Origin of the sequence: Novosphingobium sp. PhB165, from assembly GCF_004341845.1 — a bacterium.
In the GTDB taxonomy this organism is placed as follows: Bacteria; Pseudomonadota; Alphaproteobacteria; order Sphingomonadales; family Sphingomonadaceae; genus Novosphingobium.
Map to the genome: position 1 here is coordinate 369,050 of NZ_SLVB01000006.1, position 108,691 is coordinate 477,740.

127 protein-coding genes and 1 tRNA gene (2 of these 128 cut by a window edge) are annotated in these 108,691 nt (G+C 65.7%); 62 read left to right on the plus strand and 66 right to left on the minus strand.

The features are described from left to right. From EDF56_RS18645 to EDF56_RS18735, 19 genes are all read right to left on the minus strand, one after another. A protein-coding gene (locus EDF56_RS18645) for a hypothetical protein (RefSeq protein ID WP_132390237.1) crosses the window boundary here: on the minus strand, positions 1 to 260 show its beginning. Its footprint begins 262 nt before the window's first position; only the first 260 of its 522 coding nucleotides appear in the window; the start codon lies at positions 258 to 260; its stop codon lies beyond the left edge, outside the window. Between the two features lies 1 nt (position 261). Then, a complete protein-coding gene (locus tag EDF56_RS18650) occupies positions 262 to 864 on the minus strand; it encodes a hypothetical protein (RefSeq protein ID WP_132390240.1) in 603 nt (200 codons plus the stop codon). 3 nt (positions 865 to 867) lie between these two features. After that, on the minus strand, positions 868 to 3,624 hold the full coding sequence (locus EDF56_RS18655) for a hypothetical protein (protein WP_132390243.1): 2,757 nt from the start codon (positions 3,622 to 3,624) through the stop codon (positions 868 to 870). Between the two features lie 70 nt (positions 3,625 to 3,694). Beyond that, positions 3,695 to 3,907 (minus strand): hypothetical protein, encoded by a 213-nt coding sequence (locus tag EDF56_RS18660; protein WP_132390246.1) that lies wholly within the window; start codon positions 3,905 to 3,907, stop codon positions 3,695 to 3,697. Positions 3,908 to 3,909: 2 nt separating this feature from the next. Then, positions 3,910 to 4,341: a hypothetical protein gene (locus EDF56_RS18665; protein ID WP_132390249.1), complete on the minus strand. Its 432-nt coding sequence runs from the start codon at positions 4,339 to 4,341 to the stop codon at positions 3,910 to 3,912. Further along, positions 4,341 to 4,796 carry a phage tail tube protein gene (locus tag EDF56_RS18670; RefSeq protein WP_132390252.1) on the minus strand — a complete coding sequence of 152 codons (456 nt, stop codon included), beginning with the start codon at positions 4,794 to 4,796 and terminating at the stop codon, positions 4,341 to 4,343. The genes EDF56_RS18665 and EDF56_RS18670 overlap by 1 nt, the downstream gene beginning before the upstream one ends. A gap of 63 nt (positions 4,797 to 4,859) precedes the next feature. Beyond that, positions 4,860 to 5,246, minus strand: coding sequence for a hypothetical protein (locus EDF56_RS18675; RefSeq protein WP_132390255.1), 387 nt, complete (start codon positions 5,244 to 5,246; stop codon positions 4,860 to 4,862). Further along, entirely contained in the window at positions 5,243 to 5,761 is a 519-nt protein-coding gene (locus EDF56_RS18680; RefSeq protein WP_132390258.1) for an HK97 gp10 family phage protein, read from the minus strand. Before EDF56_RS18680 ends, EDF56_RS18675 begins: the two co-directional genes overlap by 4 nt. 14 nt (positions 5,762 to 5,775) lie before the next feature. After that, the gene (locus EDF56_RS18685; protein WP_132390261.1) at positions 5,776 to 6,102 is read right to left on the minus strand and encodes a head-tail adaptor protein; all 327 of its coding nucleotides are present in this window, start codon (positions 6,100 to 6,102) and stop codon (positions 5,776 to 5,778) included. Beyond that, the gene (locus EDF56_RS18690; RefSeq protein WP_132390264.1) at positions 6,099 to 6,605 is read right to left on the minus strand and encodes a head-tail connector protein; all 507 of its coding nucleotides are present in this window, start codon (positions 6,603 to 6,605) and stop codon (positions 6,099 to 6,101) included. The genes EDF56_RS18685 and EDF56_RS18690 overlap by 4 nt, the downstream gene beginning before the upstream one ends. Beyond that, a complete protein-coding gene (locus tag EDF56_RS18695; protein ID WP_132390267.1) occupies positions 6,602 to 6,853 on the minus strand; it encodes a hypothetical protein in 252 nt (83 codons plus the stop codon). The genes EDF56_RS18690 and EDF56_RS18695 overlap by 4 nt, the downstream gene beginning before the upstream one ends. Further along, on the minus strand, positions 6,850 to 7,872 hold the full coding sequence (locus EDF56_RS18700; RefSeq protein WP_132390270.1) for a hypothetical protein: 1,023 nt from the start codon (positions 7,870 to 7,872) through the stop codon (positions 6,850 to 6,852). Before EDF56_RS18700 ends, EDF56_RS18695 begins: the two co-directional genes overlap by 4 nt. Beyond that, positions 7,865 to 9,205 carry a phage portal protein gene (locus EDF56_RS18705; protein WP_132390272.1) on the minus strand — a complete coding sequence of 447 codons (1,341 nt, stop codon included), beginning with the start codon at positions 9,203 to 9,205 and terminating at the stop codon, positions 7,865 to 7,867. The genes EDF56_RS18700 and EDF56_RS18705 overlap by 8 nt, the downstream gene beginning before the upstream one ends. Next, positions 9,205 to 9,480 (minus strand): hypothetical protein, encoded by a 276-nt coding sequence (locus EDF56_RS18710; protein ID WP_132390274.1) that lies wholly within the window; start codon positions 9,478 to 9,480, stop codon positions 9,205 to 9,207. Before EDF56_RS18710 ends, EDF56_RS18705 begins: the two co-directional genes overlap by 1 nt. A 54-nt stretch (positions 9,481 to 9,534) precedes the next feature. Further along, positions 9,535 to 10,911, minus strand: a complete 1,377-nt coding sequence (locus tag EDF56_RS18715) for a phage major capsid protein (protein WP_132390276.1) — start codon at positions 10,909 to 10,911, stop codon at positions 9,535 to 9,537. A 23-nt stretch (positions 10,912 to 10,934) separates the two neighbouring features. Then, positions 10,935 to 11,552 carry an HK97 family phage prohead protease gene (locus tag EDF56_RS18720; protein ID WP_132390278.1) on the minus strand — a complete coding sequence of 206 codons (618 nt, stop codon included), beginning with the start codon at positions 11,550 to 11,552 and terminating at the stop codon, positions 10,935 to 10,937. 9 nt (positions 11,553 to 11,561) lie between these two features. After that, complete coding sequence (locus EDF56_RS18725) at positions 11,562 to 13,430, minus strand: terminase TerL endonuclease subunit (RefSeq protein ID WP_132390280.1); 1,869 nt, start codon at positions 13,428 to 13,430, stop codon at positions 11,562 to 11,564. After that, positions 13,387 to 13,788, minus strand: a complete 402-nt coding sequence (locus EDF56_RS18730; protein WP_132390282.1) for a hypothetical protein — start codon at positions 13,786 to 13,788, stop codon at positions 13,387 to 13,389. The genes EDF56_RS18725 and EDF56_RS18730 overlap by 44 nt, the downstream gene beginning before the upstream one ends. A gap of 158 nt (positions 13,789 to 13,946) precedes the next feature. Continuing rightward, positions 13,947 to 14,252 (minus strand): HNH endonuclease, encoded by a 306-nt coding sequence (locus tag EDF56_RS18735; RefSeq protein WP_132390284.1) that lies wholly within the window; start codon positions 14,250 to 14,252, stop codon positions 13,947 to 13,949. Between the two features lie 239 nt (positions 14,253 to 14,491). Between EDF56_RS18735 and EDF56_RS18740 the strand changes: the two genes are divergently transcribed. Together EDF56_RS18740 and EDF56_RS18745 are read left to right on the plus strand one after the other, a co-directional pair. Continuing rightward, positions 14,492 to 14,836, plus strand: a complete 345-nt coding sequence (locus EDF56_RS18740) for a type II toxin-antitoxin system RelE/ParE family toxin (RefSeq protein ID WP_132390286.1) — start codon at positions 14,492 to 14,494, stop codon at positions 14,834 to 14,836. A gap of 37 nt (positions 14,837 to 14,873) precedes the next feature. Then, a complete protein-coding gene (locus tag EDF56_RS18745) occupies positions 14,874 to 15,200 on the plus strand; it encodes a transcriptional regulator (protein WP_132390288.1) in 327 nt (108 codons plus the stop codon). A 129-nt stretch (positions 15,201 to 15,329) separates the two neighbouring features. Here EDF56_RS18745 and EDF56_RS18750 read toward each other — a convergent pair whose 3' ends face one another. The 9 genes from EDF56_RS18750 to EDF56_RS18785 are packed head-to-tail and all read right to left on the minus strand — an operon-like array spanning position 15,330 to position 20,251. Continuing rightward, on the minus strand, positions 15,330 to 15,911 hold the full coding sequence (locus EDF56_RS18750; protein ID WP_132390290.1) for a hypothetical protein: 582 nt from the start codon (positions 15,909 to 15,911) through the stop codon (positions 15,330 to 15,332). Then, positions 15,911 to 16,336 carry a hypothetical protein gene (locus EDF56_RS26025; RefSeq protein WP_165912251.1) on the minus strand — a complete coding sequence of 142 codons (426 nt, stop codon included), beginning with the start codon at positions 16,334 to 16,336 and terminating at the stop codon, positions 15,911 to 15,913. Before EDF56_RS26025 ends, EDF56_RS18750 begins: the two co-directional genes overlap by 1 nt. 10 nt (positions 16,337 to 16,346) lie before the next feature. Continuing rightward, positions 16,347 to 17,456, minus strand: a complete 1,110-nt coding sequence (locus EDF56_RS18755) for a DUF1376 domain-containing protein (protein WP_132390292.1) — start codon at positions 17,454 to 17,456, stop codon at positions 16,347 to 16,349. Further along, on the minus strand, positions 17,453 to 18,052 hold the full coding sequence (locus tag EDF56_RS18760; protein WP_165912252.1) for a hypothetical protein: 600 nt from the start codon (positions 18,050 to 18,052) through the stop codon (positions 17,453 to 17,455). The genes EDF56_RS18755 and EDF56_RS18760 overlap by 4 nt, the downstream gene beginning before the upstream one ends. 17 nt (positions 18,053 to 18,069) lie before the next feature. Next, positions 18,070 to 18,438 carry a hypothetical protein gene (locus EDF56_RS18765; protein ID WP_132390296.1) on the minus strand — a complete coding sequence of 123 codons (369 nt, stop codon included), beginning with the start codon at positions 18,436 to 18,438 and terminating at the stop codon, positions 18,070 to 18,072. Then, complete coding sequence (locus EDF56_RS18770; protein ID WP_132390298.1) at positions 18,435 to 19,193, minus strand: helix-turn-helix domain-containing protein; 759 nt, start codon at positions 19,191 to 19,193, stop codon at positions 18,435 to 18,437. The genes EDF56_RS18765 and EDF56_RS18770 overlap by 4 nt, the downstream gene beginning before the upstream one ends. A 7-nt stretch (positions 19,194 to 19,200) precedes the next feature. Further along, on the minus strand, positions 19,201 to 19,425 hold the full coding sequence (locus tag EDF56_RS18775) for a hypothetical protein (RefSeq protein WP_132390300.1): 225 nt from the start codon (positions 19,423 to 19,425) through the stop codon (positions 19,201 to 19,203). Beyond that, entirely contained in the window at positions 19,425 to 19,889 is a 465-nt protein-coding gene (locus EDF56_RS18780) for a hypothetical protein (RefSeq protein WP_132390302.1), read from the minus strand. The genes EDF56_RS18775 and EDF56_RS18780 overlap by 1 nt, the downstream gene beginning before the upstream one ends. Continuing rightward, positions 19,886 to 20,251: a hypothetical protein gene (locus EDF56_RS18785; protein WP_132390304.1), complete on the minus strand. Its 366-nt coding sequence runs from the start codon at positions 20,249 to 20,251 to the stop codon at positions 19,886 to 19,888. Before EDF56_RS18785 ends, EDF56_RS18780 begins: the two co-directional genes overlap by 4 nt. 83 nt (positions 20,252 to 20,334) lie before the next feature. On the opposite strand from EDF56_RS18785, the gene EDF56_RS18790 reads away from it, so the two are divergent. Then, positions 20,335 to 20,613, plus strand: a complete 279-nt coding sequence (locus EDF56_RS18790; RefSeq protein WP_132390306.1) for a hypothetical protein — start codon at positions 20,335 to 20,337, stop codon at positions 20,611 to 20,613. 297 nt (positions 20,614 to 20,910) lie between these two features. Here EDF56_RS18790 and EDF56_RS18795 read toward each other — a convergent pair whose 3' ends face one another. Both EDF56_RS18795 and EDF56_RS18800 read right to left on the minus strand, forming a co-directional pair. Then, positions 20,911 to 21,198: a hypothetical protein gene (locus EDF56_RS18795; RefSeq protein ID WP_243652687.1), complete on the minus strand. Its 288-nt coding sequence runs from the start codon at positions 21,196 to 21,198 to the stop codon at positions 20,911 to 20,913. Further along, positions 21,180 to 21,488 carry a hypothetical protein gene (locus EDF56_RS18800; protein WP_132390308.1) on the minus strand — a complete coding sequence of 103 codons (309 nt, stop codon included), beginning with the start codon at positions 21,486 to 21,488 and terminating at the stop codon, positions 21,180 to 21,182. Before EDF56_RS18800 ends, EDF56_RS18795 begins: the two co-directional genes overlap by 19 nt. Before the next feature lie 167 nt (positions 21,489 to 21,655). Here EDF56_RS18800 and EDF56_RS18810 point away from each other — a divergent pair, with 167 nt between their 5' ends. The 12 genes from EDF56_RS18810 to EDF56_RS18860 all read left to right on the plus strand — a co-directional run bounded on the left by EDF56_RS18810 (position 21,656) and on the right by EDF56_RS18860 (position 30,217). Next, a complete protein-coding gene (locus tag EDF56_RS18810) occupies positions 21,656 to 22,261 on the plus strand; it encodes a hypothetical protein (RefSeq protein ID WP_165912253.1) in 606 nt (201 codons plus the stop codon). Positions 22,262 to 23,017: 756 nt separating this feature from the next. Further along, positions 23,018 to 23,143, plus strand: coding sequence for a hypothetical protein (locus EDF56_RS26645; protein ID WP_279389719.1), 126 nt, complete (start codon positions 23,018 to 23,020; stop codon positions 23,141 to 23,143). Further along, entirely contained in the window at positions 23,140 to 23,385 is a 246-nt protein-coding gene (locus EDF56_RS18815) for a hypothetical protein (RefSeq protein ID WP_132390314.1), read from the plus strand. The genes EDF56_RS26645 and EDF56_RS18815 overlap by 4 nt, the downstream gene beginning before the upstream one ends. 229 nt (positions 23,386 to 23,614) lie before the next feature. Beyond that, positions 23,615 to 23,812 carry a hypothetical protein gene (locus tag EDF56_RS18820; RefSeq protein ID WP_132390316.1) on the plus strand — a complete coding sequence of 66 codons (198 nt, stop codon included), beginning with the start codon at positions 23,615 to 23,617 and terminating at the stop codon, positions 23,810 to 23,812. After that, positions 23,805 to 24,104, plus strand: a complete 300-nt coding sequence (locus EDF56_RS18825; RefSeq protein ID WP_132390318.1) for a hypothetical protein — start codon at positions 23,805 to 23,807, stop codon at positions 24,102 to 24,104. The genes EDF56_RS18820 and EDF56_RS18825 overlap by 8 nt, the downstream gene beginning before the upstream one ends. 169 nt (positions 24,105 to 24,273) lie before the next feature. Beyond that, positions 24,274 to 24,789, plus strand: a complete 516-nt coding sequence (locus tag EDF56_RS18830; protein WP_132390320.1) for a hypothetical protein — start codon at positions 24,274 to 24,276, stop codon at positions 24,787 to 24,789. After that, positions 24,786 to 26,759, plus strand: a complete 1,974-nt coding sequence (locus EDF56_RS18835) for a DNA cytosine methyltransferase (RefSeq protein WP_132390322.1) — start codon at positions 24,786 to 24,788, stop codon at positions 26,757 to 26,759. Before EDF56_RS18830 ends, EDF56_RS18835 begins: the two co-directional genes overlap by 4 nt. Positions 26,760 to 27,051: 292 nt before the next feature. Further along, the gene (locus tag EDF56_RS18840; protein ID WP_132390324.1) at positions 27,052 to 27,234 is read left to right on the plus strand and encodes a hypothetical protein; all 183 of its coding nucleotides are present in this window, start codon (positions 27,052 to 27,054) and stop codon (positions 27,232 to 27,234) included. After that, entirely contained in the window at positions 27,231 to 28,040 is an 810-nt protein-coding gene (locus tag EDF56_RS18845; protein WP_132390326.1) for a hypothetical protein, read from the plus strand. The genes EDF56_RS18840 and EDF56_RS18845 overlap by 4 nt, the downstream gene beginning before the upstream one ends. Further along, positions 28,037 to 28,411 carry a hypothetical protein gene (locus EDF56_RS18850; protein WP_132390328.1) on the plus strand — a complete coding sequence of 125 codons (375 nt, stop codon included), beginning with the start codon at positions 28,037 to 28,039 and terminating at the stop codon, positions 28,409 to 28,411. Before EDF56_RS18845 ends, EDF56_RS18850 begins: the two co-directional genes overlap by 4 nt. Next, a complete protein-coding gene (locus EDF56_RS18855; protein ID WP_132390330.1) occupies positions 28,408 to 28,881 on the plus strand; it encodes a hypothetical protein in 474 nt (157 codons plus the stop codon). Before EDF56_RS18850 ends, EDF56_RS18855 begins: the two co-directional genes overlap by 4 nt. A gap of 121 nt (positions 28,882 to 29,002) precedes the next feature. Then, entirely contained in the window at positions 29,003 to 30,217 is a 1,215-nt protein-coding gene (locus EDF56_RS18860) for a tyrosine-type recombinase/integrase (protein WP_132390332.1), read from the plus strand. A gap of 27 nt (positions 30,218 to 30,244) precedes the next feature. Here EDF56_RS18860 and EDF56_RS18865 read toward each other — a convergent pair. After that, positions 30,245 to 30,320 (minus strand) — tRNA-Val (locus tag EDF56_RS18865). Between the two features lie 274 nt (positions 30,321 to 30,594). On the opposite strand from EDF56_RS18865, the gene EDF56_RS18870 reads away from it, so the two are divergent. Then, positions 30,595 to 30,831 (plus strand): hypothetical protein, encoded by a 237-nt coding sequence (locus EDF56_RS18870; protein WP_165912254.1) that lies wholly within the window; start codon positions 30,595 to 30,597, stop codon positions 30,829 to 30,831. Here EDF56_RS18870 and EDF56_RS26030 read toward each other — a convergent pair. Next, complete coding sequence (locus EDF56_RS26030; RefSeq protein ID WP_165912255.1) at positions 30,825 to 30,983, minus strand: hypothetical protein; 159 nt, start codon at positions 30,981 to 30,983, stop codon at positions 30,825 to 30,827. The two genes, EDF56_RS18870 and EDF56_RS26030, sit on opposite strands and share 7 nt — an antisense overlap. A gap of 315 nt (positions 30,984 to 31,298) precedes the next feature. Between EDF56_RS26030 and EDF56_RS18875 the strand changes: the two genes are divergently transcribed. Further along, entirely contained in the window at positions 31,299 to 33,317 is a 2,019-nt protein-coding gene (locus EDF56_RS18875) for a transglycosylase domain-containing protein (RefSeq protein WP_243652688.1), read from the plus strand. A gap of 11 nt (positions 33,318 to 33,328) precedes the next feature. Here the strand turns inward: EDF56_RS18875 and EDF56_RS18880 are convergent, their stop codons facing one another. From EDF56_RS18880 to EDF56_RS18900, 5 genes are all read right to left on the minus strand, one after another. After that, on the minus strand, positions 33,329 to 33,907 hold the full coding sequence (locus tag EDF56_RS18880; protein ID WP_279389722.1) for a DNA-3-methyladenine glycosylase I: 579 nt from the start codon (positions 33,905 to 33,907) through the stop codon (positions 33,329 to 33,331). 6 nt (positions 33,908 to 33,913) lie between these two features. After that, a complete protein-coding gene (locus EDF56_RS18885) occupies positions 33,914 to 34,405 on the minus strand; it encodes a nuclear transport factor 2 family protein (RefSeq protein ID WP_132390338.1) in 492 nt (163 codons plus the stop codon). Between the two features lie 68 nt (positions 34,406 to 34,473). After that, positions 34,474 to 35,046: a DoxX family protein gene (locus EDF56_RS18890; RefSeq protein WP_132390340.1), complete on the minus strand. Its 573-nt coding sequence runs from the start codon at positions 35,044 to 35,046 to the stop codon at positions 34,474 to 34,476. A gap of 79 nt (positions 35,047 to 35,125) precedes the next feature. Beyond that, a complete protein-coding gene (locus EDF56_RS18895) occupies positions 35,126 to 36,961 on the minus strand; it encodes an NAD(P)/FAD-dependent oxidoreductase (protein ID WP_243652689.1) in 1,836 nt (611 codons plus the stop codon). Positions 36,962 to 37,066: 105 nt separating this feature from the next. Beyond that, positions 37,067 to 37,993, minus strand: coding sequence for an SDR family NAD(P)-dependent oxidoreductase (locus tag EDF56_RS18900; protein ID WP_132390342.1), 927 nt, complete (start codon positions 37,991 to 37,993; stop codon positions 37,067 to 37,069). 236 nt (positions 37,994 to 38,229) lie between these two features. Between EDF56_RS18900 and EDF56_RS18905 the strand changes: the two genes are divergently transcribed. From EDF56_RS18905 to EDF56_RS18925, 5 genes are all read left to right on the plus strand, one after another. Then, positions 38,230 to 39,840: an SMP-30/gluconolactonase/LRE family protein gene (locus EDF56_RS18905; protein WP_132390344.1), complete on the plus strand. Its 1,611-nt coding sequence runs from the start codon at positions 38,230 to 38,232 to the stop codon at positions 39,838 to 39,840. A 2-nt stretch (positions 39,841 to 39,842) separates the two neighbouring features. Continuing rightward, a complete protein-coding gene (locus EDF56_RS18910) occupies positions 39,843 to 40,256 on the plus strand; it encodes an EthD domain-containing protein (RefSeq protein WP_132390346.1) in 414 nt (137 codons plus the stop codon). Further along, positions 40,249 to 41,481, plus strand: a complete 1,233-nt coding sequence (locus tag EDF56_RS18915) for an MFS transporter (RefSeq protein WP_132390348.1) — start codon at positions 40,249 to 40,251, stop codon at positions 41,479 to 41,481. The genes EDF56_RS18910 and EDF56_RS18915 overlap by 8 nt, the downstream gene beginning before the upstream one ends. 88 nt (positions 41,482 to 41,569) lie before the next feature. Further along, entirely contained in the window at positions 41,570 to 42,928 is a 1,359-nt protein-coding gene (locus tag EDF56_RS18920) for an aromatic ring-hydroxylating dioxygenase subunit alpha (RefSeq protein WP_132390350.1), read from the plus strand. 22 nt (positions 42,929 to 42,950) lie between these two features. Beyond that, positions 42,951 to 43,856: a glyoxalase gene (locus tag EDF56_RS18925; protein ID WP_132390352.1), complete on the plus strand. Its 906-nt coding sequence runs from the start codon at positions 42,951 to 42,953 to the stop codon at positions 43,854 to 43,856. A gap of 213 nt (positions 43,857 to 44,069) precedes the next feature. Here EDF56_RS18925 and EDF56_RS18930 read toward each other — a convergent pair whose 3' ends face one another. Together EDF56_RS18930 and EDF56_RS18935 are read right to left on the minus strand one after the other, a co-directional pair. Further along, complete coding sequence (locus EDF56_RS18930; protein WP_132390354.1) at positions 44,070 to 45,392, minus strand: Hsp70 family protein; 1,323 nt, start codon at positions 45,390 to 45,392, stop codon at positions 44,070 to 44,072. A 251-nt stretch (positions 45,393 to 45,643) separates the two neighbouring features. Further along, positions 45,644 to 46,240, minus strand: coding sequence for a TlpA disulfide reductase family protein (locus EDF56_RS18935; RefSeq protein ID WP_132390356.1), 597 nt, complete (start codon positions 46,238 to 46,240; stop codon positions 45,644 to 45,646). A gap of 19 nt (positions 46,241 to 46,259) precedes the next feature. On the opposite strand from EDF56_RS18935, the gene argH reads away from it, so the two are divergent. The 8 genes from argH (at position 46,260) to EDF56_RS18975 (ending at position 52,694) form a co-directional block, all read left to right on the plus strand. After that, a complete protein-coding gene (gene argH / locus EDF56_RS18940) occupies positions 46,260 to 47,633 on the plus strand; it encodes an argininosuccinate lyase (protein WP_132390622.1) in 1,374 nt (457 codons plus the stop codon). 5 nt (positions 47,634 to 47,638) lie between these two features. Next, positions 47,639 to 47,890, plus strand: a complete 252-nt coding sequence (locus EDF56_RS18945) for a hypothetical protein (RefSeq protein WP_132390358.1) — start codon at positions 47,639 to 47,641, stop codon at positions 47,888 to 47,890. A 20-nt stretch (positions 47,891 to 47,910) separates the two neighbouring features. After that, positions 47,911 to 49,170: a diaminopimelate decarboxylase gene (gene lysA, locus EDF56_RS18950; RefSeq protein WP_132390360.1), complete on the plus strand. Its 1,260-nt coding sequence runs from the start codon at positions 47,911 to 47,913 to the stop codon at positions 49,168 to 49,170. 45 nt (positions 49,171 to 49,215) lie between these two features. Next, a complete protein-coding gene (locus EDF56_RS18955; protein WP_132390362.1) occupies positions 49,216 to 50,004 on the plus strand; it encodes an NAD(P)-dependent oxidoreductase in 789 nt (262 codons plus the stop codon). A gap of 171 nt (positions 50,005 to 50,175) precedes the next feature. Beyond that, entirely contained in the window at positions 50,176 to 50,370 is a 195-nt protein-coding gene (locus EDF56_RS18960; RefSeq protein WP_132390364.1) for a hypothetical protein, read from the plus strand. Between the two features lie 31 nt (positions 50,371 to 50,401). Beyond that, positions 50,402 to 51,355 carry a hypothetical protein gene (locus EDF56_RS18965; RefSeq protein ID WP_132390366.1) on the plus strand — a complete coding sequence of 318 codons (954 nt, stop codon included), beginning with the start codon at positions 50,402 to 50,404 and terminating at the stop codon, positions 51,353 to 51,355. After that, a complete protein-coding gene (locus EDF56_RS18970; protein ID WP_243652690.1) occupies positions 51,355 to 52,266 on the plus strand; it encodes a transposase in 912 nt (303 codons plus the stop codon). Before EDF56_RS18965 ends, EDF56_RS18970 begins: the two co-directional genes overlap by 1 nt. 74 nt (positions 52,267 to 52,340) lie before the next feature. Further along, entirely contained in the window at positions 52,341 to 52,694 is a 354-nt protein-coding gene (locus EDF56_RS18975) for a hypothetical protein (RefSeq protein WP_132390370.1), read from the plus strand. A gap of 4 nt (positions 52,695 to 52,698) precedes the next feature. Here the strand turns inward: EDF56_RS18975 and ruvX are convergent, their stop codons facing one another. The 6 genes from ruvX to pyrE form a co-directional block, all read right to left on the minus strand. After that, positions 52,699 to 53,184, minus strand: a complete 486-nt coding sequence (ruvX, locus tag EDF56_RS18980) for a Holliday junction resolvase RuvX (protein WP_132390372.1) — start codon at positions 53,182 to 53,184, stop codon at positions 52,699 to 52,701. 31 nt (positions 53,185 to 53,215) lie between these two features. Next, positions 53,216 to 54,328: an AI-2E family transporter gene (locus tag EDF56_RS18985; RefSeq protein ID WP_132390374.1), complete on the minus strand. Its 1,113-nt coding sequence runs from the start codon at positions 54,326 to 54,328 to the stop codon at positions 53,216 to 53,218. Next, positions 54,325 to 55,260: a signal peptidase I gene (gene lepB / locus EDF56_RS18990; protein ID WP_132390376.1), complete on the minus strand. Its 936-nt coding sequence runs from the start codon at positions 55,258 to 55,260 to the stop codon at positions 54,325 to 54,327. The genes EDF56_RS18985 and lepB overlap by 4 nt, the downstream gene beginning before the upstream one ends. Before the next feature lie 21 nt (positions 55,261 to 55,281). After that, positions 55,282 to 55,692, minus strand: coding sequence for a holo-ACP synthase (acpS, locus tag EDF56_RS18995; RefSeq protein WP_132390378.1), 411 nt, complete (start codon positions 55,690 to 55,692; stop codon positions 55,282 to 55,284). Further along, entirely contained in the window at positions 55,689 to 56,432 is a 744-nt protein-coding gene (locus tag EDF56_RS19000) for a pyridoxine 5'-phosphate synthase (RefSeq protein ID WP_132390380.1), read from the minus strand. Before EDF56_RS19000 ends, acpS begins: the two co-directional genes overlap by 4 nt. Before the next feature lie 287 nt (positions 56,433 to 56,719). After that, the gene (gene pyrE, locus EDF56_RS19005) at positions 56,720 to 57,304 is read right to left on the minus strand and encodes an orotate phosphoribosyltransferase (RefSeq protein ID WP_132390382.1); all 585 of its coding nucleotides are present in this window, start codon (positions 57,302 to 57,304) and stop codon (positions 56,720 to 56,722) included. A gap of 323 nt (positions 57,305 to 57,627) precedes the next feature. Between pyrE and coxB the strand changes: the two genes are divergently transcribed. The 14 genes from coxB (at position 57,628) to EDF56_RS19070 (ending at position 68,862) form a co-directional block, all read left to right on the plus strand. Continuing rightward, positions 57,628 to 58,593: a cytochrome c oxidase subunit II gene (gene coxB, locus EDF56_RS19010; protein WP_347812992.1), complete on the plus strand. Its 966-nt coding sequence runs from the start codon at positions 57,628 to 57,630 to the stop codon at positions 58,591 to 58,593. 28 nt (positions 58,594 to 58,621) lie between these two features. Beyond that, positions 58,622 to 60,307, plus strand: coding sequence for a cytochrome c oxidase subunit I (ctaD, locus tag EDF56_RS19015; RefSeq protein WP_132390386.1), 1,686 nt, complete (start codon positions 58,622 to 58,624; stop codon positions 60,305 to 60,307). Between the two features lie 104 nt (positions 60,308 to 60,411). Continuing rightward, positions 60,412 to 61,332 (plus strand): heme o synthase, encoded by a 921-nt coding sequence (locus EDF56_RS19020; RefSeq protein WP_132390388.1) that lies wholly within the window; start codon positions 60,412 to 60,414, stop codon positions 61,330 to 61,332. A gap of 10 nt (positions 61,333 to 61,342) precedes the next feature. Beyond that, on the plus strand, positions 61,343 to 61,510 hold the full coding sequence (locus tag EDF56_RS26035; protein ID WP_165912231.1) for a hypothetical protein: 168 nt from the start codon (positions 61,343 to 61,345) through the stop codon (positions 61,508 to 61,510). After that, positions 61,510 to 62,130: a cytochrome c oxidase assembly protein gene (locus EDF56_RS19025; RefSeq protein WP_132390390.1), complete on the plus strand. Its 621-nt coding sequence runs from the start codon at positions 61,510 to 61,512 to the stop codon at positions 62,128 to 62,130. The genes EDF56_RS26035 and EDF56_RS19025 overlap by 1 nt, the downstream gene beginning before the upstream one ends. 89 nt (positions 62,131 to 62,219) lie before the next feature. After that, complete coding sequence (locus tag EDF56_RS19030) at positions 62,220 to 63,041, plus strand: cytochrome c oxidase subunit 3 (protein ID WP_132390392.1); 822 nt, start codon at positions 62,220 to 62,222, stop codon at positions 63,039 to 63,041. A 229-nt stretch (positions 63,042 to 63,270) separates the two neighbouring features. Then, positions 63,271 to 63,837 carry an SURF1 family protein gene (locus EDF56_RS19035; RefSeq protein WP_132390394.1) on the plus strand — a complete coding sequence of 189 codons (567 nt, stop codon included), beginning with the start codon at positions 63,271 to 63,273 and terminating at the stop codon, positions 63,835 to 63,837. A 268-nt stretch (positions 63,838 to 64,105) separates the two neighbouring features. Then, positions 64,106 to 65,506 carry a threonine synthase gene (gene thrC, locus EDF56_RS19040; RefSeq protein WP_132390396.1) on the plus strand — a complete coding sequence of 467 codons (1,401 nt, stop codon included), beginning with the start codon at positions 64,106 to 64,108 and terminating at the stop codon, positions 65,504 to 65,506. After that, a complete protein-coding gene (locus EDF56_RS19045; protein WP_132390398.1) occupies positions 65,506 to 66,417 on the plus strand; it encodes a class I SAM-dependent methyltransferase in 912 nt (303 codons plus the stop codon). Before thrC ends, EDF56_RS19045 begins: the two co-directional genes overlap by 1 nt. Before the next feature lie 20 nt (positions 66,418 to 66,437). Continuing rightward, positions 66,438 to 66,809 carry a dihydroneopterin aldolase gene (locus tag EDF56_RS19050; RefSeq protein WP_132390624.1) on the plus strand — a complete coding sequence of 124 codons (372 nt, stop codon included), beginning with the start codon at positions 66,438 to 66,440 and terminating at the stop codon, positions 66,807 to 66,809. A gap of 3 nt (positions 66,810 to 66,812) precedes the next feature. Beyond that, a complete protein-coding gene (locus EDF56_RS19055) occupies positions 66,813 to 67,139 on the plus strand; it encodes a Rossmann fold domain-containing protein (RefSeq protein ID WP_132390400.1) in 327 nt (108 codons plus the stop codon). 7 nt (positions 67,140 to 67,146) lie between these two features. Further along, a complete protein-coding gene (gene moaA / locus EDF56_RS19060) occupies positions 67,147 to 68,151 on the plus strand; it encodes a GTP 3',8-cyclase MoaA (protein ID WP_132390402.1) in 1,005 nt (334 codons plus the stop codon). A 2-nt stretch (positions 68,152 to 68,153) separates the two neighbouring features. After that, entirely contained in the window at positions 68,154 to 68,414 is a 261-nt protein-coding gene (locus tag EDF56_RS19065; RefSeq protein ID WP_132390404.1) for a MoaD/ThiS family protein, read from the plus strand. Position 68,415: 1 nt separating this feature from the next. After that, positions 68,416 to 68,862, plus strand: a complete 447-nt coding sequence (locus EDF56_RS19070; protein ID WP_243652691.1) for a molybdenum cofactor biosynthesis protein MoaE — start codon at positions 68,416 to 68,418, stop codon at positions 68,860 to 68,862. 21 nt (positions 68,863 to 68,883) lie between these two features. On the opposite strand, the gene EDF56_RS19075 is transcribed toward EDF56_RS19070, so the two are convergent. Further along, positions 68,884 to 69,402, minus strand: a complete 519-nt coding sequence (locus EDF56_RS19075) for a hypothetical protein (RefSeq protein ID WP_132390408.1) — start codon at positions 69,400 to 69,402, stop codon at positions 68,884 to 68,886. Positions 69,403 to 69,706: 304 nt separating this feature from the next. Between EDF56_RS19075 and rplU the strand changes: the two genes are divergently transcribed. From rplU to EDF56_RS19095, 4 genes are all read left to right on the plus strand, one after another. Then, on the plus strand, positions 69,707 to 70,003 hold the full coding sequence (rplU, locus tag EDF56_RS19080; RefSeq protein WP_132390410.1) for a 50S ribosomal protein L21: 297 nt from the start codon (positions 69,707 to 69,709) through the stop codon (positions 70,001 to 70,003). A 24-nt stretch (positions 70,004 to 70,027) separates the two neighbouring features. After that, on the plus strand, positions 70,028 to 70,297 hold the full coding sequence (gene rpmA, locus EDF56_RS19085; RefSeq protein ID WP_132390412.1) for a 50S ribosomal protein L27: 270 nt from the start codon (positions 70,028 to 70,030) through the stop codon (positions 70,295 to 70,297). A gap of 256 nt (positions 70,298 to 70,553) precedes the next feature. Next, positions 70,554 to 71,156: a GNAT family N-acetyltransferase gene (locus EDF56_RS19090; protein ID WP_132390414.1), complete on the plus strand. Its 603-nt coding sequence runs from the start codon at positions 70,554 to 70,556 to the stop codon at positions 71,154 to 71,156. A gap of 209 nt (positions 71,157 to 71,365) precedes the next feature. Then, positions 71,366 to 71,929 carry a GNAT family protein gene (locus tag EDF56_RS19095; protein WP_132390416.1) on the plus strand — a complete coding sequence of 188 codons (564 nt, stop codon included), beginning with the start codon at positions 71,366 to 71,368 and terminating at the stop codon, positions 71,927 to 71,929. 6 nt (positions 71,930 to 71,935) lie between these two features. Here EDF56_RS19095 and EDF56_RS19100 read toward each other — a convergent pair whose 3' ends face one another. Further along, on the minus strand, positions 71,936 to 72,688 hold the full coding sequence (locus EDF56_RS19100; protein ID WP_132390418.1) for a folate-binding protein YgfZ: 753 nt from the start codon (positions 72,686 to 72,688) through the stop codon (positions 71,936 to 71,938). A 261-nt stretch (positions 72,689 to 72,949) separates the two neighbouring features. Between EDF56_RS19100 and EDF56_RS19105 the strand changes: the two genes are divergently transcribed. Next, complete coding sequence (locus tag EDF56_RS19105) at positions 72,950 to 73,528, plus strand: nitroreductase family protein (protein ID WP_132390420.1); 579 nt, start codon at positions 72,950 to 72,952, stop codon at positions 73,526 to 73,528. A 102-nt stretch (positions 73,529 to 73,630) separates the two neighbouring features. On the opposite strand, the gene EDF56_RS19110 is transcribed toward EDF56_RS19105, so the two are convergent. After that, positions 73,631 to 73,972, minus strand: coding sequence for a hypothetical protein (locus EDF56_RS19110; protein WP_132390422.1), 342 nt, complete (start codon positions 73,970 to 73,972; stop codon positions 73,631 to 73,633). A gap of 196 nt (positions 73,973 to 74,168) precedes the next feature. Between EDF56_RS19110 and EDF56_RS19115 the strand changes: the two genes are divergently transcribed. After that, positions 74,169 to 74,837 carry an HPP family protein gene (locus tag EDF56_RS19115; RefSeq protein WP_243652692.1) on the plus strand — a complete coding sequence of 223 codons (669 nt, stop codon included), beginning with the start codon at positions 74,169 to 74,171 and terminating at the stop codon, positions 74,835 to 74,837. A 162-nt stretch (positions 74,838 to 74,999) separates the two neighbouring features. On the opposite strand, the gene rarD is transcribed toward EDF56_RS19115, so the two are convergent. Further along, a complete protein-coding gene (rarD, locus tag EDF56_RS19120; RefSeq protein WP_132390426.1) occupies positions 75,000 to 75,902 on the minus strand; it encodes an EamA family transporter RarD in 903 nt (300 codons plus the stop codon). 210 nt (positions 75,903 to 76,112) lie between these two features. On the opposite strand from rarD, the gene EDF56_RS19125 reads away from it, so the two are divergent. Both EDF56_RS19125 and EDF56_RS19130 read left to right on the plus strand, forming a co-directional pair. Continuing rightward, positions 76,113 to 76,538 carry a glycine zipper 2TM domain-containing protein gene (locus EDF56_RS19125; protein ID WP_132390428.1) on the plus strand — a complete coding sequence of 142 codons (426 nt, stop codon included), beginning with the start codon at positions 76,113 to 76,115 and terminating at the stop codon, positions 76,536 to 76,538. A 309-nt stretch (positions 76,539 to 76,847) separates the two neighbouring features. Beyond that, entirely contained in the window at positions 76,848 to 77,537 is a 690-nt protein-coding gene (locus EDF56_RS19130; RefSeq protein WP_132390430.1) for a hypothetical protein, read from the plus strand. Positions 77,538 to 77,547: 10 nt separating this feature from the next. On the opposite strand, the gene EDF56_RS19135 is transcribed toward EDF56_RS19130, so the two are convergent. After that, entirely contained in the window at positions 77,548 to 78,987 is a 1,440-nt protein-coding gene (locus EDF56_RS19135) for a succinylglutamate-semialdehyde dehydrogenase (protein ID WP_243652693.1), read from the minus strand. Positions 78,988 to 79,130: 143 nt separating this feature from the next. Beyond that, entirely contained in the window at positions 79,131 to 80,537 is a 1,407-nt protein-coding gene (locus EDF56_RS19140) for a protein adenylyltransferase SelO family protein (RefSeq protein WP_132390434.1), read from the minus strand. A gap of 66 nt (positions 80,538 to 80,603) precedes the next feature. Between EDF56_RS19140 and EDF56_RS19145 the strand changes: the two genes are divergently transcribed. The 5 genes from EDF56_RS19145 (at position 80,604) to EDF56_RS19165 (ending at position 86,407) form a co-directional block, all read left to right on the plus strand. Beyond that, positions 80,604 to 81,494, plus strand: coding sequence for an alpha/beta hydrolase (locus tag EDF56_RS19145; RefSeq protein ID WP_132390436.1), 891 nt, complete (start codon positions 80,604 to 80,606; stop codon positions 81,492 to 81,494). Positions 81,495 to 81,514: 20 nt separating this feature from the next. Beyond that, on the plus strand, positions 81,515 to 82,714 hold the full coding sequence (locus EDF56_RS19150) for a glycosyltransferase family 4 protein (protein WP_243652694.1): 1,200 nt from the start codon (positions 81,515 to 81,517) through the stop codon (positions 82,712 to 82,714). 104 nt (positions 82,715 to 82,818) lie between these two features. Beyond that, on the plus strand, positions 82,819 to 83,589 hold the full coding sequence (locus tag EDF56_RS19155) for a tetratricopeptide repeat protein (RefSeq protein ID WP_243652695.1): 771 nt from the start codon (positions 82,819 to 82,821) through the stop codon (positions 83,587 to 83,589). 23 nt (positions 83,590 to 83,612) lie between these two features. Beyond that, entirely contained in the window at positions 83,613 to 84,986 is a 1,374-nt protein-coding gene (locus EDF56_RS19160; RefSeq protein WP_132390440.1) for a PQQ-like beta-propeller repeat protein, read from the plus strand. A gap of 80 nt (positions 84,987 to 85,066) precedes the next feature. Further along, complete coding sequence (locus EDF56_RS19165; RefSeq protein ID WP_132390442.1) at positions 85,067 to 86,407, plus strand: DUF1295 domain-containing protein; 1,341 nt, start codon at positions 85,067 to 85,069, stop codon at positions 86,405 to 86,407. 131 nt (positions 86,408 to 86,538) lie between these two features. Here EDF56_RS19165 and EDF56_RS19170 read toward each other — a convergent pair whose 3' ends face one another. Both EDF56_RS19170 and EDF56_RS19175 read right to left on the minus strand, forming a co-directional pair. Continuing rightward, entirely contained in the window at positions 86,539 to 87,924 is a 1,386-nt protein-coding gene (locus EDF56_RS19170) for a glutamate--cysteine ligase (RefSeq protein ID WP_132390444.1), read from the minus strand. Positions 87,925 to 88,209: 285 nt separating this feature from the next. Next, positions 88,210 to 88,953 (minus strand): 16S rRNA (uracil(1498)-N(3))-methyltransferase, encoded by a 744-nt coding sequence (locus EDF56_RS19175; RefSeq protein ID WP_132390446.1) that lies wholly within the window; start codon positions 88,951 to 88,953, stop codon positions 88,210 to 88,212. A gap of 290 nt (positions 88,954 to 89,243) precedes the next feature. Between EDF56_RS19175 and ubiA the strand changes: the two genes are divergently transcribed. Then, entirely contained in the window at positions 89,244 to 90,185 is a 942-nt protein-coding gene (ubiA, locus tag EDF56_RS19180) for a 4-hydroxybenzoate octaprenyltransferase (protein ID WP_132390448.1), read from the plus strand. Positions 90,186 to 90,206: 21 nt separating this feature from the next. Here ubiA and EDF56_RS19185 read toward each other — a convergent pair whose 3' ends face one another. Next, on the minus strand, positions 90,207 to 90,578 hold the full coding sequence (locus EDF56_RS19185) for a VOC family protein (RefSeq protein WP_132390450.1): 372 nt from the start codon (positions 90,576 to 90,578) through the stop codon (positions 90,207 to 90,209). Between the two features lie 100 nt (positions 90,579 to 90,678). Here EDF56_RS19185 and soxR point away from each other — a divergent pair, with 100 nt between their 5' ends. Beyond that, positions 90,679 to 91,119: a redox-sensitive transcriptional activator SoxR gene (soxR, locus tag EDF56_RS19190; protein ID WP_132390452.1), complete on the plus strand. Its 441-nt coding sequence runs from the start codon at positions 90,679 to 90,681 to the stop codon at positions 91,117 to 91,119. Here soxR and EDF56_RS19195 read toward each other — a convergent pair. From EDF56_RS19195 to EDF56_RS19215, 5 genes are all read right to left on the minus strand, one after another. Further along, on the minus strand, positions 91,059 to 91,532 hold the full coding sequence (locus EDF56_RS19195; protein WP_132390454.1) for a hypothetical protein: 474 nt from the start codon (positions 91,530 to 91,532) through the stop codon (positions 91,059 to 91,061). The genes soxR and EDF56_RS19195 overlap by 61 nt on opposite strands. 7 nt (positions 91,533 to 91,539) lie before the next feature. Next, positions 91,540 to 94,977, minus strand: coding sequence for an AAA family ATPase (locus tag EDF56_RS19200; protein ID WP_132390456.1), 3,438 nt, complete (start codon positions 94,975 to 94,977; stop codon positions 91,540 to 91,542). A 30-nt stretch (positions 94,978 to 95,007) separates the two neighbouring features. Continuing rightward, positions 95,008 to 95,778 carry a thioredoxin domain-containing protein gene (locus tag EDF56_RS19205; protein ID WP_132390458.1) on the minus strand — a complete coding sequence of 257 codons (771 nt, stop codon included), beginning with the start codon at positions 95,776 to 95,778 and terminating at the stop codon, positions 95,008 to 95,010. A gap of 126 nt (positions 95,779 to 95,904) precedes the next feature. Continuing rightward, a complete protein-coding gene (locus EDF56_RS19210; protein WP_243652696.1) occupies positions 95,905 to 96,678 on the minus strand; it encodes a thioredoxin domain-containing protein in 774 nt (257 codons plus the stop codon). Continuing rightward, positions 96,678 to 97,325: a DciA family protein gene (locus EDF56_RS19215; protein WP_132390460.1), complete on the minus strand. Its 648-nt coding sequence runs from the start codon at positions 97,323 to 97,325 to the stop codon at positions 96,678 to 96,680. Before EDF56_RS19215 ends, EDF56_RS19210 begins: the two co-directional genes overlap by 1 nt. A 29-nt stretch (positions 97,326 to 97,354) precedes the next feature. On the opposite strand from EDF56_RS19215, the gene EDF56_RS19220 reads away from it, so the two are divergent. From EDF56_RS19220 to nudC, 3 genes are read left to right on the plus strand one after another with little or no spacing between them, the layout of a single operon-like run. Next, a complete protein-coding gene (locus EDF56_RS19220; RefSeq protein ID WP_132390462.1) occupies positions 97,355 to 98,398 on the plus strand; it encodes an A/G-specific adenine glycosylase in 1,044 nt (347 codons plus the stop codon). A gap of 32 nt (positions 98,399 to 98,430) precedes the next feature. Then, a complete protein-coding gene (locus EDF56_RS19225) occupies positions 98,431 to 99,711 on the plus strand; it encodes a serine hydrolase domain-containing protein (RefSeq protein WP_243652709.1) in 1,281 nt (426 codons plus the stop codon). Then, a complete protein-coding gene (gene nudC, locus EDF56_RS19230) occupies positions 99,708 to 100,607 on the plus strand; it encodes an NAD(+) diphosphatase (RefSeq protein WP_132390466.1) in 900 nt (299 codons plus the stop codon). The genes EDF56_RS19225 and nudC overlap by 4 nt, the downstream gene beginning before the upstream one ends. Before the next feature lie 167 nt (positions 100,608 to 100,774). Here the strand turns inward: nudC and EDF56_RS19235 are convergent, their stop codons facing one another. The 7 genes from EDF56_RS19235 to EDF56_RS19265 all read right to left on the minus strand — a co-directional run. Continuing rightward, on the minus strand, positions 100,775 to 101,467 hold the full coding sequence (locus EDF56_RS19235) for an HAD family phosphatase (protein ID WP_243652697.1): 693 nt from the start codon (positions 101,465 to 101,467) through the stop codon (positions 100,775 to 100,777). Positions 101,468 to 101,949: 482 nt separating this feature from the next. After that, complete coding sequence (locus EDF56_RS19240; protein WP_132390470.1) at positions 101,950 to 103,212, minus strand: N-succinylarginine dihydrolase; 1,263 nt, start codon at positions 103,210 to 103,212, stop codon at positions 101,950 to 101,952. 114 nt (positions 103,213 to 103,326) lie between these two features. After that, positions 103,327 to 104,346 (minus strand): arginine N-succinyltransferase, encoded by a 1,020-nt coding sequence (locus EDF56_RS19245; RefSeq protein WP_132390472.1) that lies wholly within the window; start codon positions 104,344 to 104,346, stop codon positions 103,327 to 103,329. Between the two features lie 61 nt (positions 104,347 to 104,407). Then, the gene (locus tag EDF56_RS19250) at positions 104,408 to 105,610 is read right to left on the minus strand and encodes a hydrolase (RefSeq protein WP_132390474.1); all 1,203 of its coding nucleotides are present in this window, start codon (positions 105,608 to 105,610) and stop codon (positions 104,408 to 104,410) included. Between the two features lie 7 nt (positions 105,611 to 105,617). Beyond that, complete coding sequence (gene astD / locus EDF56_RS19255; RefSeq protein ID WP_132390476.1) at positions 105,618 to 107,036, minus strand: succinylglutamate-semialdehyde dehydrogenase; 1,419 nt, start codon at positions 107,034 to 107,036, stop codon at positions 105,618 to 105,620. After that, entirely contained in the window at positions 107,033 to 108,064 is a 1,032-nt protein-coding gene (locus tag EDF56_RS19260; RefSeq protein WP_132390478.1) for a DUF1338 family protein, read from the minus strand. The genes astD and EDF56_RS19260 overlap by 4 nt, the downstream gene beginning before the upstream one ends. A gap of 117 nt (positions 108,065 to 108,181) precedes the next feature. Next, positions 108,182 to 108,691: the 3' portion of a nuclear transport factor 2 family protein gene (locus EDF56_RS19265; RefSeq protein ID WP_132390480.1), read on the minus strand. It continues 51 nt past the right edge of the window; only the last 510 of its 561 coding nucleotides appear in the window; its start codon lies off the right edge, out of view; its stop codon occupies positions 108,182 to 108,184.

The following is a 108,691-nucleotide window of genomic DNA, read 5'->3' on the forward strand; positions in this document are numbered from 1 at the left end:
GCAAACACTGCGAATGCCCCCCACAGCAGCGGCGTGTCCAACTTCAGCGCGGATTCTGCCTTTCCAACGGTGTTGCCGATGAACGTGAAGAGCGCGATCAGCGCGCCACCATTTGCCAGCATCATTGCTGCCAGGCCCTTTTCTGCGAAGGTCATTTGGTAGCGCAGGCGTTCGCGGATCTCTTCGCGAGCAAATTGCAGATCAAATTCGGCTTCAGCGCGCTGGGCGGTAGTCATTTCGGTGTTCATTACGTCGGGCATATCACGCTCCTTCGGAAATCTTGAAGTTGAATGCGCGCATGCAGTCGACTGAAATTTGCCAGCTTAACTCGTCGCCGGGATTCACGAGGCCCTCAATCATGGGCTTCTTGATCTCGACCACATCGCCCGCCGACAGCGGAGTGCGAAGCATGGGCCAGATCGTCGCCAGTACAGCGCCGCCCGCGCCCGCAACGAAGTCTGCGGCGAACATGTAGACGTAGCGGCGCCCGGCGTGGATGATGGAAGCGAACTGGCCTTCCTTTATTACATACCCTGCGCGGAGACCTGACAGCGGCAGGCTGGACCCGCTGTTGACCGCGGCTGACACGACAGGTGCGCCGGGATCGCCGGGGTCGAAGCCGGGCTGCCAGAACTCCATCAACAACCGATCTTCGCGGGCGCGAAGCAAGCGGCTTTGGATCTTGAGGGCATCATCCTGGGTGCGCTTGTTCGGCAACACAACCGACATCGCGAACCGAGTGCCGGGTCGATTGATTCTCTGCTCCGGACCGCCGAGGAAAGGCGTCAGCACGGTGCCGAAATCACGCAATAGCACTGTCGCGTCGTTGGGGATTGCGGTGTCGGGTAGCGTAATGGCGGCCAAGACTTATCTCCCGGGGATCTTGCGGCGGGCCGCGCGTGAAACGTCCGATCCAGCCGCGCTGCGCGCCTGAAGTCCGGATGCGACGGCCATTGGTGCGGCGACTTTGCCCGCAACGCCGCTCACCTCGCCCCAGAATGCGTCGGCGCCGGGGCCGTAGAAATTGTTCACTGTACCGCCTCCGCCGCCCAGCCCGGCGAGTTCGTGGTTAGGAATGACCTGGCTCGAAGATCCCGGCACTACGATTTCGGGGCCGCGCTCTCCGACCAAATAGGGAAGGCCGCCAATGATCGGGCCGCCCGTGGCCTTGGCTCCGGCGAGGCTGATATTCCCGAATGAAGTGAAGTCGTACCCCGCGGCTGCACTTGCCACGACCGAGTTGCTGCTGAGCGACGTCGTCCCGCCCAGGCCGCCGAACACATTGTCCAGCGCGCCCACGATAGCCTTCTGGATCTGGATCTTGATCAAGTCGGCAACGATTTGCTGTGCCACGTTTTTGAAAACGTTACCCAGCTTCTGGGTGCCCGCGACGGCGCCGGCGAGGCCATCGGTCAGGTTCTGGATTGCACCGACCTCAATGCCTTCCATGGCCGAATTCATGTCGGCCACGGAATCCTGTAACTGTGCCTTGTATGATTCCATTGGGCCAGCGGTCTGGCGTAGCGTCGAATTCCGCTGGAGCGCATAGTTGGCGTCGAGCTTGGTGAGGCCATCCTGCGCGATCTTCACTTGCTCGGCCGTAGCCTCGCCGAGTTTGCCGAGGTCGATCGTCTGCTGATATTTGAGCCGGGCTTCCTCGGTCTCGTAATCGAGGATCTGGAGCGCGATGCGGCGGCGTTCCGCGTTCGTTTTGGCCGCATCCTCCTGCAACTGGAGCGACTGGACTTCATTGCTGAGCAGGCCGGACTGAAGCTCGGTCGACCGGTTGATCTGGTCGATCTGCTGCTGCCGATTGATCCGCGCGACTTTGGCGGCGGCGGCGCTGGCATTGAGTTCCTTGAGTTCCTCTGCCTGCGCGGCCGTGTACTTGCGCGTGTTGAGCGCAGTCTCGATCGATGCGTCCTCACGGTCCTTCTCGGTCTGGACCTGTTGCCGCTGGCTTTCGGCGATCGCGTCAGTATCGGTGAGGGACTGCTGCTGCGCATCCAGCAACTGCTGGCTGAGCCGGGCTTTTTCGTTCTCGTAGGCCTGCTGGTTGCGGGCGGCGGTATCGGCTTGAGCTTGAACTTTGGCTGCCGCCGCCGCCTGGCGCCGCTGCGCCTCCTCGGGCGAAGCGGTACCGGTCCACGCGACATGGAAATGGTCGCTATGGCCCTTGTCGCCGGGGCCGAAGAACTGCTCCACGCCGCCGGCATTGCGGCGAATGTTCACGCCGGCGTCTTCCAGCATCTGCCGCATCTGGGCCTTGCTGTATTGCCCCATGCCGCCGGAGGGCACGAAGTCGATCGCATTGCCCTTGTAATGGTCGCTGTTGGCCGTGTGCACGCCGCCGGTGGTCGACGTGATGCGCATGCCCATGCTCTGGAGCAGGGCTTTCATGCTGCCCATGCTATTGTCGGAGGCAGCACTGCCGGACGAGTTCGCCGCCCGTTTCGCCTTCTCCGCTATATCGACCTGCTTCTGCTCTTCAGTATTGAGCGTCGCCAGGCGTTGGCGAAGAGCGCCAACATCGGTGATAGTGGCTTTTGCCTGCTTGCGCAGTTCATCAAAGCCGCTGCGGATACGAGCGACAGGATCCGTGTCGATCTTCGCCAAAGCGTCCGCGACATCTGCCACAGCATTTCGTGCGGTTTCTCGGAGAACTCCAAGCTTTGCATCTTCGTCCGCAATGCGTGATTGCAGTGCCGACACCTCTACCGACGCACCAGCACCTTCCTGTGCGTTGCGGGGGTTGTCCATCTCCGCGTACGCGGCATCGAGCATCGCCTTTGTCTTCTCGCGGATCGCGATGGCGGCCTTGATGTCCTCAGCCGTCTTTGCTGCAGTCCTCCCCACGGCATCAAGCGTGGTCTGGTTCGCCTTCGACTGCTCGGCGTTGTATTCGCGCGCAGCAGCGATCACCTCATCATAGCTGTGCCGAGACATGTCCAATTTATCGGCCAGTGTCTCGTGAGCTTTAGCCGCCTTTTCGGCCTCGTCCCCAGAGGACATCAGTGCAGGAATGAAATTTGCGAGGAGTGCTATGCCGGTTGTGATCGCAATGCCCCACGTGCCGCCCAAGATGCTCGCAAAGCCGCTGGCTTCCTTGCCGGCTTGGCCCATGACCAAGGCGATATCTGGCAACTGCATGGCGAATGCTTGAATGGGGCCGGTACCAGCCATGATCTGCTGGCCCATCTGGGAGAATTGTGCTGCAACCATGCGCGAGGAGCCACCGCTGCTCGTCAACGCCTTGTCTGCCTGCGCGGCGCCAGCCCCGATGCTCTTGTAGCCCTGAATCGCCGTGCGCAGGCTGGTGGTGAACTGATCTTGGCTGATGGCGCCGATGCGGAAAGCCTCTTTAAGGAGGTCCGCTTCCTTTCGGTAATTGGCGAGCGCCGCTTGCCCGGGGTTCAACTGCGCCTGAAGCTGTCCGACGCGACTGGCGAATGCGGTGATCGAAATTCCCATGCGGTTCGATGCGTCGACCACATCCTTGGCCTGCGCCCCGATCGACTGCGACATCTTCTGGACGCTCGATTGCGCACGCTGGGTCGCGCGTTCGAACTGGGCCGAGTCCATGCCGAGTTGAATCAGCAGGGAGCCGAGCAGGGCTTCGGCCATGGTGTCACCTCATTGGGAAACTGCGGCACTGTGGGCCGTCGGTAGGGCGCCCGGCGCTATTCGAGCACGGTCACGCGTTCGCGCGATTGGCCCGGGCCACCAGGACGCGCATGTTGGCGAGCATTTCCTTGTTGCTCATCCGGCGCGGCGGCTGCTTGAGATAGTGGTTGAGCGGCTTCAGGCCGCCCTTCGATTGGGTCGAGCCGGTAAACGCACCGGTTTGCCAAGCTTGGGCGGTACGGTTCTCAGCCTCGGCTTTCATGCGGCGGCGTACGCCGCGCATGATCAACTGGTAGTGGCGCGGCGTTTGGCTCCAGAAGGTTTCCGGCGGGAAGCCGGCTTCGATCCACGTGACGAAGAAGTCGTCGACGCTGGTGCGCCGCTCCGAATCTTCGTCGTCTGTCCGTTTCCCAGATCTTCGTCGCCATCCGGTGCGCCGCCGAAGTTTGTCATCAGTTCACGATACGCGTCGCGGAATCCCGGACCGTTGCGAACGACGATGGCGAGCCCCTCCTGATCGGTCATGTCAGGGTGGTCGTCGATGGAGAGTGCGATGCACATCATAGCCATCTTCGATACCGTAAACACGATGCCATCCGGCGAGAACGGATCCAGCCCGGCTTTTTCGAGCAGCGACAAGGTCCGGAAGTTGAGGCGGAGGACGAAAGTTTCGTCCCCCACCGTCAGGTCCGCCTTGCTATCGACGGGAGCGACCATCAGGCACCGGCTCCGTCATCGGGCTCTTCGGTGAGCTTGGCCTCGGCGATCTTGCCGCTGAAGCGCGCCGTCAGGGTCGCGGTCATGCGGTCGTTGATGGGGACCGTGCGCTTGTAGCCGCGCACGATCAACTTGCCAGTGAAGGCATAGCCGAAATCGCCGTCCGGGATGACAAGCCTCCACTCGCGGGCCTCTTTCGAGGCCTTTGCTTCGGCGATCAAAACGTCCGTGGGACCACCAGGTACCAGGTTAAAGCCAAAATCACCGGTGCCGCTGTCGGTCAGGCCGTTGATGTATTCCTTGAAACCTTCCGACTTGAAGTGAGTGGCGTCGATTTCATCGTCCTGCTGGTCGATGTCGGGGATGGTGATCATCTCATCGCATTCGGTCAGCACACCCGTGGCATTGGCAAGCCAGAAGCGCGCACCCGAGCCAGTCCGGGCGTCGGTGGTCATGTCGTCTCTCCATGTATGGATAGGCTTGCGCCTAGAATGTGCTGGCTACCGGGCCAGCGGCCGTCACACGGTGGAATGCCAGAGGTAGGCATCCACGATTTCGATGCGCACGGTGCCGTTCTCGGTGCTGTCGGTGTCTGACCGATGCATCACGAGCGAGCCGCGCTGGAATTCGATGCCATCGACGGTGGCTGGTGCGAAGACGATGGCGATGATGGCTTCGCGCAGCGCGACTGCAGTCGCCTTGTCCATGGCGAAGACGTTGAACTGGAGGCGGTCCCGGTTGGTTTTCTGCGGACCCTTGAAAGTCTGCTCTCTCTCGCCGGCGATGGTCTCGATCACGATCGACTGCGTGATCTTCCCTTGCGGCCGCTCATCCCATTCAACCGAGGCGCCAGCAAAGGCAGGATCGCCCTTCATCCGGCTGCGGAGGGCGGTTTCGAAGCTCACTCAGCATTCCTCGCCGCTTTGCGCGCTGCGCGGCCCTGCGTCGCAATAATGTCTTCGCGGAGCGCATCCGCCGCGCGCTCGACAGCGACTTCCTTCATCGCTTCGAAACCGCGCGCCATGTAATGAACGCCCTGGTGGGTGGTGGTGCCCTGTTCCATCATGATCGAGTAGGCGGCCACGCCGCCGCCGGGCTTGCCCGTGCCCTTCTTGGTCTTGCGGCGGGTCGACGGCTTCGCCGGTTTGACCGAACCGTCGATGCCGACAAATGTCGACACCTGAGACCCGCTGTTCCCGAGTTTTTGGGACGCGCCGGCCGCACGTCCGATCTTGATCGCCTCGACGAGATACTTGCCTTCGCCGGTGGCCGGATCATCCGGCGCCAGCCGCTTCGCCTCGTCGCGGATCGGCTCGGCCGCCACTTGGAGGGCCCGGGTCGCGACGCGCCGCATGGTCGCGGCATTGGCGAGCGAGGCGAGTTCCCTCTCCAGCTCCGCAAAGCCGGTGAGTTTCATCATCTCGCTCGCCAATGTCAGTCCCCCGCTGCGACGATCAGCTCGACGCCCTCGCGGCGCCCGATTTCCTGTACGCCGACGATGTTCCAGTCTCGGCCACCATATGCGACGGTATCGGTAGTAGTGATCGTGCTGGTGACGCTGTCCCAGCGCACCCAGAACGTGCCGCCGGCCTTTGCCTCGACACCCATGTTTTCGAACGCCTCGCGACCGTTGGCCGGCTTCCACGATGCCCACCGTGTGGCGAGCACCGCAGGTGCACCGGGGACCGAATTGAACCCGTTGTCGACCTGGGAGCCTGCGCGCATGATGTCGATCCGGCGATCGAGCTTGCCAGCGTTCATGCCAGCACCGGAAGGTGGTAGTCTTCGAGCAGGAAGTGCATCGCCGATTTCCCGTCTTCGCTGAGGGAAGCGCGATCGGCGTCGGTCATGCCAGACCACAGTGCGAGCGCCATTGCGAACACGTCAGGGATCTCGTCGGAGGTGGCGTAGCCGGCCATGTAGGTCAGGTTGATCGTCTGTGCGCCACGCGGCCAGCTCGCTGCCTGGACGCGGTAGGTATCGCCAATCGGGAATATCGAGGCGCTATCGAATTCCTGCTCGGCGAACGCGCAATCTATAAAGCTAACGCTCAAGCTGCCCGCCTGGAACGGTTTCCAGCGCAGATCGAAATAGGATTGGCTGGCGCGCAGCGATTCCGTGACGGCGCGCTGGGTGAACAGGTGCCCTGTGTAGCGTTCGATCCACTGGACGCCTGCCTTGAGCATGATGGTCAACGCGACGTCGTTGTCGTCGGTGTCGTAGCGGAGCCAGCCCTTGACTTGGTCGAGCGTCAGCCCGCTCATCGCGACGGCCTCGGCGGGGTGCCAAGCGACCGAACGATGGAGCCGCGCTTGATCCGTATCCGGCGGCCGTGGTCATAGGCCCAACCGTCGCGCGCGCCGCCAGCCAGCCACTCGAAATCCAGTGGTTGGTAGCAGCCACCGACCCTGATCGCCTTTCGGCAGCCGGACACGGCATTCTCGAAGTACACCCAGACACCGTTGTCGCGGAATTCTCGCCAGGCGAAGAGAGAGCGCAGGTATCGGATCATTTCGCGTCCCTCCCGTCGCGGCCCTTCTTCACCGCCAAACGCCAGCCGCTATCGGCGGTGTCGGGCTTGCCGGGGCTGTCCTTCTGGGCGATCCAGAGCGAGCCGCCCCAGCTGACGGTGTCGCCGCGGACATATTCCCGCTCGATCGAATAGACGCCGCGATCAATCATCACCGGGAACGAGAATTCGAAGCTGTGCTTCACCACGCCGCGCGTGAACGAGAACTCGAAGGAGCGCTCGTCCTCGAGAGGAACGATGTCGAAATCGTCGAGCGTGAAGGTCTCGCCGTCGCTGCCGATGACGACTCCCAGATCCTTGATGCGGCCGTCGGTCATTGTCAGGATGAGCTGACCATCCTTTCCAATCAGGGCATCTGCCAAGCCGACACCGTCTTTCGCCGGCGGCAGCGCGGCGGCTGCGCGCTTGGCAGCGTCTTCTACCAGCGCTGCGACGGCGGCCATATCGACTTCGGCGGGCGTGACCGGCGGCAGCGCGGCGGCGGCGCGCGTGGCGGCCTCCTCTACCAGTGCTGCGACGGCGGCCATATCGACTTCGGCGGGCGCGACCGGCGGCAGCGCGGCGGCTGCGCGCACGGCGGCATCCTCCACCAGCGCTGCGACGGCGGCCATATCGACTTCGGCGGGCGCGACCGGCGGCAGCGCGGCGGCTGCGCGCGCGGCGGCGTCCTCCACCAGCGCTGCGACGGCGGCCATATCGACTTCGGCGGGCGCGACCGGCGGCAGCGCGGCGGCTGCGCGGGCGGCGGCGTCCTCCACCAGCGCTGCGACGGAGGCCATATCGACTTCGGCGGGCGCGACCGGCGGCAGCGCGGCGGCTGCGCGCACGGCGGCATCCTCCACCAGCGCTGCGACGGCGGCCATATCGATTTCGCCAGGATCGCCCTTGATCGTCTTGGGCAACTCACGGCGCTCCAGCTCCTCAATTCGCGCAAGGAGGGGGACTGTCGCGGCGCGCACAGCGCTCGCGACGACGTCGGCGATATCGTCGATATCAAGCATTCAGGCGCTCCCGCACTCGCTTTTCGAGCAATGCCTTGCTGGCGGCCCGCTGCGCCTCGCTGTTGTCGTTTGCAGGCGCAGTGTCGGCGGTCGGTGGACTCTTGCCGAACGGGTCGTCCTGGGCGTCGCGCTTGGCGAGCGCGGCCAAGCTGTAATTCTGTTGCTGCAGGTAAACCGCATCGCCGCCCTCTGTCGGCTTCTTGTCGAGCTTCGCACGCATCTCGTCGACCTTGAGAATGCCCGCCCCTTCCTTGAGCACTTGCATCTGTGTGACGCTGTCCATGCGCAGGAGGTTTTCGGTATCGAACTCGGTGCCCAGCTTCTCGCCGGTCTTGAGGCCTTCATCCATGCATGTTTCGGCCGCCTCGATCAGCGATTGTAGGCACTGGCTGAAATATTCGACGTTGAGCGCCTGTACATTGTTGTAGCTGGGGAGGGTGCCCACGCCGATCTTGTAGGGCGGGACGTGAAAAGTCGAGCACACCACCTCTGCCGTCCATTTCAGCTGCTGGATGAGCTCGGCATCCTTGGCGTTGACCGTGAGAGCCTCGTATTTGAGACCGTCGCCCAGGACCGCGATCTTGCCCGCATTCTCCCCGGTGAAGTTCTTGTTCCAGTATTCCTTCAGGCGATCGGCGTTGGCTTGGTCGATCTTCCCGGGCGCTACCAGCAGGCCGCCGGGTTTTGAGCCGTTGCCGAAGAACCGCGCACTCGTGTTCTGGATCTGCAGGCCCTGCGTGGCCGCGAGACCGGATGCGTAAATCGGAGACAGCCCGACGAGCGGATGAAACAGGCAGTTGAACCGGTCGTGGATGATCTCGTTCGCCGGGACCGTAATTGCCTCTTCGGTGATGCCGGAGAGGTAGTCGGTCTGCAGGCGGTAGTAGACCCCGCCGTCTTCGGAGACGAGCGGTTCAACGCGATCAGGGTCGAGGATGTACAGGGCGGTGACAACGCCCCTGCCATCACGGTCCTTGAGGACGTACGTGTTGCCCTTCGACAATTTTGAGAGGAACCAGTTCTCCCAGAACTGATTGCGCGTTTGGAAGCCGTTCGGCTTGCGAAGTACCGGCGAATATGACGGGTTGGTAGTTTCCGTCCACACACCTTCGGACAACTCGACCAACTTCACCCGCAGCTTCGCGATATCGCTCGCGATCAGTGTCATGCATGAAAACACTGCATGGAACGCCAGCACCGCCGCCGGATTGACTTCGACGTTCTTCTGCCAGGCGCCGACAAACGGTTCGAGGATGCGCGTCCAGCCGCCTCCGCTGGATGGCGACGACAGAGCGCGCCCGGCCCTGGAGATCTCGAAGCCGAAGAGGCGCATCAGGCGGCCTTGGCTTCCGCGATCTTCTCGGCGAGCGCCTCAGCGGTCCAGCCATGGTACGGCTTCTTCCCGAGCACGATCACATATTCTTCCCGAAGGGCATCAAGATCGACCTTCGGAGCAGGCAGAGCGTCGCTATCCGTGTCGGCCAGCCGCGCCTTGCCAATCGCAACCAGTGCACGGGCGTGTGACGCAGAGCGAGCGGTGAAACGGGCGCCGGCCGCCAAGCGGCGGGTCGCATAGGACATCGGCTTGATTGCGATCAGATCGGGCATGTCGCCATACTCCCTGAGGTTGGCGGGCGGCGCGCGCCGCCCGCCCGTACATGGTTACGGTGTGACCGGGGTGCCGTAGTCGGCATCGCCGATGTACGAGACCGCCGAGGCGCGGCGCTTGGCGTAGTTCAGCGGGCGCACAACCTTGATTGCGACCGATTCCGTCTGGAACATCGAGACCACGCCGGTTTGCGCGGTCGGGGTGTCGCTGGCGCCGTTCGGCGCGCTGTCCATTTGGATCGCTGCCTCGGTCGAGAGCGAGACTTCCACGCCGCGATCGCCGATCTTGTAGATATCGGAGGGCTTGAGCAGGATGAGGTCGCTCGCACCGACGTTGCTGCCAGACACCAGAGGGTCGCCAAGCAGGGAACCACCGGCCGCCGTGATGCCCGGGAAGGCCCAATTGCCCATCACGTTCTGCATGAGGCCAATCGACTTCGAGAGCGATTCATTGGCGACCATCTGCAAGCCGCTTGCGTTCTTCGCGGCGAGGAACGGCGCGTAAAGGGCCTTCACGTCGGCGATAACACCGTCGACGTCGTTGCCCGCGCTGTTCAGGGCCGTGAGACCGAAAAGGATGCCTGCCGGCGAGACGTTGGGCACTGCGGCGTCGGCCGAAAGGAACGTTTGGTCGATACGCTGGGCCGACGCCTGCACCAGAGCATCGCGGACAAGAAGCTCGGCCGAAGGCGAGCTATCGCGCAGCAGTTCTTTCGACACGACGGCAATCGCCGCGACCTTTTGGGCTGCCAACTGGACGTCCAGGAAGTCCGCAGTGGTGACCGGGATCGACTTGGATTGGCCCACCCAGTACGCGTTTGCGGCGCCGTCCTGACCCTTGATGTGCACGTTGGCAGGAACTTCGCGCAGCGGCAGATTGTCGAATACGGTCTGCCCGTAGAGGAAGTCGATGAAGTCGCCGGTGTAGCGTGTGTCCGCCTGCGCGAGCTCAGCGCCCCATTCACCGGTTTCCGTGCCGCCGCCTGCGACCGCGGCCTTGATGACCTGAGCGAGCATCGGGTTGCTCTTGCCCCAACGCTGATTGGCGATGCCTTCCGCGGAGATGCCATCGAGGCGCGCGAGCGTCTTGGCGATCACCATACGGGTGTAGTTCTGGCCTTCGAACTTCTCTTCGGCCTCGGTCGACTTGATGTGGATCGTGTGGCCGCCGCGCGACGCAGTGCCTTCCGCGCCAGTTTTGCCGTTGGCTGGCACCGCCTTGGACACGACGGTCTTCTCCATCGCGCGCAGGCGCACAAGATGCTTGTCGATCGCTTCGATATCGGCCTGATTGCCGTCGAACGATTCTTCCTGCTCGGCGTCGAGGGTCGTGCCTTCGCCGGCGGCCTTGGTCATGATGGTTTCGTTGGCGGCGACGAGCGAAGCACGCTTCGTTTCGAACGCAGTAATCTGTTCTGCGATAGTCGGCATGGGGTTTTCCCGAAGTTAGAGTGCTATGCCGTCCGCTTGATGCTGCGGATGACGAAGGGTTCCGCCCGGTCGCGGGCAGGCGCATCCAGCTTCACGACACGCCCCTTGCCGGTCGCGGCAGGCTTGTCGGGTCGCGGAATTTCGGGTTCGGCGACACCTGCCGCCTTGCGCAGGCCCGCATCGATCGACTTTACGGCCGTAATCGTAGCGTCGGCCTGAGCGGGGATGGTGACGGCGCTAAGCTCGAACCAGTCCCACTCCTCGAACTCGATGCCGCCGTCGGCGATGAATGCGTACTTGAGCGGCCGGAAGCCGATCGACACGGCAGCGACCAGCTTCATCTTCAGGCATTGCCAAGCGAAATCGAGCAAATCCTTGAGCTTGCCCGGCTCATCGGTGCTGGCGATCTCGGCTTTGAAGGCGATACCCTGCGGGGTGATAGATGCCTCAGTAACGTGCCCGATCGGCTGATCGTGATTGTGCTGCCACAGGAAGGGCAGGGGTAGCTTGAACTTGGCGCCCATGGGCTGGACGATATCGCCGACTCGGTCCGGGCGGGGTGTGCTGGCGATGCCGGAGATGACGCGCTTTTCTTCATCCAGAGACTTGATCTGGATGAATGAATAGGCCCGGTTCTGCATGGGCGGCTCCTAAATGATGAGCATTTCGTAAGAGGGGCCGGCGAGTTCTGCGAAAGCACCGGCCACGCCGATTGCCATGCAGAGCGCCACAGCGGCGTCGATCTTGTTCGTGGCCCGCTCCTTTGCGAGCCACCTGTTTTCCCAGCGGTCGGAATCCGTAACGGCGCTCATCATCGCCGAGATCAGCACGGGGTTGCGGCGCAGGCGGATGCGGCCCTCCAGGAGAGCATCCTCCAATTCGCGCAGCGATTTCGGCATCCAGAGGCCTTCTGGTTCCACCCCGCGAGACTTGGCCTCCGCGATCATGTCGTCGGTGGGCTTTCCCTTTTTCGTGCCACCCTGAGGGTGCTCCACGAACGGGATGCTCAGCCCGAGCTGATTGCACTCGTTTTCGAACTGCCGAAACGCGTACCGGTCATATCCGACGGCAGCGATTTCGAAGTGTCGATCGTCATCGGCCAGGGCCTGAGCGACGTGGTCGAAGCGGATGCTCTGGCCCAGCGGTGCGTAAATATGGCCCTGCCGGGCCCAGACGTCATAGGGCGTCTTGTCGCGGGAGGCGCGGGCGTCGAGCGTATCGCCCGGCGTCCAAGCTTCGATCCATGCGTCGTACGTGGGCTTGGCGACGAAACGCTTTTCGCCATCTACCTCAACTTCCACGTCCATGGTGCCGGTTTGCACCACGTTTGCCTTGGCCGTGATGTCGCGGCTCTGCGAAAGATCGAGCCCGATGGAAACGCGTTTGCTGTGGTGCTCCGCCGGATCGAAATCGGCGATGCACGGCTCCAGCACCGCGCGCGACATCCATGCGGCCTCAGCGTCGGTCCAGACGCAGAAGTGGAGCCGCAGGATTCCGTTCAGCTTTCCTGGAATGGCCTTTGCCTGGGCGACCACGCCTTCCAGATACTCGTACGAAAGGATCGTCCCCAGCAGTGGGTTCGCCTTCGCCCAACACTTCGGATCCTTCAGCGGATCGTCACCCGGGTCGAGCGAGCAGACGAACGAAAATGTCGAGTCGTCGATGGCCTCGCCCACATAGGCGAAGTCTTCGCCCGGCGTCATCGTACCGGCGGCCACCCTGACCGCGTGCTCGTGCTCCTCGTAGCAGATCGAATTACGGTCTGAGCCGCTATTGGTGATCATCAGCAGCAATGGCTGCCGGCGGAATTTGAAGCCGCGCTCGATCATCTCCACCGCGTCGCGGTTCGGATGCTCGTGCAGCTCGTCGGCCAGACCGATATGCGGGCGCAGGCCGGAGCCGGACTTGCCCGCGCTGCGGCTTAGCGGCCGGAAAAATGATCCCTTGGCCAGCCAGGCCAGATTGAACACGCGCCCCGGGCCGCCGCTCTGCGTGATCCGCTTGGCGAGGTCCGGCGACTGGTCGACCATTGCGACCGCGTCATTGAAAAGGATCTTCGCCTGGTCACGGTGCGCCGCCACCGCGTAGATTTCGGCGCCGGGCTCATCATCGGCCATCATGCCGTAGAGGCCGATACCGCCCGCAAAGGGCGACTTGCCGTTGCCTTTGCCCTCTTCGATGTAAGCGCGGCGGAAACGGCGGGTGCCGTCCGCGCGAAGCCAACCAAACAGGTTACCCAGCTTGAACGCCTGGGATGGGTGGAGCAGGAAGGGCCTGCCCTCGAACTGGCCGCCATTGAGGCGCAGTTTCTGCTCGTAAAACCGGAAGACCCGTTCAGCCTTCTCAACCGAGTAGGTCAGACCGCGAGCATGACCTGATTGCAGATCGTCAAGATGGCGGCGGCAAGCGTTACGGACATGCGGGCCGGCGATGAACTTCCCGGCAAGCACATCGCGTGCGTACTGGGTGCAGCGATCAGCCGGCTCCGAAGAACTCGTCTTCCTCCTCTTTGCCGCCATGGTCTCCCCGATTACGTTCGTCGGTCAGACCCAGCTCGCTCATGTAGGCGCGCATCTGGCCGTGCTTCGACGCCGGGAACCCGGTGGGGTTGAACAGAAATTCCTTCCACAGCTCGCAGAAGGCGATCGCCGCAGGCTCGCGCGACCCATCCAGCCAGCCGGCTGGCTCAATGAAATTCTTCCAGGCCTTGGCTGCCTCACCCTTGAGATGGGCCGGCTTTTTCAGCGGGCCAAACCGCGCAGCGATGGCCTCGGCCTCCTCACGCGCTGCGCCGTCGTCGCCATGCCGCGTGTTGCGGTGCGTGCCGTCAACCAGCCGGAGCTTGGCCGGCTTCGGCTTCGCGCCCCGGGTGGCCATATTGAGCAACTCCGACAATCAATCTGGCTTTGTGAGAATTTAGGCCCACGTGCGCCAGACGCCCTCCCGCCCCATTATTCATGAACACCCCCCCTATCCTGAACGGATCGAGGGGTCGGGCCGGACTTTTGATGGATTTGATGCGTTGCCGCGCAATATCATTGCTCTTCGAGCGGCCAGCCATCGGAGCCGATGTGCTTCGTTCCCCGTCCGTTCTCAATCAGCGCCTTGTCGCTGTCGTGGTGACGCTTGCAGAGGGACTTGAGGGGGCCGGTGAAGAAGGCGTTGCGGTCACCGCGATGCGGCGGGTCGTGGTCGGCCACGGTGGCGGCGACGATCTTGCCATCGCGTTGGCACATCCAGCACAGCGGCTCTCGTGCCAGCTGTTCTTTGCGCCTGCGCTTCCATTGGGCTGTGCCATACCAAGGCTTGGTGATGTCGCGATAGGTTGGGGCTGCGGTCATGCGGCTGGCCCCGATACAGCAGCGCCCGCAAGCGTTGGCTGCGGGCGCAATTCTGATTACGATTTACGCTAGAGAACAGATCATGAACTGGAAGTCAAGGCGGGGGATGTCCTATCCCCAACGATCACGATGGGCATCACGTGCATGTACTCGCCATCACGCGCACCGTGAGTATTCGAATCCGGCATTGCCGTACTTTTGCACTTGCGCCGTGTCCGGCAATGCCGTACTTGCGGTGCATGCACACGGTCATCGAAACTAACGCTTACCTCGCTGCCGCTAAGGATGCTGGTATGACTGCGGAGGAGATGGCTGCTGTTGTTACCTTGATCGCCCAGAATCCGAAGGCTGGCGATATCATGCCGGGATGCGGTGGTGCCCGGAAGCTGCGTGTAGCGAAGCCCGGTAAGGGCAAATCGGGCGGCTACCGTGTTATAACGTATTTCGCCGGTGACGACGTACCTACGTTCATGATCACGGTATTCGGAAAAAACGAGAAGGCGAACCTGACGAAAGATGAGCGGAACAAGCTCGCCCTGCTCACTAAGGTACTAGCAGACGCTTTGATATCAACCGCGCCTTAAGGGGCGCCATGAACTGAAAACCGGACGGAGACATACTATGGGCGCTTTCGATAAGATCGCGGCCGGCTTGGAAGATGCGATCGCCTTCGCAAATGGTGACGAATCGCGCGGCCGGGTCATCGCTAACATCGATGTGAAGGCTATTCGGAAATCTGCTCACAAGACGCAGATGGAGTTCGCGACCGCATATCATATCCCTGTGGGAACTGTGCGCGATTGGGAACAGGCTCGGCGCCAACCGGACGCCCCCGCGCGCGTGCTTCTTTCTCTGATAGAGAAGGACCCGGTAGGGATTGAGCGCATGATCGCGTCCGAGCCTGGCTCACTAGCAGCCAAGTCGATGGCTCATGGCGCAACCACATAACGGACCGATCAGCCATAACAATCCGTCTGCAGTACTCAGCCTGGGCTTGGTGGGCGACTAGATAAACTGCGCCATCAGGCAATGCGGCCAATTGCGCGGTCGTTCGACCAGTACGTGGCGCTCCTCTGTTCAAGCCGCGTCACCGTAAGTCGCCACCAAGATTCGCGCTGGCTTCCTTGGCGGCGCAAGAATGTCGAGCGCGCAAAGCGCTGCGCCCAACAGCATCCGGTCGCAAGGGTCCGCACCGCCGGCGAGCATGCGGTCCAGCCAGGCGGGCCCATGATCGGTATGCGCGGAGGTGACAAGCTGGTCCAAGTACGGCCGGCACCCAGCCGCATCGAGGCTTGCCATCGCGGCGAACAGCCAATCCTGATCGCGCGCTTCGAACTCAAGCCGCTCGGGCTCGACCATCTCACCAGCCATGCCGCGCGGGGATCGATCCAGGGGGCAGCGATAGGTCTCGCCGCCGACGATGCGGTTATAGACGCGGGCGAACCGCTTCCCGCCCTGGTACCGGTCCAACGCCAGCTCGGCGTCGTCGGCCAGCAGGCCAGCCGCGAAAGCGCGGCCAAGCGCGGTGCTATAGTGGGTGCCATATCGCTCGCGGCGCGCCTGCACCCAATCCGATCCCTTGTCGAAACTGGGCTCGTGCACGCGGCGCCCGTTCGAATGGCGCTTCCCTGCCTTGCTCGGCCTTCCCCTGCGGGCCATCAGAATTTCCTCTCGCGAAGAGTGTATGAGCCGTCGTCACCGCGCCAGAGCAGGCTGCGGGTCTCGGCGATGGATTTCCACTTCTCCGGCAGCGCATCGATCTCGGCTTGTGATGCTTCGCCGGTGGAGAGGCGGCCCATAGCTTCGTCGAGGCGGGCCTGCCGCTCGTCCTGTACCCGACGCCGCACGGACGCCCGCTTGTTCGGGAGGTGGCTATCGCCGGTAAACTCGCTCAGAATGCACTGACACTCCGCGATGGTCGGAAACCATTCACATCGGTTGAGCGCCTGCACCTCCAGATGCTTGATCGCTGCAAGGCTATTCCGCCTGAGTGTCTGCCAGTAGGCCTCGGCCTGCACCTCGATCGAGATGGCATTGCGCTGCTGGCTTGGCAGGCAGGACTGAAGCGTGGTCATCACGTCCATGAACTTGTGCTCAGGGCAGGGCGCGGGCTGGGGCAACGGGGAGTTGGCGAGGCGCGTCAGCTTCGCCAGGGCCAGGTCGTCCAGCCGGTCCGGCAGGCTCGCGAGATCGAGCTTCAGCAGCTCGGCGCTGGAATCCGGCAGCAAGATTTCCTGCATCGGCGGCTGGTAGGCGGTAAACGCTTGCGACAGTTGCTGAGCCATTGCTCGCGGCCTTTCGTTGTTCGGATTTCAGTGCGGCGGTAATCCAGCCGATGGGATCGGAGGGCCGCTCAATCTCGCAGCGAGCGAGCACGGCCACGACGGCGCCGTCGCCAAACTTCTGCCGCCAGCTGCCGAGGATCTTACGGGCCTTGGGCTCGTTGGGCGTGACGGGCCGGAGGATGGCGAGACCGATGTCGAAGACGGCCTTGGTCAGATCCACGGCAGTCGCGGTAGGTCCATCGGGCACAACCCGGCCAGGTCCTTCCGGCGCTTCGGCGCCCGTAGGTACGCCAGTACCTACGGAACTATAAGTATATCCCTGTCCCTGTCCCTGTCCCTGTCCCTGTCTCTTGGATGGTGTTTCACATTCGACAGGTGCGTGACGTTCGCGATTGTCACGCGTGACATCGTCGGCTGTCGCAGTGGGCAGACGCGTGACAACCTCGTCCAGTCGCTGCGGACGCCCGAGTTCGATCCACTGGTCAAATGCCGGAGTTTCTAACCGATGCTTGGGCTTGCGCTCATTGTGCTTCCGCACGGCAGCGCAGAACGTGCGGTGGCGCTGGCGGACCTTGCTGTCCCATGCCTCATTCACCTGCTCACACACCACCGGATGATAGAAGCGACCGTCACTGCACTGCACGAAGCCGCGAAGCGCACCGGACCTGTTGCGCTGCCACGTTTTCTTGTCACGGCCGAGGCCGACCAGGCGCATCAGCACGGTGTCGTTGTCGGGCAGGCTGCCAGCCGGAAGCTGGTGCCACGAGGCGGCCCAGAGCAGGACGGCGTACCAGCAGGCCTCAGGCTCTTCCTCCGCCGCCAAGTCACTGTCGCGAAGACGTGCGACGTGCAGCGGCATGAAGGGGAAGTCCTGCAAGTCGGCATCCGCCGGCACCGGAGGTTCGGGAAGGGTGCTCAACGTTCAGTCTCCGGTGCGTAGGGCAGGAAGTGCTCGCAGCCGTTCCGTCCGGATGCACCGCAGCAACGGCAAGGGCCGGTGTCGAGTGCGCGGCGTGTAGGCACCTTGGTTGCGATATTGCGCGCGGCGCGGCTGGCGCTGGACTTCTCGCGATAGGCAGCGGCCAGCCGGGCAGCGTCGACGGTAGGGGTCTTTGCTGGCAGGGTGGTTGCCGCAGCATCCTGTGCCGAGCGCCCAGTCCGAAGCGCGCGTTCCGCGACGTGGAACTTTCGCGGGACCAGAACCCCATCGGGCATCCAAACAGCACAAGAGGTATCCGTCTTGGCCGAGAGGTCCACGCCGATGCACAGCGGGGCGCCTTCTGGCTTGAGTGTCTCGAACGAAGCTTTGGTCCACGATTCATCAGAGCTGATCGGCGTGTTGACGGTTACCGCTCTCGATTGGAGTTCGGCCTGCTCCGCGAGTTGGCGCCGGGTCGGCTGGCCGCGGGGAATGATGACGACGGCGGCGACGATGGGCGCTTGCCGGAACCGCATGCCGATGGTGGCGGGGCGCAGGACGCCCTCTGCATCCAGATGGTACCGACCCGGAGCCACGTGTGTGTGAGGCCGCCTCATGACTGGGCTCCGATCTGGATGACGAACAGCGCCGTGCACGGCTGGATGAACTCCACAGTGGGCGTGTCGAACAAGCGGTCGTTGACGCCCAGCCGCTCTGCGATCCCGTCGAGGTAGGACTTGGCCGCCGCAACGACGTTGTCCTTGTCGGGGAAGGGGCCGCCACGCTTCCGGCTCACAGTGATGTGCACCGGGATCTGCAGATCCGCCGCGAAGGAGGGGCGTCTGGGGCTGGTGACTTCGGCGGCACCGATATAGCCCCAGCGGCGATGCTCCTTCACCTGCGCGGCCTTGGCCATATGGGATCGGGTGCGGCCGTTCGGCCAGAGCAGCTTGTGCGGGTAGGGCAGAGTGACGCGGATCACCGGCGCACCACCGAAAGCATATCCAGTTCGGCAGCGGTGCGCGCCATCTTCGTTGCGCAGGGCGCTTCCGCCATCCATGCCCGGACGAAGAATGGATCCCTCATGCCGACGGCGAAGAACACGCCCACCGAATGCATGATCGTGGAGTGGTCGCGGTTGCCCATGAAACGGCCCACGCTGGGATAGCTATTTCCGCGGGATCGCAGGACCGTCGCGGTGAACTGCCGGGCGCGCACGATCGACCTTGAACGCGAAGGGCCGAGTAAATCCTCCACCGTCTCGCCGCAGCGCGCCGCGCAGGCCTGAATAACCTCCATGTAGGTGACGGCCTGTTCGCGCGTGTCGCCTTCGAAATGCTCTTCCGCATCGTTTGCCGCGCCGGAGAGCGTGCCAGCAATCACTCCACCGCCAGGCAGTACATGGGCAGCGGAAGCGGCGACCAGCCGCTCTGCAATCGCCGTGCAAATGCCGTTGACCTCGTTGTCGTCGTCGTGGTGATCGTCCACCGGAGCGCGCGCGGCGCGACGTTCGGCGATCTCGTTGACCCAGTCGGCGCGCCACCGGCGAATGTTCTCCAACGACGGCGCCTTGCCGTATTCGTCCATGGTGCGGGCGCGAACCGTTGATGGGTCCGAAATGTACTGCACCAGCCGCTTAGCGTATGCGTTCGCGCCGGATGGAACGATGTCTGGAAAGCCGCTGCGGCCGAACCATTCGGCACCGGGGGCGTATGTGCGGGAAAGTGCTGTGGCCATTTTCGCCTCAAAGCATCATGAGTTGCGGATCGGGATTGTTCGCGATCCAATCGGTGCGCGCGGCCTTCGCGCGCTCAAGGGCGGTGTCCGCATCGATGATCTCTCCGGCGGCAAGGTCGAGCTTGTGCTTGGCGCGTTTACAGCGCTGCTCCGCGAGCGAGACGATCTCTTCCAGCCGCTCCAGCGTGGGCGGCGTTGGTATGATCTCGTCCAGACGTTCGTCGCCCGCCATCAGGCAGTCCGCGCCGGGGTCGGGGCTAGCTTGGCCAGTTGTGCGTCGATAGCGGCGCGGGCGCGTTCCAGCGTGGCGCGGCAGTCGCGCACCTCGTCCGGGCTGATCGCGTCGTCGTCTTCCAATGCCTGGGACAACGAGAGAGCGGCTTCCAGCACGGCCGACTGTGCCTTGCGGTCATGCATCAGCACGCCACCCGGGCGGCTGGCGACGCACAGGCGGTCGAGCGCGCCAGTGAAGCGCCCGTTCCATTCGCGCTTGGCGGCAGCGAAGGCGACCACGCCCATTTCGGCGGTGCCGGTGCGGTACTTGGCGGCCTGGTCTTCACTCTTGCCCAGCACACGGCCGATGTCGGCATCGGTCAGGCCATCCTCGGCCTTGATGATGCTCAGTTCGGCGGCGACGGCATCGAGGACAGCCGAAGCGGAAAAGATACTGCGGCGCGGCGTGGATTGTCGGGTCACTGGTCGATTACCTCACGGCTATGACCGAAGTCGTTGAAAGGATTGCCCGAGTGGCACTGAAGGGGGGATGCCCGCTCGGGCAGGGCCACTCCGCGACGCGCCAGCTCGGCGAGCAGCGCGGCGGTGGGCACGTGATGGAGTTCGTTGGCGGCGGCGATTTCGATCGCGCGTGGGCGGTTCGGCACACGGCGAATAGCGCCGCGCTGCTCCAGCCGTGTCAGCAGTCCGTGAACGCCGCCCGGATTGGCGGCACCCGTTCCTGCGACCATGTCGCGAACGGACGGCGCCATGCCGCTGTGCTCGGCCATGTAGGTCCTGATAAAGTCCAACAGCCCTTGCTGCCGGGCCGTGAGTGCGATCATGCCGGGCGCCCTCCACGGCTGGAGCTTGACGCTCCAGCCGCTTCGGCCAACGTGCAAGTTCTTACACACGCACGGAGAATTGCATGGACGACGGAAACGCCCGGGACGTGGGCGCGCTTCAGGGTTACCGGATCGCTAGCCAAACGCTGCTCGCCATGGTCATCGCCGACCTTTACAGTCGACTTCCGGATGGCGCGGAGGCGTTTGATCGCCTCTCGCAAGAACTTATCACCGCTCTCTACAGCATACAGCCCGGCCCGTTCGGAGGGGCCAGCGGCGATCTCATTCGGGAACAGGCCATCTTTGCGGCGGAAGCGCTCTGCAAAGGCATCGTGCCTGACCTCAAGAGCCGCGCCGCCTAGCGGCAGCCTCGCTTGCGAGGCGGACGGCGTGAGTCGCCGCCTCGCAAGCGTTCTGGGCTGCGGAGCGGGCAAATTCACGAAGCGCTTGCCTGCGAGCGTCACTTGCCGCGTAGGGCTGTTCGTTCTGTTTCGACATGACGATCTCCTGATGGTGGGTAGGGTTTGCTCAATCACGGCGGCCTCCCTGCACGGGCGGCACCATTCCGGCGTATTCCGGATCACTGTGCGTGCAGCAGGCGCGGCCGCACACGGCGCAACGGGCAGTGGGCGCGGTTGGCGTGGAGGCGGGGCATTTCTTCATGCGTCCATTCCTTCCGCGCGCAGGCCGAACTGCGTGACTGTCACGATGCGAATGGCGCCGTTGCGCTCGACCGAGATTTGCCCGCTGCGCTCCAGCCGGGTGAGTGCTGCCGCGCCAGATGCTGCGCCGCGCGCGCCCAGCGCGGCCGCAAGGGCATCGTTCGACGGGCACGGCTGGCGATTGGAGGCAGCCTCGAGGATCAGCCGGTACGCGGCATGGTCAGTGGTGTCGCGGCGCGAACCCGCGCTTCGGCGCTGGGCGGCCATCATGTCCGGTCGTCCCATACAAACCCACGGTGCGGGATGCCGCGCACGGGCATGCGGACACCGAGCTGACGGCGGAGGGCGCTGACATGATTGACCAGCGTCTGATGAGTCATGTTGGGCAGATCGCGATGCGTGATCGGCTCACCGTCAGCGCGGGCAATGGCGTAGAGCGTGCGCGAGAGATTGCGGGGCAGGTCGAGCTGGTCACCGTCGTAATAGGTGATCACCGGGCCCATCCACCACTTGCCACGCGTGACGGCGGCGCCTGCCGCGGTGTTCCCGCCGCAATGTGGGCAACGCGCGTTCACGCTACCCGCTCCCGGCGGGCGGCACGGTACGAGGCCATGAATTCGCGTACCTTTGCTTCCGTCTCAGGCCAGAGCCGACGAGGACGGCGCCTGCCTGAGCCTCTGAGTTCCTGGATCAAGCGCCAGTCTCCCAGCGCCTCCCGTCCAAACGTACTTTCGGCCATTTCATGATGGGCGACGAAGGCCTCGATCTCAGCCAGGAGCGGTTGGTGTGTCATGGCCCGCATTTATCGCGGGTAATTACACGCAGGTCAACCAAGAATGCGGGTCTTTACACGAAATTGCGGGTGATTGCCCGCGAGCCGATACCAGCAGCCATGGATGACATGCTGATAGACTTTGCCCGGCTCAAGGCTGACATGGCAGACTGCGTCGAGCGGACATCGGCGAGGAAATTCTCGCTGGCCGCTACGGCGGGCCGGAATCCAGATTTCTACCGCAACTTCGCAAACAACGGGCAGGACAAGCGCATGAGCGCTGAGGTCTATGCTGGCATCGTTCACGCGCTGGGAAAATCAGCTGACTACTACATTCGCGGGGCCACCACGCCGTACAGGCCTCCTAATGCAGCTGTGCTGACTTCGACCTTTGCGATGTTGCTCGATTCATTGGGTATAGATCCGTTCGAGGACGGGCGCGCTCAAAAGCTCGCTGCGCAGTTTCCAGGTGCTCTGAAACGGATAGAAGATCTGCACGCACAGACGGCTGCGGATCTAGAGCATTTGCGCGGCGAAGAAACTCCTGATGTCGGCGAAGATCAACCACCAGCATGAGCAGGCCAGCACAATGCACGTTGCAATCCGCGCAGCCGCTTGAGCACTGCGGAGCATCGAGCTTGATCCGTTCCATTCGATTCACCTGTTCACCATTTGTTCCAATTTAAGCGGGTGAAATCCAACAAGTCTAGGAATTTTCCTACACAAATGTTCCCGGGGGGCGGAGCTATGCGGCAAGCGATCATTTTAGCGGTGTTTTTGGGGGTCGGGTGCGCGAGCGTTGGAGATATTCACGCCAAGCCTGTTGCGGCAACGTTCCAAAGCCACAAGGCGGTGTCTGAGCTCGCAATGTGCCTGTCGGGCGTGTTGTCCGCCCCACGAGGTGCGATGATACGCACCATACAAACCGAAAGAGGCGTGACGTTGGCCGACTCGATGGCCGTGGCAGGGCTTCCTACCGTGACAGGGCTGACCGAGATCGAGGACACCGGCGAGGTGCGCACAATTACATACCGATCCGTGGCTACCTTCAAGCCGCGAGACGTCGAACGACTGACGGCTTCGTATTCTCCGTGCCTGTAGCACCGCCTGACACAGTGGCTGGCGGGTAACTACACGCACATTATGCTTGACGCGGGTAATTACACGCAATATGTCATCTTCAACAGGCAACGATGCCTGATTGGAGATCGTCATGGGCCACCCCGACTACTTCCATTTGAGAGTAACAGGCTGGCGCGGCGTCGGCCTTAGCTGGGCGGCGCTGGGCGCCGTGTTCCCGCACATGCGGAATGCAGCGTCCGAGGCGTTGGCATGATCCGCCTGCACCTCTCCACCGGCCCGGTGGTCAAGTTCGACAACTTCATCGACCTGTTCGACAACTTCATCGACCTGTTCGACTACATGATCGAGCGGATGACGAAGCGAGGTGAGCTGTGAAGGGCCGCCTCATCATCACCATGCTAATGGCGGCTGGGTCCTCCGGCTATCTCGCCCTCGATCATTGGATCGGCACGATCACGGACAGCAACGCCGCTGTACGCGACTTCGCGCTGACGCCGGCCTTCACCGTGACCGTGATCCTCGGCGCGCTCGCCGCAGCGATGCTCGCGTTCGCCTGGCTGGCCTACGTCCTGTTTCCCCGCCCGACGGGTCGCACGGCGAGCGGGGAGGGCGAATAATGCCCCCTCGCTCGCCCCTTAGGGAACTGTTCCAGATTCTGGCGATCGTCGTCGCTCTCTGCCTGCTGGCCGCCATCGGTCTGGCCCCGGCGTGGAGCGCCATATGACCGCAGCCTCCATCAAAGCAGCACCGACCGGACACCCCCCTGCGAGTTCCGCCGCAGGCCGGTTTGCCCAACACGCTCGCGGTGCCGGTGCCGCCGCGAGCATCCAGCCGAAAGGGCGCGCCATGCAGCACGATCTCGCAACGCTCCATCTGTCTGTTCCAGAAATGGAGATGGTCGCCGCCGATCTGATCTCGGTCTGGACCGGCGCGACCGGCCAGCGCGAGGCGCCGGCGCTTTCGGCTGTGACCGAACTTGTGACGCGCACGCTGCGCAAGTCCCGCGCCGTGGTCGCGGCTCGGGAGGAGGGCGGCCGTGGCTGAACGCCGGAAGCCCACTCTGCACGAGATCGCGGCCATGCCGATGACTGCGTGCCAGGAGGCCATGCGCAAGCACTATGACCCCGACTGGGGCAAGCGGGCGCCGGAAGGCACGCGCGTCTTCCGCGTGGTGGTCGACTGGGAACTCTCCGGCACCTTCAGCGAGGACATCGAGGCCGAAGACGAGGACGAGGCGAAGGAGAAAGCCCACAAACTCGCCAGCGAGGCCGCCGATGATCGCGTGTTCAGCGAACTCACCGTCACATTCAGCTCGATAACGGAGCCCTTCGCATGACCCGCAATTTCACGACGCCAGCCCACCCGGAAAGGAGACTGGGTCCCCCGGCTGCGCGTCACCCCATCCGCAATAGTGCGGTTTCAGGGCGCGCCGGGGGCCGCGCGGGGACGCCCCCTAACTCTCGCCTGCCGATCGGCTTCATTCCCGAAGAGGAGCTACCCTACTGATGACCGCGCTCAGCTACGCAACCCTGCCCGAGATGCAGGCATGGGCCACGGGCATCATGCAGCGCCAGCCGGATTACGTGATCGGCGACGACTACCTGCGCCGCTGGTGGGTCATCCCGCGCAACGAGCACGTGAACGTCTACCTGCACGAGATCCTCAAGAGCGACGACGATCGGGCAATGCACGATCACCCGTGGGCGAACACCAGCTTCCTGGTCTTCGGCAGCTACATCGAGCACACGCCGGAAGGCAGCTTCGTGCGCATGGCCGGTGAGACGATCCAGCGCGCCGCCAATGCGCTGCACCGCCTTGAGGTGATCCCGGGCGAGCAGGCCATCTCGCTGTTCATGACCGGGCCCAAGGTCCGTGAGTGGGGATTCCAGTGTGAACACGGCTGGGTCCACTGGGAGGACTTCACCAGTCCGGACGGCCGGACCACTGGGCGCGGCTGCGGCGAGCATGGCGAGCTGTCGCCGGTGACCCATCCGGGCCAGCCGCGCGAGGTGTTCGCATGAGCGCTGTTCTCGCCGGCCTTCCCGGCTTGGTCGTCGACAATTTCGCCGGTGGCGGTGGCGCGTCTACCGGCATCGAAGAAGCCCTTCACCGGGCGGTCGATATGGCCCTGAACCATGACGCCGATGCAATCCGAATGCATGAGGCCAACCACCCTGGCACAATGCACATTCAGAACAACGTCTGGCAGATTGATCCCGAGCAGGTCGTCCGCGACCTCTACGCGAAGGTCGCCAGCGATAACCCGGCGCGGCGGATCGAGATCAATCCGATTACGCGGCTCGCTCGCGTCATGCTCGCGTGGTTCTCCCCCGACTGCAAGCACTTCAGCAAGGCCAAGGGCGGTAAGCCGCGCGAGAAATCGATCCGCGACCTCGCATGGGTTGTAGTTCTGTGGGCCAAGCGAGTCCGCCCCGACGTGATCCTGCTGGAGAACGTGGAGGAGTTCCGCACATGGGGCCCGCTCTGCGATAAGGGCTTCCCGATCAAGGAACGCGCGGGCGAGACCTTCGAGAAATGGCAGCGCGAGCTGCGCAAGGCTGGATACAAGATCCAGTGGAAGGAACTGCGCGCCTGCGACTACGGCGCGCCGACGATCCGCAAGCGGTTCTTTATGATCGCCCGCTGCGACGGCAAGCCGATCGTCTGGCCCGAGCCGACGCACGGCAAGCCCGGCTCGCCCGAGGTCTTGAGCGGCAAGCGCAAGCCGTGGCGCACGGCGGCCTCAATCATCGACTGGTCGATTCCGTGCCCGTCAATCTTCGAGCGCAAGAAGCCGCTGGCTGAGAAGACGCTCCGCCGCATCGCGCACGGCATCATGAAGTTCGTGGTCAACAACCCTGCGCCGTTCATCGTGCCGCTGACCCACCATCAGGCGGGTGCGCGCGGCGCTTCTATTGATCAGCCTATGGCGACGGTGACGGGCGCGAACAGGGGCGAACATGCCATTGTGATGCCCCACGTCACAAAATTCCGATCCGGTGCAATCGGCCATCGGATCGACGAACCGCTCCACACGGTGACGGCGAACAGCTTCATCAAGCGCCCTGGCGGCAGCGTACCGCTTGGCGTGGTCGAAGTCGCGGCGGCGCCTTTCGCCACCTATGCGCAGCAGGGCGGGGCAAACCGCTCACTTGAAGATCCGCACCACACGGTCACGGCTTCGAACAAAGATCAGAATTGCGTTGCGGCCGCGCACCTCGTCCATGTCGGCAACGGCGAGCGTCAGGGTCAGGCGCCGCGCGCGATGGACGTACAGGCGCCGCTTGGCACCGTCGTCGCTGGTGGGATCAAGCATCATGCCGTGACCGCCTTCATGCAGAAGTTCGCCCAGAACGGGCAGGGCTACGAACCTGCCGATCCGCTCCACACCGTCATGGCTGGCGCGCCACGGCATGCCGTCGTCTGCGCCCATATCGAACAGGCCAACGGCGGCCCGAACAACGAGAACCTTGCCGGGCGCGCGGCAGACGTGCCGCTGTCGACCGTCGCCACGGCGGGAAGCCAGCAGCGCCTCGTCACCTCCAACCTCGTGAAGCTTCGCGGCACCTGCCGTGACGGCCAGAGCGTGGAGGAGCCGCTACACACCGTCAGTGCGGGCGGCACCCACATGGGCGAAGTCCGGCCCTTTCTGATCAAGTATTACGGTAACGAGCAGGATGGCCACGGCCTCGAAAGCCCGCTCGGCACTGTGACTGTGCAGGACCGCTTTGGCCTGGTCACCGTGATGATCGAGGGCGAAGAATACGTCATCGTCGATATCGGCATGCGCATGCTCTCGCCGCGCGAGCTGTTCAACGCGCAGGGCTTCCCGGCAGATTACCAGATCGAATTCGACGCCCATGGCAAGCCCATTACCAAGACGGCGCAGGTGGCCAAGTGCGGCAATAGCGTATGTCCCCCGCTCTCCGAGGCGCTGGTCCGCGCGAACATGGCTGACGCGATCGCGGAGCGGGAGGCGCAGGCCGCATGAACATGTTGTTACTCTTGATAAGCGGCGATCGCTTGCATGCAGTGGCTGTCGGCCAATCTCGACAGTCGAGTGTACCGGACTGCGTAGTGCACAGCCCTCGTGATGTTGCCAGCGGCTTGGGATGCGTGATTTCTCAGAGCACATTCGCCGATCAGAGCGTAAATTTTCTCATGGCGAGCGAGGTAAGCATCATCAATGTACTTCATGACCCGTTTCTCCTTCTCATGGGGAGCATAACAGAAGGAAATTTAATACGGAATACTATTGACCGTAGTGTCAATAGGGGGCGGGCATGAGCCGCCCCACCGATGAGGCGCTGCTGCGGCATGCCGTGAAGATCGCCAAGCCCCGAAACTCGCGCGGTTTCCAGCCGCGCTGGGTCGCCGTCATGGACACGTTCGCCGTCGGCAGCAGTGTCGCTTGGGAACTGTGCGCCCGCTTCGACCTCAACGCTGAAGAAATGGTGCGTCAATGAGCGACAAGGGAATAATCTTCGCCGCACCCATGGTGCGCGCGCTTCTCGTGGGCCAGAAGACGCAGACGCGGCGGCTGATCAAGCTGCGGAAGGAATACAGCCGCCCCGACATGGGAGGTTGGGCCGCCACCACGACCGGCGGGGAGGGCGTGTTTGCGATCGTCAAAGGCCAGCGCGTGTCGGTCCCCAAGCGCGCCGCGATCTGGAACCAGACGACCGGGACGACAATCGGCATGCGCTACACCGCAGGCGATCGGCTCTATGTGCGAGAGACATGCCGGGCGATCGAGCGGACATCCGGCTGGGACCAGTTCCAGTATCGCGCGACCCTCGATTGGGAAGACGACGACGCTGAAAGCGTACCGGACGAGCCAAACGCCGGGGGCTGGGGGGACCTGTCCGTCTATAGTCGCGGCAAGCGCGGACGTAAGAACTTCGCCACCTGCGGAGACGATCTTACGTTTGCAGGTCCTTGGGTGCCAGCAATCCACGCGCCGCGCTCGACCTCTCGCCTGTGGCTGCTTGTCACCGACGTGCGCGTGCAACGCCTGCAGGAATGCAGCGAGGCAGATGCCAAGGCCGAGGGCATCGAGGGATTCGCATGCATCGGCGGGCAGGCTTGGCGCGACTACGGCGGCGGCTCAGGGTTCAGCACGACCGACCCCGCCGACCCTGCCAAGCGCAGCTATGCCACCCTGTGGAACAGCCTTCACACCGCCGAAGGTGAGCGCTGGGCTGACAACCCGTGGATCGTGGCTGTCAGCTTCGATGTCCACCGGGGCAACATCGATCAGGTGCAGGCATGAGCTACGAGCATCTCGGGGATCGCCTCATTCGCGCAGTGCGCAAGCCGCATAAATGCGAATCGTGCGGGGTCATCATCCAGCCGCGGCAAGCCGCGACCTATGCTTCGTCCGTTCAGGACGGCAGCTTTTACGGCTGGTATTCGCATCCTGAGTGCCGCGAAGCAGAGGCCGCGTGGAACAAGCTGCGCGGCGACTGGGGTAAGGCTTTCGGTTGCAGCGAGGATTACTGCTGGCTGTTTGAAGCCATGGACGGGGAACCGATTGAGCAGGCGTGGTTGGTTGCCAGTCACCCGGCCGCCGCTGGTCGGCTGGGGATCTCGCTGGAAGGCTGCGAGCGGAATCGCCACGATTACTGGAGGTTCGCAGTATGACCGACAAAACCCCGCCCGTCGTCGAGCAGGAATATCTCTCCGGCCTTAAGATCATCGACATCGGCGACCTGCGCGTCGCGCGCGGTATGTCGCGGCGGCCGGTCTCGGCCTGCAAGCATCGGCCAATGGTCTATGACCGAAATGAGCGCCGCATCTGGTGCAAGGATTGCGAGACGGACGTCGAGCCTTTCGATGCCTTCCTGCTGATCTGTGAGCAGATCGATCATGCCGTCGCGGATATCAAGAGGCGCCAGCAGCAGGTCGATGAGGCTGTCGCCCACAACATCACCCGTATCGCAGCACGCCAGATGGACCAGCACTTCCGCAGTAGGAAGTATGTCCCCGCCTGCCCCCATTGCCACCAGGGCATATTCCCCGAGGATGTCCCGAACATGGGCACGGTCGGCCGGGAGTGGGAAGAGGCGCGGCGCGCAAGGAAGGAGAATGCAGCATGTCCGCCCACGCGATAGCCGACAAATTCCGCCGCGCACTGCGCAATGGCACGGGCGCCAACTTTACCCTCGCCCAACTTCAGGAGCTTGCCGCTTTCGGCGCGCTCGACCTCGTGTCCAAGATCGAAACGGAAGAACTATGTCGCGTGAAACAAGCCCTCTCATCGTCGGAGACTTCTGGCTCGACAAGCGGAGGGACGGCAAATCGCCCGATATCTGGCAGATCGCCACCGCGAGTGGCCGCACCATTGTCTATCGCAGCACTAAGTGCCGGGATGTAGGCCAGCCGGGCGACGGCTTTGCCGGCGACAAGCTGCGCGAACATGAGGCCGCCAGCCGCTCGAAGCAGAAGCAGGGCAACGACCAGGCGGAACTGGTGCCGCACCTGTTCCACTACCTGCGCGAGCATGGTCCCGACATCCACCGCATCGACACGGTGAAGTCCTCCTTCCGCGCATGGATCGGCTTCTTCCAGCAGGACGAGGTGACCACCGGCGTCCGGGTTGCGGAGATGACCAAGGGTGTGATCGCTCGCTTCCGCCGGTGGCGCATGAGCCCGCACGGCTGGAAGGTGGAATGGGGCGGCAAGCTCTATGAGCACAACAGCAAGGGCGTGTCCGGCGAGGCCGTGCAGCGGAACATCGAGGATCTGCGCGCCGCCCTCAATCACGCGGCTGGCGAGAACCGAATCGACGCGGCGCCGAAAATCCCTTCGGTCGACAAGAAGCTGCGCTCGAAACCGCGCAGGCTGGTGCTGACCCCGATGCAGATCGGGGCCATCGTCGCCTATGCCGATCACGAGCCCGATGTGCAGGCGTGGATACGGCTGATGATCGGCACGGCCGTCCGCCCGGACGCGGGCCTTGCTTTCGATCCAGCCGCGCAGTGGCGTGGCGCGATCGCGGACATGCACCCCGTGGGCGCGCCGATCACGAACAAGCGCAATCCGATCATCCCGGTGATTGAGCCGCTACAGGCGGTACTGAAGGCGTGGCCGGATGGCCCCAAGGTGAAGTCGCGCAAGATTTGGTGGCGCACCATGCGCTCCAAGCTGGGCCTGCCTGAGAAGGTGATCCCGAAGACGATTCGTCACACCGTCGCGAGCCACCTCCGCAACAGCGGCGTGCCCGGCGAACAGATCAGCCACCTGCTCGGTCACAAGGACAAGGACGACACGCTTGAAGCCACGAGCGAGATCTATGCCCACGTGGACCCGCTTAAGATGGCGGCGACGGTGAGGGCGCTGACCAAGTTCTGGAAGATGGTGGAGCGGGAGGCGGTCAAGTGGCGTGCTGACCATTTGCTGACCATCACCGATGACAACAACAAAATCCTCACCCCCCGGAAGGGGTGAAACACTCGGAATTCGTGGGTTTGGGAATGGTGGGCGATAACGGGCTCGAACCGCTGACCCTCTCGGTGTAAACGAGATGCTCTACCAACTGAGCTAATCGCCCGCAGGCGCCAAAAGCGCCGCAGAGCCCGCCCAATAAGCGATTTTCCGGCTGCGTCAACACCGACGTTGGCCAGAGCAAAGCAGGCCTGTGTGAAACAGATCGATACCGGAGTTTCGGCTAATTTTGGCTAATTCTCGCCCCGGAAATCGCCCTTGGCGGGCGAGAGGAACTGATGCGCACCGGGGCAGGGCTGTGCCGTGGTCTGTTGTCAGGACCGTACGCGGCGCCAGACTTTGCGCCGCACGCGCCGGATCTTGTGCCCGCAACGATCACAATGGCTTTCGAATTCCACGCCGTTCCAATAGGCGCTTCGGGCACGCTTGTGACGATCGACGTTGCAGAGAACCTGCCCGACAAAACCCTTCAACATTTGATTTCCCCACCGCTGATTGACGCATTCCGTAACGCTATCGCCCTCTGCGATAACAGAAAATTAACCGTCGTAGTGGTGGTAATCAGGCCTTATCGTATAGCAACTGGAGCCATCGCGGCGGTGTTTTTCACTCAGTAGAGCCAGGATGACACATCGCAGCAGGCAAGGACGGCGGCGATGACGATCGCCCACAGGAATGCACTGCCCCCGATCAGCACGAACAGGTCGCGGTCGCCCTTTTGACGGCTGTCTTCGGCGCAGCTCGCGCCGCCCTTGTTGAGCGGATCCATGTTTCCTCATCCCCTGTTGTGCGCACTAGGCGACGCAGGTGGATATGCTTTTCGTTGATTTCCGGCAATCCGGTTAACTAATTATTATATTTCAGCTGCATCGCCGCCTGGGCATGCGCCGAAGGGTGCGAAACTCAGCGCTTGCGGCCAGTCGTGCGGTGGGCGCTTTGCGTGGAAGCCTGCAGGAAGTATAGCGACGCCCCGACGATGGATAACCTTCAGCCTTTGCCTTCCGCCGCCACGGCCCCGGAAGCCCTGCCTTTTCAGCCCGTTCCCGCTGCGGGAGCGCCCCTTGGCGCGCCGCAGGATTCGCGGGTGCCGCCCCGGCGCCGTTCGCGCCTGTGGTGGATTACGCGCGGGATCGCCGCGCTGCTGTTGGCGTTTTTCCTGCTGATCGGCTGGCTGGCGATTACTGCGCCGCTGTCCAAGTCGCTCCAGCCGATCTCGCCGCCGCAGATCACCCTGCTGGCTGCCGATGGCACCCCGATTGCGCGCAACGGCGCGATCGTCGCCGCGCCGGTGGAGATCAAGAACCTGCCGATCCACGTGCCGCAGGCCTTCATCGCCATCGAGGACCGCCGCTTCTACACGCATTGGGGCATCGACCCGCGCGGCATCGCCCGCGCCATGTGGAGCAATGTGACCGGCGGCAGCACGCAGGGCGGCAGCACGATCACCCAACAGCTTGCCAAGTTCACTTTCCTGAGTCCGGAACGCAGCCTGACGCGCAAGGCGCGCGAGATGCTGATCGCATTCTGGCTGGAGGCGTGGCTGAGCAAGGACCAGATCCTCGAACGCTACCTGTCCAACGCCTATTTCGGCGACAATACTTACGGCCTTCGCGCCGCCGCGATGCACTATTTCCACCGCAAGCCGGAGAACCTGACCCCTGCGCAGGCGGCGATGCTGGCCGGGCTGATGAAGGCGCCCTCGCGTCTCGCCCCCACCAGCAATTACGAAGGCGCGCAGGACCGCATGCGCGTGGTGGTGCAGGCCATGGTCGAGGCCGGTTTCCTCACGCCCGCGCAGGCCAAGGCGATCCGCCCGCCCCGGCTTGACGTGCGGGTGCAGAACGAACTGCCCACCGGCACTTATTTCGCCGACTGGGCACTGCCGCAGGCGCGCATGATCGACGAGGCGAGCTACGCGCCGCAGACCTACCGCACCACGCTCGATTCGCGGCTTCAGGCAGCGGCCCGCCGCGCCATCGAGAGTTCGGGCCTTGGCTCGGCGCAAGTGGCGCTGGTGGCGATGCGCAAGAACGGCGAAGTCGTCGCGATGGTGGGCGGGACCGACTATGCCAAGTCGCCGTTCAACCGCGTGACGCAGGCGCGCCGCCAGCCGGGTTCGACGTTCAAGCTGTTCGTCTACCTCGCCGCGCTGGGCAAGGGCTGGAAGCCCGAGGACACGATCGAGAACACCCCGATCGAGACCGGCTATTACCGCCCGCAGAACGCCGGCGGGAACTATTCGCAGACGATCACGCTGGAGGACGCCTTCGCCCGGTCCAGCAATGTGGCCGCCGTGCGCCTGTTCCAGAAAGTGGGCGATACGGCGGTGATCGACACGGCGCACCGGCTCGGCGTGACTTCGCCAATGCCGCAGGGCGATCCCAGCCTGGCGCTCGGCACGTCGACGATGACGCTGATGGAGCTGACTGCCGCCTATGCCGGTGTTGCCGCCAACCGCTTCCCGGTCGAACCGCGCGCTTTCCCGGTGCCCGAGGAGGGCTGGTTCGACTGGCTGTTCGATGGCCGCCATTCAATGTCGAGCAGCGAGCACGAGGGTATCGAGACGCTGCTGCGTGCAGTGGTCAACCACGGCACCGGCCGCGGGGCCAAGCTGCGCGCGGCCAACTTCGGCAAGACCGGCACCAGCCAGGAAAACCGTGATGCGCTCTTCGTCGGTTATGCGGGCGACTATGTCGTCGGCGTCTGGGTCGGCAATGACGACAACTCCCCGCTCAAGGGGGTTTCGGGCGGCTCGATTCCCGCAAAGATCTGGCGCGGTTTCATGCGCGAGGCACTGCGCGAGGGCGGCATTCCGGCACCCAGCTCGAAGCCCAGCCCGAACCCGAGCGGGCCGATCCAGCCGCTCGACGTGCCGGATGTGGGCGACATTCCGGCGGTACTGCCGACCGCGCTTCCCTCGCCGGACGTCAATATCGGCGATGTCCATGTCGGCAACGACGCGGCGACGCTCAACGGGCAGATCAACGGCGTGCCGCTGGAAGTGAAGCTTGACCAGAAGGGGCTGGAGATCAATGGCCAGCGGCTGGGCAGCCAACCGCCTCCGGCACCGGCGGCGGGGGCTACGCCGCCCAAGGGGAACTGAACGCGGGGGGCTCAGGCCGAGGCGTCTGCGCGGCGAAAACAGTCGGGATGGTGATCGTCGACCATGCCGACGGCCTGCATGAAGGCGTAGACGATCGTCGGCCCGACGAACTTGAAGCCCTCTGCCTTGAGGGCTTTCGAAAGTGCCTGAGACACTTCCGTCTGCGCCGGCAGCACAAGGCCGTCGTTGACGACAGTCGATCCGCCGACGAACGACCAGACGAATTCCGAGAAATCGCGGCCCTCGGCCTTCATGCGGAGATAGGCGCGGGCATTGCCGATGGTCGCCTCGATCTTGGCGCGGGCGCGGATAATGCCTTCATCCTGCATCAGTTGCTCGACTTTGTCCGGCCCGTACCCGGCGATCACGGCGGGATCGAAGCCTTCGAAGGCCCGGCGGAATCCCTCGCGGCGGTGGAGAATGGTGCGCCACGACAGCCCGGCCTGAAAGCTCTCCAGCACCAGCATTTCCCAAAGCTCTCGCGAATCGTGCACGGGCACGCCCCATTCGGCGTCGTGGTAGGCCTCCATCAGCGGATCGCCGTTGGCCCATGAGCAGCGGGTGCGGGTCTGGTTTGGAGGTTGGGTCAGGCAGGCCTATACCGCGCCGCGCAGTCCGGTGCTTCGCTCGATCGCGGGTTTGAACAGGCTTGCTTCCGATTCCCAGTCCATCCGCACGCGGCGGTGCGCGATCAGCCAGTGGCCGTTCACGCGGCGCAACTCGTCCAGATAATAGCCGGCGTGGTCGGGGCCGATACGGGTCCAGGCCTGCCAGTAGGTGCGGGCGGTGGCGTCGTCGCGTGTTACCAGATCGATCTGCTGGGTGGTGAGGTGGTGGCGGACGAAGTCGGCTTCGTGGACCGGCGTGCCGGACGCAGCGCGGTCCAGCCATTGGGTCTGCCATTCGCGGATCGCTTCCCGGCCGACGAAGCGGAAGGCCCGATCGGCCGGTACGCGGTCGCTTTCCAGTATGGCGTCGTGGGTGAAACAGGCCGTGAAATCGTCGATCCGCAGCCGGTCTCCGGCGATGTTATAGCGGGCGATCACATCGCGAATCCCTTCGCGCGCCAGCACGTCTTCGTGGGTCATTCCCGGCCTCTCCCGCCGATTGTCGTTAGGTTGAAAGTTCCTCGGCGGAAGGGGCGCGTCAAGCGATTTTACCAATCGAACCAACGGCGCCGACGGGTCACGGGGATGGCGCCGCGATCGTAGTCCGAAAGCGCGGCGGCGGGGACCGGGTCGGTGGTCACATGGCCTTCGGCCAGCACGTCGGCGCGGGCCTCGGCGCGGGCCGCGCGCAGTTCGGCGTCGCGCACGCGGGCATCGGCATCGCGGGCCGCAAGTTCGCCGCGCCGCTCGCGGGCGATGGCGTAATAGTGGCTCCACATCTGGCTATGCGCGAAGGCCAGGCACAGCCCGCCGATGATGGCGATGTTCTTCAGCGCCATGATCTGTTGCAGCGGATCGGTGAACTGGTGGTGGAAGAACAGGATCGTCAGGGCCACGAACCCGATCAGCAGCACCGAGACCAGCCGCACCATGAAGCCCGCCGCAAGGCAGAGCCCGGTGATCAGCTCGAACAGTCCGGTGGGAATGGCCAGCCCGCCGGGCAGGCCGACCGCGACGATCGCGGTTTCGGTGGCGGAAACGTCCATCAGCTTGGACGCGCCGGACACGATGAAGATGAGGGCGATCAGGAAGCGCCCGATGATGGCGGCGATCTTGGACATCTCTGCTCTCCCGAGAAGTCTTCTTCTGCGGGAGTAGCGGGCGGGAACGCGGTTTGTTCCCGCCCTGAGATTTGTGCGCTTAGTCTTCGAACTTCACGCCTTCGAGCTTCTCGCTCTTGCGCCAGTCGCCCAGCATGTCGCGGAAGGCGTCCCAGCCGGGCAGATAGCCGCGGAACAGGGCCCACTTCAGTTCCTTGTCGCCTTCGTTGTTGAAGTAGCTGGGCGTGCAATCGTTCTGGAAGCCGGACATATCGACTTCGTTTTCCTTGCAGTGCGCGCAATAGCCTTCGACGCCCTGCTTCGTGGCGGCGACGGTGCCGGCGCCCCGGCGCTTGGTCTCGCCGATCATGAAGGCGATGTGCTCGGCCTGACGCCCGAACTGCTCGGTGGTGGAGGAGTTCGTCGCGCCCTGGATGTAGCCCATGTAGAACATCGCCGGGAACTCGTCGGTGATGACGCCGTGGAACGTGCTCGCGCCGTTGGTCCAGTGGTCGTAGATCGACTTGCCGCCGCGACCTTCCACCGTGTCGATGCCCCAGCGGCGCTTCAGGTCGCTGGTTACTTCGAAGCCGGAGGCGAAGATCATCAGATCGACTTCGTGCTCCACGCCGTCGGCGATGAAGCCCTTCTCGGTCATCCGCTCCACGCCCTGCGTGCCGGACACGTCGATCAGCGTGACGTTGGGCTGGTTGAACGCGGGGTAGTAGTCGTTGTTGGACAGCGGCCGCTTGCACATGAAGCGGAAGTAGGGCTTGAGCTTCTCCGCCGTGTCCTTGTCCTCTACGATCGAGTCCACGCGGCGGCGCAGGCGTTCCATCACCTGGAAGTCCACCACTTCGCGGCGGTCCATGAATTCCAGCGGATCGAGCGCGGGCCAGCCTTCCTCGCCCAGTTCGATGGCCAGGTTGCGGCTGATCTCGGTCCAGATGTCGCAGATCAGGTCGGGCTCGCCGGGGATGAAGAACTGCTGCGCGGCGCGGTGGAAGTTCGCCATGCGCTCCTGCTGCCAGCCGGGCTGGAGCGAGGCCGCCCACTCGGGATTCGTCGGCGGATTGGGCCGCTCGTCGATGTTCGAAGGCGTGCGCTGCAGCACGTAGAGGTGCTTCGCATACTTGGCGAGATGAGGCACCGCCTGGACCGAGGTTGCCCCGGTGCCGACGATGGCCACGCGCTTGTCGCGCAGCTTTTCCAGCTCCGGCGCGGTCCACGAACCGCCGGTATAGTCATGCTCCCACCGGCTGGTGTGGAACATCTTGCCCTTGAAGTCATGGATGCCGGGGATGCCGGGCAGCTTGGGCATGTTCATCACGCCGCCCGCCATCACCACGAAGCGCGCGCGGATGTCGTCGCCGCGATTGGTGGTTACATGCCAACGCTTGATGCTTTCATCCCAGCGAATGCCGGTGACCAGCGTGTGGAACAGCGCCTTGTCGGCAAGGTCGAAGCGCTCGGCCATGTCCTGGCAGTACTGCTGGATTTCCCAGCCGTCCGAGAACTTCTTGCTGGGCATGAAGCCCGTTTCTTCCAGCAGCGGCAGATAGCAGTAGGCATCGTTGTCGCACTGCACGCCGGGATAGCGGTTCCAGTACCACACGCCGCCGAAGCCGCCGGCGTGATCGATGTTGCGCACATTGGAAACGCCCTGCTTGTGCAGGTGATAGCCGGCCAGAATGCCCGAGAACCCGGCGCCCAGAATGGCGACGTCGATATCCTCAACCAGCGGCTCGCGCTCGGCGACCGGGGTGAACGGATCGTGGGCGTAGTTGTCGGAAAAGTCGTCGGTCGGGCGCACGTACTGCTCGCCGCCCTCGCGCCGCATGCGCTTGTCGCGCTCCTGACGATACTTGGCCTTCAGCGCCGGGATATCGAGTTCCTCGGGCGAGGGCACGTCTGACTTGAGGCAGGTCATTTCCATCGAATGGGCATCCTCTTGGCGGCGACTCTGCTCCGGTCGCCCGTTACCGCTGAATCTGACGCAGCAGGCAGTTAGTTGTCAACAGTGTTGTTCATTAAGCGGCGATCAAGCATCGGCTCCGGCGGTCGCCATCTTGAAGCTGTAACCGATATGATCGACGTGGCCGTGCAACCCGAAATCGAGCACATCGGTCTTGTCGCGGAACGCGTCGGAAGCGGCAGCCACGTCCTCGATGCTCCACTCCGGACGGTAGACGCCCTGCGTTTCCGCCACGAACATGCGCGCCACGCGGCCCGCCATGGATGCGAACATCTCGCCGGTCACCGGGCATTGCTCGTGCGAGAGCCAGCCGACCACCGGGGCCACCAGTTCGGGGTCCATCGGCGGGTACTGCGAGATGTCGATCCCTTCGGCCATGCGCGTTACCGCGCCGGGCACGATCACGTTGCACTTCACGTTGTGCGCCTCGCCCTCGAGCGCGGTGATGTTGTTGAGCCCGAGCATGGCCGACTTCGACATGCCGTAGTTCACGCAGTTGAGATTGCCGTAGAGCCCGCCCACCGAACTGGTCAGCACGATGCGCCCGTATCCGGCATCGCACATCGGCCCGAATGCGGCCTGCACCACGTGGAAAGCGCCGAGCAGATGCACGTCGAGCACGGCGTGCAGGTCACCGGCCGAAAGGTCGCGGATCGATCCGTAGCGCACGTTCCCGGCATTGTGGACCAGCACGTCGATCCGGCCCCAGGTGTCGAGCGCGGCCTGCACGATGGCCTTGCCGCCTTCGGGCGTGCCGACGGAATCGGTGTTGGCGATGGCCTCTCCGCCCGCCGCCACGATCTCGTTCACCACGCTCTGCGCCACGCTCACGTCGGCGCCCGGCGCGTCGAGATCGCCGCGGATCGCGCCGCCGAGGTCGTTGACCACCACTTTCGCCCCGCGCGCGGCCAACAGCAGGGCATAAGCCCGGCCAAGCCCGCGTCCGGCTCCGGTGATTACGGCAACTCGGCCGTCAAAGCGCATCTCTTCCATGAAATCTCTCCGGTTGCCCGCGCTCGGTCGAGCAGTCTCTTTTCGGTCTGACGATCGAATATGCGCACGAGGGGAGGCGGGGCAATCGAACAAAGCCGCCGCAACGTCGCCGTGGCGATAGTGCGCCCGTGCAAACGCTGCGTGCCGGTCATCGCGTTGCCTGCATCGGATGCGCTGGATAGGCTCGAAGGGAAAAGAGCGGCGCCAAACGTGCCGGACGAGAGGATATTTCCACGATGCTCGAACCCGCAGGACGCAACCACGGCGTCGTCTCCGCCCGCCCCGCCGAAGGCTGGATGCTCCACCGTATGACGCCGCCGACGCGCCTCTACAGCGCCAATGGCCTGCGCACCGGGGCGGACGGCCGCATCTACGTGGCCCAAGTGGGCGGCAGCCAGATCAGCGCAGTCGATCCCGACAGCGGCGCGGTGGAAGTGATCAGCCCGATGGGCGGCGGCATCACCGCGCCTGACGATCTTGCCTTCGACGAAGAGGGCAACCTCTACGCCACCGAAATCACCGAAGGCCGCGTTTCGGTGCTGCGCCCGAACGGCACCAGTGCGGTCGTCTACGGCGACCTGCCGGTCGCCAACCCGATCACTTATTCGCAGGGCCGCCTGATCGCGGGCGGGTGCGAAATGGGCGCCCGCGTGCTCGAACTCGATCGCAACGGCGGCGCGCCGCGCGTGATCGCGGACAATGTGCCGATGCCCAACGCCTTCGAGGTCGGCCCGGACGGCAAGCTCTACATGCCGGTCATGGGCGCCAACGCGATCTGGCGCGTCAATCTGGACGGCAGCGGCGAGCCTGAAGTGGTCTGCGGCGATCTCGGCGTGCCCGATTCGGTAAAGTTCGATGCCGAGGGCATGATCGTTTCCACGCAGGTCGCCAGCGGACAAGTGCTGCGTATCGATCCGCGCACGGGCGCCAAGACGGTGCTGGCCGATATCGGCGCGGGTCTGGACAACTGCACCTTCGTGGGCGACCGGCTGTTCATCTCCCACATTCTCGGCTCGATCCATGAGATCACCACGCCCAAGGCGGCGGGCGGGCTGGTGAAGCCGCTGATCGAGAAGGGCCTGCAATGGCCGCTCGACGTGTCGATGGGCCCGGACGGCGTGCTGTGGATCGCCGACGGCGGCTTCGTCTTCTCGCTGCGCGCGGGAGAGGCGGTGAAGCTGGAAGGCATGCTGTTCAGCCCGAACTTCCCCGGATATTCGCGCGGTGTTGCCGCGGCGGGCGCGGGCGAGATGATCGTGACCACCGCCAATGGCGAAGTCGCGAAGTTCCACCCCGCCGGCCCCTCGATGGAAGTGCTGGCCAGCGGGTTCGACCAGTTGATGGGTGTGGCGATTGCCCCTTCGGGCGCGGTGGTCTTCGCCGAATATGGCACCGGCAAGGTCCATTCGGTCCAGGGCGGCAAAGTGGAGGAGCTGGCTTCCGGGCTCGACCGTCCCAAGGGCGTCGCAGTGGCCGGGGACGGCACGGTCTATGTCGCGGAAAGCGGTGCGGGCCGGGTGGTCAAGCTGGTCGGCGGACGCGCGGAAGCGGTGATCGAGGATCTGGTCCGGCCCGAGGGTCTGGCGATCCGCGAGGGCCGGATCACCGTGCTCGACGTGAAGCGCCGCGAAGTCGTGCAGTCGGACCTGTCCGGCGGCGCGCGCGAAGTGATCGCGCAGGGCCTGCCGGTCGGCGCGCCGGAAGGCACCGATCCCAAGCCGCTGGGCGGCGTGGGCCATATGTGCGGGCCGATGGGCAACATGACCGGGCTCGACGTCGGGCCGGACGGCACCGTGTGGATCTGCGGCGATCTCGAAGGCACCGTGCTGGCGCTCAGGAGGGCGTAATCATGCTCAAGCAGCTCTGCTTTTTCCGCAAGCGGCCGGACATGACCATGGACGCGTTCATGGACTACTACGAGAACCAGCACTCGCAGCTCTCGAAGAAGATGGGCGCGCAGCCGGCCATTCCCGGCGCGGTTCGCTACGTGCGGCGCTATCTGGTGCCGGAAAAGAACCCGATCACCGGCGAGATCCACGATCCCGGCTTCGACTGCGTGATGGAAATCTGGTGGAACAGCCGCGAGGATTTCGAACGCTCGCAGGCGATCATCAGCGATCCCGCGCGCCAGCCGATGATCAAGGCGGACGAGGAGAAACTCTTCGCCAGCCACGCCAACCCGGTCTGCACCTGCATCGAATACGATTCGCCGATGGGGCCCAACGGCGAGGCGACCTCTGTCGAATTGCGCTACGGTGACTGAGGCCCTCTCTTCGCGGCAGGAATGGTCGCGCTACGGCCTCGTCCCGGTGGCGGCTGGGCTCGGCTATGCGACCAGCGTGATCCACATCTACGGCATCGGGCCCTATATCGGCCCGGTGGCCGAAGCGATGGGCTGGAGCCGTACCGAAGTGACCTTCGGGCTCACCATCGCGACTCTGGTGCAGGCGGTGGGCGGCATTTTCGTCGGCCTTGCGGTGGACCGCTTCGGCCCGCGCCGCTTCGGCGTGATCGGCCTTGTGCTGCTGACGGCGGCCTTTGCGCTGCTCGGCACCACGGGGGCGAGCATCGGGCACTGGTATGCGCTCTGGGGGCTGATCGCGATGGTCTCGCTGCCGGTGCAGGCCTCGGTCTGGACCAGCGCGGTCGCCTCGCGATTCGAGATGTCGCGCGGGCTGGCGCTGGCGGTGACGCTCTGCGGCGCATCCATTGCGGCGGGGCTGTTCCCGCTGCTGGGCACGTGGGCGATCAAGACCTTCGGCTGGCGCATGGCCTTCGCGGTGCACGGCGGGCTGTGGTTCCTGCTGGCGTTTCCGATGATCTTCCTGTTCTTCCGCGGCGCGCACGACCGCGGGCGCCGCAACGAACCGGCGCCTGCCAAGCGCGACTTGCCCGGCGTCTCGCTGGGCGAGGGGCTGCGCTCCAGCGTCTATCACCGCCTGTTCGTGGCCAGCCTGCTGTTCACCTTCACGATCATCGCCATCGTCGTGCACTTCGTGTCGATCCTGGGAGACCGGGGCGCGGACCCGATGACGGCGGCGGCGATTGCCTCGTTCGTCGGCTGGTTCTCGCTGGCGGGAAGGCTGGGCACGGGCGTCATGCTCGATCGCTACCCGGCCTCGCTGGTGGGCGCGGCGGTGTTCCTGCTGCCGGTGGCCGGGTGCCTGCTGCTGCTCGGTTCGGGGACGTCGCTGCTGGCGCTGGCGCTTGCCTCGGGGCTGATCGGGCTGACCCTGGGGGCGGAGATCGACGTGGTGGTCTATCTGATCACCCGGCACTTCGGGCTCAGGAATTTCGGCGGGCTCTACGGCGGCGTGCTGGCGGCGCTCTCCATCGGCACGGCGGTCGGCCCGCTGGTGGCGGCGCTGATTCACGACCGGACGGGCAGCTACGAAAGCTTCCTCTGGCTCGCCATCGGCATGATGGCCGCCAGCAGCCTTGCCATCGGCAGCCTGCCGCGCCGCACCCTCGTTTTCGCGCCCACCTGACGGCGGTAGCGCCATGGCGATTGGCCTGGCGTGCGAATAATGGGATAATGAACGCCAATACGAATGATGAAGATGGGAAGAGAACGGCATGGGTGAAATTGGCAGGATCGTGCAGGCTCCCGAGGACCTGACCGTCCCCGTTCGCGTTCCGGCCGAGGCCTATATCTCGCCGGAATACGCCAAGGCAGAGCGCGACAAGCTGTGGCGCAAGGTCTGGCTTCAGGCTGGGCGGATGGAAGACATCCCCGAAGTGGGCGATTTCATCACCTTCGACATCCTCGACGATTCGGTGATCGTGGTCCGCGCCTCCGAAACCGAGATTCGCGCTTTCCACAACGTCTGCCCGCATCGCGGCCGCAAGCTGGTGGATACTCCGGCCGGCATGCGCAACGCGCGCGGCACCCGTCGCAACTTCATCTGCGGCTATCACGGCTGGACCTTCGGGCTCGACGGCGCGAACACTTATATGGAGCATCAGGAAGACTGGCAGGGCCATCTCTGTGGCGGCCAGGCGGACTTAGGTGTCGTCAAGGTCGATACTTGGGGCGGCTGGATCTGGATCAATCTCGACCCCGAATCCATGTCGCTGGCCGAGTATCTGCACCCGGCGGCGGGTATGCTCGATCCCTATGGCCTCCAGAACATGCGCCCGCGCTGGCGCAAGTGGGTGGTGTTCGAATGCAACTGGAAGGTCGCGATGGAGGCCTTCTGCGAGACCTACCACGTCTCCACCACGCACCCGGAATTCATGGAATTCGGCCAGTTCCGGGGCTGGGCGCGCAATCAGGGCTTGCACTCCAACATCGGTTACGATGCGCCCAAGGGGCAGGAGGAAGACTCCGGCAAGCTGCGCCTCGGCGCCGGTGAGGATCCGCGCGTGACCACGGCGGAAATGCAGAACTTCACCTGGGCAAATGCCAATACCAACACGACGATGACGCTCGTCGGCGTGGCCAATCGCCTGAAGGACGAACTGCCCGAAGGGACTCCGGCGGCGGAAGTCTCGGCCTACTGGATCGGCACCGCCCGTAAGGAAGATGCGGAGCGCGGCGTGGTCTGGGCGCAAGTCGATCCGCAGCACACCGCGCAGGCGGGCACGGCATGGCAGATCTTCCCGAACTTCCAGATCGGCCACGCGGTCAACAACATGCTCTGCTACCAGGCGCGGCCTTATGGCACCGACCCGGACAAGTGCATCTTCGAGGCCGCCGTCTACGAACTCTGGCCCGAGGGTCAGGCGCCTGAAACCGAATGGGAATATACCCAGCCGAACGACTGGCCGCCGGTGCTCCAGCAGGACTTCGCCAATATGGCGGCGGTCCAGCAGGGCATGAAAAACGTCGGTTTCCGGGGCGCACAGCCCAATCCCTACATGGAGCGGTCAGTCGCTTCGCTGCACATGAACCTTGCCCGGTTCATGGGCACCGGCTCGCCCGAAACCTACTGAGCGGTTCCGCGCGGTGGAGGGAATGCCGCTCGTCCACGTAAGCTGGGCGCTGGTCGACAATGGCCTGCGCCCAGCCTGCGACGCCTTCTTCCGAGAGGTGTTCGGCGCCGAAACCGCGCACGAAATCCTGATTACGCCTGAAACCGAGAAGATGGGCCTCGACCGGGAGGAGAGTCTCCTCATGATCGGCGATACCATGCTGATCCCCATCGCCCCAGCCGGTCGCGGCGCGCAGGATGGCCATCCGCTGGGTGACATGCTGCGCCGCTCGGCCGCGGCCAATCGCTGGATCGGCGTGGCGCTCAAGGTGACGGACCTTGCGCAGGCGGACGCATGGTTCGCGGAGCGCGGGTTCAAGCGGCACTACGATCCGGGGATGGAGGCCTATTACTTTCTCGTCCCGCGCGGGCAGGCGCTGGGCATGCGGCTGGAGATCGTGACGCAGGATATGCCCGGCGATCCGCGCCGCGATCCGGGGTGGCGCCCCGCGATGGATCATCCGCTCGGGATCGAGGGCTTGCAGGCCATCGGCCTTTCGGCGCCCTCGCTGGCCGAGGCACGCGCGGTCTTCGCCGAAAAGCTTCGCTGGCCGGAACTCGGCACGCGCGACTTGCCTGATGCGCGCTGCGCGGCTTTCGCCATGGGCGACACCGTGCTGGAGGCGCTGGAAGGGCCGGAAGGTTCGGCCATCGCCGATCATGCGCGGGACGTGAAGGGCATCTGCCATCTCGTCTTCAAGGTCCGCGATGCGGCCGCCACGGCGCAGTATCTGGAAGGCAAAGGCCTGCCGCTGATCGGTGATCGGGCAGACCGCTTCGCCATCGCGCCCGAGGCCGCGCATGGACGGACGATCTGGTTTACCGACGTGACGCCTCCGAATTACCCGAAAGTCGGGTCCCGGCTCGGCGCCTTGATCGCGGCGGCCTGATCCGGCGATTTACCGCTGCCTGGGACTTGCGTGAGTACGACGCAGACCGCGCGCCAGCGTCACGGCGTCCAACCGTCAACGCTCCAATCGCCGCCTTAAACAGCCACCATACCAAACCGCCGCCGTACTAACCGCAACCGCACCAAAACCACCGTCGCCCCCGCGAAGGCGGGGGCCCCGCTTCTTCTCCGCGTTCCAACCCGCGCCGAGGTCTCAGCCCTCATCCTCGTCCGAAGCGATCCATTCCGACAGGTCCGGAGATTGCCCGATCAGGGCGAGGCCGTGGGCGATCGAGGTCAGTTCGTTGCCGCTGGCGATCCGGCTGTCGCCAAAACGCTCTTCGAACAGGCGGCGGACGGCCGGGATCAGCGAGGAGCCGCCGGTCAGGAACACGTGGTCGATCTGATTCGCCTCCAGCCCCGACTTGGCGAGCGCGCTGTCCACGGTTTCGCCGATGCGCTGGAGATCGGGGGCGATCCAGCTTTCGAAATCGGCGCGGCTGACTTCGGATTCGATATTGAGGTTGTCGCTATGGAAGCGCAGCGCGCCGTGTTCGTCGCTGGAAAGCGCGCGCTTGAGCTGGCCGACCGCCTCGTAGAGGCCAAAGCCCAGTTCATGTTCGACCACCGCGATCATGCGGGCGATGGCGGCCGGATCGGTGGCGCCGTGCTTCAGCTTCGCGAGTTGCTCCAGCGTGCGGCGGTTGCGCATCAGCGCCAGCCGCGACCAGTCTCCGAAGTCGGCAAAATGGCCCGGCGGGATCTCCAGCACCTTGTCGAACGAGCGATAGGTGCCGCCCTTGCCCAGCAGCGGCAGGACGAGGTGGTCCATGATGCGATAGTCGAAGCGGTCGCCGGCGATGCCGATACCGGCCGAGCCCAGCGGCACGCAGCGCTTCGCGGCGCCGGGCGCCTCGACCCGGACGATGGAAAAGTCGCTGGTACCGCCGCCAAAGTCCGCCACCAGCAGCGTCGCCGGTTCGGTCAGCCGCGAGGCGAAGCTGAATGCCGCGCCGATCGGCTCGTAAACGTAGTGGACCTGCCGCCCCAGCATGGCGAACATCGCATCGTAGCGGGTGCGCGCCAGTGCGGCATCGGGCCGCGCGCCGACGTAGCGGACCGGACGTCCGATCACCACGCTGTCGGGCAGATCGCGCAGGGCATTGCCAGCATGGTCGCGCAAGTGGGTCAGGAAGACTTGCCCCAGTTCCTCGAAGCGCAGCCGCTTCTCGAACAGGCTGGCATGCTCGAAGGCGGGATTGGCGGCGACCGACTTGAAGGACTGGAGGAAGCGCGAGCCTTGCGGGAATTCAAGGAATTCGGAAATGGCCCAAGGCCCCGCCTCGTGCGCCAGCCCGCCGCGCACGCCTTCTTCCTGCCAGAAGCACAGCGCCGAGCGGAACACCGAGCTGACGCCTCCGGGCGCGGCGAATTCGACGAGATCGGCCTCTCCATCGCGGTCCGACAGTGCGATGACCGAATTGGTGGTGCCGAAGTCGATGCCGACAGAGCGGGCGGCGGCCGTGCCGGTCGACATAGGGGAATCCTCGATGTTCAAGCTGAAGGGGCCGGGGCCTATCGCAGGGCCTGCGCGTTCCTGCAACGGATATGCTGCAATGCCGCGAACGGAAGGCATTTTTTGCGGCGCCTGCGAAGAAGGCGCGCGGGTTTTCCGGCTGTGCCGACGGCAATCATGCCGTGAAAGACGCTGCCGGTACACACGGCGACAGGGCTTTCACACCCCGTTCCGTGCACTCCGCGCAGCGCCTTCTCGGCGTCGGCGGCGCCTTACTTCGCTTCGGCGAGCAGCTTCTGCGCTTCGGGGCTGGTCCAGTCGTTGCCGCCCGTAAAGCGCCAGACTTCCTTGCCCTGGCTGTCGAACAGGATCGAGACGGGCAGGTTGCCGCCATACTGGAAGCCAAGATCGCCGTGCTCGTCATGCCAGGGCTCGATGTGGTCGAGCTTGCGGCGATGCAGGATCTCCACGACTTTGCCGATATCCGCCGTGTCCTCGGAGATCGGCAGGATCTGCAAGGGCGAATCGGACTTGCCGGCGAGTTCGTTGAGCGTCGGCATCTCGGCGATGCAGGGCGCGCACCAGGTTGCCCAGAGGTTGATGAGTACGGGCTTGCCCTTGAGCGAGGTCAGATCCAGACTCTCGCCGGTATTGTCGACCACGGTCACGGCCGGAATCGGCGTGCCCTTGTGCGAACGGTCGAGCTTGTCGGCGGTCTTGTCGGGGGAGGCGGGCGCTTGGGCGGCGGTTTCGCTAGCCTGCGGTTGCGCCTCCTTCCCGCTTTGCCTATCGCAGCCCGCGGCGAGGAGCGCGCCGGCCCCCGCGATCGAATACAGGACAAGCGACTTGAGCGATTTGGAAGACAGCAAGGCAGGGAGCTCCAACCAGATGTGGGGCGGACGGTTCGCGGAAGGACCGTCGGCAATCATGCGCGAGATAAATGCCTCGATCCCCTTCGACAAGGCGCTGTGGCGGCAGGACATCGCGGCCAGCAAGGCACACGTCGCGATGCTGGCGGCCTGCGGCGTGGTGACCGACGCGGATGCACTGGCGATCCGCGACGGACTGGATGCGGTCGCGGCCGAGTACGAAGTCTCGGGAGTCCCGGAAAACTGGGACCTTGAGGACATTCACATGACCACCGAGGGCCGCCTTGCCGAACTGATCGGCCCGGTCGCCGGCCGCCTGCACACGGCCCGTTCGCGCAACGATCAGGTGGCCACCGATTTTCGCCTCTGGGTGCGCGATGCGATGGATCAGGCCGATGCCGGGCTGGAAGCGTTGCAAAAGGCGCTCGTTACCCGCGCCGGTGAGCATGCCGATTCGATCATGCCGGGCTTCACCCATCTTCAGACCGCGCAGCCGGTGACGCTGGGCCATCACCTGATGGCCTATTACGAGATGATCGGCCGCGACCGTTCGCGCTTTGCCGACGCGCGCAAGCGTATGAACCGCAGCCCGCTGGGCGCGGCGGCGCTGGCCGGTACCGGCTTCCCGATCGATCGCTTCATGACCGCGCAGGCGCTCGGCTTCGACGCGCCGACCGACAACAGCCTCGATTCGGTTTCGGACCGCGATTTCGCGCTCGATTACCTGATGGCGGCCAGCCAGTGCTCGCTGCACCTCTCGCGCCTGGCCGAAGAGTTCATCATCTGGGCCAGCCAGCCCTTCGGCTTCGTGGCACTGCCCGATTCGCTGTCCACCGGCAGCTCGATCATGCCGCAGAAGAAGAACCCGGACGCGGCCGAGCTGGTGCGTGGCCATTCGGGCCGGATCGTCGGTTGCCTGACCAGCCTGATGATCACCATGAAGGGCCTGCCGCTGGCCTATTCGAAGGACATGCAGGACGACAAGCCGCCGGTGTTCGAGGCGGCCAGCCTGCTGGCGCTCTCCATCGCGGCGATGACCGGCATGGTCGCCGAAACCCGCTTCCGCACCGATCGCATGCGCGGCGCGGCCGAACTGGGCTTCGCCACCGCCACCGATCTGGCCGACTGGCTGGTGCGTGAAGGCAATATTCCGTTCCGCGAGGCGCACCACATCACCGGTTCGGCCGTGAAGCTGGCCGAGCAGCGCGGCGTCGCGCTCGATCAATTGCCGCTGGAGGACCTCAAGGCCATCGACAGCCGCATCGACGAGCGCGTATTCAAGGCGCTCTCGGTCGAGGCTTCGGTCGCCGCGCGCAAGTCGCATGGCGGCACCGCGCCCGATCAGGTACGTCTGCGTGTGGCCGAAGCCCGGTCGGCGCTCGGTCTGGAGTGAACGTGATGCGCAAGACTGCCGCCCTCATCCTGCTTCTCGCGCCGCTTGCCGCCCTTGCGGGCTGCGGGCAGCGCGCGGCGCTGGCGGTGAAACAGGGCGAGCAGTTGCCGCCCGCGCCCTTCGGCCGCGCGGTCCAGCCCAAACCGGCGGAACTGCTGACTCCGCCCACGCTCGCCATTCCCGAACGCAGCGTCGAGCTGCGCACACGCTCCGAGACGCGAGGGGACGATCCTTACGATCTCCCGCCGCCCGAATGAGCCACTGACACCGAGATCCCATGGACCATTTTGCTCTGAACGCCGGCGAACTCTTCGCCGAAAACGTGCCGCTGGCCGCTATCGCCGGCGAAGTCGGCACGCCCGTCTACGTCTATTCGCGCGCGACGCTCAGCCGCCATGCCCGCGTGTTCCGCGAGGCGCTTTCGGCGCTGCCGAGCGTGCACATCGCTTTCGCGGTCAAGTCCAACCCCAACCTTGCGGTGCTGCGCCTGTTGGCGAACGAGGGCTACGGCGCCGACGTCGTCTCCGAAGGCGAGATGAACCGCGCGCTGGCCGCCGGTATTCCGGCCGCTGACGTGGTGTTCTCGGGCGTCGGCAAGACGCGGCGCGAACTGGTCGCCGCGGTCAAGGCGGGCATCGGCCAGTTCAACCTCGAAAGCGAGGAAGAGGGCGTAGAGCTTGCCGCCGTCGCCGCCGAGTTGGGCCTTACCGCCGCCTGCGCGCTCCGCGTGAACCCGGATGTCGACGCGCGTACCCACGCCAAGATCTCGACCGGCAAGGCCGAGAACAAGTTCGGCGTTTCCTATGACAGCGCGGCAGGCATCTATGCCCGGCTCGCAGTTCTGCCGGGCCTCGATATGCGCGGCCTTGCGGTGCATATCGGCAGCCAGATCTCCGATCTCGAACCGTCGCGGCAGGCCTTCATCAAGATGGGCGCGCTGATGGAAGAGATCCGCGCGTCGGGCCATGCGGTTACGCACATGGATCTCGGCGGCGGCCTGGGCGTGCCCTACAAGGCGAGCGATGTGCTGCCCACGCCTGAGGACTATGGCGCGATGGTCGCCTCAGTCGCGAAGGACTGGGGCGTCACCCTGATGTTCGAGCCGGGCCGCGTGATTACCGGCAATTCCGGCGTGCTCGTCACCGAAGTGGTGCGCGTCAAGCAGGGCACCGTGAACCCGTTCGTGGTGGTCGATGCGGCGATGAACGACCTTGCCCGTCCCGCCATGTACGACGCCTGGCACGATTTTGCGGCGGTGAAGCCCAGCGGCAAGACGATCACCGCCAATATCGTCGGCCCCATCTGCGAGAGTTCGGACACGTTCGCGATGGGCCGCGAGATCGACGAAGTGGTCGCCGGTGATCTGGCGATCTTCCGCACTGCCGGTGCCTATGGCGCGACGATGGCGAACACCTACAACAGCCGTGCGCTGGTGCCCGAGGTCATGGTCGACGGCGACAAGTGGGCCGTGGTGGCCAGCCGCATCGAACCCGCCACGATCCTGGCCGCCGAAACCGTGCCGGAGTGGCTCAAGTAAGCGCGCATTTCGACAAACCGGCCGCCGGGCGGTAGGATCACGGGCATGATCGCGAGCCTGCCCCTGTTTCACCGCGTTGGCGGCCGCCCGGTCGTCGTGCTCGGCGTGGGCGAGGCGGCCGAGGCCAAGCGGCGGCTGGTCGAGCGCGCGGGCGGCGTGGTTTTCGACGACCTCGCCCATGGCCGTGACGCCGGTGCCCGGCTCGCTTTCATAGCCCATGAGGACGACGCCGCGGCCGAGGCGGATGCGCTGCGGGCGCGGCAGGCGGGGATGCTCGTCAATGTCGTCGACCGACCCGCGCTTTGCGACTTCACGGCGCCTGCGGTGCTCGATCGTTCGCCCGTGCTGGTGGCGATCGGCACCGGCGGTGCTTCGGCAGGGCTTGCCAAGCAACTCCGGCTGCGGTTCGAGGCACTGCTGCCCGGTTCGCTGGGGCAGCTTGCCGACGCTCTGCATGCTGCGCGCGGCACTTTGCGTGCGCGTTTTCCCGATGCCGGTGACCGCCGCCGCGCGCTCGATGCCGCGTTTGGGCAGGGCGGTGCGCTCGATCCGCTGGCAGACGGCGCCGCCGCTCGCGTGGAAGGATGGCTGGCGAGCGCGGCGGCGGGCGCGGGCGGCCGGGTGGAAGTGCGCTTGCGCAGCCACGATCCCGAAGACCTGACGCTGCGCGAGGCGCGGTTGCTGGGCTCCGCCGATCTCCTGCTTTACGAAGAGGGCGTCGGCGATGCCGTCCTCGCCCGCGCCCGTGCCGACGCGGCACGCCGCCCGCTCGAATCGGGTGAGGAAGGCGGCGATCACGCTGGCCTTGTTGTCATCTTGCGGGCCCCGCACTGATACATATTCAGCCTTAACCATGCTTCGCGCGGATTTGCGCCGATCAGCGGTTACGCGGCGGCGCTTTGGCAATTATCCTTTTACAATTGCAGGGAATTAATTCACGTTGCGCGTCTGAGTGCGGCACCTTTGTCCAGTTAATGCCCAAGCCATCACGCCAAGGGGGACAACTTGCAGCAGACCACATCACGGGGCATCACGACGGCGGGAACGACCTTGCCGCACATCGACATTTCCCGGATTCCCGAGCTTGATCGATTGACGGGCCTGTTCGGCTCACTCGCCGATGCGTCGCGGCTGCATTCGCTGGACGACAATCAGGCGGAACTGCTGGCCTGCCTCTACGAGTTCCACCCCGGCGCCTGAGCGCGACGACGCGGGGCGATTCTGTACGGTCATGTCAGGTTTCACAACGGAAGATACGGACTGGGAAAGCGGTCAGCGACAGCTGTCGGCTGTGCTGGTGCAATGGCGATCGAGCGAGGCGGCGGTGCCAGTGCTCGCCGCGCTGGGCGAATTTGCGCGGGGCGCGGCAATGGGCGACTGCCGCCCGCTGGCCGGATTGTTCGGCGGTGATGCGGCGATTGCCGGCGATGTGATCGGCGGTCTGGTGGACGGCGTGGTGAACGGGCTTGCCCGGAGCCCGCTGGGGCAGCTTCCCCTTCGCCACGCGCGCCGGAAAACATCGCATACGCTGTTGCTGGCACGGGATGGCACCGCAAGTCTCGCGATCACGGTCTATGACGGCGTTGCGCTGGCCGCGCAGCCCACCCCGCACAGCGCCGAATTTGCGCCCATCGAAACCTGGGTGCGGGTTCTTGCCGGCACGGGCACAGCGGAGCGCGTGACGCGTGACACCGAATATCTCGCTCCCCTGCAACGCGCCGAAGTCGATCTGCGCCCGGGCGTGATGCTCAAGCGAGACGGCTGGTGTGAGGGTTTGCAGATGCGGGCGGTGGATGGCGCGCTGGTAGTCCTGCGCCTCCAGCGGCAGCTTCGCGTGCCCGATACGGTGCACGAATTCCGGCTCGAAGATGGTGCCCTGCTCCACCGGGCGGCGGCGCGGTCAGAGGACAGCCGGCTGGAACTGGCGATTGCCGTGCTGGTGGCGCAGGGGCGGCGCGATGCGGTGCCGGCGCTGGCGCGGATCGTTACCGGTTCGGCGCCTGTATCCTTGCGCTGGTCGGCGCTGCGTGCGGTGCTGGGGCTAGATACCCGCGCCGGACTGGTGCTGCTGGGCGAGCTTGCCGGCGGTGAGGACGAGGTGCTGGGCGCGGCTGCCCGGGGGCTTCAGCGCGATCTGATCGACGAATGGCCGGAACTGGAGAAGGTGGCGCAATGGCGCGGGTAATGACGCGGCGGGACCCGACGGCGGCCTCGCTTGCGGAATGCGCGGAAGCGCTGGCGGTCTGGGGCTTCGATCCGGAAGACGACATCAACCTCTCGCATGCCGCGAACTGGTTGCAGCGGCTCGGCAACGACCGGCAATTTCTGGGCGATGTGCTGGTGGACCTGCTCGCGGGGCTGGCGCCGGTTCCCGCCGATGCCGAAGGGCTCGTCGGCGCCGGGCCGCAGGCGGTGATGCTGGTGCCGCCGGGCCGGGGCGATTTCTCGATCCGGGCGCGCATCTGGCCGTCTCCGCGCGAGGCTGCGTATCGCGCCAGCGGGCCTGCCGCCTGCGGATATGGCGAAGCGCAGGATTTTGCGAGCGACGTGCTGTCGCTCGGCTATTTCGGGCCGGGTTACCTTGGCGAGGATTACGAATACGATCCCGAGGCGGTGATCGGCCACGTCGGCGAGCAGATCGCGCTGAGGCTGGTGGGGCGGGGCCCGCTCGATGAAGGGCGCCTGATCCATTACCGTGCGTGCCGCGACGTTCTTCTGCGCGATGCGCCCGAGACGCTGTCGGTCTCCATCGATCTCGTCCACACCGATCCCGCGCAAGGCTGGGGCAGCCACCACACGTTCGACGTGGCGCGCGGCGAGATCACCGATCTGCTTGGCCACGGTCCCTCGGAGAGTTTCTTGCGCATTGCCGTGGCGCTCGGCGGCGAGGCGGCGAGCGAGCTTGCCACGCGCTTCGGCGCCAGCCACCCGAGCGAACGCATGCGCCTTGTCGCGTGGCAGGCGCTGGCGGCCCAAGCGAGCGATCAGGCCGCGCGCGATAGCGTCTGGCAGGCGGCGGAGCGCTCGGGCAGCCGACTGGTCGCGCAAGTCGCTAAGGCGCAGCGCCAACAGGGCGAGCGAGGCGTGGGGTCATGATGTTAGAGCGAGCAAGGGGCGGCGTCCGCAAGACGGGCGAGGTTGTCGGGTCGATGGGGTTTGGAGCCTGGCTCATGCTCGGCTTCATCGGCTGGCGCCTGCCGGAGCTTGTCCCGATCTTGCAGCCCTATCGGGATGGCGCCTCTTTGTTCATATTTGCCGGAGCGATTGCCTGCTATGCGGAGAAGGGCGATCGTCCCCCGACCCCAGCGCCATCCATCGACTGGAGCGGCGCGCTGGTCATAATGCTCTGCGGAATCGCATGCACGGCGATGGTGTGGCTGAGCGGCTGGCCCGAACGGGTCCCGACAGCGGTGGGCACGAGTACCGCAACGCTGCTGCTGAGCACGGCGGCCGGATGGTTCGCTTATCGCAACAAAGGACGCACCGGCGAAGCGCGCTTCGATACGGCACCGAAACGCCGCTGACGCGTCAGAACATCCCGCCCGAAAGCGCGTCGATCGCGCCTTGCAGGATCACGGCGGCCGCTGCCGAATCGATGCGCGTGGCGCGCTTGGCGCGGCTCATGTCCTGATCGATCAGCCCGCGTTCGGCGCTGGTGGTCGACCAGCGCTCGTCCCACAGCAGGATTGGCAGGCCGAGCACGGCAAGATTGCGGGCATAAGCACGGCTGGACTGGGCACGGGGCCCTTCCGATCCGTCCATGTTGAGCGGCAGGCCGATGACGATGCCCTTGATTGAGCGCTCGACGATGAGTGCTTCCATCAGGGCCTTGTCGGCGCCGAACTTGCCGCGCTTCAGCGTCTTGCCGGGAGAGGCGATGCGCCATCCGGCGTCGCAGAAGGCGGTGCCGATGGTCTGGGTGCCAAGGTCGAGCCCGAGCAGCCCGCCGCCCGTCGCCGGCAGCGCGTCCCGGAATTCGAGCGCGCCGGTGGTGATGACTGTCCCTGTTGCCATTATGGCAGTCCCTTTCGCGAAATCGGCCCCCTCATAGTGAGGGCGGCTGCTCTGGGGAAGCGGGGGTAAGGTCGTCGTTGCGGGCGGCCTGTCTTTCGAGCCAGATCTTGATCATCGCCACCAGCGGATCGGCCAGCACAAGGCCCAGCAGGCCGAACAGCACGCCCATGATGAGCTGCGCAGCGAGGACCAGCGCGGGCGGCAGGTCCACGGTCTTGCGCGCGATCAGCGGCACGATCAGGTAGCCGTCGATCAGGTGGATCATCAGGTACACGAAGATCGTGTAGAGCCCCATCTCATAGCTGCCCGAGAAGCCCACCAGGATCATCAGCAGGCCCGAGATCAGCGCACCGATGTTGGGCATGAAGGCCAGCAGGCCAGTGATGAGGCCGAGCAGTGTGGCCATCGGCACGCCGTAGATTTCCAGCATGCAAAAGGTGAACAGCCCCTCGACGGTCATGCCGATCATGCGGCCGAACAGCAGGCGGCGCAGGGCCTGACCCATGACTTCGGCGGTCGCCTCGAAATGGCCGCGCCGCTCCTGCGGGAGCATCCAGCCCACCCCGCGGCGGTAGAGCCGGGGCTCCAGCGCGAAGTAGATGCCGAGCACGAGGATCAGGAACAGAGTGGTCAACCCGCCGATGAGGCCGCCGACCATGCGGGTAACCTGTCCGATGCCGCCGCCGACGCCGCTGATCGCTTCTTGCGCGATCGAGCGCACATCGGTCACGCGCAGCATCAGGCCATGCCGTTGCAGCCAGAGCAGGCCGCGATGGAACTGGCTCTCGATCGTGGCAGGCAGTTCGGCGGCCTGCGCGGCGATCTGGCTGCCCGCGAAATGGACCATCCAGATCGCGAACGCCAGTGTCAGCACCAGGACCAGGCCCACCCGCCATCCGCGCGGGATCTTGAGCACTTTGCCGATGAGCCGCGCGCCGCCATCGATCAGGGCGGCGACGACAACGCCGCCGAAGATCACCAGCAGCGATTGCGAGAGGAACACCACCAGCGCGAACAACGCGGTCATGCCGATCCAGACGAAGGCCTTGCGCGCTTCGGTGCGGATCAGGGGATCGGCGATATCAGTGGGGCCGGCACGGTTCTCATGCCCTGTCGGATCGTCGCTGCCCCCGGAACCGCTCATTTCCAGGCCTTGCTTGGGTCGATCGGCGGACGCAGGCTGGAGAAGTTGCGGCCCTCGCGCAGGGCCTTCCACCAGGTCAGCGGGTTCCAGGTCTGTGTGCCGTCGAGCGAGAAGGTGATGAATTCAGCGCGGCCGCCGATGTCGGTCAGCGGAACAGGCCCGCCCAGACCGCCGCCGGGCTGGCCGAAGATATCGGTTTCGAACGGTGCGCGGCTGTCCGCCGAGCGGTCGCGGTCGTCACCCATGAGGAAGACATGGCCTGCGGGCACCTTGATCTCCGGATAGTTGTCCAGTTCCTGATCGATATAATCGATTACATCGTAACGGGCACCGTTCGGCAAGGTTTCACGGTAGGTTGGCATTTCGTAAACTTCCTTGCCGCTGGGCAGGCGGGTGCGGAAGTGCTCGAAGCCGTCATAGCAGTGGCCGGGCTCGGCATCGCCTTCGCAGCGCAGCGCATCGTCGGCGGGAATGCGCACCGGCGGTTCCACTTCGCGGGGCACGAACTTGCCGTTGATGCGAATGCGCCCGTCGATCACCGCGATCCGGTCTCCGGGCAGGGCGACCACACGCTTGATGAGGTCGGCCTTGCGGTTGCCGGGCACGACGATGACGATGTCCCCATATTCGGGCGTGCGCTCGAACAAGTGCCAGGTGCCGCGCGGCAGCAGGTGGAAGCTGATCGAGGACCAGTTCCACCCATAGGGATACTTGGACACGACCAGCCGGTCACCCACCAGCAGGTTGGGCATCATCGAGATCGAGGGGATGTAGAACGGCTTGGCGATCAGCGAATGGAACGCCAGCACGCCCAGCAGCATGAGCGCGAGCCCGCGCAGCTCGTGCAGCCAGTTCACCCTTTCCCTGTCGGCCGGTCTCTGTGGAGCGGGTGCGTGTTCGGGTGCGGAAGTTTCGGGAAAGTCTTCGGCCATGTCCAGGGCGCAGAACTCGAATCAGGATTGGGGGAGGGGGCGGGCTTCGATGATGACGAAGGCCTGGGCCCATGGGTGGTCATCGGTGAGTGTGAGGTGAATGACGGCCTCGTAGCCTGCCGGCACCATCCCGTCGAGCCGCGCTTTCGCGCCGCCCGTCAAGGCCAGCGTGGGCGCGCCCGAGGGCGCGTTCACGACGCCGATGTCCTTCATGAAGACCCCGGCCTTGAAACCGGTGCCGACCGCCTTGGAAAACGCTTCTTTGGCCGCGAAGCGCTTGGCCAGCGTGCCCGCCACGGTGTGCGGCCGTCGGGCGGCCTTGGCGCGCTCGACATCGGTGAAGACGCGATTCAGGAAGCGTTCGCCGTAGCGGTCGAGCGAATTCTGGATCCGCTCGATGTTGCAGAGGTCGGAGCCGAGGCCGACGATCACCGCACTTCGTCCATCAGGGCGCGCATCTTCTTCACACTCGCCTCCAGTCCGCAGAAAATGGCTTCACCGATGAGATAGTGACCGATGTTGAGTTCTGCGAGTTGCGGAATCGCGGCGATGGGCTGGACGTTGTCGTAAGTGAGGCCGTGCCCGGCATGCGGCTCGATACCGTTCTTGGCGGCCAGCGCGGCCATGTCGACGATGCGGCGCAGTTCGACCGCGACCTGTTCGCCCTCGGCATGGGCGTATTCGCCGGTGTGAAACTCCACCACCGGGGCGCCGAGCTTCATGGCGGCCTCGATCTGGCGGGGCTCGGGCGCGATGAAAAGGCTGACGCGCACGCCCGCGTCGGCAAGGCGCGCAACGATCGGGGCGAGGCGGTTGTGCTGCCCGGCCGCGTCCAGCCCGCCCTCGGTCGTGCGCTCCTCGCGCCGTTCGGGCACGATGCAGGCGGCGTGCGGGCGGTGGCGCAGCGCGATTTCCAGCATCTCGTCGGTCGCGGCCATTTCGAGGTTGATCGGCAGCCCGGTGGCGGCAGCGACGCGGACCAGGTCCTCGTCACGGATGTGGCGACGATCCTCGCGCAAGTGGACGGTGATGCCGTCGCCGCCGGCCGCCGCGACGATCTCGGCCGCGCGGGCCGGATCGGGGTGGAAGCCGCCGCGTGCGTTACGGATGGTGGCCACATGGTCGATATTGACGCCGAGACGCAGGCGGGAGGGATTGAGCACGGAAGTCATCGGCAGTTCACCATGGAAAACACGTCAATCGGCAAGCCCCCGGGATATCCGGGATCGCGATATTTGCGGGACGGTGGCGCGAGAGCAGGATTGCCGCGCGCGGTGCATGGCAGCAGATAATTGGGATGGCCGGTGCGGGCAACACATCCTTGCGTTTCGCTGCGTCGATTCCGGTTCCGTGGCCTGTCGGACCGAAATCGCAGGGGCGATGGCGGTCCGACAGGCAGCACGATCGATGCCGAAAAATGCGCCGGGACGGTCCTTCGTCCGGGCCACGGAACAGACGGTCAGGGCTGGGCGCGGCTGCCGGGCTTGACGGCCTGCGTGGCGGCCAGTTCGGGCGGCAGTTCATCAGGCGCGTAAGTCGGGAAATTGAGCGCGACGAGCGGGAAGTAAGGCACGCCAAGGTCCACCGAGCCGCCCGAACGGTCGACCAGGGACACTGCCGCGAGCACTTCGCCGCCGGCTTCCTCGATTGCCTTGATCGCTTCGCGGCTGGAAAGGCCGGTGGTCACCACGTCCTCGACCATCAGCACCTTGTCGCCCGGTTCGAGCGAAAAGCCGCGGCGAAGCTCGAAAGTGCCGGTCGGACGCTCGACGAACATCGCATCGACCTGAAGCGCGCGGCCCATTTCCTGGCCGATGATGACGCCGCCCATGGCCGGCGAAACCACTTTGTTGATCGCCCTGCGAATATCGTGGGGGAGTTTTGCGGCAAGGGCGACGGCGAGTCGCGCCGCCCGGTCGGGGTTCATCAGAACGCGCGCGCACTGGAGGTAATGCGCACTGTGACGGCCCGAGGAAAGCAGGAAATGCCCCTCAAGCAAGGCCTTGCTGGCGCGGAACTCGGCGAGGACTTCTTCTTCCTGCATCGGGGCGTAATCCTTTGGTGCAATTTGCAATGTTCATGCGCGATATCGCGCCATACGGGAGCGAAAATCCCCTAGAGGCGCTTGAGACACGCGGCAAGCGCGCGTATAGCCCCCGCAGAAGGGGGGCAAAAAGCCTCCGCAACAGGGGTGCGCGCTTGGGAGGCGACTCACTGAGACGAGTCTCTGGCGCGAATAAGAAACGGGAAAGCGCTGAATCCATGACATTGGGCAAGACCGTTCGTAATTGGGGCACCGTTCGTAATCGGGGAGAGGCTGCAAAGGCACTGAAACTGGCATTTTCGGCATCTGCCGCGGCATTTTGTGTGGCAGCCAGCATTCCCGCGCTTGCGGCGGAAGCTGCGGCCCCCGTCGCGGGTTACACGCCGATGAAGCCGACTCCGGGTATCGGCATGCCGGTTCCCGGCGCCATCGGGCTTCAGCCGCAGTTCTCGAAGCTTGGCGAATATGGCGCGTGGATGCACGACATCGTGCTGATGCCGATCATCACCGTGATCACCATTTTCGTGCTGCTTCTGCTGCTGATCATTGCCGTGCGCTTCAACCGCCGCGCCAATCCCGTGCCTTCGAAAACCAGCCACAACACCATTCTCGAAGTGGTGTGGACGCTGTTCCCGGTGCTGATCCTGATCGGCATCGCGGTCCCCTCGATCGATCTCATCGCCAAGCAGTACAAGCCGGCCCCCAAGGGTGCGCTGACTGTCAAGATCACCGGCAACCAGTGGTTCTGGACTTACGGCTATCCCGATAACGGCGATTTCGAAGTCGTTTCGGACATGCTCAACATCCCCGGCCAGCCGACCATCAACAACGGCGTGCGCGAAGTCGGTTCCAAGCCCTGGGACGGCCCCTCGCACCTTGAGGTCGACAATCGCATGGTGGTGCCGGTGGGCGAACCGATTCGTCTCCAGATCACGGCGGCCGACGTGATCCACTCGTTCGCGGTTCCCTCGCTCTGGTTCAAGCTTGACGCCGTTCCGGGCCGCATCAACGAGAAGGTTCTCTTCGTCGAGAAGCCCGGCGTGTACTACGGCCAGTGCTCCGAACTGTGCGGTGCCAAGCACGGCTACATGCCGATCGCGGTAGAGGCGCTGCCCCGCCCGCAATACGATGCCTGGGTCCTCACGCACGCCGGCGGCGTGATCGATGGCCAGGCGAAGCCGGCCGCCGCATCTGCTGCCGCGGCCGCCGCAACGCCTGCTCCTGCCGCCACGGCAGAGGCCTCGGAGGCGCCCGCCGCCACCGAAACCGCCACCGCAGCTGCCGAATAAGAGCGAATTGAAGGACAGGGTCCCGAACATGGCAACCACCGCAGAACATTTCCAGGCCCACGGCGACGAGCACGGCCACGCGGATCACGATCACAAACCGGCGTTCTTCGCGCGCTGGTTCATGTCCACCAACCACAAGGACATCGGCACGATGTACCTGATCTTCGCGATCTTCGCGGGGGTCATCGGTGGTGCCGTCTCGGGCATCATGCGTGCCGAGCTGGCTCAGCCGGGCATCCAGTACCTTGGCTTCTTCGCCAAGCTGGTGGGTGACAATCCTTCGGACTTCAACGCCACGCTGCACATGTGGAACGTGCTGATCACCGCCCACGGCCTGATCATGGTGTTCTTCATGGTCATGCCGGCGATGATCGGCGGTTTCGGCAACTGGTTCGTGCCGCTGATGATCGGCGCGCCGGACATGGCCTTCCCGCGCATGAACAACATCTCGTTCTGGCTGACCGTGGCGGGCTTCTGCTCGCTGATGTTCTCGGCCTTCGTGCCGGGCGGCACGGGCATGGGCGCGGGCACTGGCTGGACGGTCTATGCGCCGCTCTCCACGTCCGGTTCGGTCGGGCCCGCCGTCGACTTCGGCATTTTCGCGCTGCACCTTGCCGGTGCCGGCTCGATCATGGGCGCGATCAACTTCATCACCACCATCTTCAACATGCGTGCCCCGGGCATGACCATGCACAAGATGCCGCTGTTCGTATGGTCGGTGCTGGTCACCGCGTTCCTGCTGCTGCTGGCGCTGCCAGTGCTCGCCGCCGCTATCACCATGCTCCTGACCGACCGCAACTTTGGCACCACCTTCTTCGATCCGGCCGGCGGCGGTGATCCGGTGCTCTATCAGCACCTGTTCTGGTTCTTCGGTCACCCCGAAGTCTACATCATGATCCTGCCGGGCTTCGGCATCATCTCGCAGATCGTCTCGACCTTCTCGAAGAAGCCGGTGTTCGGCTATCTCGGCATGGCCTATGCCATGGTCGCGATCGGCGTGGTCGGCTTCATCGTCTGGGCCCACCACATGTACGCCACCGGCATGTCGGTGAACACGAAGATGTACTTCACGGCGGCGACCATGGTCATCGCGGTGCCCACCGGCATCAAGATCTTCTCTTGGATCGCGACGATGTGGGGCGGTTCGGTCGAGTTCAAGAGCCCGATGGTCTGGGCGATCGGCTTCATCTTCCTCTTCACCGTCGGCGGCGTGACCGGCGTGGTCCTGGCGAACGGCGGCGTCGATGACGTGCTGCATGACACGTATTACGTGGTCGCCCACTTCCACTACGTGCTGTCGCTGGGTGCCGTCACCGCGCTCTTCGCCGGGTTCTACTACTGGTTCCCGAAGATGAGCGGGCGGATGCATTCCGAGTTCCTCGCCCACGTCCATTTCTGGATCTTCTTCGTCGGCGTGAACATGATCTTCTTCCCGATGCACTTCCTGGGTCTCCAGGGCATGCCGCGCCGTTATCCTGACTATGCAGAGGCTTATGCGCACTGGAACCACGTTGCCACGATCGGCTACATGGTGATGGCGGTCAGCATCGGCGTCTGGTTCGTGAACATCATCTATGCCTTCGTCGCCGGCAAGAAGGCCGAAGACAACTACTGGGGCGAAGGTGCGACCACGCTTGAGTGGACGCTCACCAGCCCGCCGCCGTACCACCAGTTCGAGACGCTTCCCGTCATCGGCGATACGGTGCACCACTGATCTGATCCCTGTCGTCCCGGACCCGGTCCGGGACGACGCCTGCGGGCGGCGGCTTTTGCAGGGCCTCGCTTTTGCGGCGCTTGCGGGTGTATGGGCCAGAAATCATGACTACCACGAGTCCCAATTCGACCATCGAAAAGCCGCTCCCCGCCGATTGGCGCGATCTTATCGCGCTGACTAAGCCGCGGGTCATGAGCCTTGTGATCTTCACCGGCCTCTGCGGGCTGCTTGCCGCGCCTGAGCGCATTCACCCCGTCATCGCCTTCACCGCGATCCTCTGCATCGCCATGGGCGCCGGCGGTGCCGCCGCGCTCAACCAGTGGTGGGAGGCGGACCTTGACGCCGGGATGAAGCGCACCGCCAAGCGCCCGCTGCCGCAAGGCCGGCTCGACCGCACCACGGCGCGCGATTTCGCGGGCGTGCTTTGCGCCGCATCCGTGTTCCTGATGGGCTTTGCGGTCGGCTGGCTGCCCGCCGCGATCCTGGCCATCTCGATCTTCTACTATGCCGTCGTCTACACGATCTGGCTGAAGCCGCGCACGCCGCAGAACATCGTTATCGGCGGCGGCGCCGGTGCTTTCCCGCCGCTGATCGGTTGGGTGGCGGTGACTGGCCACGTCACGCTGATGCCGGTGCTGCTCTTTGCCATCATCTTCTTCTGGACGCCGCCGCACTTCTGGGCGCTCGCGCTCTTCGTGAAGAGCGACTACGCCAAAGTCGGCATCCCGATGATGCCGGTGGTCGCGGGCGAGAAGGCCACGCGCCGCCAGATCCTGCTCTATGCAGCCCTGCTGCTGCCGCTTTCCGTGCTGCCCTGGTGGATCGGCGGCACGCACGCGATCTACGGCATCTCGGCCCTTGTGCTTTCCAGCCTGTTCCTTGCGCTCTCGATCCGGGTCGGCCTGCGCGAACGCAGCGGCGCCGAGGATACGATGAAGCCTGAGAAGCAGCTTTTCGCCTATTCGGTGCTCTACCTCTTCGCGCTCTTCGCGGCGCTGGTGGTCGATCGCTTCATCGCCCTGTGAAAGATCCCGCATGACAGAATCGACCCAGCCGGACTCGAAGACCAGCCTTTCCGATACGAAGGAGGCTGAAGCGCGCACGCCGGAGCAAATCCGCAAGAGCCGCAACCGGGTGCTGGGTCTCGGTCTTGCGGCCTTCGTGGTACTGGTGTTCTTCATTTCCATCGCGAAGATGGGCTGATGGGCACCGACACGGCATCCGGTCAGGCGGCAACCGCGACGCGCAGCAACCGTCGCATCGCGTTTATCGCCCTGTCGATGGCTGTGGGGATGCTGGGGCTGGGGTTCGCCTCGGTACCGCTCTACCGGATCTTCTGTCAGGTGACCGGGTATGACGGCACCACCCGCCGCGTGGACGAGGCCCAGGCGGCGCTGGTCCAGGTGACCGACAAGACCATGTCGATCCGCTTCGACGCCAATGTCGAGCGCGGCATGCCCTGGGATTTCAGGCCGCTCCAGCGCACCGACACGGTGACCATCGGAGAGCGCGATATGGCGCTTTTCTGGGCCAAAAACAATTCCAACAAGGTCATAACCGGCACTGCCAGCTTCAATGTGGAGCCCGAGCAGGCGGCGCGGTACTTCAACAAGATTCAGTGCTTCTGCTTCACCGAACAGAGGCTTCAGCCCGGGGAGGGCGTGAAGATGCCGGTGATCTATTACGTCGATCCGGGAATCCTGAAGGATCCCGACAACAAGGACGTACAGCAGATCACGCTCAGTTACACCTTCCATGTGACCGGCGTTGCCGACGCGGGGAGCGATGCAAAGGCACTGGACCGCAAGCAGACGGGCGGTTAAGGCCTTCAACGAACAATAAATGACGGGGACGACACAAGTCCCCGGACAGATTCGAACAGGCAGATTCGAGCAACGGGGACGAAGGCGCCATGGCCGGTACCAAGAACCACGATTACCACATTCTTCCGCCGGACATCGCGCCGCTGGCTACCACGATCGGTGCACTCACCTTCACTTCGGGCATGGTGCTGTTCATGCACAAGATGCCCGGCGGCGCTTTCGTGCCGTGGTTGGGTCTTGCGATCCTGCTGGCCTCGATGTTCTCGTGGTTCTCCAAGATCGTCAACGAGGCCCACGCCGGCGATCACACGCCGGTCGTGCAGCTTCACCAGCGCTACGGCATGATCCTGTTCATCGCTTCGGAAGTGATGTTCTTCGTCGGCTGGTTCTGGGCCTTCTTCAACTTCTCGCTGTTCCCCTCGACGATTGCCGAGGTGGTCGGCGGCCAGTGGCCGCCCAAGGCGATCGAAGCGGTGATGGATCCGTTCGACCTGCCGCTGCTCAATACGCTGATCCTGCTCTGCTCGGGCACCACGGTCACCTGGGCGCACCACGCGCTGATCCACGGCGACCGGGACGGGCTGAAGAAGGGCCTCTGGGCCACCGTGCTGCTCGGCCTGCTGTTCACCTCGATCCAGGCTTACGAGTATATCCACGCGCCGTTCGCCTTCGGTCAGAACACCTATGGCTCGGTGTTCTACATGGCCACCGGGTTCCACGGCTTCCACGTCATCGTCGGCACCATCATGCTGATCGTGTGCCTCGTGCGCTCGTACAAGGGGGACTTCACCCCGCGTCAGCACTTCGGCTTCGAGGCGGCGGCCTGGTACTGGCACTTCGTCGACGTCGTGTGGCTGTTTCTTTTCGTCGCGATCTACGTCTGGGGCAATTGGGGCCACCCGACGCACTGATGGCCGCAGGCGATCAATCGATTTCGCACGGGGTCGCGGCCCCGTGACCGAATCCTCAAGGGCAGCCGGACACCGCTTCGGCTGCCCTTTTCGGTCTCTGCTCTCCATGCGGGACGGAGACAGGGGTGGGCGATGCTCGTAATCGCCGGTTTGTGCATTGCCATAGCCGGACTGTCCGGCGCCGGATTCCGCTGCCGGGCCGGCGAGGGTCGCATCAAGGAAGACTGACTTGCCTCGCATTCCGATCCTGCCGACGCTGGTCGTCGCCGCTGCCGTCGCGCTGATGATCTGGCTTGGGTTCTGGCAGCTCCGCCGTCTCGACGAGAAGGAATCGCTGCTCGCGCACTATGCCGCGGCGCAGACGATGACTGCCGAAGTGTCGTGGCCGCGCGATGCGGCAGGGCAGAAAGACCGGCTCTACCGCCGCGCCCGCATCGACTGCGTGAGCGCCGCCAATCGCTCCAGCATGGCCGGTCGCAATGCCAATGGCGAATCGGGCATGGCGCAGACCGCCGAATGCACGCTGGCCGATGGTTCGAAGGCGCTTGTCGTGCTGGGCTGGTCGCGCCTGCCAATGGCGGGGGGGGACTGGTCGGGCGGCGCTCTCCACGGCGTGATCGCCCCGGGCCCGCGTCTGGTGGCCGCGCCGCCGGTTGCGGGGCTGGAGGCCAATGCCATTCCGGACCCTTCCGAAATTCCCAACAACCACTTCGCCTATGCCGTGCAGTGGTTCTTCTTCGCGGCGACGGCGCTGGTGATCTACGCGCTGGCCTTGATGAAGCGGGGGCGGAAGTAAGCGCGTCAAAGTTCGCGGCCTCTAACGTCTCTCTTCGTCATCCCCGCGAAGGCGGGGATCCCGCTTTTCTTTGCTGGCGTTGCGAGAAGGAAGCGGGGCCGCCGCCTTCGCGGGAGCGAAGAAGTGCTTGAGGCACAGTTCCGCGCGTCCCGTTTGAGTCTTTGCTCCATTCGACTAACCGCCGAACTACGCCCCCCTTTAGGAATTGTTCGCGCGTCAGCCCAACGACAGGCTTTTCATTTCGCCCCCCTCCGGCTAACCGCGCCCCATGGATTATATCAGCACCCGCGGCAGCGCACCGGCGCTCGACTTCGAAGGCGCCACGCTCGCCGGTCTCGCTTCGGACGGCGGCCTCTACGTGCCGCGCGAGTGGCCGCGCTTTTCGGAAGGCGAGATCGCCGCGATGGCGGGGCTGCCCTATGCCGAGCTGGCCGCGAAGATCATGTTCCCCTTCGTCGAGGGCAGCCTGACCTATGACCGCCTGCTGGAACTGACCACGCAGGCTTACGGTCGTTTCGCGCACAAGGCGGTAACGCCGCTGAAGCAGCTGGACGAGCAGCAGTGGGTGCTGGAACTGTTCCACGGCCCGACGCTGGCGTTCAAGGACGTGGCGCTGCAATTGCTGGGTCTGCTGTTCGAGGAATTCCTCGGCCGTTCGGAGCGCAACCTGACCATCGTCGGCGCGACTTCGGGCGACACCGGCTCGGCCGCGATCGACGCGGTGGCCGGCCGCGCCAAAGTCGACATCTTCATGCTACACCCCAAGGGCCGCGTGTCCGACGTGCAGCGCCGCCAGATGACCACGGTGCTGGCGCCCAACGTCCACAACATTGCCATCGAAGGCTCGTTCGACGACGCGCAGGCCACCGTGAAGCGCATGTTCAACGACAAGGCGATGACCGACCGCTTCGCCATCGGCGCCGTGAACTCGATCAATTGGGCGCGCCTGATGGCGCAGGTGGTCTATTACTTCGCCGCCGGGCTCCAGCTGGGCGCGCCGCACCGCAAGGTCGCCTTCTCGGTGCCGACCGGCAACTTTGGCGACGTTTTCGCCGGCTATGTCGCCGCGCAGATGGGCCTGCCGGTCGAGAAGCTCATCGTCGCCACCAACGTCAACGACATCCTCCACCGCGCACTGGCAGAGGGCGACTACTCGCAAGGCACCGTCACGCCGACCGCCGCCCCCTCGATGGACATTCAGGTCTCGTCGAACTTCGAACGCCTGCTGTTCGATCTGAACGGTCGCGACGGCAAGGCGCTGGCCGAGCAGATGGCCGGGTTCGAAGCGACCAAGGCCATGCAACTGACCAATGCGCAGCGTGAAGGCGCAGCCGCGCTGTTCTCGTCCGCCCGCACCGATGCCGACGAAATGGCGCAGGCCATCCGCTGGGCCTGGGAGAACTGCGGCGAACTGATCGATCCGCACACTGCTTGCGGTCTTTTCGCTGCCCGCAATGCCGGTATCGATGCCAGTGTTCCGGTGGTTACGCTGGCAACCGCGCATCCCGCCAAGTTCCCCGACGCGGTCGAACGCGCCACCGGCCAGCGCTCAGGCCTGCCCGCGCGCGTCGGCGACTTGTTCGAGCGTGAAGAGAAGTGCGTCGACCTGACCGGTGACTACGATTCGATCGCCGATTTCGTGGCCCAGCACGCGAGCCCGAAGATCTGATGGCACGTCTGGAAACCCAACCCGTTATCCTCGCCGGAGAGGGCTGGGACGATTACGGCCTTGTCGATTCGGGCCACGGCCGCAAGCTGGAACGCTACGGCGACTACCGCTTCGTGCGCCCCGAACCGCAGGCGATGTGGACCCCGCGCCTTGAAAACTGGGACGCGCACGGTGAATTCGTGCCCGGCTCGGACGAAGATGGTGGCGGCCGCTGGCAGTTCGACAAGCCGGTGCCGCGCGATGGCTGGCCCTTGGCTTGGAACGAGGTCAGCTTCACCGCGCAGTGCACGCCGTTCCGCCATCTCGGCTTCTTCCCGGACATGGCGCCGGTGTGGGACTGGATGCGCGAAATGCTCGCCGGCCGGGACGATGCCAATACGCTGAACCTGTTCGGCTATACCGGCGTCGGCACGCTTGCGCTTTCGGCGCATGGTCCGGTGACGCATGTCGATGCCTCGAAGAAATCGGTCGGTCAGGCGCGTGAGAACGCGGCGCTGGCGGGGCTGGAGGATCGCCCGGTCCGCTGGCTGATCGACGATGCCGCCAAGTTCACCGCGCGCGAAGTACGCCGGGGCAAGCGGTATGACGGCATCATCCTCGATCCGCCGAAGTTCGGTCGCGGGCCGACTGGCGAAACGTGGCGTCTGGAAGAGAACCTGCCCGGCCTGCTTGCCGATTGCCGCCAGCTTCTGGATGGCGAAAGCAAGTTCCTGTTCCTCACCGTCTACGCGGTGCGCATGTCGTCGCTCGCGCTGGCCGGACTGATGGAAGAACTGTTCCGTGATCTGCCCGGAACCATCGAACATGGCGACCTTTTGGTGCGTGAAGACATCCTTCGACAGGCTCAGGATGAGCGGGAAGGCCGCCTGCTGCCGACAGCAATCTTCGCACGCTGGCGGAATAACGGCTAAAGCCCGCCGCCATGACCCCCATCACCGATTCGCTCATCCTCGAAGTCGCCGATTTCGAACACGACGTTCTCACCGGGATCTACTCGGAAGAGACCGGGAAGCCGCAGCCGCTGCGCTTCACCATCCAGGTCTCGATGAAGCCGATCGACCGCTACACGCCCGATACACCGCTCACCGAGAGCAAGAACTACATGGACCTAAAGTTCGCGGCCAGCGATGCGCTGCCGCAGGGCGTCCATTTCAAGCTGATCGAGGCCGTGGCCGATCACGTCTGCGAAACGCTGTTCCTGCAGGACGCGCGGATCGAGGCGGTGACGGTGAAGATCGTCAAGCTTGCCATCGCCGAAGCGGGCGAGAAGATCGGCATCACGCTCACCCGGCAGCGCCGCTGAGCCATGATCCTGCGTGTCGGTCCACTGGCGGAAAACCCGCTCGATGCCGCCGCGCAGTTCCATGCCGATGTTCTGCCCCGGGCGCGCGCCATGCTTGCGGCGGGCTCGGCACTCACTCTGGTCTTCGCACCTGCCGATCACACCCATCGCGGTTGGCGGCTGGCGGCGGTGCAGGGACTGTCCCGCGATCATGCGCCGCTGCGGGTCAATGCACTGGAAAGCGACGAGGACGTCGCAATTGCCGCCGCCGCGGCCTATTTGTCTGCGGCGGAAGGCATAACCGGCCAATTGTTGCAGCTGGATGGAACCGGCGCCGGGGCAATGCTATAGCAAGGGCATGAGCGCGCGAACGCCCCTAGTCGATCAGTTCCGCCGCCGCATTACCTACTTGCGGCTTTCGGTGACCGACAGGTGCGACCTCCGTTGTGCCTACTGCATGCCGGAGCGCATGACCTTCCTGCCCCGGAAGGATGTGCTGACGCTCGACGAGCTTCACAAATTGGCGCTCGGCTTCATTGCCCGGGGCGTGACCAAGCTGCGCCTGACCGGCGGCGAACCGCTGGTTCGGCGCGATATGATCGAACTGGTCCGCGCTGTCGGTCGCAAGCTTGGGGACGGGCTGGAGGAACTGACGCTCACCACCAACGGCACGCACCTCGCGCGGTTTGCGGACGATCTCGCCGATGCCGGGGTGCGCCGGATCAACGTCTCGCTCGATACGCTCGACCGCGCGACTTTCACGCGTATCACCCACCGCGATTCGCTGCCCGATGTGCTGGAAGGGCTGGCCGCGGCGAAAGCGGCCGGGCTGGCGGTCAAGCTCAACACCGTCGCCCTGCGGGGGGTGAATGAGCATGAGCTTCCCGAAATCGTGGCTTGGGCCCACGCGCAAGGCTTCGATTCCACGCTGATCGAGGTCATGCCGCTCGGCGAGGTGGAGGAAGACCGCTTCGACCACTACCTGCCGCTCCCCCAAGTGCGCGCGGATCTGGAACGGCGCTGGACGCTGACGCCCAGCGCGCACCGTACCGGCGGCCCGGCCCGCTATTTCGATGTGGCGGAGACGGGCGGACGGCTGGGGCTGATAACCCCGCTTACCGAGAATTTCTGCGAAGATTGCAACCGCATCCGCGTGACCGCCACGGGCCAGCTCTACGCCTGCCTCGGCGGCAACGAGCGCGTCGATCTGCGCGCGGCGCTGCGGGGTGAGAACCCGGAAGCCGCGCTCGACGCCGGGCTCGACATGGCGATGCGCATCAAGCCCGAGCGGCACCATTTCGCTATCGAGGGGCATGGCGCCGCGCCCGCCCTGGCACGCCACATGTCGATGACCGGGGGCTGAGGATGCGGGCCAAGCTGGTGTTTCTTGGCCGTCTGGAGGACGTGGCGGGGCGCGCGGGTGAGGATATCGCCGCCAGTGCGCCGCTCGATTGGTACGATGTGATCGGCTGGCTGGGCGGGCATTTTCCTCCCGAACTGGCCGATGCGGTCGTCAGCGAAAAGGTGAGGGTGGCAATCAACGGCGCGCTTGTGGCGGACAAGTACGAACTTGTTCTGGCCGATGGCGATGAACTTGCATTTCTGCCCCCCGTTTCCGGAGGCTGAGGTGGGCAACGACGTTCGCCTGCTCGCCGCCGCTTTCGATCCCGCAGCCCTGCTCGGCGCCTTCACGGCGGAGCTGCCGCACGCCGGCGGCGTGGTCAGCTTTCTAGGGCAAGTACGCGCCGGCGAAGGGGTGGAGGCGCTGGAACTGCGGCACTACGAACCGCTGACGCTGCCGGCGATGTGCGATCTTGCCAAACGCGTACGCGGGCGCTGGGATCTCGACGGGCTGCTGATCGTCCACCGCAGCGGGACGATGATGCCGGGCGAGCCGATCGTGCTGGTCGCCGCCGCAGCGCGCCACCGCCGCGACGCTTTCGCCGCGGCGGATTACGCGATGGACCACCTCAAGAGCGAATCGTGGTTCTGGAAGCGCGAGCGGCGCGACGGCCAATGGCACTGGATCGAGCCGCGCGAGCAGGATTTCGAGGATATTGCCCGCTGGGGGTGACCGGCGGGCAGGAGCTTGATCTCAGGTGCCAAGTCGCGCGTTGAGTCGCGAGACCACTTCGTCCTGCGCGGTTACCGACGCCTGCACTTCGTCGCGAGCCGCGGCGATGCTCTTGGTGGTGGGCGATTCTTCGTTGGGCGAGGCGTCGCGGGCGGTTGCGAACATCGTGTCGAGTTCGGCCAGTGCCGCGATCGAGGGATCGCGGCTTGCCTGCAAGGCGGAGACCGCGACTTGCGCGGAAAGCCAGGAATCGCTGCCTGTCGAAGACCCGGCGGCAGAAACCGCGCGTTCGGCAGCGGTGCGCCGCGCGGCAAACTGGCTGTCCGCCTCACGGGCGGAGGCGAGCAGGCCGTTGATTCGCGTTACGGTATCCGCACTGGGCGGCGGCAGGGGGACGGGCGTGGCCGAAGGATTCTGCACGACAGGCGTCGCGCGCTCCACCGGACGGATGGCAAGCGAGGGATAAGTGCCGGCGGACGAGCAGGCGGCGAGACCTGTAGCGAGGAAAAGCGGCAGCAGGCGGGCTTTTGCGCGGATCATGAATGTGCCATAGCACGCGCGACGGCAATCGCGAGCGGCAAACGAGTCGCTATGCGCGTTGTCGACATGTGGGAGTCGCATTTCAGCGGCCCGCGTCAAGGTTTCGGCCAAAGTCTGCCAAGTCATTGGTTGACACGAATCGGGCGTTGCACTAACGGCACCCACTCTTTCCGGTACCTCGTCCGTAGGCGGGGTAACGGCGCGTCGCCCGCAAGGCTCCAAGGTTCTTCATTGGACCCGAGCGGCCGGGGCAGGTTTGTTTCGGCTCGTTACGGGCACACATTAGAGATTAGGTAAGGGCACCATGTTCGCAGTTGTGCGCACGGGCGGCAAGCAGTACCGGGTTGCCGCCGGAGACAAGATCGCGGTTGAAAAGCTGGCTGGTGAAGCCGGTGAGACCATCACTCTCGGCGACATCCTGCTCGCCGGCAAGGACGGCGAAGTCCTCGACGCCTCGAAGGTTTCGGTTTCGGCCGAAATCATCGCTCAGGCCAAGAGCGAAAAGGTCGTGGTGTTCAAGAAGCGCCGCCGCCACAACTATCGTCGCAAGAACGGCCACCGCCAGCAGATGACTCTGCTGCGCATCGTGTCGGTCGCCTGAGCCAAACGCGGAAGGAACTGAGCAATGGCACATAAGAAAGCAGGCGGTTCGTCGCGCAACGGTCGCGACTCTGCGGGCCGCCGTCTTGGCGTTAAGAAGTTCGGCGGTCAGGAAGTGATCGGCGGCAACATCATCATCCGTCAGCGCGGCACTCGCGTGTACCCCGGCGTGAACGTTGGCATGGGCAAGGATCACACCCTGTTCGCCACCGCCGAAGGTCGCGTGCGTTTCCACGATGGCAAGCAGGGCCGTAAATACGTCTCCGTAGACGTAATGGCGCAAGCCGCCGAATAATTCGGATGGTCGATAAAAGGGCCATCCTGACGGGATGGCCCTGCCGATCTTCGTGATCGGCTGAACGAGGGAGAGGGGCCAGCCCGTCTCCCTCTTTTCGTGTCTCCCTCACTCGTCGCCCGCGTTTCGAGCTGGCCCGAATCTCGCGCATTTTTCCGTAAAATGTGCCTGATTTCCGCCAATTGGCCGCGCGCGTAATCGCAATGTCACGACTCCTTCTTATGAAGGAAGCGGGGCTGAAGAGTGGAGACATAGTATGTTCATTCGCAGCGAACGCCTGTTCCTGCGGCCCGGCTGGCCTGAGGACAGGGAAGAGTTTCTGGCCCTGATCGCCGACGAGTCCGTCGTGCGCAATCTCTCCCGGGCGCCCTGGCCCTATACTGCCGACGATGCCCGGCGCTTTCTGGATCTGCCGCAGGACCTGCTGCTGCCGCGTCTGCTGGTCACCCAGCCCGGCGCCGCCGGCGCGCGCCTGCTCGGCTGCATCGGTCTTTCCGAAATGCACGGCGAAGTGAACCTCGGCTACTGGATCGCCCGCGACCATTGGGGTCAGGGCTTTGCCAGCGAGGCTGCTCGGGCCATGCTGTCGATGGCGCGTGCGATCGGCCACCGGCGGATCGTCGCCAACCACTTTATCGACAATCCGGCTTCGGGCCGCGTGCTCGAAAAGGCGGGATTTGCCCGCACCGGCCGCATTGTCGAGCGCTTCAGCACCGGCCGCGAGATGACCTATCCCGCGCGCGAATATGCGCTGGAATTCGACGCGCCGAGCGATTGCGACAGCGATTCGGACAATCGCGGCGTATCGCCTGCCCGAATGTCCCCGGCGCGACAGGCCCCGCGCCGCCGCGCGGCCTGAGGGCTGCGCTTCCCGCTGATTCGATGCGACATTGCCCCGGGGCGGTTCTCCACCGAGACCGCCCCGCAGCCCGGCCCGGAGCAGGGATCGATCCGCATCGGGCGCGAATTTGGCAGCGCCGGAGCGACGGCGCGCCGCAAAATCCGTGCATCGGCAACGCGCATCGTGCATGATGCGGATGCGGGACAAAAACAACGGAGAGCCGTGACATGTTCGTCCGCACGGAGAGGTTGTTCCTCAGGCCCGGTTGGCCCGAGGATGTCGACGAACTGGTTGATGCCATTTCGGACGAGGCCATTCAGCGCAATGTCGGCGTGAGCGCCTTGCCGCGCACGGCGCAGGCGATGCACGATTATCTGTCGCTGGACCGCGATCCGCGCCTGCCGCATTTCTTCATGTACTTGCGTTCACCCGGTGGTCCCCGGTTGGTTGGCGGCATCGGGCTTGGCCGGTTCGAGGACGACGTGGAGATGGGCTATTGGATCGCGCCCGGATATCGCGGCATGGGCTATGCCCGTGAGGCGGTTCGCGCGCTGCTCGATCAGGCGCGGGCACTGGGGCACCGCCGGGTGGTCGCCAGCTATTTCGAGAATAGCGTGGCCATGCGCCGCGTGCTCGATGCCACCGGCTTCATCGACAGCGGCGAATATCGCGAACGCTTCAGCCACGCGCGCGGCGCGCCGCTCAGGGCCCGGATCTTCGCGGTCGAACTCGACCGGTGCGATGTCGGGCATCCGATCCAGGAGGCGACGGGAGCGGCCTGCCCGGGCTGATCGCTGTCAGGCTTCTTCCTCGGGCGGCAGCCAGGCGGGCCGGACTGCCGGATCGATGGCCTCTACCCGCAGGTGGTCTACGGCAAAGCCAAGGTCTTCATAGGCGGTGCGGCGGCGTTTCTCGTCCGACCGGGCAAACGGCACCACGATCAGGCGGCGGTTGACCTTCTGCCGCCAGTTCATTCGCGCCGTGTTTTCCTGGCCCACGTAGCAGCCCTTGGTGAAGCTGACGCCGTTCAGTTCCACGGCATTGCATTCAAGCCAGAGCGTCTCGCCATCGCCCAGTTCGGCGCGGCCCTCGGTCACGCCCATGCGCAAGCGGTGCGCGCGCCACTCGGCATCGGCGCCGGTCTCCTGTTCGGCCGGATCGGTCTGGTCGATGGCGGCGATCCAGCGCTCGCCCAGCGCCGGAAGGCGCGGATCCGGCGCGGCGCCGTCGCCCAGATGCGGACGCCAGTGGACCGCGAGCGAATCGTCGCGCGCAATATCGATCGCGCGGCGCAGGCGGTACATGGAGAGCCGCTTGATCAAGGCGGGGGCGACATCGGCCTCGCAGTCGATCAGCAGGTCGTGCCCGGAAGGCCAGACGATGAAGTCGAACAGCGCCTTGCCCTGCGGCGTGAGCAGCCCCGCCCAGGTCGGCAGCTTCCGCACATCGGCCGTCACCAGCCCTTGCAGGAAATCGGCGACGTCTTCTTGGGAACCTTCACGGGGGGAGAGCCGGATCACGGCGCGGTCGAACAAGCGGCTGGCAGTCATGGGCGATAAGTGGGGCACGCCGCCCCGGCGCGCAAGACACTGGATTCGGCAAAAAAGCGGCGCTCCTGTGGAAGAGCGCGAAGGCGCGCGGAAAAGGCGCGGAGGATCAAGACCGGATCAAAGGGCCTGTTCATCACGGCGCACACGTCTTTTCTGATTACTGGAACAGTTCCGTCGAAATTATCCCGATTCCCCGATGGCGCGGGACGGGCTATCTGCACTTTCAACACTCCCATCCACCTCTTCCCAAGGATACCCGAGATGACCGGACGCATTGCCCACCCCAAGGTCGAAAAGCTCATCGTCGATCGCTGGTCGCCGCGCGCTTTCGATGGCAGCGAGATCCCGCAGGAAGACCTCGACGTGATCTTCGAAGCCGGTGGCTGGGCCCCTTCGGCCTACAACGTGCAGCCCTGGACTTTCCTCTATGCGAAGAAGGGCGATGCGAACTGGGACCTGTTCCTGTCGCAGCTGATCGAATTCAACCAGGGGTGGGCCAAGGACGCTTCGGCGCTGGTCTTCGTGGTTTCGGACAGCCAGATGCGCTCGGACAAGGGCAATTCGAACAACCACAGCCACAGCTTCGACGCCGGTGCGGCGTGGGCGCTGGCCGCCTTGCAGGCACAGGCGCTGGGCTACCACACCCACGGCATGACCGGCCTGAAGTTCGGTGAGGCCGAGGCCGCACTGGGCATCCCGGCCGACCACCGTCTCGAAGCCGCCTTCGCGCTGGGCAAGATGGGCGACAAGGGCACGCTGCCCGAATTCCTTCAGGAGCGCGAAGTGGCCAGCAACCGCAAGCCGGTGGCCGAGATCGCCAAGGCTGGAAAGTTCGCCTGATTCCCCTCCGATCAGGCTGATGGCGCCCCTGCTCCTCCCTCCCGAGGGGCGCCTGACGAGCCCGGTTCGCCTCCTCTGGCGGACCGGGCTCTTTTTTCGGGCTTAGAAGGCGATCTTCACGCCGGCCATGACGCGGTTGCTGACGACGCCGCCAGGCATGGTCACCGAGTCCATGTGCACGTCCGCAACGACGCCGGGCGCGATTTGCCGTTCGGCGCGGCCGAGGCCTTCGGTCACTTGGTATGTATCGGGCAGGGCACGCAGGCGGTTCGCCTCCGGGTCCGGTGCGCAGACCACGATTTCGCCGGGCTTCCCTTCAGGGCAGCGTTTTCGGACGAGAGTGATGGCGTTGCCGTCGTCGCCGCGCAGACGGGCAAGGTCGAACGCGCCGAGCGACTGTTCGACGGCAGGAGGTGAGGCCGTGGGGGAATCGGCGGGGGGCATATGGGGCGCACTCCTGCAAGTCGCTGGTATCAGGCGCACAGGCAATCACGCGATCATGGCCAATTTACGGCAAGGGTGTCGTAAGTCGGCGGCGCGCAGTCTGGCTTGGCCGCCGACAAGCATCTCTCGCATGGCGCGCGGGCCGCGATTGCTTCATAGGCGCCGCTCCGGTTTCTACGAGGAGGCTCGCGCGGCCGTGGCGCTGAACAGCATCATCCCAACCCAGGTGGGCGGCAAGCGCCGCCTTGGCCCCTTTCGCGCGGTGCTGGGCGCGCTTTTCGGTATCGCCGTCGCGGGCGCGCTGACGCGCCTGCTGGAGAGCGGTTACGATCCCGCACTGCCTTTCCTTGTCGCGCCGCTGGGCGCTTCGGCCGTGCTGGTCTTCGCGGTACCGGCGAGCCCGCTGGCGCAGCCGTGGTCGGTGTTTGGCGGCAACGTGCTGTCGGCTGCCGTCGGCCTGTCCGTAGGCAGGCTGATCGGCGACCCCTGGCTGGCGGGCAGCGTGGCCGTGGCGCTCGCCATCGCGGTGATGACAATGACGCGCAGCCTCCACCCGCCCGGCGGCGCCTGTGCGCTGCTTTGTGCGCTGGGCGCGACCGGCACGCCGGCGTGGGGCTGGGAGCATCTTGTCCCGTTCGTGTTCAACGTCGGCGCGCTCTGCTTTGTGGGCTGGATTTACAACAACGCCACCGACCATCCCTGGCCGCACCACGCGACGCCGGTCAAGCACCAGCCCGGCGAACCCTATAAGCGCGAGGATATCGACGCGCTGCTGGCCGAATGGGATGAGACGCTGGACGTCGATGCCGACGATCTCGACGCGTTCGTGCAGGCCTTGTTGAAGCGTGGCGCTGCGCGAGGCTGAGAGGAAGGTTTCGCGCGGAGGCGCGGAGACGCGGAGTGAACTCGCGCTTGCGGCGAAGCCGCTTTATCCGTTCATCGTCGCGGCAGGACAAAGGCAGGGCGGCTTTGCCGCCCACGCAACCTCCCTCCGCGTCTCCGCGCCTCCGCGCGAAATCCTTCTCTCTTATGAGGCCAAGGCAGCCGCGCGGCGGCGCTTCAGCAGGTCCCAGCAGAAGACCGCGATCGCGGTCCAGATGAACAGGAAGCACACCAGTTGCGAGGATTTCAGCGGCTCATGGAAGGCGATCAGGCCGACGAAGAACACGCCCGTCGGCGTCACGAACTGGATGAAGCCCAGTAGCGAGAAGTCCAGTTTGCGCGCCGCGCTGGCAAACATCAGCAGCGGAACGCCGGTCACCGGACCGGCAAACGCCAGCAGCAGGTCAATCCGCGGCGAAGAGCCCATCGACAGTCCGGCCGGGCTCATCGCCTGCCAAGCCAACAGCCCCAGCGCGGGCACCATCAGCACCATCGTCTCCACCGTCAGGCCGGGCAGCGCGGTCACCGGGGCCAACTTGCGCGTCAGGCCATAGCCCGCGAAGCTGAGCGCAAGGCCGATGCTGATCCACAGCGTGTCCACGGCTCCGCGCGCCAGCATGGCGACGCCGATGGCGGCCAGCGCCACGGCCACCCATTGCAGGCGTGACAGCTTTTCGCGCAGGAAGATCGTGGCGGCCAGCACGTTGACCAGCGGGTTGATGTAATAGCCCAGGCTCGCCGCGATGACATGGCCGGTCATCACCGCGATCACGTAGATCGACCAGTTGGTGCCGATCAGCACGCCGCTCAGCGCCAGAGCGCCCAGAATGCGCGGATTGGTCAGCGCGGCGCGCAGTTCGGCCCCCTGCTTCAGAATCACGATCATCAGCAGGCAGAACGGCAGCGTGAACAGGATCCGCCAGGCCACCACCTCGAAAGCCGAAACCGTGTGGAGCGCCGCGAAGTAGATCGGGAACAGGCACCAGACGAAATAGGCGCCCAGCGCTTGCGCCAGACCGCCGGAGCGGCGCGGGAGAGTATGCGGCATGACAGGATATCCAGGGCAGATTGAGCGCGTGCGATAGGGAGCATGACGGAGCCCGGCAAGCGGTTCGTCGCATCTCCGCATTCGCCTCGTCGATATCCGCGTTTCTGACAGCCGCGTTGCACAGCGTTCAGGTTTCTCTGCTTAAACATGAATGTGTGAAGCGGAGATCGGGTTTTGCGACTGCCCGCCGCCAGACTGAGGAGATTGACAATGCGCGCACTGACCAAGGCCACAGCCCTTGCTGTCGCCACCGTCTCGCTGGCGGGTGCCCTGCCGGCTTCGGCGGCTCCGGCTTTCGTTCCGGCGACCAGTTTCGTGGCACCGGGGCAGGAGAGCTATGCCCATAGCCGCGAGCGTTATTCGAGGGACGATTACCGGCGCGGCTATGGCTACCGCAGCAGCTATCGCGGCGAGCCGGTCTATCGCGACACGCGCGTCTGGCGCGGTGACGGCGGGCGCTATTATTGCCGCCGCCAGAACGGCACCACCGGCCTGCTGATCGGCGGCGCGGCGGGGGCCTTGCTCGGCCGCCAGATCGACCAGCGCGGTGATCGCACGCTGGGCACCGTGCTGGGCGCGGTGGGCGGTGCGCTGGTGGGCCGCGAGATCGACCGCGGCGACTCCTACTGCCGTTAAAACCCGAAACATAAGGATTTCCCCGCGCGGACGGCGACTCGCGGGGGGAGTCCGCCTCGCGGCCGATCGGGCGCAGGCGGAGAGGGCGTTCACGGCGTGTCCGTGGACGCCCTCGACCATGTCCGGCGCCGGCGTACTTATGCGCGCAAGCATTCGCGGCCGGGCCATCTCGTTTTGGGACACCGCCACGATCGGCGCCTCCGCGCCCTTGTCTTTCGCGCCGCGCGCAGGAAGGATTTTCGCGGATCGGCAAGGCAGAACGGGCGCGGGTCGCGATTTTCCCGCCGCTGCGGCCGGAAAGGTGATGGGATGACAAGAGCTGCCGCAAGTGTCGTGGGCCTGATGCTCGCCGCCGCAATCGCCGGGTGCCATGCGAAATCGGACAAGCCCGCCGTGGACAAGACCGAAGCCACGCTCGGCGACCGCATCGTGGTCGATCCGGCGATGACGGGCGAAAGCACCTCAGCGGCGCCGGAGAGCGGCATCACGCTTTCGCCTGCCAGCCGTTCGCCCGAGTCTGTAGAGGCCGCGCGCCAGAGCGCTGCCGAGCTTGCCGGCGGACTTCAGCCGCTGCCCACGCCGACGCGGGGAAGCGCCTCGGCCCTTGCCCAGCGGGTGGCGGCGACCGCGCAAGTCTCCCCCGCAGCCAGGGCCGCCAAGACCGACTGCGCGGGCAAGGTGCAGTATGCCGCTGCCTGGGGCACCCGGTTGCCCGCCGAACTTCCGCTCTATCCGCGCGCTGCCGTGCAGGAAGCAGCCGGCACCGACGCCGATGGTTGCGCGCTGCGCGTGGTGAGCTTCGGCACTCCGGTCGGGGCCGGGGACGTGATCGGATTCTACCGCGCGATGGCGCTCAAGGCGGGCTACACCGCCGAATACCGCCTTGATGGCAGCGACAGTGTGCTGGGCGGTGACAAGGCCGGGCGCGCCTATGTGGTCTATGCGCGCAAACAGGCGAACGGGGTGACGGAAGTGGATCTCGCCACCTCTGGCCACTGAGCGGGGCGCGCTACCTGAGGCCAACCCCGATCATCGCGCGCGGCTGTTCCATTTCGCCCGAGGCGACCGGATAGGCGCAGTAATCGGCGGCATAGTAGCCGCTCGGCCGGTGGTTCCCGGAAAGGCCGATGCCGCCCATCGGCGCCGAATGGCTGGGGCCGGTGGTCGTGCGGTTCCAGTTGATGATGCCCGCGCGGACATGGGCCCAGAAGCGGTTGTAGTCCTGCGGGCTGCCGCCGATCAGCGAGGCGGCAAGGCCGAAGCGGGTGTTGTTGGCCTCGGCAATCGCCTCGTCGAAGTCATCGACGCGGATCACTTGCAGGATCGGGCCGAACAGTTCGACATCGGGCCGGTCCTTCAACGCGGTGGTGTCAATGATCGCCGGGCTGAGGAAGGGCAGGTTTTCGTCCTGACGAATCAGGTGCTTGATTGCCTTGCCGCCATTGCTCAGCAGGTAGAGGAAGCTCTCGGCCAGACCGTCTGCGGCGGCATTGTCGATCACCGGACCCATGAACGGGGCCGGATCGTCGAACGGCGCGCCGACGATGATGCGGTCGGCCAAAGTCTTGATCTCGGCCATCATCGCATCGTGGAGGGAGGCCTTGACGATCAGCCGGCGCGCCGCCGTGCAGCGCTGCCCGGCGCTGGCGAAGGCAGACTGGACCACCAGCGCGGCGGCGTCGGTTACCTTGGGCGTGTCCCAGAGCACGATCGGGTTGTTGCCGCCCATTTCCAGCGCCACGACTTTGTCGGGCCGGGTCGCGAGGCGGCGGTTGATCGAGATGCCGGTATTGGCGGAGCCGGTGAACAGCACGCCGTCCACGCCATTGTGGGCGACGAGATCCTGCCCTTCCAGCGGTCCGCCGATGGCAAGCTGGACGACGCCGGTCGAAATGCCCGCGCGGTGGAAACAGCGTGCCAGCAGCTCGCCGGTGGCGGGCGCTTTCTCGCTCGGCTTGAAGATCACCACGTTGCCCGCGATCAGCGCCGGCACGATATGGGCATTGGGCAAGTGCGCGGGGAAATTGTAAGGCCCCAGCACCAGCATCACGCCGTGCGGCTTGTGGCGCAGCGCCATCGTGCCCTGTAGCGCGCTGTCGAGCTTTCGCTGGCTGGTCCGCTCCGCATAAGCGCGGATCGAGACTTCGACTTTGGCGACCACGGCCTCGACCTCGGCGCGGGCTTCCCACAAGGGTTTGCCCACTTCGCGCGCGATCAGTTCGGCGAGCGGCTCGGCTTCCTTGCGCACTTCGTTGGCGAAGCGGCGGACGAGTTCCATGCGGGTGGACAGCGGCTGCGCGGCCCAGCCGGGCCATGCCCGGCGGGCGCGTTCGACCACATCGTCAACCGAGCAGACCGCGCCCCGCCAGATCTCCGCGCCCGTTGCCGGTTCGCACGAGACGATCTGTGCGTCGCTGGCGGCTTCGGTACTGGCGGTCTCGGCGCTCACGATCTTGGCGAGTCCTCGATTGTCTTTGGCCGAAACGGCGGGGAGTGGGGCCTTTGTGCTGGCTGCACCGTGCATGACGGGGTCTGTCCGTTGGAAGGTCGGAATGAGACGACCGCTATGGCACGGTTATCCCTAATGAGAGCCTAACGGCTGTGCCCGGCGGGAACGGGCGCGGGGCCCAGCTGGCGCCCGAGTTCGCGGATCGCGGCGACCTTTTCGTGAAGCGGATCCCAATCGTCACGCTCGTCGATGGCGGACCAGATGCGCTCCACTTCGTCGATCAGCACGCCGGGCGGGGCGTCCTGCTGCCAGAAGGCATCGTCCGCTGCGGCGCTGGGGCGGCGCTGGCGCAGGAGTTCGCCGAAGCCGTCATCGCCCGCCGCGCGGCCGGCGCGGTGGCGGAAATAGAAGGTTTCCGGCGCTTCTCCGCTGGCGACCATGGCCTTTTCGGCGGCCTGGATCAGTGCGAGATCGGCTGCGTCGTCCTGCTGTTCGACGCCGAGCCGCCAGCAGAAGCGGCGGTACATCGCCTGCTGGTACAGCGGCGCGAAGCGGTCCAGCGCGGCGACCAAGGGCTCGGTTTCGGCCAGCAGTCGCAGCGCCACGGCAAGCTGGCCGCAGTCCCACAGCACCGCCTCCGGCTGGCGGCCGAAGGCGTAGAGGCCGGAGTGGTCGAAATAGGCGGCCGTAAAGGCCGGATCCCAGCGCGGCAGCCAGCGCCACGGGCCGTAATCGAAACTCTCGCCCGAGATATTGATATTGTCGCTGTTGAGCACGCCGTGGACGAATCCGGCGACCATCCAGCCGGCGGCGGTATCGGCCATGCGCTCCACCACCTGATGCAGTAGGATCACCGCAGGCTCGTCGCGGCCGGGCATATCCTCGGGCGGCAGCGGGCCGGGGAAAGTCTTGAGGCAGTAATCGACCAGCGCTTCCATATGCGCGCGATCGTCCATCGCCAGCAGGCGCTGAAAGCTACCTATCCGCACATGGCCGTGACTGAGCCGCACCAGAACCGCCGAACGCGTGGGCGAGGGCTCGTCCCCCCGCCAGAGCGCCTCTCCGGTCTCGACCACCGAGAAGGTCTTGCTGGTGTTTACGCCCAGCGCCTCCAGCATTTCGGTGGCGAGGATCTCGCGGACCGCGCCCTTCAGCGTCAGTCTGCCGTCGCCGTCTCGGCTGTGCGGTGTCTGGCCCGATCCCTTGGTGCCGAGATCCAGCACGCGCCCTTCGCCATCGAGCATCTGCGCGAACAGGAAGCCGCGCCCGTCGCCGATGTCCGGATTGTACACGCGGAACTGGTGGCCGTGATAGCGCAGCGCCAGCGGCCGGGGGAGGTTGCCGTCCAACGGTTCGAACCGTCCGAAATGGGCGATCCAGCTCTGGTCGTCCAATCCGTCGAGCCCCACCGCGCGGGCCCACCTCTGATTGCGGAAGCGCAGGACGTGGCGCGGAAATTCCGCCGCCTGCACGGGACTTGCAATCCAGTCGGAAATCGCCTCGATACGCGGGGCCGGACGGTAGGCACTTGCTTGCGGTTCGCTTCGCATCGGGCGATAGTGGCGCTTGAGGGCCCGCCGATCAAGCCGGGTATCAGGAGGTCGCAAGCTTCTCAGATGACGGGTTATGAAGATCGGTTCTGGTCGAGCCGCGACGGGTTGAAGCTGCACTTCCGCGATTATGCCGCCATCGAGGGGGAATCGGGCGAATCCGGCCGTCTGCCGGTGATTTGCCTGCCGGGGCTCACACGCAATGCCCGCGATTTCGAGCGGCTGGCACCGCGCCTTGCTGCGCGCCGCCGGGTGATCTGCCCCGACATGCGCGGGCGCGGAGACAGCGAATATGCCCGCGAGTCGGCAACTTATACCCCGATTCAATATGGCGAGGACCTGCTGGCCCTGCTGGAGCAGGAGGACATCGACCGGTTCGTCGCCATCGGCACTTCGCTGGGCGGGCTGATGATCATGGGTCTGGCGACGCTGATGCCGGAGCGCATCGCCGGAGCGGTGATCAACGATGTCGGCCCCGTTCTCGAACCCGAGGGCATGGAGCGGATCCAGGACTATGTCGGGCAGGGGCGCAGTTTCCCCACCTGGGTCCATGCCGCGCGCGGGATCGAGAGCACCTTGGGCGACGCCCATCCCGGCCACACGCTGGATTTCTGGATCGGCATGGCCAAGCGGCTGATGACGCTTTCGGGCAATGGCCGCATGGTCTTCGACTACGACATGAAGATCGCCGAGCCTTTCGCGGCTTACGATGTCGATGCCCAGCCCGATCTCTGGCCTGCATGGGAAGCGCTGGGGTCGGAAGTGCCGGGTGGGAGGCCCCTGCTGGTGCTGCGCGGCGAGCATTCGGACCTGCTTTCGGAGGCGACGCTGGCGAAGATGCTGCGCCGCGTGCCCGGCGCGGAGGCGCTGACACTGCCCGATCTCGGCCACGCACCCACGCTGGACGAGCCGGAAGCGGTGGCCGTGATCGAGGCACTGCTGGACCGCGCGGACTGAGCGCGGAAGAGCGGGCGATCTTGCGCATCCTTCACCTCCATTCGAGCTTTGCGGCGGGCGGCAAGGAACTGCGCGCGGCGCGGTTGATGAACGCGTTCGGTCCCGGCGTGGCGCATGACGTGGTGTCGGCGCAGGTGGGCGAGCTCGGCGCGGCGGTCGTGCTCGATCCGGCGCTGGAGGTCGGCTTTCCGACGGATTTCCCCAGCCTTCAGGGGCGGCCCACGCCGCCCCGGCTCTGGCGCATCGCCAAGGCCATGCGGGATTATGATCTCGTGCTCACCTACAACTGGGGGGCCATGGACGCGGTTCTGGCGCATCGGCTCTACGCCGGGCTGCTCCAGCTTCCCGCGCTGGTCCATCACGAGGACGGCTTCAACGAGGATGAGGCGAACGGCCTCAAGGCCTCGCGCAACATGTTCCGCCGCCTGGCGCTGGCGGGGGCGGCCGCGCTGGTGGTGCCCTCGCGCCGGCTGGAGGGCATTGCCCGCGATGCATGGCGGCAACCGTCCCGGCGCCTGCATTTCATTCCCAATGGCATCGATTGCGCTGCCTTCATCGACAAGCCCCGGCCGGACGTGCTGCCCGGCGTGGTCAAGCATGAGGGCGACCGCTGGGTCGGCACTCTGGCGGGGCTGCGCCCGGTCAAGGACTTGCCCCGGCTGGTGCGCGCCTTCGCCGGATTGCCGCAGGCGTGGAAGCTGGTGATCCTTGGCGAAGGCCCGGAACGCGGCGCGATTCTGGCTGAGGCAGAGCGCCTTGGCGTGTCGGGGCGCGTCCATCTGCCGGGCTTCGTGGCCGATCCCTCGCGCGCGGTGGGGCTGTTCGATATTTTCGCGCTCTCCTCCCGCAGCGAGCAGTTCCCGATCTCGGTGGTGGAGGCCATGGCCGCCGGCCTGCCGGTGGCGGCCCCTGCGGTGGGCGACGTGGCCGACATGGTCGCGGCGGAGAACCGTGCCTTCATCGTCCCGGCGGATGAGAGGGAAGCGGGGACGACGCTGGCCTCGGCTCTCGCCCAACTCGCCGGTGCGCCTTCGCTGCGCGCCCGGGTGGGCGCCGCCAACCGCGCGAAAGCGCAAGCCGAATATGACGAAGCGGCCATGATCGCGGCCTATCGCGCGGTCTACAGCGGCGCATCCGGCCGTCCGGAGCTGGCTTTTGCCGCCTCCGTTGACCGTTCAGCCGCGCTTCACGCCCGCACCGTCAATCCAGATCATCGTTGAAAAGCCGCCACCATTCGCTAAACAGCCCGGCAACCATCCCGATTTCCGCAGAAAGCGCCCGAAAATTGGCTCTGCCTCCTTCCGATAGTTCGACTTCCAATCCCGTGTCCGCCAAGCGACTCGCCGCGCAGCAGGATGTCTTCCTGCGCGAAGTCGATGACGCGCTGCGCCACGATCAGGTGGAAGGCTTCTTCAAGCGCTTCGGTGTGCCGCTGCTGGCCGCGATTCTGGTCGGGCTGGCCGCCTTCGGTGGCTACCTGTTCTGGCAGCACCAGAGGGAAAAGGCGCGCGAGGCCAATTCCGAGGCGTTCATCCAGGCGATCGACTCGCTGAAGACCCAGAACCTTGACGGGGCGAAGGACAAGCTGAAGCCGATTGCCGACAGCGGTTCGGACGGCAGCGCCACGTCGGCCAAGATCCTGCTTGCGGGCATTGCCCTCGAACAGAACCGCAAGGCCGATGCGCTCAAGCTGTTCGACACCGTGGCGAACGACGCCAAGGCGCCGCAGCCGCTGCGCGACCTTGCCGTGATCCGCGGCGTGGGCGCCAACTTCGATGCGATGAAGCCCGAAGACGTGGTGGCCAAGCTCAAGCCCTATGCCGCCCCCGGCAACCCGTGGTTCGGCGCGGCCGGTGAGCTTGTCGGCATGGCCTATATCAAGATGAACAAAACCGATCAGGCCGGTCCGCTCTTCGCTGCCATTGCGAAGGACGATCAGGTCGAGGACGGTCTGCGCAGCCGCGCACGCCAGCTTGCCGCAGTGCTCGGCGTCGATGCCGTCGACGACGTCGTCGATGAGCGCGGCGAGCCGCTGGGCAAGACAAAGAACGGGCAGCCGGCGGCCGATGCCGCCGCCGCGCCTGCCGGAGAATGATAATGCTTGGTGAGAATATGCCCATGAACGGTGCCGCTTCGAAGTCGCGCACCTCCGCTCGCCCCTCGGCCCGCAGGCAGATGCGCGTGGCATCGCTGATCGCGCTGGCGCTGGTGGCGGGGCTTTCGGGCTGCAAGTCCACCGGCAAGCACCCCAAGACGCCGACCGTGGGCGATCGCGTGCCGATCCTCTCGCGCATCGAAAGCGGCGCCAAGGTCGATCCCTCGCTCGAATCGGTGGCAGTGATCCTGCCGCCCGCCACGGCCAACACCGAATGGGCGCAGGGCGGCGGCAATGCCGGCAAGTCCTACGGCCATCTGGCACTTGCCGAGAATCCGCAGCGCGTGTGGACGGCCCAGATCGCCGGTTCCACCACCCGCCAGCGCCTTGCCGCCGCACCGGTGATCGGGGACGGCAAGATGTTCGTGATGGACACCGACGGTGTGGTCCATGCCTTCGATGCCGAGAAGGGGACGCATCTGTGGACCAAGAACTTCGCGGTTTCGGGCGGTAACAACCAGGCGATCTTCGGCGGCGGCGTCAGCTTCGATTCGGGCAAGCTCTACGTCACCACCGGCCTTGGCGAAGTGGCCGTGCTGAACGCCAACGACGGCAGCCAGGTCTGGAGCAAGAAGCCCGGCGGCCCGCTGCGCGGCGCCCCCACGGTCAGCTTCAACGCCGTCTACGTGATGACGCAGGACAACCAGATCATCGCGCTCAACGCGGCCGATGGTGCGGTGCTGTGGAACGAATCGGCCTCGCTCACCCAGTCGGGCGTGTTCGGCGTGGCGACGCCCGCGGCCGGGCAGGGCACGGTGATCGCCGGTTACGCGTCGGGCGAACTGGTTGCCTATCGCTACGAGAACGGCCGCCAGCTCTGGTCGGACGCGCTTGCCCGCACCTCGATCGCGACCGAAGTGGGCAGCCTGACCGACCTTGACGCCGATCCGATCATCGACCGTGGCCGCGTCTACGCGCTGGGTCAGGGCGGCCGTATGGCGGCTTACGAACTGGTCACCGGCCAGCGCATCTGGGAACTCAGCCTCGCGGGCATTTCGACGCCCGCCGTGGTGGGGGACTGGGTCTTCACGCTGGACGACCATGCCGAGATCCTGGCCATCGCCCGCACCAGCGGCAAGGTCCGCTGGCTGACGCAGCTTCAGCGCTACCAGAACGCGAAGAAGCGCAAAGGCCCGATCTTCTGGGTCGGCCCGATCCTGGCCGGCAACAAGCTGTGGATCGGCAATTCGCGCGGCGAACTGGGCACCGTCGATCCGACGAACGGCACTTTCACGCTGGCCCACGAACTCAAGTCCCCGATCTCGCTGGCGCCCATCGTCGCCAACCAGACGCTCTACGTGCTCGACGATTCGGGCACGATCAGCGCCTTCCGCTGATCCGCAGGAATTCCGCCGCCGGCAGCGCCCCGCGCACCGGCGGCCGTTTTCCTTAACCAATTGCCGCTAGGCCGCTCGGCATGAACAGCGGCATTTCCAGACCGACCAGCGACGTTTCGGCAGGCGTGGGCCTGACCGGGCTCGCCGCGCTGCTCGGCTGGTTGTTGCTCTGCCGCAAGTGGGCCGCCGTGGCCGATGCTCTGGCGCTGCCGGGGCCGCATGCGCCGATGAGCGGGCCCTATGCCGCCGTCGCCACGCTGTTCGTCACCGGCCTTGCCATGAGCCTCTGGTCGCTGCTGGTGGACAAAGTGCACCGCCGTCCCTCGACCGGGATCGACTGGCGCCGCGCGCGCCGGCTGGCGGAAACGACAGAGATATCGATCACCAAGCTCGCCGGGCTCTGGGCCACGTGGGCGCTGATCGCGGGCTATTACTGCATCGGCCGCTGGTACTGGGATGGGCAGTACCTTTTCGCCATGGAGGTGATCGGCGCGGCGGCACTGCCGTTGATGGTGCTTTCGGTGCCTTACGTGTTCTGGCTCGACCGTCATCTGCTGGAGCCGCGCGATGCCGCGTGGCACTTCGGCGCGCTGCTGATCGGGCGCGAGGCGTGGGACGGGGAGCAGGTGAAGCGGCATGGCCGGGCCTGGGCGATCAAGGCCTTCTTCGGCGCTTTCATGATCTCCATCCTGCCGGGCGGCTTCGCGCAAGTGGTGACCGCCGATTTCGGCGTCATGGCGGGCGATCCGGTGGCCTTGGGCTCGACGCTGATCGCACTACTGTTCCTGATCGACGTGCAGATCGGCACGGTGGGCTACATCTTCACCTTCCGCCCGCTGGACGCGCATATCCGCAGCGGCAATCCGCTGCTGGCGGGCTGGGTGGCGGCGCTGATGTGCTATCCGCCCTTCGTCTGGGGCACGATGGGCCGGGCCGACGTGCTGGGTTACGAAGTGAACACGCCGGGCTGGGCGTTCTGGTTGCAGGGCCATACCCTGCTGCTGTGGCTCTGGGCGGGGCTGCTGGTCACGCTGACGGCGATCTATGCCTGGGCGACTTTCGCGTTCGGCCTGCGCTTCTCCAACCTCACCTATCGCGGCGTGCTGACCAACGGGCCCTATCGGTTCACGCGGCACCCGGCCTATCTGTCGAAGAACCTGTTCTGGTGGTGCTCGACGCTGCCGTTCCTCGTGACCAGCCATGCCCTGACCGACATGGTGCGCAACACCGTGCTGCTGGGCGTGGTGAGCGGGATCTACTACTGGCGCGCGCGGACCGAGGAAGCGCACCTGCTCGCCGAGGATGCCAAGTACCGCGCCTATCACGCGTGGATGGCGGAGAACGCGCTGATTACGCGGACGTTGGCGAAGCTGGGAGACAGGCTGCGGCCGAGTGCGCGGGAGCCGCAGGCGGCGGAGTAAGGGGCTTGCCCTTCCCACCGTTCATCCTGAGCTTGTCGAAGGATGTGAGCCACAGCGCCCCGCCTCAGGGGGCTTCGACAGGCTCAGCCTGAGCGGGAGGGAAGGCCTCAGATGAGGCTATCCCTCAACCCTCAGAAGCTCTTCAGCGCGTAGATCTTCGAGAGATCCCCGCCCCACTCGCCATTGTAGAGGTCGAGCAGGCGCTGCGCCGGCACCTTGCCGCTGGCGACGATCTCGGCCAGCGGTTCCAGATAGCCGGTCTCATTGTCGCCGCCCGCGTTGAGGCGGTTACGCGCAGCAAGGCCCGAGCGCGAGATGTTCAGCACTTCGCCGGCGATGTCGCGCAGCGTGCCGCCGCCCGGAAGCGGGGCGTCGAGGCCCAGCTTGGGCACGGAATTACGCAGTTCCTCGCGCCCTTCCATGTCCCAGTCCTTGACCAGATCCCACGCCGCGTCGAGCGCGGTCTGGTCATAGAGCAGGCCTACCCAGAACGCGGGCAGGGCGCAGATGCGGCCCCACGGACCGCCATCGGCGCCGCGCATTTCGAGGAAGGACTTGAGCCGCACTTCGGGGAAGGCGGTGGAAAGGTGGTCCGTCCAGTCCGACAGGCGCGGAAGCTCGCCGGGGAGCACCGAAAGCTCGCCCTTCAGGAAGTCGCGGAACGACAGCCCGGCGGCGTCGATATAACGGCCTTCGCGGAACACGAAGTACATCGGCACGTCGAGCATATAGTCGACATAGCGCTCGTACCCGAAGCCATCCTCGAACACGAAAGGCAGCATGCCGGTGCGCGCGGGATCGGTGTCCGACCAGATATGGCTGCGGTACGAGAGGTAGCCGTTGGGCTTGCCCTCGGTGAAAGGCGAGTTGGCGAAGAGCGCGGTCGCCAGCGGTTGCAGCGCCAGCGAGGTGCGGAACTTCTTCACCATGTCCGCCTCGCTCGAATAGTCGAGGTTGACCTGGATGGTACAGGTGCGCAGCATCATGTCGAGGCCCATCGTCCCCACCCGCGGCATGTGCCGCAGCATGATGTCGTAGCGGCCCTTGGGCATGATCGGGAGTTCGGCGCGGGTCTTGTCGGGCCACATGCCAAGGCCGAGGAAGGCCTTGCCGATGTGATCGCCGATGGTCTTCACCTGGGCGAGGTGACGCCCGGTTTCCGCGCAAGTCTGGTGCAGGTTTTCCAGCGGCGCGCCCGAAAGTTCAAGCTGGCCCGCCGGTTCCAAGCTGACGGTGCCGTCGCTGCCCTTCATGGCGATGACGTTCGCGCCGTTGGGGCCTTCCTCGATGATCGGCTCCCAGCCGAACTGGGTCAAATCATTGAGAAGATCGCGAATTCCGCCCTTTTCGTCGTAAGACGGGGCATGGTGATCGGCGGTGTCGTAGACGAATTTCTCGTGCTCGGTGCCGATCCGCCACGCCTCGCACGGCTTTTCGCCCGCAGCCATCGGCGCGGCGAGTTGATCCAGGCTTTCGACCACCGGATCGTCGCGATCCGAAACCTCACGGGTGCTCATGGCGGGGGAGGTAGAATGCCTTCGAGCCGGATGCCACAACTTTTTGTACCGACCGGTTTCTTTTGTTCGAGAGGCGCGGTTTTCGGGCGTTTTTGGGGCGATTGAGGAGGTTAACGCGGTCGGACGTGGGTCTTGGTTTATGAGATGTTGGGGCGAGATTCGGCCCCTATCACGCCGTCGCCCTCGCGAAGGCGGGGGCCCCGCTGCCTTGCGTTATACGCCAAGGGAAGCGGGATCCCCGCCTTCGCGGGGATGACGAGGTTTGTTTGGTCTTGAGTTCGGCGTTCACCAATCGCCGGAGATGGCCATCCATAGCGCGGTCGCGCCGATGCTCGCCGTCTCCCCGCGCAAGATGCGCGGGCCGAGCGTGATCGCCCGCGCCATCGGATGTGCGCGGATAAGCGCGCGTTCCTCGTCGTCGAAACCGCCCTCGGGGCCCACCAGCAGCGCCGCCGGGCCCGGATGCGCGGCGAATTGCGCGGCGGCCGGCGCCCCGCCGGTCTCGTCGGCGAAGAACAGCGTGCGGCCTTCGGGCCAGTCGCGCAGCAGGGCGTCGAGCTTCACCGGCTCGGCGATCCCGGGCAGCGCGGTCCGGGCACACTGCTCGGCGGCTTCGGTGACGATGGTCAGCGCGCGCTCGGGATTGAGCTTGTCCGCCACGCAGCGGCGCGTGATCAGCGGTTGCACATGCGCGACGCCCAGTTCGGTTGCCTTTTCAAGCACGAGGTCGAAGTTCGGCTTCTTGAGCAGCGCCGCACAGAGCCAGAAGTCCGGCACCGCCTCGCGCTCGCGCAGCCGCTCACGCACCGCAAGCACGACATCGCGCTTGCCGGCGGAGACGACTTCGGCCGCCCATTCGCCGGTCTCGTCGTCGCACAGGATCACCGCGTCGCCGGGGGCGATACGCATGACTTTGCCGAGATAATGCGCCTGCCCGCCCTCGATAGTGACCGGGGCGCTCTCGGCGAGCGGTCCGGTCACGAAGAGGCGCGGGGCCGAGCGCGGCGGCCAGGCCGGAGTGGCACCCATCGTTATGCTTGCTCCCTTGTTGCGACAGCGATGTGCGCAGCGCTTCCCATTGTTTTACGCCCGGGTCCAGCGCGGCGAGCGGCCGGCGTTCGTTGACCGGTGCAAAACGCCGCTCCGGGCCTTGGAACCTGAGGCGCCGGAGAGAATCGGGCGCGCTGCGGAAAAGGCGGACCTCATTTTACCCATCGTCGATTGGTTCCCCCGGAAGCGACGAGCCGCCCTCATGGCGCGGCCGAAGGATTCGTCTGGCAGCCGAGTGCGTCGATTCGGCACGTTCGGGCATGACAATCATGGCCTTTTGCATTACCCCATCCGCCGTGAACGACTCTCTACTCGTCCCGGATACCGAACACCGCGGGCTCGTTTCCGCCCTGCCGCCGATGCCGCGCGCCTTCGCCATGCTGGCCCGCTTCGACCGGCCGATCGGCTGGTGGCTGCTGTTCTGGCCTTGCGCCTGGGGCGTGCTGCTGGCGGGCGGAGAAGAGCGCTGGGGCCTCATCCTCTGGTTCCTGGCCGGTGCCATCGCGATGCGCGGCGCGGGCTGTGTCTACAACGACATCGTCGACGCCGATCTCGACCGCAAGGTGGCGCGCACCGCTGCACGTCCGGTGGCGAGCGGACTGGTCAGCCCCAAGGCGGCATGGATCTGGCTGCTGGCGCTCTGCGCGGTAGGGCTGGTGGTGCTGTTCCAGCTTCGCCCCCGGGCGCAGCTCGTGGCCGTGGGCAGCGTGGTGCTGGTGGCCGCCTATCCCTTCATGAAGCGCATCACCTGGTGGCCGCAGGCGTGGCTGGGCATGGTCTTCACCTGGGGCGCGCTGGTCGGCTGGGTGGAGATCCGGCCCGATCACCTTGAGGTCCTTGCCGCGCTCTACTTCGGGTCGATCGCCTGGTGCATCGGGTACGACACGATCTACGCGATACAGGACCGCGAGGATGACGCGCTGGTCGGCATCCGTTCCTCGGCCCGTCGGCTCGGCGGTCATGTGCGCGCGGGTGTTGCCGGATTCTACACTTTGGCAGTGGCGTTCTGGGCGCTCGCCTTCTGGATGCTGCGGCATGACTGGGTTGCACTGATCGGCCTTGGCCCGGTGGCGCTGCACTTGGCGTTTCAGGTTGCCACGCTCGATCCCGAGGACGGCGACAATGCACTGGCCCGCTTCCGCTCGAACCGCGATCTCGGCCTTGTCATGGCGCTGGCCTGCTGGGTGGTGGGCAACGCCGGGATCCTGTGATCGACCCGGCGCTGCGAAGGTTCAGGCGTAGCTGACCAGCTCGAACTCGATGCCGTCCCAATCGAAGAAGTAGAACCGGCGGCCGGGCTCGTAATCGGCGTGGTTGAACGGGACGAGGCCCGCCGCGATCACCCGGCGCTCGGCCTCGTCGAGATCGTCCACCACCAGTCCGACATGGTTGAGCGGGGCGCCCTTGGCGAAACGCTCGTGTTCCTTGCGGTCGGTATAGACCGCGATGTAGCTGAAATCCCCGCCGACATGGATCGTCTCGCCGCCGTTGATCGCGGGGCCGCGCCAGCGTTCGTGCCAGCCGAGCAGATCCTGCAACAGCGCGGACGAGCGATCGATATCGCTCACGGTAATATTCGCATGTTCGAGGCGGCCCTGGGCCATCGGAATGTCTCCTGCTGTTCGCCGGTCGAATCGCCGGCTTGGCCTTGATGCAACCTCAAGTTAACTTGAGGTCAAATGGAAAAGGCGGCAGAAGAGGCGGATGGTCGAAGATCGGTTCATCTCCATCGGCTATCTGGCCCGGCGCACCGGCGTCGCGGTTTCCGCCATTCGCTTCTACGAGGAGAAGGGCCTGCTCACCGCGCTGCGGTCGAGCGGCAACCAGCGGCGCTTCCTGCGTTCGGACATTCGCCGCGTGAGCTTCGTGCTGATCGCGCAGAAACTGGGGCTGGGCCTTGCCGAGATCGAGCGCGAACTCTCGTCGTTGCCGCAGGGCCGCACGCCGACGATGGAGGACTGGGAACGCATCAGCCTGTCGATGCGGGAGGCGATCGACACCAAGATCGCGCTGCTGGAACTGACCCGCCGCAAGCTGGACGAATGCATCGGCTGCGGTTGCCTCAGTCTGGCGAAGTGCCGCCTCTACAACCGCGACGACGAGGCGGGCGCGTTGGGACCGGGGCCGCGCTTCGTGCTGAAGTGATTCAGCCGCGCTCTGCGGTCTTGCGTACGGCGCCGAGGATGCGTCTGGTGGACATCGAAGCCGAGCGCCAATTTGGGGACGCCAGCCTCGTCGAAAGTCTTGAACGCGGGTCCATCTGCCACAGGGTGAAGGCCGTAATCGGCCTGCCAGAACTGGCCGACCAGGCCGTAGACCAAGCCGCTTGGCGTGCGTTCCAGCAGTGTGAAGTTCGCCATGCCGAAGGGTTCGGGCCGCCGCTTGCCGGTGAGCCGCGCAGGCAATTCGCGCAGGGCGATCATGGCGCGGAAGAAAGGATCACTTTCCGGGCGATAGGCCGCAACGGCATCGAGGATGGCGTCAGCCCCTGCCTTCACAGTGGCGGCATGCGTCTCTGAAAACTGGAACTGCGGCAGGTAGTCGTCGATGAGGGCCATCAGGTTGCTATTCCGCCGCCAGCAATTCCTCGGCACCGACAAGGTCCACGCTGACCAGCCGGGAGATGCCCTTTTCGACCATGGTCACGCCGAACAGGCGGTGCATGCGGCTCATCGTCACGGCATTGTGGGTGACGACGAGGTAGCGCGTGTCGGTTTCCTTGGTCATCGCTTCCAGCAAGTCGCAGAAGCGTTCGATATTGGCGTCGTCGAGCGGCGCGTCGACTTCGTCGAGCACGCAGATCGGCGCGGGATTGGTGAGGAACAGGCCGAAGATCAGCGCCACGGCGGTCAGCGCCTGTTCGCCGCCCGACAGCAGCGTCAGCGATTGCAGCCGCTTGCCGGGAGGCTGGGCATAGATTTCCAGCCCGGCCTCCAGCGGATCGTCCGAATCGATCAGCGCTAAGTGGGCCTGACCGCCCTGGAACAGCCGCGTGAACAGGCGGCGGAAGTGGCCGTCGACCGCCTCGAACGCGGTGCGGAGGCGTTCGCGGCCTTCGCGGTTGAGCTTGGCGATCGAGCCGCGCAGGCGGTTCACCGCTTCGGCCAGTTCGGCCTTTTCGGAGAGGCTGATGTCGAGCTGCGATTCGGCTTCGGCCAGTTCGTCCGCGGCGACGAGGTTGACCGGGCCGATCCGCTCACGGTCCGCGACAAGGCGGTCCATCGCGGCGGCTTCGTCCTCGGCACGGCCCACTTCGGTAGGCGCGAAGGCAAAGCGTTCGGCCAGAACCGGGGGCGGGCACTGGAAGCGCTCGCCGGAGAGGCGCGTGGTCTCGATCCGGCGGGCGTCCTCGTTCTCGGCCCGGGCGGCGGCGCCGGCGCGGTATTCGCGGGCGCTGGCGAGCGCCTCCTGCGAGGCGGCAAGCGCGGTATCGGCCTTGCGCCCGGCTTCGGTGAGCGCGGACACGGCGGCATCGGCGTTGCCCAGTTCCTCGGCGAGGCGGAGGCGGATCGCTTCGGCCTGTTCGATTTGCTCCATCAGCGCGCCGGGCTTGGCGGCGATCACCGCGCGCTCGGTCTCGATCTCTTCCAGCCGCCCGGCCATCTGCGCAAGGCGGTTGGTGGCGTCGCCGGCGCGGGCCTGCCAGCTACGCATATCGCCCGCCTGCGAGCCGGTGCGCTCGCGCGCAACGGCCAGCGCCTGATCGTGCACCGCCAGCGCCGCCGTGGCTGACTGGAGCGCGGTGCGGGCGGTGTCGTTCCGGAGCCTTGCCGCGTCGAGCGCCGCGCGTCCGGCCTCGGGATCGGGCAAGCCGGCGCGCTTGCCCTCGGCGGCGGCGACTTCCTGTTCGGCGCCTTGCCGCTGGTCAGAAAGTTCGGTTTCGGCACGGGCGATCTCGGCACGGCGCGCGGCGTGGCGCTGACGCGCATCCTCGGCCTGATCGACCGCGCGCAGGGCGGTGCGTTCGGCATTGGCGGCATCGGCGATGGCCCGTTCGGCGGCGACAACCGCCGAGGACAGGGCCGCAAGCTGCTGCTGGATTTCCGCCTGCCGGGCCTCGGCCCCCACGACCGCCTCGCGCAGCGGCGGCAATTGCGCGTCGAGTTCGGCGAAGCGGTTCTCGGCTTCGAGCCGCGCGGCTTCGGCGGCGCCTTCGCCGCGCGCGACGAAGCCGTCCCAGCGGCGCAGCACGCCCGCGCGGGTGACCAGCCATTCGCCCGGCGCGAGCGCGCGTCCATCGTCCGTTTCGGTGACGTGGACCAGCGCGAGGCGGGCCGCGAGTTCCGGCGGGCACTGGGTGACGTGGGCGGAAAGGCTGTCCTTGACGGGGGCAGGGGCGTCGGCACCAGTCCAGAAGCGCCCGTCGGACCCGCCCGCTTCGCCCAGCGGCGCGCGGGCATCGCGGCCCAGCACGGCGGCGAGCGCGCGCTCATAACCCGGCGCCACGCGCACCGCGTCGATGGCGACGGGCAGGCCATGCGCGGCCTTGGCGCCCTTGGCGCGGGCCTCGCGGTCCTTGGTGAGCGCGGCGTGTTCACGCTCGATGCCGGTAAGGTCGGCGCGGGCGGCGGCGAGCGCCGAAGCGGCACTGTCGCGTTCGGCCTGAAGCTCGGCCTTGCGTGCTTGCTGTGCGTCCAGCCCTTCACGCGCGGCGGCCAGCGCGGTGTGAGCGGCCTCGGCCCGGGCCCGCGCCTCGGCAACGGCGGCGTCGAGATCGCCCGCCTGCGCCAGCGCCTCGACTTGCGCGGCGAGCCTGCTCGCTTCGGCGGCAAGGCGGTCGAGCCGGTTGCGGGCCTGTGTCAGTTCGGAATCGGCAATGCGCCATTCGGCCTCGACCCCGGCCTGCGCGGCGGTCGCCTGCGCGAGATCCAGTTCGGCGGCCCGTGCGGCGCGTTCCGCCCCTTCGAGCGCATTGGCGACGCGCGGACGTGCGGCCTCGTCCGCTTCAAGCTGCTTGCGGCCCTCCGCCAGTTCGCGTTCGAGACGCGCCAGCGCTTCGGCGGCATCGCGCGTCAGCCGGTCGGCATCGCCGCGATCCTCTTCCAGCCGGGTCTTCTGGCGGTCGAGGTCCTTGAGGCGCTGCTCGGCGGCTTCCAGCTGGCTGGTGAGTGTGGCCATGCGGTGGCCCTGCGCATTGGCATCGTCGCGGCGGTCCGCCAGTTCATCGCGGGCGGCGATCAGCGCTTCGGCGGCCTTGGCTTGCTGCTTTTGCGCTTCGCCCGCCAGTTCCTGCGCGGCGGCGACGCGGGTTTCGGCGGCCTGCGCCTCGCGCTTGGCGGCATCTGCAGCGGCGGCGGCATCGCGCCAGCGGGCATAGACGACGCGGGCTTCGGCAAGGCGGATCTGGTCGCTCAGCGCCTTGTAGCGCTCGGCCGCCTTGGCCTGACGGCGCAGCGAACCGACCTGCTTGTCCAGCCCGGCCATGATGTCTTCAAGCCGGGCGAGGTTCGCCTCGGTCGCGCGGAGCTTGGTTTCGGCGTCCTTGCGGCGGACGTGGAGGCCGGCGATGCCCGCCGCCTCTTCCAGCATGGCGCGGCGTTCGGCGGGCTTGGCGGCGATGACCGCGGCGATGCGGCCTTGCGAGACAAGCGCCGGGCTATGCGCGCCGGTGGCGGCATCGGCGAAGATCAGCGAGACGTCCTTGGCGCGCACGTCGCGGCCGTTGACGCGATAGGCGCTGCCCGCGCCGCGCTCGATCCGGCGGACGACTTCCAGTTCGTCGCGCACGCCGTCGGCATCGGGAGAGGTTTCGGCGTGGAGGACGACTTCGGCGAAGGCGCGGGGCGGCCGATTGGCGGTGCCCGCGAAGATCACGTCCTCCATCCCGCCGCCGCGCATCGACTTGGCCGAGCTTTCGCCCATGACCCAGCGGATCGCTTCGAGGAGGTTGGACTTGCCGCAACCGTTGGGGCCGACGACGCCCGTCAGCCCCGGTTCGATGCGCAGTTCGGCAGGCTCTACGAAGCTCTTGAAACCGCTGAGCTTGAGCCGCTTTATGCGCATCGGATCGTGATCAGAGACCGGGAGCGCGCATCAGCGCGCGCCGGCCTGCTGGAGCTTGGCTTCGAGCTCTTCGAATTCCATCGAACCGACCGAATTGCCGTTGATCAGGAAAGTCGGCGTGCCGGTGACGTTGAAGTCCTTGGTCGCCGTCTCGGTCTGATCCGCCAGCGCCTTGGCGCGGGCGGTATCGGCAAGGCAGCTTGCGGCCTGATCATGCGAGATCCCGCGCGAGGCGAAGAATTCGGTCATGCCGCTGACTTCGGCGATGGCGGGAAGCTGCTGTTCCTTCGGCATGCTCTGGATCGCTTCGAGCTTGGCCTTGTCCGCCGCCTGAAGCTTTTCGAACATGTTGGGCTGCCAGGCCCAGAACTGCTCGGCCAGCGGCAGCACGGCCTCGGTCGAACCGCAGGTGGCGAGCAGGGTGGCCGGGAAGTCATAGGCATTGAGCATGAAGAAGCGCAGTTCGTAGCTCACGCGGCCGCTGTTGACGTAAGTGCCACGCAGCTTCTCGAACCCGGTGGTGGCGAACTTGGCGCAGTGCGAGCACGACAGCGCGCCATATTCGACCAGCTTGATCGGGGCTTCGGGATTGCCGATGCGGAAGCCGCCCTCGGGGGTCTTCTCGACCACGTCGCTCCAGCTCTTGCCGGCGGGCGGGGCGACATTGGCCAGTGCCGTGCTGGAGGTGGGCGCGTCGGTCGACGTCGCATCGGTGGCCTTCTTTCCGCATGCCGCGAGGCCCAGCGCGAGCGGGACGACGGCAAGGCCGAGAACGATCTTACGGAAGGCGGGACGGGTCATCGATGCGAATCCTCGAATGGAAGTGCGAAAGCTAGCTCAAGCCTCGCGGTGTTCAAAGCGTGGGAAGCCGCCCATACGGCGGCTTTCCCACAGGAATCCGGCCTATAGGAGCCGGGGTTTTTCCGCTCAGACAGTGCCTTGGCGCAGGCCTGCCTGCTTGGCGGCAAGCGCCTTCGAGAGGCCCGGCCAGTCGTGCACGTCCAGCAGCTTGCCGTCGAGCACGAAGCTGGGGGTGCTGTTGGCGCCCACTGCCTCAACCGTCTTCTGCTGCTGTTCCAGCTTGGCGAAGGCGGCCTTGTCGTTGATGCACTGGTCTGCCTGCGCGTGGCTGACGCCCCACGGTGCGACCATCGAATAGAAGTCGAAGTCCGCCGCGATGGCGCGCATGCGGGTCTGGATATCGCCCTGATACCAGGCCTGCTGGCGGTCCTGCCCGATGGTGTTGAGCTTCGCCATCCAGATATCCTGCGTGGCGAGGAACGCATTGTGGCGCACGAAGAAGCGCTTGGGATCGCCGCACGTGGTCAGCATCGCGATGGTGAGGTCGATCGGATTGCGCAGCAGGTTGGTCACCGTCACCGCGACTTGCCCCTTGGGCACCATGGTCTGGCGCAGCGGCACGTCGGAATCGCGCGTGAAGTGCGCGCAGTGCGGGCAGGTGTAGCTGACGAATTCGACAACTTGCGTCGCCGCCCGGGGATTGCCCAGCATGTGGCTGCCGTCGGCCGTGACCGTGACCAGCGTGCCCCAGTTGGCCGGACCTGCGGGCCGGGGTGCAGGTTTCGTGGCCGGTTTGGCCGGTGCGGCGGCCTTGTGCACCGGCGCGGCGCCGGTGGCGAGCAGGGTGGCGGCGGCGAGCATGCCGATGCGCGCAGCGATCCCCGACTTTGAAAATTTCATCAATTCCCCCCGTTTTCCCTGGGTGTTTCGTCTCTGGATGCTTCGTCCTTGGCGGCAAGACTGCGCGCCAGCGATTCGAGCACCGCGCGAAGCTCCGGATCGCCGACGTCGCGCAGCGATTCCCCCAGTTCGAGCGGCACCGGTTTCAGCGTCGGCGCGGCAGTCTGCGGCTTTGAAGCAGGCGGCGGCTTAACCTCGCCTTGCCGGATTTTCGCTTTCGCCACGGCCTTGTAGCCGAAGAAGCGGTTCACCCGCTCGATGATCTCGGGCACCACGTGCTGGATCATCGGCGCATGGGCGGGGGCGACCACCAGCTGGAGCACGCCTTCGCTCTTTTCGCCGGGCGGGAAGCGGATCGATTCGGGCGAACAGACGCGGGCATGGCGGGCACCGACGATCTCCGGCCAGCGCGTCACCACGCTCGATTGCACGAAGCCGAAGCGGCGAAAGGCCGTGCGGCCCACTTCGGGCATGAGATCGGCAATGGCGCGGGCCTGCCCGCCGCGCGCACGCTCGAAGCGGCGCGGCGTCTTGGCGGTTTCGGTGCCGGCTGCTTTGGCAGAGTTCTTCGCGGAACTCTTGCCGGAGCCCGTGACCAGGCCCGTGCCCTTACCCTTGCCAGTGTTCTTGTGGGGATCCCGTTCCATTGTCGGCGCTCCAATGCCATAGGGCTGGCATGGACGCCAGCCGCGATACGATCTCCGAACTGCTTCTGGGCTGGTACGACCGTCATGCCCGCGCCCTGCCGTGGCGGGCGCCGCCGGGGACTGCCGCTCCCGAGCCTTACCGGGTGTGGCTGTCCGAAGTGATGCTCCAGCAGACCACGGTGGCGGCGGTGAAGGACTACTTCGCCGCGTTTACCGCAAGATGGCCGAAAGTGACCGACCTTGCCGCCGCCGCCGATGAAGAGGTCATGGCGGCATGGGCGGGGCTTGGTTACTACGCTCGCGCCCGCAACCTGCTGGCCTGCGCCCGTGCGGTGGCGGCGCGGGGCGGCACTTTTCCGGACAGCGAGGACGAACTGCGGGCGCTTCCCGGGCTGGGCGCCTATACTGCCGCCGCCGTCGCCGCGATTGCCTTCGGGCGCCGCGCGGTGGTGGTGGACGCCAATGTCGAGCGCGTGGTCTCGCGCCTTTTCGCGCTGGAGGAGCCGCTGCCGGGCTCCCGCCCGACGATCCGCGCGCTGGCCGATACGATCACGCCGGACGCGCGGGCGGGTGACTTCGCACAGGCCATGATGGACCTTGGCGCCACAGTCTGCACGTCCCGCGCGCCGCGCTGCCTGCTTTGCCCGCTGGCCGAGCCCTGCAAGGCCCGCGCGCAGGGCGAACCAGAGCGCCTGCCGGTCAAGGCTGCGAAAAAGGCCAAGCCCACGCGCAAGGGCCGGGCTTTCTGGATCGAGCGCGACGATCACGTCTGGCTGGTGCGCCGGCCGGGCAAGGGCATGCTGGGCGGCATGCGGGCGCTGCCGGACGACGGCTGGTCGGCCCGCGGCGATGGCAGCGGCGAAGGTCCGGTGGCAGGGCCCTGGGACAATGCCGGCCGGGTCGCGCATGTCTTCACGCATTTCGCGCTGGAGCTATCGCTGGCGGTCCATCTCGGCGCGTCCGCCCAGCCGGAGGGCGAGGGCGAATGGTGGCCGCTCGACCGGATCGACGAGGCGGGGCTGCCCACGCTCTTCGCCAAGGCCGCAAGGCTCGCATTGGCCGAGGCGGCGTGAGCGAAGGCCTCTCCGTCCTGCTGGACCGGCGCATGGCCTTGCGCCTTGGTGTTGCAGCGGGACTTGGGGCAGGACTGGGAGCAGCGCTCCTGCCGCGACTGGCATGGGCGGTGGAGCAGCCCGTCGCGCTGCCCAAGGTGACTGCGCTGGTCGACCGCTGGGTGGGCACCGGCAAGTTCCCCGGCATGGTCGCCTCGCTCGGCCTGCCCGGACGCGAGGCGCAGTTCGTGGCGCGCGGCGCGCAGGGGTTCGACGATGGCACCGCGATGGGGCCGGACAGCCTCTTTCGCATCTATTCGATGACCAAGCCGGTCACCGGCATGATGGCAATGCAACTGATCGAGGAAGGCCGCCTCGCGCTCGATCAGCCGCTGGCCGATGTGCTGCCCGCCTGGCGCGACATGCGCGTGCAGGATCGCTACGACGGCCCGCTCGACAGACTCCACGCCGCGCCCCGGCCGATCACCATGCGCCACTTGCTGACGCATACCTCGGGCATCGGCTATTCGATCGTGCAGACCGGCCCGATCCGCGATGCCTATGTGAAGCAGGGGCTGGTGCCGGGGCAGGTGAGCCGGATCGAGGTGCCAGGCCTCACTTACGGCGCGCCGATCCACGGGCTGGACCATTTCGCCGACCGGCTGGCGACGCTGCCGCTGGTCGCCGATCCGGGCACGCGGTGGTCCTATTCGATGGGGCTCGATGTCATGGGCCGGGTGATCGAGGTGGTCACCGGCAAGCGTTTCGACGCCTATTTGGCCGAGGCGCTGTTCGGCCCGGCCGGGATGACCAGCACCGAGTTCCGCGTGGGGCCCGGCGATGTGCGCAGGCTTACGACCAATTACGGCGCGCTGGGCGGGGTGCTGGTGCCGATCGATCCGCCGGAAAGCTCGGTCTACCTCGATCCTCCCGCCTTTCCTTTCGGCGGTTCGGGCCTTGTCAGCAGCCCGCGCGACTATGACCGCTTTCTGCGCCTGCTCGCGCAAGGCGGCATGATCGACGGGCGGCGCGTGCTGTCCGAGCGGGCGGTGGCGCTGGGCACGTCCGACCTGTTGCCGCCGGGCGTGGACCGCTCGCACATGATCGCGGGCCCTTCCGGCTTCGGCGCGGGCGGACGCGTGGGGCAGGGCGCGGAGGCCGGAATCTTCGGCTGGTCCGGCGCGGCGGGCACGGTGGGCATGGTCGACATGACCCACGGCCTGCGCTCGCAACTGTTCGTCCAGTTCATGCCGTCCGACGCATTGCCGCTCCTGCCCGAATTCCAGACCGCACTGAAGGCCGATGTCATGGCCCTGATGGAGACCCGCCCTTGATCTTGCCGATTGCCTTTTCCGGCGCCCACCTCGACCGCGCCGACCACTTGCGCAACGATCCTCAGGCGCTCGCTGCCGCCCGCAATGGCTCCGCGCGGTTGTTGCGGCTGGACGGCCTCGATGCGGTGCTGGCCGGTAGCGGGGCGCTGCTGTGGGACGGGATTGACCGCGCCGCGCCGGACAGCGAGCTGATCTTCCTCGGGCTGGACGGAGAGGCCGCCTGTTTCGCCGAAGTCCCGGCCGCCCAGCCGCTGAGCGGCCCGCATGCCACGCCGGTCAACTGGCACGTGATGGCGGTGCTGCCGCCGCACGAGCTGGCGGCTTACGGCACCGCGCGCAGTCTGGTGAGCTGGCATGGCCGCCACCGTTTCTGCGCCGTCTGCGGCTCACCCACCGTGCTTGCCAAGGGCGGCTGGCAGCGCACCTGCACCAATGCGGAATGCCGCTCCGAGCATTTCCCGCGCGTCGATCCGGTCACCATCATGCTGGTCGAGCACGAGGGGCGTGCCTTGCTGGGTCGCCAGCCGCGCTTTCCCCAAGGACGCTACTCGACTCTCGCGGGCTTCGTGGAGCCGGGCGAGACCGTGGAGGAAGCCGTGGCCCGCGAAGTCTTCGAGGAAGCGGGCGTGCGGGTGCGGGATGTGCGCTATGTCGCCAGCCAGCCCTGGCCGTTCCCGTCTTCGCTGATGATCGGCTGCCATGCGGTGGCAGAAAGCGACGGGCTCACCATCGATACTACCGAACTGGAAGATGCCCGCTGGTTCACCCGCGCGGAAGTGGCCGAGGCGATGGAAGCCATCGGGCGGGGCGAGAGCGGCAAGGCCTTTGGAGCCCCGCCGCCGCATGCCATTGCGCATGTGCTGATGCGTTGGTGGCTGGATCTGGGGCAGGCCTGATCGGGGTTTTCGCGCGGAGGCGCGGAGACGCGGAGGAAGGTCGCGCTTGCGGCGTAGCCGCCTTGTCTATCCATCGTGGAGGCAGACGCGAAGGTGAAGGGTGAAGAGCGGCTTTGCCGCTCAAACAACGTCCCTCCGCGTCTCCGCGCCTCCGCGTGAAACCGTTGTCAGCGCGCCTCGACCGGCGCCAGCAACAAGTCGCGCAGCGCCGAAAGGCTGGGCAGCACGCGCGCAGCCGCGAGCGTCATTTCTTCGGTTGCGGGCAGCAGGTCCGGCACGACGATCGTGGCGATCCCCGCTGCTGTCGCAGAGCGCAGACCGGCCGGGCTGTCCTCGACGGCGATGCAGTCCATCGGATCGACGCCGAGGCGGCTCGCGGCCAGCAGGTAGGGTTCCGGATGCGGCTTCGCGTTCCGGACATCGCTGCGGGTAATCACCACGTCGAAATAGGACAGCAGCCCGGCCTTCTCCAGCCGCTGCGCGGCATAGGGCGCCTCGGTAGAGGTGGCGATGGCCATGGGCACGCCGGCATCGGCGAAGTGATCGAGGATCAGCTCCGCGCCGGGGCGCAGCGGGATACCGGCATCGACCATGGCCTCGAACAGCACGTCGCTTTCATCGAAGAACCGGTCGAGCGGGAAGTCGGGGCCCATGGCGTCTGCCACCAGGCGGCGGCTGCCCTCGCGATAGACCCCTACCATCGATGCCAGCAGTTCGTCGGGAACCGACACGCCCATGGCGCGGCCGACTTCCGCAAAGGCGCGGCGATGGCCGGCCTCCGTATCGAGCAGCGTTCCGTCCATGTCGAAGATCGCGGCGCGGATCGGATCGGGAAGCACGCGCGGGGCGGTGATGAGCATCGATGTAGCCATGTCTGCAATATGAAGGCTCAGCGTGGCGGAACCATTGCAAATCGTGAAACCATGCTTGCGAAAAGCGCTGAGCGGTCCGGATTTCCATCCCGCATGCTCCGCTCATCCTGAGCTTGTCGAAGGATGTCAGGCCTCACGCCTCGCCGCCGGGGGCTTCGACAAGCTCAGCCTGAGCGGGGTCGGGAGGGAGGGAGAAAATGGGGCCGTGCCCTCCGACCCACGCCATCCTGAGACGGTGGGAATGGGGGGAAATGAGACGCCCCTCCCGCCTTCGTCATCCTGAACTTGTTTCAGGATCCATTTTACCACCTGCCCGGTGCTCCAATCGGCAGCCCTCTAGCGTCGCGTCGTTCGCGCCACCGTTCGGAATGGGCCGCGAAATGGATCCTGAAACAAGTTCAGGATGACGAAGGTTTTGACATCCGTATCGGCGGTATGACTGCAACGGCTGATGCTTGCGGAAGGCCGCTCTAGAACAGCTCGCGATCCAGCTCTTCCAGCCCCAGTTCCTTGCACAGCGCCGAGCGGGCGGCGATGCATTGCTGCCAGAGCGCCGGTTCGGACAAGTCCTCCACCGCGATCCGTTCGGGCCAGAGGCGGTCCACCAGCGCCTCGATGCGGTCGAGCTTGTCGGCCGTGGCAAGGAAGCGCGGATCGACGGTAGCCGGATCGGCAACCACGCGCAGGCGCAGGCAGGCGGGGCCGCCGCCGTTGGCCATCGATTCGCGCAAGTCGTGGACGAAGAGGTGGCGGATCGGGCCGTTTCCGGAAACGTGGCGTTCCAACCAGTTCCACACGGGCGCCGCCGCCTGCGCCTCGCTCGGCAGCACCAGCGCCGCCTCGCCCGAGGGCAAGGTCAGCAATTGGGCATTGAAGAGGTAGGACTGGATCGCGTCGAACAGGCTGACTTCGCTGGCCGGCACTTCGACGATCTCGATATCCGGCAGTTTGGCGCGCAGTTCGGCGTAAAGCTTGTCGCGTTCGGCGAAGGCGTGTTCGTGGGTGAACAGCACGCGCTCGTTGGCGACGGCGACGACATCGTTGTGGAAAGCCCCGGCGGCAATCGCTTCCTCGGACTGCTGCGCCAGGATCGTGCGTTCGGGATCGAGCCCGTGCAGCCGCGCGACGGCGGCGCTGGCCTCGCGGTGCTGGCGGGCGGGGTAGGGGCCGCCTGCCTCGCCGTAGACGAAGACCTCGATCCCCGGCGCATCATGGCTTGCGCAGAGGCGCATGTGGTTGGCCGCGCCTTCGTCTCCGAACGGTGGAGGGATCGGGCTGTGCACCGCGAAGTGGGCGCTATCGGCGAAAGCGATTTGCAACTGCACCAGCGACTCGCGCCATTCGTAGCTGCGGTGCGGCATCGTCACCAGATTGGCGACGGTGAGGTGGCAGCGCCCGTCGGCCGTGTCCGGTGCGGGCGAGACGGTGGCGGCATTGGCCGCCCACATCGAGGAGGCCGACATGGCCGTGGCGCGCAGGCGCGGGTCGGCGGTTTCGACTTCGGTGCCGAGCCGCGCCAGCCAGCCTGCCGCAGGGCGGCGCTGGGGCAGGAAGAAGCCTTGCGACAGGCCCAATTCCAGATTGGCGCGCATCTTGGCGAGCCCTTGCAACGCCGCGGAGCGCGGGGCCGAGACCTTGCCGAAGTTCCTCGTCGAGGCGAGGTTGCCAAGGCTGAGCCCCGCATAGTTGTGGCTGGGGCCGACGATACCGTCGAAATTGATCTCGGTGAGCATGGGGGTCTGTCTCAGGCGTTAGAGCATTTTCAAGTCAGGTGGAAACACCTGACGACTCGGAAAATGCGAAAAACAAACGATAAACAGAGCGTAATCCGGTTCGGAACGAATGGATTACGCTCCAGCGTAAGTGATACTGTCGCCCCGCTGGACGCCTAGCAGAGCGGCGGCGGCGGCATCAAGCGTTACGCCGCCATCTGCGGTGTCCACTTTGCCGAGGCATGCCCGAAATGCGGCGAGCCGCCCCGTGGCCACGAGATGGCTGGCCTCTTCCTCGTCCGCCGGGGTGATCGCGGTGACTTCGGCGGTGCGCGCTTCCTGCACGGTGCGGATCTGGTCGGTCCGGGCGATCATGGTCGGGCCGCCATCGAAGATGTCGATATAGTTCTGAAACGCGAAGTTCTCGTTTTCCAGCATGCGCATCGCCGGGCGGCCGGAATAGTGCGGCTGGCCCATCACCTGCCGCGCCGCTTCGGACAGCAGCGCGCAATAGATCGGGTGCTTGGGCATGAGGTCGGCAATGAACTGGTTGCCGTGCTTGGCGTTGAACTCGTCGGCATCGCGGAAGCTCATGTCGAAGAAGCGGCCCGCAAGGCCGTCCCAGAACGGCGAGTTGCCGGCATCGTCGATGGCGCCGCGCAGTTCGGCCAGCGTGGTATCGCCGAACCGCTCGCGGTGGGTCTTAATGAACAGGTAGCGGCTGCGCGCGAGCAGCTTGCCGACGCCCGCCGACCGCTCGGTGGCGTCAAGGTAGAGCCCGCCCACTTCGCTGGCGCCGTCGAGATCGGTGCAGAGCGTCAGCATTTCGGCGCGGAACGTGCGGTCCAGCTCGCGCGAGTGCTGGGTGATGCGGCCAATGCGGTAGGAATAGAACGGAAACTCGGTGCCGACTTGCGAGAACGCCTGGCAGGTGCCGCGCACTTTGCCGGTGGCGGTGTCCTCGAGGATGAACACGAAAAGGTCGTTGGCGATCTCGTCGCCGGCGCGGGCGAAGCTCCGCGCCGTGCGGGACAGCTTGGCCTTCAGCGTCGGCTTGTCCGGCGGCAGGTTGGTGAAGCCGCCCCCGGTGCCCTTGGCCATGCGGTAGAGCGCTTCGAGGTCCTTTTCCTGTGCGGTGCGCAGGAGGAAAGTCATGCGGCAGGTACTCCGTGGCTCTATTATTGATTTTAGATCATTTTCTTGAGGTTCGGGCGGGTTACCCGATTTGAAAATGCTCCAGGCGGTGCATCACGAGGGCAGTCAGGCGGGCGCGGGCGTCGAGCGAGCCGGCCAGCAGGAATTCGTCCGGCGAATGGATCGACCCGCCCAGCGCGCCCATGGTGTCGAGCACCGGGACCCCGCAGGCGGCGATGTTGTTGCCGTCGCAGACGCCGCCGGTGTCCTTCCAGCTCATCGGCTGGCCAAGGTCGGTGGCGGCCTTGCTGACGAGGCCGTAGAGCGCCTCGGTCTTGTCCGAGATCGCCTTGGGCGGGCGCGAGACATGGCCGTGGATGTGGATGTGGACGTCATGCGCGGCCGAGACTTCGGCCACGGCAGTCTCGATGTACGCCTGCGCCTCGCCTGCGAGTTCGGGCGTGGCCGGGCGCATGTTGAAATGCAGGATCGCGAGATCGGGCACCGTGTTGTTGGGCGCGCCGCCTTCGATCTTGGCGGGGTTCACCGAAAGGCCCGGGCGGCGCATCGCGGCAAGGCGCAGGGCGAGGTCGCTGGCGGCGACCACCGCATTGCGCCCGTCCTCGGGATTTCGCCCGGCATGGGCGGAGCGGCCGTGAACGACGACGGCATAATTGCCCGAACCGGGCCTTGCGCGCGCCATCTGGCCGCCGGGGAGCGCGGGTTCATACGTCAGCGCTGCCACTTTGCCGCGCGCCAGTTCGGCGATCAGCGCGGCGGAGGAGAGCGAGCCGGTTTCCTCGTCGCTGTTGATGAGGACATCGTAACCGAGCTTCGGGCCGGATCGCTCATAGGCACCAAGGCCGGCGAGCATCAGCGCAAGGCCGCCTTTCATGTCGGCGGTGCCGGGGCCGTGGAGCGTATCCTCGTCCAGCCAGTCGCAAGTCTGGAAGGGATGCTCGCGCGGGTAGACGGTGTCCATGTGGCCGGTGAGGATCACCCGGCGCTCGGCCTCGGGCCGCACCGACAGCACGAGATGGCGGCCGTGGACGATCTCGCGGGTCTGGCCCTGACCGTCCACTTTCTCGACCGGGGCGGGATCGACCAGCCGCAGATCGCCGGGCAGCGCCGCGAAGGCATCGGCAAGGCGCGCGGCCATCGCCGCGAGCCCCTCGACATTGGCGGTGCCGCTGTTGATCGCGGCCCAGTCCAGCGTGTGCGCAAGGATCGGGGCCCGTTCGACCGGGGCGAGAAGATCCCGTTCCGCTCCGGCCAAGCCCGTCATGCCCCCGTCATCCGCTTAGCTTGCCGGTTAGCGCGCCGCTGTTGCCCGCGACCGTTTCCGCCTCGAAACTGGCGACCGGATAGGCGCAGTAATCGGCGGCGTAATAGGCGCTGGGGCGGTGGTTGCCGCTGTCGCCAAGGCCGCCGAAGGGCATCGATCCGGCGGCGCCGGTGGTCGGTCGGTTGCGGTTGACCACGCCCGCGCGGCTTTCCAGCACGAAGCGGTCCCACAGCGCATCGTCGCCGCTGACAAGGCCCGCCGAAAGGCCGAAGCGCGTGGCATTGGCGGCGGCCATGGCGGCATCGAAGTCGGGCACGCGGGTCACTTGGACGATGGGAGCGAAGATCTCCTCGTCGGGCACGTCCACGCCGGTCACGTCGAGAATGCCGGGGGTGACGAAAGCGCCGCTGCGGCCTTGAACGCCCTCGAAGGCGCGGATCACCGTGGCGCCGCGCTCGACCAGTTCGGCAAAGCGGGCCTTGGCGGCCTCGGCGGCTTGAACCGAGATCAGCGGGCCGAACCACGGTTCGGGCGTCTCGTGCCATTCGCCAATGGTCACGCGGTCGGCCAGTGCGGCGACGGCATCGACCAGCGCGGTGCCGAAATCGGTGTCCGGCACGATCAAGCGCCGCGCGCAGGAACAGCGCTGGCCGGTGGTGATGAAGCTGGACTGCACGACCACCGAGGCGGCCTCGTCGAGATCGCCGTCCCAAACCACCAGCGGATTGTTGCCGCCAAGTTCGAGCGCGAGGATCACGTCGGGCCGGTCCGCGAAGATCCGCCGGAAATGCGCGCCCGCGCCCGCAGAGCCGGTGAACAGCAGCCCGTCGATATGGGCCGCCACCAGCGCCTCGCCAGTGGCGCGGGCGCCGTGGACGATCTGGAACACGCCGTCTGGAAGACCGGCTTCGGCCCAGGCATCGGCCATCGCCTGCCCGGTCGCCGGGGTCATTTCGGACGGCTTGAACACCACGGTGTTGCCCGCCAGCAGGGCGGGAACGATGTGGCCGTTGGGCAAGTGGCCGGGGAAGTTGAACGGCCCCAGCACGGCCATTACGCCGTGCGGACGGTGACGCAGCACGGCAGCACCGAACGGCATGTCCTGACGCTTTTCGCCCGCGCGTTCGGCCTGCGAAGCGATCGAGATGCCGACTTTGCCGATCATCGACGCCAGTTCGGTGCGCGTTTCCCAGAGCGGTTTGCCGGTTTCGCGCGAGATGACCTCGGCGATCGCGTCCTTGCGGCTTTCGAGCACGGCCTTGAACCGCTGCGCCGCCTCGACACGCGCGGCGACGGGCAGGGCTGCCCATGCCGGAAACGCCGCGTGGGCGCGGGCGAGCGCGGCGTTCACCGCTTCGGCATCGGCAATTTCGCCTTCCCAGACGAGCGCGCCGCTGGCCGGATCGAAGGACTGGAGCTGGCTCATGCGTTCCTCGTCACGGCGAAGATGCCGGTGGCATTGCCCGAATCGAAGGTGAGATCGAGCTTGCCGGTCTCCGGATCGATGTCGCGGGTGATGAATTCGTAGAACGATCCCGGCACCGGCAGCGGCACGTCGCTGCCGTCGGCCTCGCGGAATGGGCGCACGACTTTGTCCGCCAGGATCGCGGTCTGGCGGACGCGGCCGTTCTGGGAGATCTCGACCGCTGCCTTCATCGGATAGCCCGCGTCCTTCAGCGTATCGGACAGGGCCAGCACATCGGCGGTTCGGGTGGTCGCGTGGTTGAAGGCATTGCCTTCGGTCGCGATCCAGGCGCCTTCCTTGGTTTCCGGCAGCAGCAGTTCGTAATCGGCCAGCGCGGGCGTTTCATGCTGGCGCTCGAAGCAGGCGAGCGCGCCCTTGAGCGCGGTCACCGCCGTGTCGAAAGTGCAGACTCCGTCGCTGGCGATGGTGTCGAGCGCGGCCCATTCGTCCTTGCCCAGCGGGTCCTTCGAGGTGCCGAAGACATTGGTGCACGCGCCTTGGGCGGCTTCGGGAAGCTGGTCGACATGAAGTTCGGAGACGAAGAACTGCGGGATCGTTTCCGGCAGGTCGCGCTGGACATAGGCGCGGCCGGTCATCTTCAGCTTGGGCAGCGGATAGAGGCCGCCGACCTCGTAACCCAGCGGGGCGAGGAAGCGGCCGAACGCCATGTGGCCGCTCGGCAGGTCGCCGGTCTCGCCGTCGATCGTGCGCAGGGCGCCGTGGTCGAAGACGATGGTCTCGCCAGCGGCGCGCACGGTGTCGATATAGCGCTGCGCGGTCGGCACGCGGTCCAGCAGGTCCGCGAAGAGCGCGGCGTTGAGCGCCATGGCCACTTGGGCGCGGCTGACGGTGTCACCCGTGCCCGCAAGCGCCGGGTCGATGGTCAGCGTGGTGAGCGCCAGCGCGGCCTTGTCGGCGCCGACAGTGGCGGCGAGCAGGCGGAAGAGCGTCTGGTCCGGATTCGCGTGAGATTGGGGGGCGGAGGGCATCGTTTCCCGTCGGTCCTGTTGTTTCGCGTGAGCCAGACATAGGAAAGGCCCCGGGCCAAGTCCATGGCGCGCGGGGCCTTGATGCGCTTTTTTGTCTATACGTAATTGGGCGCGGGATCAGAGGTTGGTGGGCGCCCTCCGATTGACCAGCGGACGCTGGTAGCTGGGATCTTCGTTCGACCGCGCAGTGACGCCGTTCAGCGCGATGTCGGGGACGTCCGCGAAAGGCACGGGCAGCGGCACCGGCTGGTGACACCATTCGATCACATTGGTGCGCAGGGCGATCCGCCATTCGCCGCCGCGCCGCTCCAGCCGGTCGACATAGCGGCCGCCGGCGATCCAGATGCTTTCGTCGCGGTTGCGGCCGACGAACTGGTAATAAGTCTCCGAATGGGCGGTATCGCCATCCACGTCGATGTTCGACTGGAGCAGGGCGTGATGGGTCAAGATCTGCCCGGCCTCATGCATCGGCACCGCCCAGTCCCAGCAGGCGGACGCCGAGCCGACGAACGGTCCGGCCGCCATTTCGGCGTCGTCCCAGAACGCGGAGAGGTAGGTGGCCCGGTCGAACCGGTCCATCCCGCGCGAGAAGCGTTCGAGGCATTCGCGGATGTCCTGCTTGTCCAG

Coding starts and splice junctions, on each gene's coding strand:
- EDF56_RS18665 (WP_132390249.1), bottom strand. CDS start 4,341: ATGGTCGCTCCCGTCGATAGCAAGGCGGACCTGACGGTGGGGGACGAA.
- EDF56_RS18770 (WP_132390298.1), bottom strand. CDS start 19,193: ATGGCCACAGCACTTTCCCGCACATACGCCCCCGGTGCCGAATGGTTC.
- EDF56_RS26645 (WP_279389719.1), top strand. CDS start 23,018: ATGATCCGCCTGCACCTCTCCACCGGCCCGGTGGTCAAGTTCGACAAC.
- EDF56_RS18985 (WP_132390374.1), bottom strand. CDS start 54,328: ATGAGCGGTTCCGGGGGCAGCGACGATCCGACAGGGCATGAGAACCGT.
- EDF56_RS18890 (WP_132390340.1), bottom strand. CDS start 35,046: ATGTCCAAGATCGCCGCCATCATCGGGCGCTTCCTGATCGCCCTCATC.
- EDF56_RS19245 (WP_132390472.1), bottom strand. CDS start 104,346: ATGACTTTCCTCCTGCGCACCGCACAGGAAAAGGACCTCGAAGCGCTC.
- EDF56_RS18685 (WP_132390261.1), bottom strand. CDS start 6,102: ATGAACGCTGGCAAGCTCGATCGCCGGATCGACATCATGCGCGCAGGC.
- EDF56_RS18735 (WP_132390284.1), bottom strand. CDS start 14,252: ATGACCGCAGCCCCAACCTATCGCGACATCACCAAGCCTTGGTATGGC.
- EDF56_RS18910 (WP_132390346.1), top strand. CDS start 39,843: ATGCTCAAGCAGCTCTGCTTTTTCCGCAAGCGGCCGGACATGACCATG.
- lepB (WP_132390376.1), bottom strand. CDS start 55,260: ATGGCCGAAGACTTTCCCGAAACTTCCGCACCCGAACACGCACCCGCT.
- ubiA (WP_132390448.1), top strand. CDS start 89,244: ATGGCCTTTTGCATTACCCCATCCGCCGTGAACGACTCTCTACTCGTC.
- moaA (WP_132390402.1), top strand. CDS start 67,147: ATGAGCGCGCGAACGCCCCTAGTCGATCAGTTCCGCCGCCGCATTACC.
- EDF56_RS18845 (WP_132390326.1), top strand. CDS start 27,231: ATGAGCGACAAGGGAATAATCTTCGCCGCACCCATGGTGCGCGCGCTT.
- EDF56_RS18775 (WP_132390300.1), bottom strand. CDS start 19,425: ATGGCGGGCGACGAACGTCTGGACGAGATCATACCAACGCCGCCCACG.
- EDF56_RS18695 (WP_132390267.1), bottom strand. CDS start 6,853: ATGATCCGATACCTGCGCTCTCTCTTCGCCTGGCGAGAATTCCGCGAC.
- EDF56_RS18660 (WP_132390246.1), bottom strand. CDS start 3,907: ATGCGCGGCGTACGCCGCCGCATGAAAGCCGAGGCTGAGAACCGTACC.
- EDF56_RS18710 (WP_132390274.1), bottom strand. CDS start 9,480: ATGCCCGATCTGATCGCAATCAAGCCGATGTCCTATGCGACCCGCCGC.
- EDF56_RS26025 (WP_165912251.1), bottom strand. CDS start 16,336: ATGGACGTGATGACCACGCTTCAGTCCTGCCTGCCAAGCCAGCAGCGC.
- rarD (WP_132390426.1), bottom strand. CDS start 75,902: ATGCCGCATACTCTCCCGCGCCGCTCCGGCGGTCTGGCGCAAGCGCTG.
- EDF56_RS18670 (WP_132390252.1), bottom strand. CDS start 4,796: ATGACCACCGACGCCCGGACTGGCTCGGGTGCGCGCTTCTGGCTTGCC.
- EDF56_RS18820 (WP_132390316.1), top strand. CDS start 23,615: ATGCAGCACGATCTCGCAACGCTCCATCTGTCTGTTCCAGAAATGGAG.
- rplU (WP_132390410.1), top strand. CDS start 69,707: ATGTTCGCAGTTGTGCGCACGGGCGGCAAGCAGTACCGGGTTGCCGCC.
- EDF56_RS19210 (WP_243652696.1), bottom strand. CDS start 96,678: ATGAAATTTTCAAAGTCGGGGATCGCTGCGCGCATCGGCATGCTCGCC.
- EDF56_RS18975 (WP_132390370.1), top strand. CDS start 52,341: ATGCTCGGCTTCATCGGCTGGCGCCTGCCGGAGCTTGTCCCGATCTTG.
- EDF56_RS18870 (WP_165912254.1), top strand. CDS start 30,595: ATGGCTTTCGAATTCCACGCCGTTCCAATAGGCGCTTCGGGCACGCTT.
- EDF56_RS19100 (WP_132390418.1), bottom strand. CDS start 72,688: ATGACTGCCAGCCGCTTGTTCGACCGCGCCGTGATCCGGCTCTCCCCC.
- EDF56_RS19140 (WP_132390434.1), bottom strand. CDS start 80,537: ATGCGAAGCGAACCGCAAGCAAGTGCCTACCGTCCGGCCCCGCGTATC.
- EDF56_RS19175 (WP_132390446.1), bottom strand. CDS start 88,953: ATGGGTGCCACTCCGGCCTGGCCGCCGCGCTCGGCCCCGCGCCTCTTC.
- EDF56_RS18795 (WP_243652687.1), bottom strand. CDS start 21,198: ATGGGACGACCGGACATGATGGCCGCCCAGCGCCGAAGCGCGGGTTCG.
- EDF56_RS19055 (WP_132390400.1), top strand. CDS start 66,813: ATGATCCTGCGTGTCGGTCCACTGGCGGAAAACCCGCTCGATGCCGCC.
- EDF56_RS19125 (WP_132390428.1), top strand. CDS start 76,113: ATGCGCGCACTGACCAAGGCCACAGCCCTTGCTGTCGCCACCGTCTCG.
- EDF56_RS18855 (WP_132390330.1), top strand. CDS start 28,408: ATGACCGACAAAACCCCGCCCGTCGTCGAGCAGGAATATCTCTCCGGC.
- EDF56_RS26030 (WP_165912255.1), bottom strand. CDS start 30,983: ATGGATCCGCTCAACAAGGGCGGCGCGAGCTGCGCCGAAGACAGCCGT.
- EDF56_RS18785 (WP_132390304.1), bottom strand. CDS start 20,251: ATGATCGCACTCACGGCCCGGCAGCAAGGGCTGTTGGACTTTATCAGG.
- EDF56_RS19205 (WP_132390458.1), bottom strand. CDS start 95,778: ATGACCCGTCCCGCCTTCCGTAAGATCGTTCTCGGCCTTGCCGTCGTC.
- EDF56_RS19170 (WP_132390444.1), bottom strand. CDS start 87,924: ATGAGCACCCGTGAGGTTTCGGATCGCGACGATCCGGTGGTCGAAAGC.
- EDF56_RS19260 (WP_132390478.1), bottom strand. CDS start 108,064: ATGCCCTCCGCCCCCCAATCTCACGCGAATCCGGACCAGACGCTCTTC.
- argH (WP_132390622.1), top strand. CDS start 46,260: ATGTGGGGCGGACGGTTCGCGGAAGGACCGTCGGCAATCATGCGCGAG.
- thrC (WP_132390396.1), top strand. CDS start 64,106: ATGGATTATATCAGCACCCGCGGCAGCGCACCGGCGCTCGACTTCGAA.
- EDF56_RS26035 (WP_165912231.1), top strand. CDS start 61,343: ATGACAGAATCGACCCAGCCGGACTCGAAGACCAGCCTTTCCGATACG.
- EDF56_RS19105 (WP_132390420.1), top strand. CDS start 72,950: ATGACCGGACGCATTGCCCACCCCAAGGTCGAAAAGCTCATCGTCGAT.
- EDF56_RS18750 (WP_132390290.1), bottom strand. CDS start 15,911: ATGGCCCGCAGGGGAAGGCCGAGCAAGGCAGGGAAGCGCCATTCGAAC.
- EDF56_RS19090 (WP_132390414.1), top strand. CDS start 70,554: ATGTTCATTCGCAGCGAACGCCTGTTCCTGCGGCCCGGCTGGCCTGAG.
- EDF56_RS18945 (WP_132390358.1), top strand. CDS start 47,639: ATGCGCAAGACTGCCGCCCTCATCCTGCTTCTCGCGCCGCTTGCCGCC.
- EDF56_RS18885 (WP_132390338.1), bottom strand. CDS start 34,405: ATGACCCACGAAGACGTGCTGGCGCGCGAAGGGATTCGCGATGTGATC.
- EDF56_RS18830 (WP_132390320.1), top strand. CDS start 24,274: ATGACCGCGCTCAGCTACGCAACCCTGCCCGAGATGCAGGCATGGGCC.
- ctaD (WP_132390386.1), top strand. CDS start 58,622: ATGGCAACCACCGCAGAACATTTCCAGGCCCACGGCGACGAGCACGGC.
- EDF56_RS18725 (WP_132390280.1), bottom strand. CDS start 13,430: ATGGCGGCAAAGAGGAGGAAGACGAGTTCTTCGGAGCCGGCTGATCGC.
- EDF56_RS19075 (WP_132390408.1), bottom strand. CDS start 69,402: ATGATCCGCGCAAAAGCCCGCCTGCTGCCGCTTTTCCTCGCTACAGGT.
- EDF56_RS18930 (WP_132390354.1), bottom strand. CDS start 45,392: ATGTCGACCGGCACGGCCGCCGCCCGCTCTGTCGGCATCGACTTCGGC.
- EDF56_RS18900 (WP_132390342.1), bottom strand. CDS start 37,993: ATGGAAGAGATGCGCTTTGACGGCCGAGTTGCCGTAATCACCGGAGCC.
- EDF56_RS18790 (WP_132390306.1), top strand. CDS start 20,335: ATGGACGACGGAAACGCCCGGGACGTGGGCGCGCTTCAGGGTTACCGG.
- EDF56_RS19145 (WP_132390436.1), top strand. CDS start 80,604: ATGACGGGTTATGAAGATCGGTTCTGGTCGAGCCGCGACGGGTTGAAG.
- soxR (WP_132390452.1), top strand. CDS start 90,679: ATGGTCGAAGATCGGTTCATCTCCATCGGCTATCTGGCCCGGCGCACC.
- EDF56_RS18810 (WP_165912253.1), top strand. CDS start 21,656: ATGATGGGCGACGAAGGCCTCGATCTCAGCCAGGAGCGGTTGGTGTGT.
- rpmA (WP_132390412.1), top strand. CDS start 70,028: ATGGCACATAAGAAAGCAGGCGGTTCGTCGCGCAACGGTCGCGACTCT.
- EDF56_RS18740 (WP_132390286.1), top strand. CDS start 14,492: ATGCACACGGTCATCGAAACTAACGCTTACCTCGCTGCCGCTAAGGAT.
- EDF56_RS18925 (WP_132390352.1), top strand. CDS start 42,951: ATGCCGCTCGTCCACGTAAGCTGGGCGCTGGTCGACAATGGCCTGCGC.
- EDF56_RS19250 (WP_132390474.1), bottom strand. CDS start 105,610: ATGACGGGCTTGGCCGGAGCGGAACGGGATCTTCTCGCCCCGGTCGAA.
- EDF56_RS19020 (WP_132390388.1), top strand. CDS start 60,412: ATGACTACCACGAGTCCCAATTCGACCATCGAAAAGCCGCTCCCCGCC.
- EDF56_RS18705 (WP_132390272.1), bottom strand. CDS start 9,205: ATGCGCCTCTTCGGCTTCGAGATCTCCAGGGCCGGGCGCGCTCTGTCG.
- EDF56_RS18860 (WP_132390332.1), top strand. CDS start 29,003: ATGTCGCGTGAAACAAGCCCTCTCATCGTCGGAGACTTCTGGCTCGAC.
- EDF56_RS19095 (WP_132390416.1), top strand. CDS start 71,366: ATGTTCGTCCGCACGGAGAGGTTGTTCCTCAGGCCCGGTTGGCCCGAG.
- EDF56_RS18680 (WP_132390258.1), bottom strand. CDS start 5,761: ATGATGAAACTCACCGGCTTTGCGGAGCTGGAGAGGGAACTCGCCTCG.
- EDF56_RS19200 (WP_132390456.1), bottom strand. CDS start 94,977: ATGCGCATAAAGCGGCTCAAGCTCAGCGGTTTCAAGAGCTTCGTAGAG.
- EDF56_RS19165 (WP_132390442.1), top strand. CDS start 85,067: ATGAACAGCGGCATTTCCAGACCGACCAGCGACGTTTCGGCAGGCGTG.
- EDF56_RS19065 (WP_132390404.1), top strand. CDS start 68,154: ATGCGGGCCAAGCTGGTGTTTCTTGGCCGTCTGGAGGACGTGGCGGGG.
- EDF56_RS18965 (WP_132390366.1), top strand. CDS start 50,402: ATGTCAGGTTTCACAACGGAAGATACGGACTGGGAAAGCGGTCAGCGA.
- lysA (WP_132390360.1), top strand. CDS start 47,911: ATGGACCATTTTGCTCTGAACGCCGGCGAACTCTTCGCCGAAAACGTG.
- EDF56_RS18895 (WP_243652689.1), bottom strand. CDS start 36,961: ATGGAAATGACCTGCCTCAAGTCAGACGTGCCCTCGCCCGAGGAACTC.
- EDF56_RS18730 (WP_132390282.1), bottom strand. CDS start 13,788: ATGGCCACCCGGGGCGCGAAGCCGAAGCCGGCCAAGCTCCGGCTGGTT.
- EDF56_RS19030 (WP_132390392.1), top strand. CDS start 62,220: ATGGCCGGTACCAAGAACCACGATTACCACATTCTTCCGCCGGACATC.
- EDF56_RS18955 (WP_132390362.1), top strand. CDS start 49,216: ATGATCGCGAGCCTGCCCCTGTTTCACCGCGTTGGCGGCCGCCCGGTC.
- EDF56_RS19045 (WP_132390398.1), top strand. CDS start 65,506: ATGGCACGTCTGGAAACCCAACCCGTTATCCTCGCCGGAGAGGGCTGG.
- EDF56_RS19215 (WP_132390460.1), bottom strand. CDS start 97,325: ATGGAACGGGATCCCCACAAGAACACTGGCAAGGGTAAGGGCACGGGC.
- pyrE (WP_132390382.1), bottom strand. CDS start 57,304: ATGCAGGAAGAAGAAGTCCTCGCCGAGTTCCGCGCCAGCAAGGCCTTG.
- EDF56_RS18835 (WP_132390322.1), top strand. CDS start 24,786: ATGAGCGCTGTTCTCGCCGGCCTTCCCGGCTTGGTCGTCGACAATTTC.
- EDF56_RS18840 (WP_132390324.1), top strand. CDS start 27,052: ATGAGCCGCCCCACCGATGAGGCGCTGCTGCGGCATGCCGTGAAGATC.
- EDF56_RS18905 (WP_132390344.1), top strand. CDS start 38,230: ATGCTCGAACCCGCAGGACGCAACCACGGCGTCGTCTCCGCCCGCCCC.
- EDF56_RS19240 (WP_132390470.1), bottom strand. CDS start 103,212: ATGCTCACCGAGATCAATTTCGACGGTATCGTCGGCCCCAGCCACAAC.
- astD (WP_132390476.1), bottom strand. CDS start 107,036: ATGAGCCAGCTCCAGTCCTTCGATCCGGCCAGCGGCGCGCTCGTCTGG.
- EDF56_RS18690 (WP_132390264.1), bottom strand. CDS start 6,605: ATGAGCGGGCTGACGCTCGACCAAGTCAAGGGCTGGCTCCGCTACGAC.
- EDF56_RS19025 (WP_132390390.1), top strand. CDS start 61,510: ATGGGCACCGACACGGCATCCGGTCAGGCGGCAACCGCGACGCGCAGC.
- EDF56_RS19235 (WP_243652697.1), bottom strand. CDS start 101,467: ATGCTCATCACCGCCCCGCGCGTGCTTCCCGATCCGATCCGCGCCGCG.
- EDF56_RS18700 (WP_132390270.1), bottom strand. CDS start 7,872: ATGCTTGATATCGACGATATCGCCGACGTCGTCGCGAGCGCTGTGCGC.
- EDF56_RS19220 (WP_132390462.1), top strand. CDS start 97,355: ATGGACGCCAGCCGCGATACGATCTCCGAACTGCTTCTGGGCTGGTAC.
- EDF56_RS19225 (WP_243652709.1), top strand. CDS start 98,431: ATGGCCTTGCGCCTTGGTGTTGCAGCGGGACTTGGGGCAGGACTGGGA.
- EDF56_RS18715 (WP_132390276.1), bottom strand. CDS start 10,911: ATGCCGACTATCGCAGAACAGATTACTGCGTTCGAAACGAAGCGTGCT.
- EDF56_RS18970 (WP_243652690.1), top strand. CDS start 51,355: ATGACGCGGCGGGACCCGACGGCGGCCTCGCTTGCGGAATGCGCGGAA.
- EDF56_RS18920 (WP_132390350.1), top strand. CDS start 41,570: ATGGGTGAAATTGGCAGGATCGTGCAGGCTCCCGAGGACCTGACCGTC.
- EDF56_RS19130 (WP_132390430.1), top strand. CDS start 76,848: ATGACAAGAGCTGCCGCAAGTGTCGTGGGCCTGATGCTCGCCGCCGCA.
- EDF56_RS19110 (WP_132390422.1), bottom strand. CDS start 73,972: ATGCCCCCCGCCGATTCCCCCACGGCCTCACCTCCTGCCGTCGAACAG.
- ruvX (WP_132390372.1), bottom strand. CDS start 53,184: ATGGCAACAGGGACAGTCATCACCACCGGCGCGCTCGAATTCCGGGAC.
- EDF56_RS18655 (WP_132390243.1), bottom strand. CDS start 3,624: ATGGCCGAAGCCCTGCTCGGCTCCCTGCTGATTCAACTCGGCATGGAC.
- EDF56_RS18720 (WP_132390278.1), bottom strand. CDS start 11,552: ATGCAGAACCGGGCCTATTCATTCATCCAGATCAAGTCTCTGGATGAA.
- EDF56_RS18850 (WP_132390328.1), top strand. CDS start 28,037: ATGAGCTACGAGCATCTCGGGGATCGCCTCATTCGCGCAGTGCGCAAG.
- EDF56_RS19160 (WP_132390440.1), top strand. CDS start 83,613: ATGAACGGTGCCGCTTCGAAGTCGCGCACCTCCGCTCGCCCCTCGGCC.
- EDF56_RS18745 (WP_132390288.1), top strand. CDS start 14,874: ATGGGCGCTTTCGATAAGATCGCGGCCGGCTTGGAAGATGCGATCGCC.
- EDF56_RS19000 (WP_132390380.1), bottom strand. CDS start 56,432: ATGACTTCCGTGCTCAATCCCTCCCGCCTGCGTCTCGGCGTCAATATC.
- EDF56_RS19195 (WP_132390454.1), bottom strand. CDS start 91,532: ATGGCCCTCATCGACGACTACCTGCCGCAGTTCCAGTTTTCAGAGACG.
- EDF56_RS19185 (WP_132390450.1), bottom strand. CDS start 90,578: ATGGCCCAGGGCCGCCTCGAACATGCGAATATTACCGTGAGCGATATC.